Source organism: Variovorax sp. GW821-FHT09B01, assembly GCF_059418345.1.
This window is the reverse complement of record NZ_JBWKPQ010000002.1, coordinates 826,852-920,690: the sequence shown is the minus strand read 5'-3', so window position 1 is coordinate 920,690 and position 93,839 is coordinate 826,852. Positions and strand designations below refer to the sequence as shown.

Annotated in this window: 95 protein-coding genes (1 of these 95 running past the window's edge); 57 read left to right on the top strand and 38 right to left on the bottom strand. The window is 69.7% G+C overall.

What is annotated here, in order from left to right; translation table 11 throughout:
- Window positions 1-106: 106 nt before the first annotated feature.
- The 9 genes from AC07RV_RS11400 to AC07RV_RS11360 form a co-directional block, all read right to left on the bottom strand.
- On the bottom strand, window positions 107-928 hold the full coding sequence (locus tag AC07RV_RS11400) for a M55 family metallopeptidase (RefSeq protein WP_296787578.1): 822 nt from the start codon (window positions 926-928) through the stop codon (window positions 107-109).
- A gap of 25 nt (window positions 929-953) precedes the next feature.
- Complete coding sequence (locus tag AC07RV_RS11395; RefSeq protein WP_296787580.1) at window positions 954-2,003, bottom strand: DmpA family aminopeptidase; 1,050 nt, start codon at window positions 2,001-2,003, stop codon at window positions 954-956.
- A complete protein-coding gene (gene gsiD, locus AC07RV_RS11390; protein ID WP_296787582.1) occupies window positions 2,000-2,941 on the bottom strand; it encodes a glutathione ABC transporter permease GsiD in 942 nt (313 codons plus the stop codon). Before gsiD ends, AC07RV_RS11395 begins: the two co-directional genes overlap by 4 nt.
- Window positions 2,942-2,951: 10 nt before the next feature.
- Window positions 2,952-3,872: a glutathione ABC transporter permease GsiC gene (gsiC, locus tag AC07RV_RS11385; RefSeq protein WP_261205959.1), complete on the bottom strand. Its 921-nt coding sequence runs from the start codon at window positions 3,870-3,872 to the stop codon at window positions 2,952-2,954.
- Between the two features lie 81 nt (window positions 3,873-3,953).
- Window positions 3,954-5,507 carry a glutathione ABC transporter substrate-binding protein GsiB gene (gene gsiB / locus AC07RV_RS11380; RefSeq protein WP_093341462.1) on the bottom strand — a complete coding sequence of 518 codons (1,554 nt, stop codon included), beginning with the start codon at window positions 5,505-5,507 and terminating at the stop codon, window positions 3,954-3,956.
- 95 nt (window positions 5,508-5,602) lie between these two features.
- Window positions 5,603-7,495, bottom strand: a complete 1,893-nt coding sequence (locus AC07RV_RS11375; RefSeq protein ID WP_296787585.1) for a dipeptide ABC transporter ATP-binding protein — start codon at window positions 7,493-7,495, stop codon at window positions 5,603-5,605.
- A 26-nt stretch (window positions 7,496-7,521) separates the two neighbouring features.
- Window positions 7,522-8,520: an isoaspartyl peptidase/L-asparaginase family protein gene (locus AC07RV_RS11370; protein ID WP_296787587.1), complete on the bottom strand. Its 999-nt coding sequence runs from the start codon at window positions 8,518-8,520 to the stop codon at window positions 7,522-7,524.
- On the bottom strand, window positions 8,517-9,479 hold the full coding sequence (locus AC07RV_RS11365) for a MurR/RpiR family transcriptional regulator (RefSeq protein WP_057591098.1): 963 nt from the start codon (window positions 9,477-9,479) through the stop codon (window positions 8,517-8,519). The genes AC07RV_RS11370 and AC07RV_RS11365 overlap by 4 nt, the downstream gene beginning before the upstream one ends.
- Window positions 9,480-9,709: 230 nt before the next feature.
- Window positions 9,710-10,657, bottom strand: coding sequence for a LysR family transcriptional regulator (locus AC07RV_RS11360; RefSeq protein WP_209544815.1), 948 nt, complete (start codon window positions 10,655-10,657; stop codon window positions 9,710-9,712).
- Window positions 10,658-10,773: 116 nt separating this feature from the next.
- Between AC07RV_RS11360 and AC07RV_RS11355 the strand changes: the two genes are divergently transcribed.
- Together AC07RV_RS11355 and AC07RV_RS11350 are read left to right on the top strand one after the other, a co-directional pair.
- The gene (locus AC07RV_RS11355; protein WP_296787590.1) at window positions 10,774-11,862 is read left to right on the top strand and encodes a tartrate dehydrogenase; all 1,089 of its coding nucleotides are present in this window, start codon (window positions 10,774-10,776) and stop codon (window positions 11,860-11,862) included.
- A 74-nt stretch (window positions 11,863-11,936) separates the two neighbouring features.
- On the top strand, window positions 11,937-12,926 hold the full coding sequence (locus AC07RV_RS11350; protein ID WP_296787592.1) for a tripartite tricarboxylate transporter substrate binding protein: 990 nt from the start codon (window positions 11,937-11,939) through the stop codon (window positions 12,924-12,926).
- A 59-nt stretch (window positions 12,927-12,985) separates the two neighbouring features.
- Here the strand turns inward: AC07RV_RS11350 and AC07RV_RS11345 are convergent, their stop codons facing one another.
- The gene (locus AC07RV_RS11345; RefSeq protein ID WP_296787594.1) at window positions 12,986-13,333 is read right to left on the bottom strand and encodes an SMI1/KNR4 family protein; all 348 of its coding nucleotides are present in this window, start codon (window positions 13,331-13,333) and stop codon (window positions 12,986-12,988) included.
- A gap of 233 nt (window positions 13,334-13,566) precedes the next feature.
- Between AC07RV_RS11345 and AC07RV_RS11340 the strand changes: the two genes are divergently transcribed.
- A complete protein-coding gene (locus tag AC07RV_RS11340) occupies window positions 13,567-14,595 on the top strand; it encodes an OmpA family protein (protein WP_444689667.1) in 1,029 nt (342 codons plus the stop codon).
- 24 nt (window positions 14,596-14,619) lie between these two features.
- Here AC07RV_RS11340 and AC07RV_RS11335 read toward each other — a convergent pair whose 3' ends face one another.
- From AC07RV_RS11335 to AC07RV_RS11320, 4 genes are all read right to left on the bottom strand, one after another.
- Window positions 14,620-14,772 (bottom strand): glycine zipper domain-containing protein, encoded by a 153-nt coding sequence (locus tag AC07RV_RS11335; RefSeq protein ID WP_296787598.1) that lies wholly within the window; start codon window positions 14,770-14,772, stop codon window positions 14,620-14,622.
- A 69-nt stretch (window positions 14,773-14,841) separates the two neighbouring features.
- Window positions 14,842-15,633, bottom strand: coding sequence for an alpha/beta hydrolase (locus AC07RV_RS11330; protein WP_296787600.1), 792 nt, complete (start codon window positions 15,631-15,633; stop codon window positions 14,842-14,844).
- A gap of 31 nt (window positions 15,634-15,664) precedes the next feature.
- Window positions 15,665-16,894 (bottom strand): diaminopropionate ammonia-lyase, encoded by a 1,230-nt coding sequence (locus AC07RV_RS11325; RefSeq protein ID WP_296787602.1) that lies wholly within the window; start codon window positions 16,892-16,894, stop codon window positions 15,665-15,667.
- 31 nt (window positions 16,895-16,925) lie between these two features.
- On the bottom strand, window positions 16,926-18,107 hold the full coding sequence (locus tag AC07RV_RS11320) for a M20 aminoacylase family protein (RefSeq protein WP_296787604.1): 1,182 nt from the start codon (window positions 18,105-18,107) through the stop codon (window positions 16,926-16,928).
- 97 nt (window positions 18,108-18,204) lie between these two features.
- Between AC07RV_RS11320 and AC07RV_RS11315 the strand changes: the two genes are divergently transcribed.
- The 4 genes from AC07RV_RS11315 (at window position 18,205) to AC07RV_RS11300 (ending at window position 21,364) form a co-directional block, all read left to right on the top strand.
- The gene (locus tag AC07RV_RS11315) at window positions 18,205-18,696 is read left to right on the top strand and encodes an Lrp/AsnC family transcriptional regulator (RefSeq protein WP_093341484.1); all 492 of its coding nucleotides are present in this window, start codon (window positions 18,205-18,207) and stop codon (window positions 18,694-18,696) included.
- Window positions 18,693-19,220 (top strand): demethoxyubiquinone hydroxylase family protein, encoded by a 528-nt coding sequence (locus tag AC07RV_RS11310; protein ID WP_296787606.1) that lies wholly within the window; start codon window positions 18,693-18,695, stop codon window positions 19,218-19,220. Before AC07RV_RS11315 ends, AC07RV_RS11310 begins: the two co-directional genes overlap by 4 nt.
- A 139-nt stretch (window positions 19,221-19,359) precedes the next feature.
- A complete protein-coding gene (locus AC07RV_RS11305; RefSeq protein ID WP_296787608.1) occupies window positions 19,360-20,232 on the top strand; it encodes an alpha/beta hydrolase in 873 nt (290 codons plus the stop codon).
- A gap of 103 nt (window positions 20,233-20,335) precedes the next feature.
- On the top strand, window positions 20,336-21,364 hold the full coding sequence (locus tag AC07RV_RS11300; RefSeq protein WP_296787610.1) for an aldo/keto reductase: 1,029 nt from the start codon (window positions 20,336-20,338) through the stop codon (window positions 21,362-21,364).
- A 6-nt stretch (window positions 21,365-21,370) separates the two neighbouring features.
- Here the strand turns inward: AC07RV_RS11300 and AC07RV_RS11295 are convergent, their stop codons facing one another.
- The gene (locus AC07RV_RS11295) at window positions 21,371-22,270 is read right to left on the bottom strand and encodes a LysR substrate-binding domain-containing protein (RefSeq protein ID WP_057596715.1); all 900 of its coding nucleotides are present in this window, start codon (window positions 22,268-22,270) and stop codon (window positions 21,371-21,373) included.
- 206 nt (window positions 22,271-22,476) lie between these two features.
- Here AC07RV_RS11295 and AC07RV_RS11290 point away from each other — a divergent pair, with 206 nt between their 5' ends.
- The 5 genes from AC07RV_RS11290 to AC07RV_RS11270 are packed head-to-tail and all read left to right on the top strand — an operon-like array spanning window position 22,477 to window position 28,155.
- Window positions 22,477-23,628, top strand: coding sequence for a branched-chain amino acid ABC transporter substrate-binding protein (locus AC07RV_RS11290; protein WP_296787612.1), 1,152 nt, complete (start codon window positions 22,477-22,479; stop codon window positions 23,626-23,628).
- A gap of 10 nt (window positions 23,629-23,638) precedes the next feature.
- The gene (locus AC07RV_RS11285) at window positions 23,639-24,538 is read left to right on the top strand and encodes a delta(1)-pyrroline-2-carboxylate reductase family protein (protein WP_296787614.1); all 900 of its coding nucleotides are present in this window, start codon (window positions 23,639-23,641) and stop codon (window positions 24,536-24,538) included.
- 28 nt (window positions 24,539-24,566) lie between these two features.
- On the top strand, window positions 24,567-25,739 hold the full coding sequence (locus tag AC07RV_RS11280) for an NAD(P)/FAD-dependent oxidoreductase (RefSeq protein WP_296787616.1): 1,173 nt from the start codon (window positions 24,567-24,569) through the stop codon (window positions 25,737-25,739).
- Between the two features lie 46 nt (window positions 25,740-25,785).
- Window positions 25,786-26,811, top strand: coding sequence for a class I fructose-bisphosphate aldolase (locus tag AC07RV_RS11275; protein WP_296787618.1), 1,026 nt, complete (start codon window positions 25,786-25,788; stop codon window positions 26,809-26,811).
- A gap of 48 nt (window positions 26,812-26,859) precedes the next feature.
- The gene (locus tag AC07RV_RS11270; protein ID WP_296787619.1) at window positions 26,860-28,155 is read left to right on the top strand and encodes an acetyl-CoA hydrolase/transferase family protein; all 1,296 of its coding nucleotides are present in this window, start codon (window positions 26,860-26,862) and stop codon (window positions 28,153-28,155) included.
- Window positions 28,156-28,183: 28 nt separating this feature from the next.
- Here the strand turns inward: AC07RV_RS11270 and msrA are convergent, their stop codons facing one another.
- The 4 genes from msrA to AC07RV_RS11250 form a co-directional block, all read right to left on the bottom strand.
- Entirely contained in the window at window positions 28,184-28,885 is a 702-nt protein-coding gene (gene msrA / locus AC07RV_RS11265; protein WP_296787621.1) for a peptide-methionine (S)-S-oxide reductase MsrA, read from the bottom strand.
- 106 nt (window positions 28,886-28,991) lie between these two features.
- Window positions 28,992-29,243, bottom strand: coding sequence for a pentapeptide MXKDX repeat protein (locus AC07RV_RS11260; protein ID WP_093341501.1), 252 nt, complete (start codon window positions 29,241-29,243; stop codon window positions 28,992-28,994).
- Window positions 29,244-29,347: 104 nt separating this feature from the next.
- The gene (locus AC07RV_RS11255; RefSeq protein ID WP_296787623.1) at window positions 29,348-30,139 is read right to left on the bottom strand and encodes a molybdopterin-dependent oxidoreductase; all 792 of its coding nucleotides are present in this window, start codon (window positions 30,137-30,139) and stop codon (window positions 29,348-29,350) included.
- 298 nt (window positions 30,140-30,437) lie between these two features.
- Window positions 30,438-31,070, bottom strand: coding sequence for a cytochrome b/b6 domain-containing protein (locus AC07RV_RS11250; RefSeq protein ID WP_296787625.1), 633 nt, complete (start codon window positions 31,068-31,070; stop codon window positions 30,438-30,440).
- A 97-nt stretch (window positions 31,071-31,167) separates the two neighbouring features.
- Between AC07RV_RS11250 and AC07RV_RS11245 the strand changes: the two genes are divergently transcribed.
- The 4 genes from AC07RV_RS11245 (at window position 31,168) to AC07RV_RS11230 (ending at window position 35,770) form a co-directional block, all read left to right on the top strand.
- Window positions 31,168-31,899, top strand: a complete 732-nt coding sequence (locus AC07RV_RS11245; RefSeq protein WP_093341507.1) for a response regulator transcription factor — start codon at window positions 31,168-31,170, stop codon at window positions 31,897-31,899.
- A complete protein-coding gene (locus tag AC07RV_RS11240) occupies window positions 31,896-33,389 on the top strand; it encodes a sensor histidine kinase (protein ID WP_444689666.1) in 1,494 nt (497 codons plus the stop codon). The genes AC07RV_RS11245 and AC07RV_RS11240 overlap by 4 nt, the downstream gene beginning before the upstream one ends.
- 116 nt (window positions 33,390-33,505) lie before the next feature.
- On the top strand, window positions 33,506-34,429 hold the full coding sequence (locus AC07RV_RS11235) for a crotonase/enoyl-CoA hydratase family protein (RefSeq protein WP_296787627.1): 924 nt from the start codon (window positions 33,506-33,508) through the stop codon (window positions 34,427-34,429).
- A gap of 138 nt (window positions 34,430-34,567) precedes the next feature.
- Window positions 34,568-35,770, top strand: coding sequence for a glycerophosphodiester phosphodiesterase (locus AC07RV_RS11230; RefSeq protein ID WP_296787629.1), 1,203 nt, complete (start codon window positions 34,568-34,570; stop codon window positions 35,768-35,770).
- Window positions 35,771-35,815: 45 nt separating this feature from the next.
- Here AC07RV_RS11230 and AC07RV_RS11225 read toward each other — a convergent pair whose 3' ends face one another.
- On the bottom strand, window positions 35,816-37,312 hold the full coding sequence (locus AC07RV_RS11225) for an alpha/beta hydrolase family protein (RefSeq protein WP_296787631.1): 1,497 nt from the start codon (window positions 37,310-37,312) through the stop codon (window positions 35,816-35,818).
- 190 nt (window positions 37,313-37,502) lie between these two features.
- Window positions 37,503-38,405, bottom strand: coding sequence for a transglutaminase family protein (locus tag AC07RV_RS11220; protein WP_093341516.1), 903 nt, complete (start codon window positions 38,403-38,405; stop codon window positions 37,503-37,505).
- A 120-nt stretch (window positions 38,406-38,525) separates the two neighbouring features.
- On the opposite strand from AC07RV_RS11220, the gene AC07RV_RS11215 reads away from it, so the two are divergent.
- A complete protein-coding gene (locus tag AC07RV_RS11215) occupies window positions 38,526-38,855 on the top strand; it encodes an antibiotic biosynthesis monooxygenase family protein (protein ID WP_296787634.1) in 330 nt (109 codons plus the stop codon).
- A 6-nt stretch (window positions 38,856-38,861) separates the two neighbouring features.
- On the opposite strand, the gene mnmC is transcribed toward AC07RV_RS11215, so the two are convergent.
- Window positions 38,862-40,724: a bifunctional tRNA (5-methylaminomethyl-2-thiouridine)(34)-methyltransferase MnmC2/FAD-dependent 5-carboxymethylaminomethyl-2-thiouridine(34) oxidoreductase MnmC1 gene (mnmC, locus tag AC07RV_RS11210; RefSeq protein WP_296787636.1), complete on the bottom strand. Its 1,863-nt coding sequence runs from the start codon at window positions 40,722-40,724 to the stop codon at window positions 38,862-38,864.
- Window positions 40,725-40,743: 19 nt separating this feature from the next.
- Complete coding sequence (locus tag AC07RV_RS11205; protein ID WP_093341520.1) at window positions 40,744-41,016, bottom strand: oxidative damage protection protein; 273 nt, start codon at window positions 41,014-41,016, stop codon at window positions 40,744-40,746.
- Between the two features lie 144 nt (window positions 41,017-41,160).
- Here AC07RV_RS11205 and AC07RV_RS11200 point away from each other — a divergent pair, with 144 nt between their 5' ends.
- The 11 genes from AC07RV_RS11200 to AC07RV_RS11150 all read left to right on the top strand — a co-directional run bounded on the left by AC07RV_RS11200 (window position 41,161) and on the right by AC07RV_RS11150 (window position 51,144).
- A complete protein-coding gene (locus AC07RV_RS11200) occupies window positions 41,161-42,204 on the top strand; it encodes a sulfate ABC transporter substrate-binding protein (RefSeq protein ID WP_093342412.1) in 1,044 nt (347 codons plus the stop codon).
- A 106-nt stretch (window positions 42,205-42,310) separates the two neighbouring features.
- On the top strand, window positions 42,311-42,895 hold the full coding sequence (gene ssuE, locus AC07RV_RS11195; RefSeq protein ID WP_208513968.1) for an NADPH-dependent FMN reductase: 585 nt from the start codon (window positions 42,311-42,313) through the stop codon (window positions 42,893-42,895).
- A 129-nt stretch (window positions 42,896-43,024) separates the two neighbouring features.
- Window positions 43,025-44,062 carry a sulfonate ABC transporter substrate-binding protein gene (locus AC07RV_RS11190; RefSeq protein ID WP_296787639.1) on the top strand — a complete coding sequence of 346 codons (1,038 nt, stop codon included), beginning with the start codon at window positions 43,025-43,027 and terminating at the stop codon, window positions 44,060-44,062.
- Window positions 44,063-44,100: 38 nt separating this feature from the next.
- Complete coding sequence (locus tag AC07RV_RS11185) at window positions 44,101-45,057, top strand: sulfonate ABC transporter substrate-binding protein (RefSeq protein ID WP_296787641.1); 957 nt, start codon at window positions 44,101-44,103, stop codon at window positions 45,055-45,057.
- Complete coding sequence (gene ssuD, locus AC07RV_RS11180) at window positions 45,057-46,226, top strand: FMNH2-dependent alkanesulfonate monooxygenase (RefSeq protein ID WP_296787642.1); 1,170 nt, start codon at window positions 45,057-45,059, stop codon at window positions 46,224-46,226. Before AC07RV_RS11185 ends, ssuD begins: the two co-directional genes overlap by 1 nt.
- Before the next feature lie 10 nt (window positions 46,227-46,236).
- On the top strand, window positions 46,237-47,085 hold the full coding sequence (ssuC, locus tag AC07RV_RS11175) for an aliphatic sulfonate ABC transporter permease SsuC (protein WP_296787644.1): 849 nt from the start codon (window positions 46,237-46,239) through the stop codon (window positions 47,083-47,085).
- A gap of 10 nt (window positions 47,086-47,095) precedes the next feature.
- A complete protein-coding gene (locus AC07RV_RS11170) occupies window positions 47,096-48,082 on the top strand; it encodes an aliphatic sulfonate ABC transporter substrate-binding protein (protein WP_296787646.1) in 987 nt (328 codons plus the stop codon).
- 1 nt (window position 48,083) lies between these two features.
- The gene (locus AC07RV_RS11165; protein WP_296787648.1) at window positions 48,084-48,929 is read left to right on the top strand and encodes an ATP-binding cassette domain-containing protein; all 846 of its coding nucleotides are present in this window, start codon (window positions 48,084-48,086) and stop codon (window positions 48,927-48,929) included.
- A 31-nt stretch (window positions 48,930-48,960) separates the two neighbouring features.
- Entirely contained in the window at window positions 48,961-50,250 is a 1,290-nt protein-coding gene (locus AC07RV_RS11160; RefSeq protein ID WP_296787650.1) for an O-acetylhomoserine aminocarboxypropyltransferase/cysteine synthase family protein, read from the top strand.
- A gap of 21 nt (window positions 50,251-50,271) precedes the next feature.
- A complete protein-coding gene (locus tag AC07RV_RS11155) occupies window positions 50,272-50,868 on the top strand; it encodes a malonic semialdehyde reductase (RefSeq protein ID WP_057593384.1) in 597 nt (198 codons plus the stop codon).
- A 60-nt stretch (window positions 50,869-50,928) separates the two neighbouring features.
- Complete coding sequence (locus AC07RV_RS11150) at window positions 50,929-51,144, top strand: TOBE domain-containing protein (RefSeq protein ID WP_042579699.1); 216 nt, start codon at window positions 50,929-50,931, stop codon at window positions 51,142-51,144.
- 79 nt (window positions 51,145-51,223) lie between these two features.
- On the opposite strand, the gene AC07RV_RS11145 is transcribed toward AC07RV_RS11150, so the two are convergent.
- Both AC07RV_RS11145 and AC07RV_RS11140 read right to left on the bottom strand, forming a co-directional pair.
- Window positions 51,224-51,571, bottom strand: coding sequence for a hypothetical protein (locus AC07RV_RS11145; RefSeq protein WP_296787653.1), 348 nt, complete (start codon window positions 51,569-51,571; stop codon window positions 51,224-51,226).
- A gap of 26 nt (window positions 51,572-51,597) precedes the next feature.
- Window positions 51,598-52,185, bottom strand: a complete 588-nt coding sequence (locus AC07RV_RS11140) for a hypothetical protein (protein ID WP_296787655.1) — start codon at window positions 52,183-52,185, stop codon at window positions 51,598-51,600.
- Between the two features lie 221 nt (window positions 52,186-52,406).
- Here AC07RV_RS11140 and AC07RV_RS11135 point away from each other — a divergent pair, with 221 nt between their 5' ends.
- The 5 genes from AC07RV_RS11135 to AC07RV_RS11115 all read left to right on the top strand — a co-directional run bounded on the left by AC07RV_RS11135 (window position 52,407) and on the right by AC07RV_RS11115 (window position 57,117).
- The gene (locus AC07RV_RS11135) at window positions 52,407-52,886 is read left to right on the top strand and encodes a rhodanese-like domain-containing protein (protein WP_296787657.1); all 480 of its coding nucleotides are present in this window, start codon (window positions 52,407-52,409) and stop codon (window positions 52,884-52,886) included.
- Between the two features lie 32 nt (window positions 52,887-52,918).
- Window positions 52,919-53,830: a serine O-acetyltransferase EpsC gene (gene epsC, locus AC07RV_RS11130; protein WP_203205837.1), complete on the top strand. Its 912-nt coding sequence runs from the start codon at window positions 52,919-52,921 to the stop codon at window positions 53,828-53,830.
- 7 nt (window positions 53,831-53,837) lie between these two features.
- Window positions 53,838-54,107 carry a helix-turn-helix domain-containing protein gene (locus AC07RV_RS11125; protein ID WP_057593379.1) on the top strand — a complete coding sequence of 90 codons (270 nt, stop codon included), beginning with the start codon at window positions 53,838-53,840 and terminating at the stop codon, window positions 54,105-54,107.
- A 133-nt stretch (window positions 54,108-54,240) separates the two neighbouring features.
- Window positions 54,241-55,173: a family 2A encapsulin nanocompartment shell protein gene (locus AC07RV_RS11120; protein ID WP_296787660.1), complete on the top strand. Its 933-nt coding sequence runs from the start codon at window positions 54,241-54,243 to the stop codon at window positions 55,171-55,173.
- A 63-nt stretch (window positions 55,174-55,236) separates the two neighbouring features.
- Entirely contained in the window at window positions 55,237-57,117 is a 1,881-nt protein-coding gene (locus AC07RV_RS11115; protein ID WP_444813834.1) for a family 2A encapsulin nanocompartment cargo protein cysteine desulfurase, read from the top strand.
- On the opposite strand, the gene AC07RV_RS11110 is transcribed toward AC07RV_RS11115, so the two are convergent.
- Both AC07RV_RS11110 and AC07RV_RS11105 read right to left on the bottom strand, forming a co-directional pair.
- Window positions 57,114-58,109, bottom strand: coding sequence for an alpha/beta hydrolase family protein (locus AC07RV_RS11110; protein WP_296787664.1), 996 nt, complete (start codon window positions 58,107-58,109; stop codon window positions 57,114-57,116). The two genes, AC07RV_RS11115 and AC07RV_RS11110, sit on opposite strands and share 4 nt — an antisense overlap.
- A gap of 20 nt (window positions 58,110-58,129) precedes the next feature.
- A complete protein-coding gene (locus AC07RV_RS11105; RefSeq protein ID WP_296787666.1) occupies window positions 58,130-58,984 on the bottom strand; it encodes an AraC family transcriptional regulator in 855 nt (284 codons plus the stop codon).
- 107 nt (window positions 58,985-59,091) lie between these two features.
- Between AC07RV_RS11105 and AC07RV_RS11100 the strand changes: the two genes are divergently transcribed.
- Window positions 59,092-60,450 carry an NAD(P)/FAD-dependent oxidoreductase gene (locus AC07RV_RS11100; RefSeq protein WP_208513947.1) on the top strand — a complete coding sequence of 453 codons (1,359 nt, stop codon included), beginning with the start codon at window positions 59,092-59,094 and terminating at the stop codon, window positions 60,448-60,450.
- 20 nt (window positions 60,451-60,470) lie between these two features.
- On the opposite strand, the gene yjjJ is transcribed toward AC07RV_RS11100, so the two are convergent.
- From yjjJ to AC07RV_RS11080, 4 genes are all read right to left on the bottom strand, one after another.
- Entirely contained in the window at window positions 60,471-61,790 is a 1,320-nt protein-coding gene (yjjJ, locus tag AC07RV_RS11095; protein ID WP_296787669.1) for a type II toxin-antitoxin system HipA family toxin YjjJ, read from the bottom strand.
- 112 nt (window positions 61,791-61,902) lie between these two features.
- Window positions 61,903-62,844 (bottom strand): ketopantoate reductase family protein, encoded by a 942-nt coding sequence (locus AC07RV_RS11090; RefSeq protein ID WP_296787670.1) that lies wholly within the window; start codon window positions 62,842-62,844, stop codon window positions 61,903-61,905.
- 65 nt (window positions 62,845-62,909) lie between these two features.
- Entirely contained in the window at window positions 62,910-64,124 is a 1,215-nt protein-coding gene (solA, locus tag AC07RV_RS11085) for an N-methyl-L-tryptophan oxidase (protein ID WP_296787673.1), read from the bottom strand.
- A gap of 13 nt (window positions 64,125-64,137) precedes the next feature.
- Complete coding sequence (locus tag AC07RV_RS11080; protein ID WP_296787674.1) at window positions 64,138-65,130, bottom strand: aliphatic sulfonate ABC transporter substrate-binding protein; 993 nt, start codon at window positions 65,128-65,130, stop codon at window positions 64,138-64,140.
- Between the two features lie 197 nt (window positions 65,131-65,327).
- Between AC07RV_RS11080 and AC07RV_RS11075 the strand changes: the two genes are divergently transcribed.
- The 4 genes from AC07RV_RS11075 to AC07RV_RS11060 are packed head-to-tail and all read left to right on the top strand — an operon-like array spanning window position 65,328 to window position 68,219.
- Window positions 65,328-66,161 carry a transporter substrate-binding domain-containing protein gene (locus AC07RV_RS11075; protein ID WP_296787676.1) on the top strand — a complete coding sequence of 278 codons (834 nt, stop codon included), beginning with the start codon at window positions 65,328-65,330 and terminating at the stop codon, window positions 66,159-66,161.
- A gap of 13 nt (window positions 66,162-66,174) precedes the next feature.
- Window positions 66,175-66,876 carry an amino acid ABC transporter permease gene (locus tag AC07RV_RS11070; RefSeq protein WP_296787678.1) on the top strand — a complete coding sequence of 234 codons (702 nt, stop codon included), beginning with the start codon at window positions 66,175-66,177 and terminating at the stop codon, window positions 66,874-66,876.
- Window positions 66,873-67,604 carry an amino acid ABC transporter permease gene (locus tag AC07RV_RS11065; RefSeq protein ID WP_296787680.1) on the top strand — a complete coding sequence of 244 codons (732 nt, stop codon included), beginning with the start codon at window positions 66,873-66,875 and terminating at the stop codon, window positions 67,602-67,604. The genes AC07RV_RS11070 and AC07RV_RS11065 overlap by 4 nt, the downstream gene beginning before the upstream one ends.
- A gap of 57 nt (window positions 67,605-67,661) precedes the next feature.
- Window positions 67,662-68,219, top strand: a complete 558-nt coding sequence (locus tag AC07RV_RS11060; RefSeq protein WP_057593371.1) for an NADPH-dependent FMN reductase — start codon at window positions 67,662-67,664, stop codon at window positions 68,217-68,219.
- Window positions 68,220-68,238: 19 nt separating this feature from the next.
- Here AC07RV_RS11060 and AC07RV_RS11055 read toward each other — a convergent pair whose 3' ends face one another.
- From AC07RV_RS11055 to AC07RV_RS11045, 3 genes are read right to left on the bottom strand one after another with little or no spacing between them, the layout of a single operon-like run.
- On the bottom strand, window positions 68,239-69,225 hold the full coding sequence (locus tag AC07RV_RS11055) for a hypothetical protein (protein WP_296787682.1): 987 nt from the start codon (window positions 69,223-69,225) through the stop codon (window positions 68,239-68,241).
- A 22-nt stretch (window positions 69,226-69,247) separates the two neighbouring features.
- Window positions 69,248-69,985 carry a hypothetical protein gene (locus AC07RV_RS11050; RefSeq protein WP_296787684.1) on the bottom strand — a complete coding sequence of 246 codons (738 nt, stop codon included), beginning with the start codon at window positions 69,983-69,985 and terminating at the stop codon, window positions 69,248-69,250.
- Window positions 69,982-71,391 (bottom strand): hypothetical protein, encoded by a 1,410-nt coding sequence (locus tag AC07RV_RS11045; protein ID WP_296787686.1) that lies wholly within the window; start codon window positions 71,389-71,391, stop codon window positions 69,982-69,984. The genes AC07RV_RS11050 and AC07RV_RS11045 overlap by 4 nt, the downstream gene beginning before the upstream one ends.
- A gap of 227 nt (window positions 71,392-71,618) precedes the next feature.
- On the opposite strand from AC07RV_RS11045, the gene AC07RV_RS11040 reads away from it, so the two are divergent.
- Window positions 71,619-73,217 (top strand): Fic family protein, encoded by a 1,599-nt coding sequence (locus AC07RV_RS11040; protein WP_296787687.1) that lies wholly within the window; start codon window positions 71,619-71,621, stop codon window positions 73,215-73,217.
- Between the two features lie 80 nt (window positions 73,218-73,297).
- On the opposite strand, the gene AC07RV_RS11035 is transcribed toward AC07RV_RS11040, so the two are convergent.
- A complete protein-coding gene (locus tag AC07RV_RS11035; RefSeq protein WP_296787689.1) occupies window positions 73,298-73,945 on the bottom strand; it encodes an FMN-dependent NADH-azoreductase in 648 nt (215 codons plus the stop codon).
- A 135-nt stretch (window positions 73,946-74,080) separates the two neighbouring features.
- Here AC07RV_RS11035 and AC07RV_RS11030 point away from each other — a divergent pair, with 135 nt between their 5' ends.
- From AC07RV_RS11030 to AC07RV_RS10980, 11 genes are all read left to right on the top strand, one after another.
- Window positions 74,081-74,995, top strand: a complete 915-nt coding sequence (locus AC07RV_RS11030; protein ID WP_296787690.1) for a LysR family transcriptional regulator — start codon at window positions 74,081-74,083, stop codon at window positions 74,993-74,995.
- Window positions 74,996-75,123: 128 nt separating this feature from the next.
- Window positions 75,124-75,765: a peroxiredoxin gene (locus AC07RV_RS11025; protein ID WP_296787691.1), complete on the top strand. Its 642-nt coding sequence runs from the start codon at window positions 75,124-75,126 to the stop codon at window positions 75,763-75,765.
- Window positions 75,766-75,799: 34 nt separating this feature from the next.
- On the top strand, window positions 75,800-76,375 hold the full coding sequence (locus AC07RV_RS11020) for an RBBP9/YdeN family alpha/beta hydrolase (protein WP_093341564.1): 576 nt from the start codon (window positions 75,800-75,802) through the stop codon (window positions 76,373-76,375).
- Window positions 76,372-77,388: a sulfate ABC transporter substrate-binding protein gene (locus tag AC07RV_RS11015; protein WP_093341565.1), complete on the top strand. Its 1,017-nt coding sequence runs from the start codon at window positions 76,372-76,374 to the stop codon at window positions 77,386-77,388. The genes AC07RV_RS11020 and AC07RV_RS11015 overlap by 4 nt, the downstream gene beginning before the upstream one ends.
- Entirely contained in the window at window positions 77,389-78,276 is an 888-nt protein-coding gene (cysT, locus tag AC07RV_RS11010) for a sulfate ABC transporter permease subunit CysT (protein WP_093341567.1), read from the top strand.
- Window position 78,277: 1 nt separating this feature from the next.
- On the top strand, window positions 78,278-79,171 hold the full coding sequence (gene cysW / locus AC07RV_RS11005; protein ID WP_093341569.1) for a sulfate ABC transporter permease subunit CysW: 894 nt from the start codon (window positions 78,278-78,280) through the stop codon (window positions 79,169-79,171).
- Between the two features lie 14 nt (window positions 79,172-79,185).
- Entirely contained in the window at window positions 79,186-80,286 is a 1,101-nt protein-coding gene (locus AC07RV_RS11000; protein ID WP_093341571.1) for a sulfate/molybdate ABC transporter ATP-binding protein, read from the top strand.
- On the top strand, window positions 80,283-80,786 hold the full coding sequence (locus AC07RV_RS10995) for a disulfide bond formation protein B (RefSeq protein ID WP_093341573.1): 504 nt from the start codon (window positions 80,283-80,285) through the stop codon (window positions 80,784-80,786). The genes AC07RV_RS11000 and AC07RV_RS10995 overlap by 4 nt, the downstream gene beginning before the upstream one ends.
- A gap of 233 nt (window positions 80,787-81,019) precedes the next feature.
- Window positions 81,020-82,186, top strand: coding sequence for a macrolide transporter subunit MacA (macA, locus tag AC07RV_RS10990; protein ID WP_296787695.1), 1,167 nt, complete (start codon window positions 81,020-81,022; stop codon window positions 82,184-82,186).
- Window positions 82,183-84,165 (top strand): macrolide ABC transporter ATP-binding protein/permease MacB, encoded by a 1,983-nt coding sequence (macB, locus tag AC07RV_RS10985; protein WP_296787697.1) that lies wholly within the window; start codon window positions 82,183-82,185, stop codon window positions 84,163-84,165. Before macA ends, macB begins: the two co-directional genes overlap by 4 nt.
- Window positions 84,158-85,543 carry an efflux transporter outer membrane subunit gene (locus AC07RV_RS10980; RefSeq protein ID WP_296787699.1) on the top strand — a complete coding sequence of 462 codons (1,386 nt, stop codon included), beginning with the start codon at window positions 84,158-84,160 and terminating at the stop codon, window positions 85,541-85,543. Before macB ends, AC07RV_RS10980 begins: the two co-directional genes overlap by 8 nt.
- A gap of 13 nt (window positions 85,544-85,556) precedes the next feature.
- On the opposite strand, the gene AC07RV_RS10975 is transcribed toward AC07RV_RS10980, so the two are convergent.
- The 3 genes from AC07RV_RS10975 to AC07RV_RS10965 are packed head-to-tail and all read right to left on the bottom strand — an operon-like array spanning window position 85,557 to window position 88,172.
- Window positions 85,557-86,333 carry a glycosyltransferase family 2 protein gene (locus AC07RV_RS10975; protein WP_208509009.1) on the bottom strand — a complete coding sequence of 259 codons (777 nt, stop codon included), beginning with the start codon at window positions 86,331-86,333 and terminating at the stop codon, window positions 85,557-85,559.
- Entirely contained in the window at window positions 86,300-87,103 is an 804-nt protein-coding gene (locus tag AC07RV_RS10970) for a lysophospholipid acyltransferase family protein (RefSeq protein ID WP_296787701.1), read from the bottom strand. Before AC07RV_RS10970 ends, AC07RV_RS10975 begins: the two co-directional genes overlap by 34 nt.
- 28 nt (window positions 87,104-87,131) lie before the next feature.
- The gene (locus AC07RV_RS10965) at window positions 87,132-88,172 is read right to left on the bottom strand and encodes a chorismate transformation FkbO/Hyg5 family protein (RefSeq protein ID WP_495338097.1); all 1,041 of its coding nucleotides are present in this window, start codon (window positions 88,170-88,172) and stop codon (window positions 87,132-87,134) included.
- 244 nt (window positions 88,173-88,416) lie between these two features.
- Between AC07RV_RS10965 and AC07RV_RS10960 the strand changes: the two genes are divergently transcribed.
- The 7 genes from AC07RV_RS10960 to AC07RV_RS10930 form a co-directional block, all read left to right on the top strand.
- Entirely contained in the window at window positions 88,417-89,142 is a 726-nt protein-coding gene (locus AC07RV_RS10960; protein WP_093341582.1) for a YebC/PmpR family DNA-binding transcriptional regulator, read from the top strand.
- Between the two features lie 57 nt (window positions 89,143-89,199).
- The gene (gene purD / locus AC07RV_RS10955; protein ID WP_093341583.1) at window positions 89,200-90,501 is read left to right on the top strand and encodes a phosphoribosylamine--glycine ligase; all 1,302 of its coding nucleotides are present in this window, start codon (window positions 89,200-89,202) and stop codon (window positions 90,499-90,501) included.
- Entirely contained in the window at window positions 90,501-91,427 is a 927-nt protein-coding gene (gene hemF / locus AC07RV_RS10950) for an oxygen-dependent coproporphyrinogen oxidase (RefSeq protein WP_296787706.1), read from the top strand. Before purD ends, hemF begins: the two co-directional genes overlap by 1 nt.
- A complete protein-coding gene (nadD, locus tag AC07RV_RS10945; RefSeq protein WP_296787708.1) occupies window positions 91,424-92,050 on the top strand; it encodes a nicotinate (nicotinamide) nucleotide adenylyltransferase in 627 nt (208 codons plus the stop codon). Before hemF ends, nadD begins: the two co-directional genes overlap by 4 nt.
- A complete protein-coding gene (rsfS, locus tag AC07RV_RS10940) occupies window positions 92,050-92,757 on the top strand; it encodes a ribosome silencing factor (protein WP_296787710.1) in 708 nt (235 codons plus the stop codon). The genes nadD and rsfS overlap by 1 nt, the downstream gene beginning before the upstream one ends.
- Window positions 92,754-93,221: a 23S rRNA (pseudouridine(1915)-N(3))-methyltransferase RlmH gene (gene rlmH / locus AC07RV_RS10935; RefSeq protein ID WP_057593347.1), complete on the top strand. Its 468-nt coding sequence runs from the start codon at window positions 92,754-92,756 to the stop codon at window positions 93,219-93,221. The genes rsfS and rlmH overlap by 4 nt, the downstream gene beginning before the upstream one ends.
- Window positions 93,222-93,309: 88 nt before the next feature.
- Window positions 93,310-93,839: the 5' portion of a Maf family protein gene (locus AC07RV_RS10930; RefSeq protein WP_296787712.1), read on the top strand. The gene runs 82 nt beyond the window's last position; the window shows 530 of its 612 coding nt (coding positions 1-530); it begins with the start codon at window positions 93,310-93,312; the stop codon falls past the right edge of the window.

Genomic DNA, 93,839 nt, shown 5'->3' with positions numbered 1-93,839 from the left:
GGGTCGCCTTTCTTTGCTTACTTTCTTTGGCGAGACAAAGAAAGTAAGTCGCCCGCCGGGGCGAGACCCGGCCTACGGCCTAGGCAGAGAAAAGAAAGCTCAGATCTCACCGCAACATCGAAGACATCGCAGAGCAGCAGTTCAACATCCGAACCGCACTCTCGACATCTGCAGCCACAAACCGAAGAGTCACCCCATCGACCCGCTCAAACGCCGGCCACTGGCAAAACAGATCCGCCAGCGCCGCAGTCTGCGCCCTCAAAGTCACAGTCTGCGGCCCTTCGAACACCAGCGGAAGAACCTTGACCCGTGAAGACAGCGCGACTTGAACCCCAGCCCGAATCGCTTCACGAGCCCTCTCGGGCGACAAAGAAACCCCACTGGTATTCCCCGTAGCCTTCTTCGTCTCCACGAACACAGCCTGAGGAAACAAGCCACGGTTCTCGGCAATGAACACATCGTCCCCACTGCCCATCACCACCGGCACCCCATATTCCCCCGCCAACGCCCCATAAAGCCCAGCCTCACCCAGCTCCTGCCCACCGAGCGATACACCCGCAAAAGCAAAGCTGTTGATCGTGTGCGCCAGAATCCCGCGCCCTTGCGCCCGCGAGTGGTAGCCGATCATGCAGACCGCTTCGACCCCATCTTCCTCCACCCCCGCCACCATGCTCAGATAGCGCGGCTTCCCTTGCACCACGCGAGCCCGAGGATCGAGCACATCGGGCGGCATGTTGCGAAACCCCCCGTGCGAGTCGTTCACCAGCACCTCGTCCGCCCCCGCATCGAAGGCCCCCGCGATCGCCGCATTGGCTTCCTGCGCCATCAGCAGCCGGGCACGTTCGTATTCGGGATTGCCTTGCCGCGTCTGCTCGGGGTGATAGACCCCCGCAACGCCTTCGATATCGGTGGAGATCAGCACTTTCATGAGGGCACCCGGCAAAAGAGAAAAATCAAAGAAAGAGAGAAGGGGACAGCAACTCGCCCAACGCGGCACGGTGATTGCCGTCGCGCCCGGTCACCGACTCGGCCCGCCACAGCGCATGCAGGATCGCCTGCTCGGTCCCGTCGGCCGCCGCCTGGAACAGCCCGTCGAGCTGCGTCTCGTGCAGCATCGCCACCGCCGGCATCGCGCGTTCGGCCCGGTCGGGCACGGTGTAGGCGGTCGAGAAGGCCAGCACGATGTCGCCGCTGCCATGCCCGAAGACCGAGCCGGTACGCGCCAGCCCGGCCCCCGCGCGCAGCGCGAGCCGGCGCAGCTGGCGCGCATCGAGCGGCGCGTCGGTCGCGACCACGACGATGATCGAGCCCTTCTCGGGCTCCTGCGCCACGGCCCGTTCGGCCACGAGCGCGGCAAGGCGGGCGCCCACCGCATGCCCCGCCAGCCGCAGCTCGGGCTGCCGCCCATAGTTCGCGAGCACCAGCGTGCCCACCGTGTGCGAAGCAGCGCCCACCGGAACGAGGCGCGAAGTACTGCCGATGCCGCCCTTGAGCTGAAAGCTCGACATGCCGCGTCCCGCGCCCACCGAACCCTGCGCGAAATCCGCGCCGGCATCGGCCAGCGCGCGCTGGTAGTCGGCCTCGCCCACGGCCAGCCGCTGGATGTCGTTGAGAAAACCGTCGTTGCACTCGAACACCAGCGGGTTCACGGTCGGCAGCGAGCGCCCGGTCTCGGGGTTGTGCGCGATGCAGTCGCGGATCTGCGCGCCGGCCACGGTGCCGACCGAGAAGGTGTTGGTCAGCGCGATGGGCGTCTCGAGCACGCCGAGTTCCTCGAGCTGCACGAGCCCGATGCTCTTGCCGAAGCCGTTGAGCACCACGGCGGCCGCCGGCACCTTGTCGCGGAACGGGTCGCCGGCATGCGGGCGGATCACGGTCACGCCGGTCTGCACCGGGCCGTCGGCGAGCGTACGGTGGCCCACGGTCACGCCCGCGACGTCGCTGATCGCGTCGCGCGGGCCGGGGCGCAGGCCGCCGATGCGGGGCAGGGCGTTCGCGTTCATTGCCGGTCGATCTTCGGATCGAGCGCGTCGCGCAGGGCGTCGCCCAGCAGGTTGAAGGCCAGCACGGTGAAGAAGATCGCGAGGCTGGGGAACAGCGCCACGTGCGGCGAGGTCACCATGTCGGCGCGCGCCTCGCTGAGCATCGCGCCCCATTCGGGCGTGGGCGGCTGCGCGCCCATGCCGAGGAAGGACAGGCTGGCCGCGGTGATGATCGAGGTGCCCACGCGCATGGAGAAATACACCACGATCGAGGAGATCGTGCCCGGCAGGATGTGGCGCACGACGATGGTCCAGTCCGAGGCACCGATGCTGCGCTCGGCCTCGATGTAGGTCTGCTGCTTGAGCACCAGCGTGTTGCCGCGCACCAGTCGCGCGAAGGCCGGCACGCTGAACACCGACACCGCCACCACCACGTTGGTCATGCTGCTGCCGAGGATCGCGACCACGCCCAGCGCCAGCAGGATGCCGGGGAAGGCGAACAGCACGTCCGAGATGCGCATCACGATGCGGTCCCACCAGCCCTCGTAGTAGCCCGCGAGCAGGCCGAAGGCGGTGCCGACGAAGCCGCCGACCAGCACCGACAGGAAGCCCGCCATCAGCGAGATGCGCGCGCCCGCGAGGATGCGGCTGAAGATGTCGCGGCCCAGCGGGTCGACGCCGAACCAGTGCGTGGCCGAGGGCCCGCTGTTGAGCATGTCGTAGTCGAAGTAGTTCTCGGGATCGAAGGGCACGATCCACGGCGCGAACACGGCGACGAACACCAGCAGCAGCACGAACAGGGCGGCGACGATGCCGACGGGCTGCTTCTTGAAGCGGCGCCAGCATTCGCCCCAGGGGGTGCGGACCTTGCCCGCGGTCTGGACCGCGGTCACTGGTGTGGCAGCGGGCATGGCGGCGGGAAGGGTGGATTCGGCAGGCACGCCGGTGGCTTGTGTCATGGCGGCGGCCTCACTTGTAGCGGATGGTCGGGTTGATGAAGCCGTACAGCACATCGACCACGAGATTGATCAGGATGAACTCGAGCGAGAACAGCAGCACCAGCGTCTGGATCACCGGGTAGTCGCGCATCTGCACCGCGTCGACCAGCAGGCGGCCGAGGCCGGGCCAGTTGAACACCGCCTCGACCAGGATCGAGCCGCCGAGCAGGAAACCGAACTGCAGGCCCATCATCGTGACCACCGGGATCAGCGCATTGCGCAGGCAGTGCTTGATGATCACGCTGCGCTCGCGCACGCCCTTGGCGCGCGCGGTGCGCACGAAGTCCTCTTGGATCACCTCGACGAACGAGGCGCGCGTGAAGCGCGCCATCACGGCCGCCACGGCCGCGCCCAGCGTGATCGAGGGCAGGATGTAGTGCTTCCAGGTGGCCGCGCCCACGGTGGGCAACCAGCCGAGCTGCACCGAGAAGATCTGCATCAGCAGCATGCCCAATGCAAATGCGGGAAAGGAGATGCCCGACACCGCCAGCGTCATGCCGATGCGGTCGGGCCACTGGTTGCGGTACACGGCCGACACGATGCCGATGCCCATGCCGAAGATCACGGCCCACACCATGCTGGTGACGGTCAGCATCACCGTCGGGAAGAAGCGCTCGGCGATCTCGGTCGACACCGGCCGCCGCGTGCGGATCGAGGTGCCGAAGTCGCCCTGCAGCATGTGGGTGAAGAAGTTCGCGAACTGCTGCGGCAGCGGCTTGTCGAGTCCGAGCTCCGCGCGGACCATGGCCACGGTTTGCTCGTCGGCCTCCTGGCCGGCGGCAAGGCGCGCCGGGTCGCCGGGCAGCATGTGGACGAACAGGAACACCAGCACCGCGACGATGAGCAGCGTGGGGATCAGGCCCAACAGTCGTTTGAGGAAGTAGTTCAGCATGGGGAGCAGGGGCCGCGAACGGCCGGCGGCGGAGTGCCGCAGGCCATCGCACGGTCAGTCAGGAAACGGAGAGACCCGCGATCAGTTCGCCACCGACATCGCGTCGATGTTGATGTTGGCGTCGGGCATCACGAACACGCCCGTCAGCCGCTTCGAGTGCGCCGACAGGTTCTGCTCCGTCACCAGCGGCAGACGCGGCAGGTCCTTGCGGATCTGTTCCTGCGCGGTCTTGTAGAGCGCGGCCTTCTCGGTTTCGTCGACCGACACCAGCGCCTTGGCCAGCGCGTTGTCGACCACCTCGCTCTTGTAGAACGACATGTTGTTGAGCTTCGGCGCCCACGACTCGGAGGCGAACAGCGGGCGCAGGCCCCAGTCGGCCTCGCCGGTCGACGAGGACCAGCCGGTGTAGTACAGGCGAACCTTGGCGGTCTTGGGATCGGGCCAGGCATCGACCTGCTCGGTGCGCTGGCCCACTTCGAGCGCCTGCACCTGCAGCTTGATGCCGACCTGCGCGAGCTGCTGCTGCACGAACTGGATGGTCTTCTGGCTGGTCGTGTTGTTGTAGGCGCTCCACAGCACCGACTCGAAGCCGTTCGGGTAGCCGGCCTCGGCCAGCAGTTCCTTGGCCTTCTTCACGTCGTAGGGCACGGGCGCCATCTTCTCGGCGTACTTCACGCCCTGGGGCATCACGCCCTGCGCGGGAATCGCATAGCCGCCGAAGGCCACCTTGGCCAGCGCTTCCTTGTTGATGGCGTAGCCGATGGCCTCGCGCACCTTCTGGTTGTCGTAGGGCTTCTGCAGCATGTTGAAGGCCAGGAAGCGCGTGATGATCGAGGGCGAGGCCACGACCTCGAGCTTGTCGCTCTTCTTCAGCAGCTCGGCCTGCTCGTAGGGGATCGGGAACGCGAAGTCGGCCTCGCCGGTCTGCATCATCGCGGCGCGCGTGTTGTTCTCGAGCACCGGCTTCCATTGCACGGTGTCGACCTTCGGGAAGCCCTTCTTCCAGTAGCCGTCGAATTTCTTGGCCTTGACCGCCTCGGTCTGCTTCCATTCGACGAACTCGAAGGGGCCGGTGCCCACGGGGTGGAAGGCGATGTCCTTGTTGCCCCACTTCTTGAGCGCGGTCGGCGAGATCATCGCGGCCGAGGCATGGGCCAGCGAGTTGATGAAGGGGCCGAAGGGCTCCTTCAGCGTGATGCGCACGGTGGTCGGGTTCAGCGCCTCGACCTTGCCCACGCGGTTGAACTGGTTGTAGCGCAGCAGCTTGTTGTCCTGGTTCAGCACGCGCTCGAGCGTGAACTTCACGGCCTCGGCGTTGAAGTCGGTGCCGTCGTGGAACTTGACGCCGCTGCGCAGCTTGATGGTGTAGACCAGGCCGTCCTTCGAGACCTCGTAGCCCTCGGCCAGCACGTTCTGCACCTTCAGGTCCTTGTCGAACTGGAACAGGCCTTCATAGAAGGTCTTGGTCACGGCCGTCGTGATGGTGGTGTTGGTGTTGTACGGGTCCAGCGTCTCGGGCTGGTAGCCGATGGCGAGCACCACGTCTTTGGCGGCCAGGGCCGAGCCCGAGGCGGCGAGCGCGGCCAGGCCCAGCAGCGCGGATGCCCATCGCAGGGAGGAAGAGGATGGCTTCATGGGAAGAACTCCAGTCGATTCGTGAGAGAGAGAGAGGAAGGAACAAAAAAGCAGGGGGCCCTGCGACGGAAAAACGAAGGAAAAACTCAAAGGCGTCAGAAAGCGCCGCCGATGGCATGCCGCGCCACGAAATGGCCCGGCGCCACCTGCACCAGCGGCGGCACCTCGGGCTCGTCGCCCACGGCGCGGATCGGGCTCGGGATCTCGCCCTCGAGCAGCGCGCGCTGCTTGTGGCGGCGCGAGGGATCGGCCACCGGCACTGCCGCCATCAGCTTGCGCGTGTAGGCATGCTGCGGCGCTTCGAACACCGCGCGGCGCGGGCCGATCTCCACGATCTGCCCGAGGTACATCACGGCTACGCGGTGGCTGATGCGCTCCACCACCGCCATGTCGTGCGAGATGAAGAGGAAGGCCACGCCGAGCTCGCGCTGCAGGTCGAGCATCAGGTTGACGATCTGGGCCTGGATCGAGACGTCGAGCGCCGACACCGATTCGTCGGCCACCACTACCTTGGGGTTCAGCGCCAGCGCGCGAGCGATCGCGATGCGCTGGCGCTGGCCACCCGAGAACTCGTGCGGATAGCGCTGCGCCGCCTCGGGCGGCAGGCCCACCTTCTGCAGCAGCCAGTCGACGCGCTGCTGCGCCTCGGCGCCCTTGGCGATGCCGTGGATCAGCAGCGGCTCCATGATCGAGAAGCCCACCGTCACGCGCGGATCGAGCGAGGCGAAGGGGTCCTGGAAGATGAACTGGATGTTGCGGCGCAGCGCCTGCAGCTCGCGCGTGGGCAGCTCGCGGATGTTCTGGCCGCCGAACTCGATCGCGCCGCTCTGGCTCTCGACCAGGCGCAGCAGCGAGCGGCCGGTGGTCGACTTGCCGCAGCCCGATTCGCCGACCAGCGCCAGCGTTTCGCCAGGGTAGAGGTCGAAGCTGATCTTCTCGACCGCGTGCACGCGCCGCTTCACGCGGCCGAAGACGCCGCTGCGCACGTCGAAGCGCGTGACCAGCTCGCGCACGCGCAGGATCGGGCCGGCCTCGGCGCGCACCGTGTCGTGCGGTTCGGTGTGGGTGCAGGGCACGGTCTGCGCGCCGGTCTCGGTGCGCAGCAGCTCGAACTTGGCCGGCAGCTCGGTGCCCTGCATGGCGCCGAGCTTGGGCACGGCCGACAGCAGCGCACGGGTGTAGGGGTGTTGCGGCGCACCGAACACGGTGTCCGACGGGCCTGCCTCGACCTTGTCGCCGCGGTACATCACGAGCACGCGATCGGCGATCTCGGCCACCACGCCCATGTCGTGGGTGATGAACAGCACGCCCATGCGCATCTCCTGCTGCAGCTCGCGGATGAGCTGGAGGATCTGGGCCTGGATCGTCACGTCGAGCGCGGTGGTCGGCTCGTCGGCGATCAGCAGCTGCGGCTTGCACGACAGCGCCATCGCGATCATCACGCGCTGGCGCATGCCGCCCGAGAGCTGGTGCGGGAAGCGGCCGAGCACGTTGCGCGCCTCGGGGATGCGCACCAGCTCGAGCATGCGCAGCGCCTCGGCGCGCGCGGCCGCGTTGCTCTTGCCCTGGTGGATGCGGATGGCCTCGGCGATCTGGTCGCCCGCGGTGAACACCGGGTTCAGCGAGGTCATCGGCTCCTGGAAGATCATCGCGATGTCGGCGCCGCGGATGCCGCGCATCGTGTGGTCGCGCGCCTGCGCGAGGTCGAGCACCTCGCCATTGTGGCGGCGAAACGCCATGCGGCCGTCGAGGATTCGGCCGCCGCCGTGTTCCACCAGGCGCATCAGCGCGAGCGAGGTCACGGACTTGCCCGAGCCCGATTCGCCCACCACCGCGAGCGTCTCGCCATGGTCGACGTGAAAGGACAGCTTCTTGACGGCATCGACCGTGCGCTCCGAGGTGGTGAAGCGCACGCTGAGGTCGTCGACCGCGAGCACGCGGCCTTCCGGAAGGTTGGGCAGAGGGGGGAGGGAGGTCGCAGCGGACATGGCGGTCGGGAAGGGAAGCGGTGGCGTCAGGCGAAGATCGCCGTCTTCGGGGTCTCGCGGCCGCGCGCATGGGCGCGGTACATGCCTTCGGTGTTGAAGGGCAGCGCGAGGTTGCCGTGGCGGTCGACGGCGATCAGGCCGCCGGTGCCGCCGATGGCCGAGAGCGACTTCATCACCACCGTGTAGGCGGCGGCTTCGAGCGTGGCGCCGGCGTAGGCCATGCGCGCGCAGAGGTCGTGCGCGGCGGCGATGCGGATGAACATCTCGCCGCTGCCGGTGCACGAGACCGCGGCGGTGGCGTCGTCGGCATAGGTGCCGGCGCCGATCAGCGGCGAATCGCCGACGCGGCCCACGCGCTTGTTGGTCATGCCGCCGGTGGAGGTGGCGGCGGCCAGGTGGCCGTGCATGTCGAGCGCGACCGCGCCGACGGTGCCGAACTTGCGGTCCTCGTCGAGCGGGGCATGCGCGAGCGAAGCCATGGCAGCGCCCTCGTGGTCGACCACCACGCGGCCGGTGTCGCGCACGCGGTGCAGCTGCTGGCGGCGCGCCTCGGTCGAGAAGTACGAGGGCTCGACCATCTCGAGCCCGCGTTCGCGCGCGAAGGCTTCGGCCCCGGCGCCCGCGAGCAGCACGTGCGCGCCGTCCTCGAGCACCGCGCGCGCCAGGCGCACCGGGCGGCGCACATGGCACACGCCCGCGACCGCGCCGGCGGCGAGCGTGGCGCCGTCCATCACGGCGGCATCGAGCTCGTGGGTTTCGTCATGGGTGAAGACCGCGCCGTGGCCGGCGTTGAACAGCGGGCAGTCCTCGAGCAGTTCGACCGCGAGGCAGGTGGCGTCGAGCGCCGAGGCGCCCTGCAGCAGCGCGGCCTGGGCCGTGGCCACGATGTGGCGCAGCGCCTCGTGATAGGCCGCGGCCTGTTCGGGCGTGGTGGTGCCCGCGCTGATGGTGCCGGCGCCGCCATGGATGGCGATCACGGGCACGCGCGGGGTGGAGGCGTTGTCGTTCTGGGTGGGGCTGTTCATCGGGAGGTCTTCTTCTTCGGGGTGCTGTCTGCGGGCGGCGTGGCCTGCGGGTTCGCGCCGTTCGCGCCATTCGTGCGTGGCCCGTTGCCCCCGTGCAGCCACGGCCGCACCGCCTGCAGGATGCGGCCCGCCGACTGCACCGCGCCCGGCGCGCGCAGCGCCACGGCGCTGGTCAGCGCCTCGATCAGCGCGAGCACGCTGGTCTCGCAGTTGGGGCGGTAGCTGGTCTCGGTCTGGCAATAGAGCGCCACGTCGGCCAGCGGCGCCAGCGGCGAGCTCGGCCGGTCGGTCAGCGCGAGCACCGCGCAGCCCTGGCCGCGCGCGATCTGCGCCAGCGCGATGGTGTCGGTGAGATAGCGCGGGAAGGTCACGCCGATGAACACGTCCTGCGGCCCCGCATGCATCAGCGTGCGCGCGGCATGGGTCACGCCGCTCACGCCCGAGAGCAGGCGCACGTCGCTGCAGCTGCTGTCCAGCCCGTGCTGCAGCAGGCCCGCGAGCCAGGCGCTGGCGCCGAAGCCGCCGATGTAGATCGAGCGCGCCTTGCCGATGCGCTCCACGGCGGCCTCGCAGGCCGCGTAGTCGAGCGACTGGCGCGTGGCGTCGATGTTGCGGCGGCTCTCCTCGAGCGCCGCGGCGAACACCTCCGACACCGTGGTCGGCCGCTCGAGGTTGCCGCGCAGCCGCTCGACCGGCGCCACCAGCGGCTCGAAGCCGCGCACCAGCTCGGCCCGGAAGGCCGGGTAGCCATCGAAGTCGAGCGCGCGCGCGAAGCGGTTGGCCGTGGCCACCGACACGCCGGCCGCCGTGGCCAGCTCGTCGATCGGCAGCGTGGCCACCTGCAGCGGATGCTCGAGCACGTAGTCGGCCACCTGCCGGTGCGAGCGGGACAGCCGCGGCAGGGCCTGCGCGATGCGCTGGGCCACGGTGGTGCCTGGAGGGTCGACGTTGGTGCTCATGGGGTTCGGAAAGGGCGCCGGAACGGTGCAAATTTGAAAACTGATTTACAAATATAAGTCAGTTAAGAAAATTTTCTGTCATTTTTGGCCGAGTTTGCAAGTTGCGGGCCAGTGCCGTGGGGAGATCGGGGCGGGTGAGGGAGGGCGCCGCGCGGGTGCTTTTCCCTCTGGGCGAGGGCGCGCGCGGGCACGGCCGCGAGCGCGGCCTCGGGGATTTCCCTAGGGTCGCGTCAGAACGCGGTCTTCGAGGCCGCGGAGGCCGCCGAGGCCTGTTGCTCGAGCGATTGCGCGAGGAAGTCGACGAAGGCCCGCACGCGTGCCGCGAGCTGATGGCGCTGCGGGTACACCGCGTAGATGTCGGCATCGGGCGTGTGGAACGGGCGCAGCACCTGCACCAGCCGCCCGCTGCGCAGGTAGCGCGCGATGTCCCATTCGGCGCGCATCAGGATGCCGTGGCCCTCGAGCGCCCAGTTGACCGCGATCTCGCCGTCGTTGGTGGTCAGCGTGCCGCGCGTCTTCACGGCCTGCGTGCTTGCGCTCGCGCCGCGCCCGCTCGACAGCCGCCACAGGCCGTAGGCCTCCTCGCCCTGGCGGATGCCGATGCAGTTGTGGCGCGTGAGGTCGTTCGGCACCTTGGGCGTGCCGTGCTTCGCGAGGTAGGCCGGCGCCGCGCACAGCAGCCGCCGGTTGGCCGCGATGCGCCGCGCGATCACGCGCGCCTCGGGCGGCGCGCCGAAGCGCACGCAGACGTCGAACGAATCCTCGGTCAGCGGCGGCGGGTTCACCGACAGCTGCAGCTGCACCTCGACCTCGGGATGCCGGCGCACGAACTTCGAGATCAGCGGCGCCACGTGGCTGCGCCCGAAGCCCAGCGTGGCGTTGACGCGCAAGAGGCCCTGCGGCACCGCCTTCGACACCCCGAGCTGCTCGCCCAGGCTTTCGATGTCGGCCAGGATGCGCCGCGCCTGCGCGAGGTAGAGCTCGCCCTCGGGCGTGAGGCCCATGCGGCGCGTGGTGCGGTTGACCAGGCTCACGCCGAGCCGCGCCTCCATCTGCGCGAGGTGCTTGCTCACCGCGGCCGTCGTGATGCCGAGTTCGCGCGCCGCCGCGCTGAGGCTGCCGGCGCGCGCGAGCGCCGAGAAGAAGCCGAGGTCGGCCGGTTGGATCTCGTGGGCCATCGCGGTTTTCGCTGTTGACTTGAAGTTAACGATGGATTGACTTTAGGGGCGATCCGATCGCACGTCGAGTTCCTACAGTCGAAGCCGTTCCAACACTCCAGCGACGCAGCTACACCATGAAGACCTACAGGATCGCAACCATTCCCGGCGACGGCATCGGCAAGGAGGTGGTGCCGGCCGGGCGCGAGGTGCTCGAGGCACTGGCCGCCGGCGGCGAGCGCTTCGGCTTCGAGTTCGAGGACTTCGGCTGGGGCGGCGACTACTTCCGCGCCCACGGCGAGATGATGCCGGCCGACGGCCTCGACGCGCTGCGCGGCAAGGACGCGATCCTGTTCGGCTCGGCCGGCGATCCGCACATTCCCGATCACGTCACCCTGTGGGGCCTGCGCCTGAAGATCTGCCAGGGCTTCGACCAGTACGCCAACGTGCGGCCCACGCGCATCCTGCCCGGCATCGACGGCCCGCTCAAGCGCTGCGGCCCCGGCGACCTCGACTGGGTCATCGTGCGCGAGAACTCCGAGGGCGAGTACGCCGGTGTCGGCGGCCGCGTGCACCAGGGCCATGCGATCGAGGCCGCCACCGACGTCTCGATGATGACCCGCGCCGGCGTCGAGCGCATCATGCGCTTCGCCTTCTCGCTGGCCCGCTCGCGGCCGCGCCGCCAGCTCACCGTGATCACCAAGAGCAATGCCCAGCGCCATGCGATGGTGATGTGGGACGAGATCGCCGTGCAGGTGGCCCGGGAGTTCCCCGACGTGCGCTGGGACAAGGAACTGGTCGACGCCGCCACCGCGCGCATGGTCAACCGGCCGGCCTCGCTCGACACCATCGTCGCCACCAACCTGCATGCCGACATCCTCAGCGACCTGGCCGCCGCGCTCGCGGGCAGCCTGGGCATCGCACCCACCGGCAACATCGATCCCCAGCGCCGCTTCCCCTCGATGTTCGAGCCCATCCACGGCTCGGCCTTCGACATCATGGGCCAGGGCCTGGCCAACCCCGTCGGCACTTTCTGGTCTGTCGTGATGATGCTCGAGCACCTCGGCGAGCCCGAGGCTGCAGCGCGCCTGATGCGCGCCATCGAACAGGTCACGGCCGACGCCTCGCTGCACACGCGCGACCTCGGCGGCAGTGCCACCACCGCCGACGTGACCCGCGCCGTCTGCGCGCTGCTGGCCCCGCTGCCCGAGCGCCAGGCCGCCTGAGTTTTCCGCCCCCGGGGCCGGAGAGGGCGTGCGCGCACGGCCGGCCATTGCCACGACAACAAAGGAGACAACCCGTGACCCAGCCCATCGTCCGCCGCCGCGCGGCGCTGACCGCGCTCGCCGCCGCCTTCACCCTCGGCCTGGCCGCCTCGACCGCGGCCGCGCAGGCCTGGCCGGCCAAGCCCATCAACCTCGTCGTTCCCTTTCCGCCCGGCGGCAGCTCCGATGTGCTGGCGCGTTCATTGAGCGACAAGCTCTCGCAGAGCCTGGGCCAGCCCGTGGTGGTCGAGAGCCGTCCCGGCGCCGGCGCCACGCTCGGCGCCGACTACGTGGCCAAGGCGCGGCCCGACGGCTACACCCTGCTGATGGGCGCGGTGCACCACACCATCGCCACCAGCGTCTATCGCAAGCTGCCCTACGACTTCGAGAAGAGCTTCGCGCCGATCACCACCGTCGCGCTGGTGCCCAACGTGATGGTGGTCAACGCCAAGTCGCCCGCGCGCAATGCGCAGGCACTGATCGCCCAGGCCAAGGCCGCGCCGGCCAAGCTTTCGTATGGGTCGAACGGCAACGGCACCGTGCAGCACCTGATCGGCACCCAGCTCTCGGCCCTGTCGGGCATCGAGCTGCTGCACGTGCCCTACAAGGGCAGCGCGCCGCTCACCACCGACCTGCTCGGCGGCCAGGTCGACATGTCCTTCGACACCCTGACCCCCGTGCTGCAGCACATCCGCGCCGGCAAACTGCGCGCGCTCGCCGTGACCACCGCCAAACGCTCGAGCAGCCTGCCCGACGTGCCGACCCTGGCCGAGTCGGGGCTGAAGGATTTCGACCAGGGCACCTGGTTCGGCATCCTCGCGCCGGCGGGCACGCCGAAGGAGATCGTGGAGCGGCTCAACGTCGAGATGGTGAAGATCATCCAGTCGCCGGAGTTCAGGAAGCGCATGGAGGAGATCGGGGCGGAGCCGGTGGGGGATACGCCGGCGCAGATGGCGGCGCAGATTCGCGGTGACACCGCGAAATATGCGAGGTTGGTGAAGGAGGCGAGGGTGGCGATCGACTGACGAGGTTGCGCGGGCGTTGTCGCATGGAAAGCCTGCGATTGCCGCGACCTTGTGGCGCGCTACAGCTCACAGCCCGAAGCTACCCATTCGTGAAGGGCCTCGGCCACCGCGACGAAGTCGGCGCGCGACATGCTGCCGTGACCCACCAGGTACACCGCGGTCGGCCACTGGTCCGGTGCCACGACGATCGCGCTGCCTCCACCGTCATCGCCGATCGTCAGCCAGCCGGGGCAGTACGTCCTGGTCTCGTAGGTCTCGTTGCGTTCGAGCAGGTCGGCGGGGGCGTAGAAGTGGGCGAGGTCGCCGACGGTGGCGCCGTTCAGGCTGGAGAGCAATGCGCGCAAGGGTGATGAGATGGCGCATCCGCTCCATTCTTCGACTGCGCGAAATGGGTCCTCGTGATTCATTGGCTGTGTGCTTGTTGGATGGGGCTGATTGTGGCAACAGCAGTCGCATGGCTTGCTACAGCGAGCGGTCCGAATCGTCTTGATCGTGCGCATGCTTGCGCGAGACCGTCCTTCTTCGATTCAGGACAACGAGCTTGCATCCACCGCCACAGACCTTCTTCATAGGCCAAACGGCCGTGCAGCCAAATCATCGGAACTCCTGACAATGGCGCCGTCCATTTCCGGAGTCATCGATGCGTCCGCGTTCTGTCCTTGCCTTCCTTCGGCTGTTGGCCGCGCCGGCATCCGCCGGGCTGTTGTTTATCTCGACCATCGCGTCCGCACAGGACCTGCCCGGCGCCAAGGACAACCCGCTGCTCAAACGCTTCGCGGGCTCGACCATCGTCGGCTACGACTTCAAGCGCTTCGACGAATACCTGGTGCCGACGGGGACCTACAAGGGCTACGACACCACCTCGAGGAAGCGCAGCTGGACCGGCTCCGAGCCGGTCGAGGGCGCGTTGACCCGCCTCTGGTACGAGTCGGCGGGCGACACGTCCACGGCGGAGCTGATCCGCAACTACCAGAGCGAGGTGCAGGCGGCCGGTGGCGTCACGCTCTACGACTCGGGGCGTGACGAGAACTTCAAGAGCCGCTCCTGCTTCCTCTGCCCGTACAGCTGGAACGAGATCAAGACGAGCCGCAGCACCTACACCTTCTCGGCCGCCGAGGTCGCGACGGCGCGCCTGGCGAGCTTCAGGATTCCGCGGCCGCAAGGCGATCTCTACGTGGTCGTCGAGGCCGTGCAATGGGCCAAGGACAGCAAGGACTACAAGGCGGTCAAGGGCGCGTACGCGGCGGTCGACATCATCGAGGTCGGGGCGATGAAGCAGAACATGGTGACGGTGAGCGCGGGCGACATGTCGAAGGCCATTGCCGCCACCGGGCGCGTGGCGCTCTACGGCATCCTGTTCGACACCGCCAAGGCCGACATCAAGCCCGATTCCAAGCCCGCGCTGGACGAGATCGCCAAGCTGCTCAAGGCCGAGCCTGCACTCAAGCTGCGCGTGGTCGGCCACACGGACAACCAGGGCACGCTGGACAGCAACATCGCGCTGTCGAAGCGACGCGCGGAGGCGGTCAACGCGGCCCTGGCCAGCCAGTATGCGATCGCGGCCAACCGGCTCGCCGCGTATGGCGTGGCCGATCTGGCGCCGGTCGCCAGCAACGCGGCCGAGGACGGCCGCGCGAAGAACCGGCGCGTGGAACTGGTGCCGCAATAGGCACGGCGCCGGCGGCAAGGTCGGCTAACCGGGGTCCTTGCGATCGAACGCCAGCGACAGCGCGATTCCCAGCGCGAGACCGATGCCGATCCCCAGGCCGATCTCGTCGAGCAAGGCACCGATGCCCACGCCGGCCGCGAGCCCGGCGCCCACGCCAAGTCCTTGATTGGTTTTCATCGGCCCAGTCTAGGGTCGGGTGCGGCGCAGAGGTTCTACAGCGTGTAAGAACTGTACGCAGGCCCGGCGCTATCGCGCCAGTATCCAGCCCGCGATCCGCGGTACGACCTCGCCGTCGAGCCCGTTGAACCCGTGGTAGGCCATCGCGTCGCAGGGATCGCCGCGGTTCTCGCCGCCCTGGAAGCTCAGCACTTCCTTGCGCGGCGCGTTCTCGAGCTTCGCCATCAGCGCGGGCACGCCGGCGAAGGCACAGTGCCTGCAGCCGTCCTGTTCGTGATGCACCACGAGCACGGGCACGCGGATCTTTGCCAGTGGCATGGCGGGAACGGGGCGGCCGCCGTCGTCGGTGAGGATGGTGGAGCTCAGCACCACGCCATCCGGGCCATCGGTGCCCGAGAGCTCGGTCACAACATAGGCCGCCGATTGCGTGCCGCGGCTGGTGCCCACGAGCCATACCGGCACCTTCGACTGCGCGCGCATCCAGGCGATGACGGCCTGGAGATCGGCCGCATGCTCGGGCTTCTGGCGAAAGCCGGCGAGGTAGGGCGGGCTCTGCCGGTCGGACGGTGCGTCGATGACGGCCACCAGCAGTCCCTGGTCGGCGAACAGCTGCCGCGTGCGGACGAGGAAGTTGCCGGCACCCCATTGGAGCGATCCGTTGGCAAAGATCCGAAGCCCGCCATGTCCGCCCGCGATCAGGATCACGGCCGCCTTCGGCGTGGGCGGCGTCAGCACGAGCATGCGCTGCGTCACGCCGGGGCGGGTGGGGATGTCCACCACCTGCTGCGTGACCTGGGCCTGCACGGGTGAGAAGCACGCGATCCACAGGGCCGCGATCCAAAGTCCCGCAAGCTGGCGCATCGACGATCTCCTGGAGGAAGGGCGGTCGATGCTACCGCCGAGTCGCCAGGCCCAGCCATTCGCGTTGCGCTGCCAGCACTTCATCCGCCGTACGGCCCATCAGTTCCGCATAGACCGAAGGCGCGGTCGCCCCCTCGGTGCTGATCAAGAGCACCGTCGACGAAGCATCGAGCCCGGCCTGCGCCTTCGCCGTCCCGGACCGCGCGAGCTGCAGCAACGCGGCCGCGCCCGCGGCGCCCGATTCCCCGCTCACCACCGGCACGTCGCGCGCCGAGCCCTCGGCCAGCCGTCGCATCGCATCCACCGCCTCTTCATCCTCCAGCGTGAGGAAGACATCGACCGAGGGCTCGAGAAAGCGCCAGGCCAGGGTCGAGGTCTCGCCGCAGGCGAGGCCGGCCATCACCGAGTCGACGCTGCCGGTGGCCACTGCCGGCCGGCCTTCGATGGCGCTGCGCGTGAGGCAGTCGGCCTGGCGCGGTTCGGCGACGATGAGCACGGGGCGGCGCTCGCCGAAGCGTTCCCAGAGGTAGCTCGCCACGCCGGCCGCGAGGCCGCCGACGCCGCCTTGCAGGATCACGTGGGTGAAGGGACAGGCACCGTTGGACTCGGTGGCGAGCTGCTCGAGCGCCTCGTCGACCATCGTGCCGTAGCCCTGCATCACGTCGCGCGGCACGTCCTCGTAGCCCGGGTAGGCGGTATCGGACACGACCTGCCAGCCATGCCGCTCGGCGAGCTGCGCGGCATGCGCGACCGAGGCGTCGTAGTTGCCCTCGATGCGCACGATCTCGGCGCCGAAGTCGGCAATGGCGCGTTCGCGCTCGGCACTCACGTGCCGGTGCAGCACGATCACGCAGCGCACGCCCACGCTGCGCGCCGCGGCGGCGAGTGCGCGGCCGTGGTTGCCGTCGGTGGCGCTGATGACGACGAGGCCCTTCAAGGCATTCGCGTGTTCGCCGCGCAGCACCGCGTCGGCGTTCCAGTCCGGATGGCGCCGCAGCACCAGCCGCACCAGCGCGGCCGGCGCGCCGAGCGCCTTGAAGCTGCCGAGCGGCGAGCGCAGCGACTCGTCCTTGAGGAACACTTCGGCGATGCCGCAGGCCTGCGCCAGGTCGCTCAGGCGGCGCAGCGGCGTGGGCTCGGGCGCGAGCAGCGACCAGCGCGAGAGCCACGCGCGCGTGGCGCGTGCTTCGTCGATGTTGAGGATGCGGTGCAGCGCCTCGGGGTAGGGCGCGCGCACGGCGCGGGCATTGCGGACCAGCATGTCTGGTGTCTTTCAGAAGAAGAGAAGGGATTCAGCGCGGCAGCCGCAGCCGCACCAGTTCCGCGAAGTAGCGCGCGCCGATCTCGAGCACCGCGTCGTTGAAGTCGTAGCCCGCGTTGTGCAGCGGCGTGCCGCCGGGCTGGCCGTCGGCACCGTTGCCGAGGAACACGAAGGCGCCCGGCACCACGCGCAGGAAGGCGCCGAAGTCCTCCGAGGCCATCATCGGCACGGTGTTGGCGTCCACGCGCCCGGCGCCGAGCACCGCGGTTGCGGCGGCCACGGCGTACGGCACGCATTCGGGCCAGTTCACCGTGGGCTCGAACTCGTGCGTGTACGAGAACGCGCATTCGGCGCCGTGCAGCCGGCAGATGCCCTCGCTGATCTCGCGCATGCGCCGCTCCAGCGTGGCCTGCACGGCGGGGTCGTAGCTGCGGGTGTCGCCCTTGATGACGACGTTCGAGGGGATCGCGTTGCGGATGCCGTCGGTGATGAACTCGGTGCACGAGACCACGGCCTGCGCGCCCGGGTCGAGGCTGCGCGAGACGATGGTCTGCAGCGCGAGCACGATCTCGGCGCCGATCACGATCGGGTCGATGCCCATGTGCGGCCGCGCCGCATGGGTGCCGCGGCCGCGCACGTGGATCGTGAAGTTGTCTTCGCTGGCCATGATGCCGCCCGCGCAGGTGGCGATGGTGCCGGCCGCGAGGCCCGGCATGTTGTGCAGGCCGTAGATCTCGTCGACCGGGAAGCGCTCGAACAGGCCGTCGGCCATCATCGCCTTGGCGCCGCGGCCGTGTTCCTCGGCGGGCTGGAAGATGAAGCGCACGGTGCCGTCGAAGTCCTTGCGCTCGCGCAGCAGCCGCGCCGCGCCGAGCACGATCGACATGTGGCCGTCGTGGCCGCAGGCGTGCATCTTGCCGGGCGTGGCCGAGGCATGGGCACGGCCCGGCGCCGATTCGGCGATGTCGAGCGCATCCATCTCGGCGCGGATGCCGATCGCGCCGCGGCCTTCGCCCACGCGCAGGTTCGCCACCAGCCCGGTGCCGCCGATGCCCTCGTGCACCTCGAGGCCCAGCGCGCGCAGCGTGCGCGCGACGAAGGCCGAGGTGCGGTGCTCGGCGAAGCCGGTCTCGGGAATGGTGTGCAGGTAGCGGCGCCAGCCCGAGAGTTCGGCATCGAGCGGCGCGTCGGAGGCGAGGGTGGCGGTGGTCATGGGCAACAATGCTATGTCGCCGACCCATGAATTTGCGCGCATTGAAGGGGCTGTCGGCGCAATTTCATTCCACCCGCCACGCCTGCCGGTCCCGCCCATGCCCACGCCCCTCGATGCCTACGACCTCAAGCTGCTGGCGCTGGTGCAGCAGGACGCGCGCCTGCCGCAGGGCGAGCTGGGCCAGCAGGTGCATCTCTCGGCCGCGGCGGTCAACCGGCGCCTGAAGCGCATGGCCGACGAGGGCGTGATCGAGCGCCATGCGGCGATCGTCAATCCCGACGCGGTGGGCTGCGAGCTCACGGTGATCGTCGAGGTCGAGGTGGAGAGCGAGCGCGTCGACCTGCTCGATGCGATGAAGCGCAGCTTCCAGGCCTGCCCGCAGGTGCAGCAGTGCTACTACGTGGCGGGCGAGTGCGACTTCGTGCTGATCTTCGCGGTGCGCAGCATGGCCGACTACACGCGGCTCACGCGCGAACTGTTCTTCGAGAACAACAACGTGAAGCGCTTCAAGACGCTGGTGGCCATGAGCCGGGTGAAGGTGGGACTGACGGTGCCGGTGGACGAGGCGCTGAAGGAGATCGCCCCTTGAGCTCGCGCGACACCGCGCTCGGCGGCCGCATCCTCAAGGTCGACCATGCGGGCGAGCAGGGCGCGGTGAACATCTACCGCGCGCAGATCCTGGCCGCGCGCATCACCGCGCCGGCGCTGATGCCGCAGTTGCGCGAATTCAAGTCGCACGAGGAACGGCACCGCGCCGTGTTCGCCACCGAGTTGCAACGGCGCGGCGTGCGCCGCTGCCGCAGCTACTGGCTGTGCGGCATCGGCGGCTGGGTGCTGGGCCTGGTCACCGGGCTGCTCGGCCGCCATGCGATCGCTGCCACCACCGTGGCGGTGGAGCGCGTGGTGCTGCGCCATCTCGAGGCGCAACTGCGCGAGCTGGCGGGCCAGGACGAGGCGGCGGTGGCGGCCATCGCGCAGATCGTCGACGAGGAGCGGCAGCACCACGACCAGTCGGCCTCGCACCTCGAGCCCGGCCGCTTCTGGTCGCGGCTGCTGAGCCCGGTCGTCGCGGCCTCGACCGAATCGGTGATCTGGCTCGGCATGCGGCTGTAGACGCCATCGTGCCGTCGCGAGGCGTGTGGACATGGCGCCACAGCCTGGCCGATCCGACCGGCGAGGTTGACGCTGCCCGGCCCCCGGCGCAGCATCCCGCCCGGCACGACGTGTGCCGGGGTAGAAGAAGAGGAACCACATGAGACAAGAAAAATGGCGCCGCGCACTCGCGGCCGTGTGCGGTTGCGTGCTCGTCGCGGCGATGGCGGCCTGCGGTGGGGGCGGCGGTGGCGGTGGAGGCGGCGGCCTCCCGATCCTGCCTCCGGCTCCGGCACCCGAGCAGCCCGCGCCGCCGCCGCCATCCTCCACCGGCCGCGTGGTCAGCGAGACCGTCAGCGCCAAGGCCTATGGCGTGGACTACCGCATCGACATCTACATCCCGGCCGGCTACGACGCCGGCACCGATGCCTACGCCACCATCTATGCGCTCGACGGCGATGCCACCAACGGCCTGCCCGACACGCGCTTCACGAACCTCAAGAACATCCTGCAACGGCGTGGCACCAAGGCCATCCTGGTGGGCATCGGCGGCAGCGCGCGGCGGCAGGAGGACTACAACTTTCCCGGCGCCACCGGCTACCACGGCTTCCTCGTGAAGGAGCTGGTTCCCTACCTCGAATCGAAGTACCGCATGGACCCGAAGCGCCGCATGCTCTCGGGCTTGTCGACCAGCGGCAACCTGGCCGCGACCGCGATGTTCCTCGAGGCGCCCGACCAACTGGTGTTCTCATACTTCCTGTCCACCGAGGCCGCCTTCTGGCAGCAGAAGGACCTCAACTACGACCTCGAGCAGAAGATGTTCACCGCGCTGGCCGGCAAGTCGCTGCCCGCGACCATGGTGCTGGCGCGCTGCGACGCCAACTGCAACGGGCCGCTGGTGAAGGAGATGTACGACCGGCTCGCGGCCCGCAACTACAAGGACTTCAAGCTGACGCAGACGGTGTTCAACTCCACCCACGTCGGTTCGGACGTGCTGGCCTTCGAGGACGCGATCTCGAAGCTGCTGCCCTAGAAGCCCGACTGCCGGCCGGGGTTCAGTCCCGCGGCCAACAATGGCGGCCATCCGCGGGCCGCCGGCCCGCACCACCTGGCCCGCGGGCCGAAGGAGCAGCATCTTGGAATACCGTCATCTGGGCCGATCGGGCCTCAAGGTCCCCGTCCTGAGCTTCGGCACCGGCACCTTCGGGGGCAAGGGCGAATTCTTCCAGGCCTGGGGCAGCACCGACGTGGCCGAGGCCCGCAAGCTGATCGACATCTGCATCGACGCGGGCGTCAACATGTTCGACAGCGCCGACATCTATTCGGGCGGCGCGGCCGAGTCGGTGCTCGGCGAAGCCATCAAGGGCCGGCCGCGCGACAAGCTGCTGATCTCGACCAAGGCCACCTTCCGCAGCGGCGAGGGCGTCAACGAGGTCGGCTCCTCGCGCTACCACCTGGTCGCCGCGGTCGACGCCGCGCTCCAGCGCCTGGGCACCGACTACATCGACCTGTTCCAGCTGCACGGCTTCGATGCCGCCACGCCGGTGGAAGAGACGCTCTCGACGCTCGACGACCTGGTGCGCGCCGGCAAGCTGCGCTACGTGGGCGCCTCCAACTTCTCGGGCTGGCACCTGATGAAGTCGCTGGGCGTGGCCGATCGTTACGGCTATCCGCGCTACGTGGCGCACCAGGCCTACTACTCGCTGGTGGGCCGCGACTACGAATGGGAGCTGATGCCGCTGGCGCAGGACCAGGGCGTGGGCGCGGTGGTGTGGAGCCCGCTGGGCTGGGGCCGCCTCACCGGCAAGATCCGCCGCGGCCAGCCGCTGCCGGCCAACAGTCGCCTGCACGTCACGGCAGACATGGGCCCGCCGGTGCCCGACGAGCTGCTCTACCGCGTCGTCGATGCGCTCGAGAAGATCGCCGGCGAGACCGGCAAGACGGTGCCGCAGGTGGCGCTGAACTGGCTGCTGCAGCGCCCGACGGTGTCGAGCGTGGTGATCGGCGCGCGCGACGAGCAGCAGCTGCGCCAGAACCTCGGCGCGGTGGGCTGGAACCTCACGAAGGAGCAGGTGGCCGAGCTCGACGTGGCCAGCACGACGACGCTGGCCTATCCGTACTGGCACCAGCGCGGCTTCGCGGAGCGCAACCCGGCGCCGGTCTGATCGGGCTCAGCCCTTCTCGGGCGTCAGGCTCAGCACCCAGCGCTTGAAATGCTCGAGCGCCCCCGAGGCCGGCCGGCCCTCGGGATAGGCGAAGTAGTAGCCCTGGCTCACGTCGAGGCTGCGGTCGATCGGGATCACGAGCTCGCCGGTGCGCAGCTCGTGCTGGATCAACAGGCGCGGCGCCAGGCCCACGCCCATGCCGGCCGCGGTGGCGGCCGTCACCATGGTGAAGAGCTCGTAGCGCGGCCCGCGCGAGGCATGCACCGTGTAGTCCCAGCCCTGCTGCGCATACCAGTCGCGCCAGGCATGGGCGCGCGTGCTCAGGTGCACGTGGCGGCAGCGCGCGAACGCGGCCTCGTCCCAGGGGCCGTTGGCATCGCGGAAGGCCGGGCTGCACACCGGCACCATCTCGCCCTCGGAGAAGATGCGCCCGCCGCGCGTGTCGGGCCAGAACTGGTCGCCGAAGTAGATCGCGGCGTCGTAGGCGTTCTCCTGGAACGAGAAGGGCTGCGAGCGCGCCGACAGGTTGACCGTGATGTTGGGATGCAGCCGGCTGAAATCGGGCAGGCGCGGAATCAGCCACTGGGTCGCGAAGGTGGGCACCACCGCCACCTCGAGCACGAAGCCCATGTCGTGGCCGGCGGCGATCTCCAGCGTGTCGCGCCGGATCTGGTCGAGGTGGCGGCGGATGCGCGCCGCGTACTCGCGGCCCACGTCGGTCAGGGTGAGCCGGCGCCGCACGCGCGAGAACAGCGCCACGCCGAGCCGCTGCTCGAGCATCGCCACCTGGCGGCCGACCGCGCTCTGCGTGAGCGCCAGTTCGCTCGCGGCGCGCGTGAAGCTGCCCAGCCGCGCCGAGGCCTCGAAGGCCTGCAGCGCGCCGAGGTTGGGTATGTCTTTTCTCATCTCGCCTGCTTGTCCTGGTGGGCCGATTCTGGCGCGGCCCGCTTTCCGTCAACCAAAGCATTCATCGCATCACCGATCCGGAGGGCTTCCTTCCGGGATCGCACAACGTCGTGCGCATTGAGCGTTTGTTGCGCCCGCCAGCGCGACTCTATTCTGCGTTCGGGCCTCCAGCGCGGCCCGCACGCACAAACACAAGGAGACTTTCGATGACCGCTTCGCGCGTATCGCTGCGGCGCCATGCCGCCGTCTCGGCCTGCCTGCTGGTCGGCGTCCTGGCGCTGCCGGCCTGGGCCCAGTCCGAGCAGACGGTGCTGATCGGCCATGCCGGCCCGCTCACGGGCGGCGCCGCCCACTGGGGCAAGGACAACGACAACGGCGCGCGGCTCGCAGTGGAGGACCTCAACAGGCAGAACCTGCTGATCGGCGGCAGGAAGATCAAGTTCGTGCTGCAGTCCGAGGACGACCAGGCCGATCCCAAGCAGGCCATGGTGGTCGCCAACAAGCTGGCCGACATGGGCGTGAAGGGCATCCTCGGCCACTTCAATTCGGGCGCCGCCATCCCCGCCTCGGCCGTCTACAGCCGCGCCGGCCTGCCCGACGTGTCGACCGCCACCAACCCGAGCTTCACGAAGCAGGGCTACGACAACGTGTTCCGCATCCTCGCGAGCGACGACGACGTGGGCATGGCGATCGCGAACTACACGGTGAAGGAGCTCAAGGCCACGAAGATCGCCGTGATCGACGACCGCACCGCCTACGGGCAGGGCGCAGCCGAGGTGTTCGCGCGCGGCGTCAAGGCGCTGGGCGGCACCATCGTCGCGCAGGAGTACGGCAGCGACAAGGCGACCGACTTCATGGCGATCCTCACCAGCATCAAGGCCAGGCAGCCCGAGGTCGTGTTCTACGGCGGCATGGACGCGCAGGGCGGGCTGATCGCGCGGCAGATGAAGCAGCTCGGCATCACGGCCAAGCTGCTGGGCACCGACGGCCTGTGCACCAACGAGGTCGCCAGGATCAGCGGCGGCGCGGTCGACGGGCTGCTCTACTGCACGCGCGGCGGCAAGGAGGTCGAGAAGACCACCAGGGGCGCCGAGTTCGAGCAGCGCTACAAGGCGCGCTTCGGCGTCGACGTGCTGACCTACGCGCCCTACCTCTACGACGCGATGATGGCGCTGGCCGCCGGCATGCGCGAGGCCAACTCGGTCGAGCCCGCGGCCTACCTGCCGGCGATGCGCAAGGTGAAGTTCGACGGCGTGACCGGCGCCATCGCCTTCGATGCCAAGGGCAACCTGCAGAAGCCCGACTTCACCGTCTTCACCTACAAGGACGGCAAGCGCGTGCGCGTCGCCGGTTCCTGAGGCGGCCCCGGTGCGCACGCTCGATGCGGCCGAGACGGCCGCGGCCTTGCCCTGGGGACCGCTGGTCGAGGCGATGCTGCGGATGTTCGAGCGCGAACGCCGCGGCGAGGCACGGGCCGCGCCGCGCACCGCGGTGCCGCTTGCGGCCGGCGGCACGATGCTGCTGATGCCCGCGGCCGACGCCGACTTCGCCGCGCTCAAGACCGTGACCGTGCATGCGGGCAACGCGGCGCGCGGCCTGCCGGTGGTGCAGGGCGAGGTGGTGCTGTTCGATGCGGCCACCGGCACGCGGCTGCTCGCACTCGACGGCAATGTGCTGACCGCGCGGCGCACGGCGGCCCTGTCGCTGGCCGGCGCGATGCGGGCCGGGCGCAAGGGTGCGGAACGGGTGCTGCTGATCGGCGCGGGCGTGCAGGCGCGCGCGCATGCCGAGGCGCTGGCCGAACTGTGGGACGTGCGCCGGCTCGCGATCCATGCGCGCACTGCCGCCCATGCCGAGGACCTCGCGCGGCACATGCGTTCGCTCGGCGTCGAGGCGCAGGCGATCGCCGATCCGGACGCAGTCGCGCGCGAGGCCGACCTCGTCGTCGCCGCGACCAATGCGCTCGACCCCGTGGTGCCGCCCGATCTGCGCCCCGATGCCTGCGTGATCGCGATCGGCGCCTACCGCGCCGACATGGCCGAGGTGCCCGCCGCGCTGGTGCGCCGCGGCAGCGTGTTTGTGGATACGCTGGAGGGCGCGCGCCGCGAGGCCGGCGACCTGATCCGCGCCGAGGTCGATTGGCGCGCCGTGCAGGACTTCGCGCACGCGGTGCCCGCGGCGGCCGGCGCGCCGGTGCTGGTCAAGACCGTGGGCCATGCGCTGTGGGATCTGGCGGCGGCGCGGCTGGCGCATGACGAAGAAAAGTGAAGATGACGAGCGAAGCGAAAGGCATTCCATGCGGCGTGTGGTGATCATCGGCGGCGGAGCCATCGGCTCGGCCACCGCCTATTTCCTGACCCGCGATCCGGCGCAGGAGCCCTTCGAGGTCACGGTGGTCGAGCGCGACTTCTCGTACAGCCAGGCCTCCTCGGCGCTGTCGGCCAGCTCGATCCGCCAGCAGTTCTCGACCGCCATCAACATCGAGATGTCGCGCTACGGCATCGACTTCTTCCGCAGCCTGGGCCAGACGCTGCGCGTGGGCGACGACGAACCCGACATCGGTCTGGTCGAGCCCGGCTACCTCTACCTGGCCTCCGCGGCGGGTGAGGGCGTGCTGCGCGAGAACCATGCGCTGCAGAAAGCGCATGCGGTCGACGTGGCGCTGCTCACCCCCGAGGAGTTGAAGACCCGCTTTCCGTGGCTCGACACGGAGGGCGTGGCGCTGGGTTCGCTGGGGCTCTCGGGCGAGGGCTGGTACGACGGCTACAGCCTGCTGCAGGCCTTCCGCAGGAAGGCCGTGTCGCAGGGCGTGCGCTACGTGCAGGCGCGGGCGACCGGGCTGCAATGCGAAGGGCGCCTCGTGCGCGGCGTCGTGCTCGCCGATGGCCAGACCCTGCCGGCCGACGTGGTCGTCAATGCCGCGGGCGCCTGGGCCGCGACGGTGGCGCGCTGGGCCGGCATCGACCTGCCGGTGCGCGGCCGTCGGCGCAGCGTGTTCAGCTTCTCGTGTCCCGACGCCTTGCCCGGCTGCCCGCTGGTGATCGACACCTCGGGCATCTGGCTGCGCCCCGAGGGCCGCCAGTTCATCTGCGGCTTCGCGCCGCCCGAGGACCAGGACCCCGACGACGCCGCGCTCGAGGTCGAGTACGAGGCCTTCGACAGCTTCATCTGGCCCGCGCTGGCCGAACGCGTGCCGGCCTTCGAAGCCATCCGCATGACCGGCGCCTGGGCCGGCTACTACGAGATGAACCTGTTCGACCACAACGCCATCCTCGGCCTGCACCCCGACTGCGACAACCTCTACTTCGCCAACGGCTTCTCGGGCCATGGTCTGCAGCAATGCCCGGCGGCGGGGCGCGGCGTGGCCGAGCTGATCCGCTTCGGCGGTTACCGCAGCCTCGACCTGTCGGCCGTGGGCTTCGAACGCATCCTGCGCAACGCGCCGCTCTTGGAGCGCAACGTCATCTAGGGGCAAGCCTCGCGGGCGTAGGATGGCCCCCGAAAGGTGTCCCGACATGACCGCCAAGACATTGACCGACACGGCCGCCGCGCTGCTGGCCGCCGACAAGGGCCTGCTCGCGATGGACGAGAGCAACGCCACCTGCAACAAGCGCTTCGCCGCGCTCGGCATTCCGCAGACCGAGGCGGCGCGGCGCGACTGGCGCGAGCTGATCGTCACGGCGCCGGGGTTGTCCGACAGCATCGGCGGCGCGATCCTGTTCGACGAGACGCTGCGCCAGACCACCAACGCCGGCATGCCCTTCGCGCAGGCCCTGGCCGCCGCGGGCATCGTGCCGGGCATCAAGGTCGACACCGGCGCCAAGCCGCTTGCGGGCCATTCGGGCGAGACCGTGACCGAGGGCCTCGACGGCCTGCGCGAACGGCTGGCCGAGTACGCAGGCCTGGGCGCGCGCTTCGCCAAGTGGCGCGGCGTGATCGCGATCGGCGCGGGCCTGCCCAGCCGTGCCTGCATCCGCGTCAACGCCCATGCACTCGCGCGCTATGCGGCGCTGTGCCAGGAAGCCGGGCTGGTGCCGATCGTCGAGCCCGAGGTGCTGATGGACGGCGACCATTCGCTCGCGCGCTGCGCCGAGGTCACGGAAGAAGTGCTGCACCGCACCTTCGCCGAGCTGCGCGCGCAGGGCGTGCTGCTCGAGGGCATGCTGCTCAAGCCGAACATGGTGCTGCCAGCACAGAACGCCGCCGTGCAGGACGACGTGGCCGCGGTGGCCGATGCCACGGTGCATTGCCTGCTGCGCAGCGTGCCCGCCGCGGTGCCGGGCGTGGCCTTCCTCTCGGGCGGGCAGTCGGCACAGCTCGCCTCGGCGCGGCTCAATGCGATGAATGCCCGCTTCGGCGCGCGGCTTCCGTGGGCGCTGAGCTTCTCGTTCTCGCGCGCGGTGCAGCAGCCCGCGCTCGAGCTTTGGAAGGGCGACCCGGCCCGTGTGGCCGAGGCGCAGAAGGCCTTGGTGTTCCGTGCGCGCTGCAACCGGGCCGCGCGGCGCGGCACCTACGATGCGCGCAACGACGCGCCGCTGTAGGCCGCCCCCTCATTTCCCATCCCTTCAGAAAAAGAGACGAGACGCTTCATGGACTTCCAGGACCAGTACCGCCGCAAGCGCGCGAGCGCCGCCGATGCCGTGCGCCAGGTGCGCAACGGCGACATGATCATCGTGCCCACCGGCGTGGGCGAGCCGCCCGCGCTGCTCGAGGCACTGTCGGAACAGCGGCGCGATTTCCGCAACGTCAAGGTCGCGCAGATCCTCGCGATGCGCAAGTACGCCTACATCGATCCCGAGACGGTGGCGCACGTGCGCCATGTCGCGCTGTTCTTCGGCGGCGCCACGCGCGCGGGCGGGCAGGAGGGCTGGATCGATTTCCTGCCCAACTACTTCTCGGAGATCCCGGCGCAGATCGAGCGCGGCCAGATTCCGGCCGACGTGGTCTTCAGCATGGCCTCGCCGATGGACGCGCACGGCTACTTCGCGCTGAGCCTGGGTGCGGACTACACGATGGCCGCCGTGGCCAAGGCGCGCGCGGTGGTGCTCGAGGTCAACCCGAACGTGCCCTTCGCGCATGGCGCCTGCCATGTGCACGTGTCGCAGGTGGCGGCACTGGTCGAGAGCGAGGCGCCGGTGCTCGAGGTGGGCCTGCCCAAGATCGGCCCGGTGCAGCAGGCCATCGGCAAGTACGTGGCCGAGCGCATCGACGACGGCTCGACCTTGCAGATTGGCTATGGCGGCATTCCCGACGCGGTGGTGATGCAGCTCACGGCCAAGCGCGACCTCGGCATCCACACCGAGATGATCGGCGACGGCATCCTCACGCTGGTGGAGAGCGGCGCCGTGACCAACCGGCGCAAGAGCCACCTGCCGGGCAAGTCGATCGCGACCTTCGCGCTGGGCTCGAGCAAGCTCTACCGCTTCATGGACCGCAACCCGGCGCTCGAGATGCATCCGGTGAACTTCACCAACGACCCGGCGCTCGCGGGCCTCAACGACAACCTGGTCGCGATCAACGCCACCATGCAGATCGACCTGCTGGGCCAGTGCGGTTCCGAGAGCCTGGGTCACGCGCCGTACTCGGGCACGGGCGGCCAGTCGGACTTCGTGCGCGCGGCCAACCGCTCGCGCGGCGGCAAGGCTTTCATCGTGCTGCCCTCGACCGCCAAGGGCGACACCATCTCGCGCATCGTGCCTTCGCTGTCGCCCGGCACGCACGTGAGCACGAGCAAGAACGACATCGACTACGTGGTGACCGAGCATGGCGTGGCGCAACTGCGCGGCAAGTCGGCCAAGCAGCGCGCGCGCGAGCTGATCGCGATCGCGCATCCGGCGTTTCGCGCGGAGCTGGAAGAGCAGGCGGGGCGGCTGAGGCTGCTCTAACGCTGTTACGGCGCGTGGCCGACTGCCGTCAGCTCGCCTTCGCCGCGCTCACCAGCGCCGGCGCCGAGCGATAGCTCTCGGGAAAGAGCTTCTTCAGATCGTCGATCTTCGGCCAGTCGTTAACGACGATGTAGCCGTGGTCCGGGTGCTTGGTGAGGAAGTCCTGGTGGTAGTCCTCGGCGGCGTAGAAGGGCTTGCCCGTCTCGATGGTTGTGGCGAGCGGCTTGCCGAAGGTCCTGGCCTGGTTCAACTGGGCGATGTAGGCCTTCGCGATGCGCGCCTGCTCGGCGTTCTCGGCGAACACGGTGGAGCGGTACTGAGTGCCGGTGTCGGGGCCCTGGCGGTTGAGCTCGGTCGGGTCGTGCGCGACCGAGAAATAGATCTGCAACAGCTTGCCGTAGCTGATCTGCTTGGGGTCGTAGGTGATGCGCACCGATTCGGCATGGCCGGTGCGGCCCGAGCCGACCTCGTCGTACTTGGCGGTCTTCGCATCGCCACCCGCATAGCCCGAGACGGCGTTGCTCACGCCCTGCACGCGCTGGAACACGCCCTGCACGCCCCAGAAGCAGCCGCCCGCGAAGACGGCGGTTTCGGTCTTAGCGGCGGGTGGTGCCACGAGGTCGGCGGTGGGAGCGGGCACGCGGCGCGCCGGTTCGGCCGAGGAGGGCACGGCATGCCAGACCAGGGCCGCGGCGGCGAGGGTGGCGGCGGTGAATGCGAGGGATTTCATGGGTGGTCCTTGAGGGGAGGTTGCCGCGCGGGCGCGGCCGCCGGAGGCGACATTGCCGCCGATTCCGGCGGCCGTCAATGCCGCGTCCGGTTCGGGCGTCCTTTTCCTACTTCTTCATCTCGTCCTTGCCCATGGCATCCTTCTTCATGCCATCCTTGGACATGGAGTCTTTGGCCATCGAGTCCTTCTTCATGCCGTCTTTCGACATGGAGTCCTTCGCCATCGAATCCTTCTTCATGGCGTCCTTGGACATCGAGTCCTTGGCCATGCCATCCTTGGCCATCTCGTCGGCGGCAAAGGCGGAGGCGCCGGCAAAGGCCAGGCAGGTGGCGAGCAGGGTTGCGCTGAGCTTGTTCATTGGGAAGTCTTTCGGGTTGAGTTTCACTTTTCAAGAGAGGCGCGGTTCGTCGAGGAACACGGCCTCGCGCTTTCATCGGCAGTCGAATCGTCGCGGGCGACGACTCAGCTCCCTCCGAACCAGTTGTAGCCCTGGTCTTCCCAGTAGCCACCTGAATAGGTATTGCTGACGAACATCGCCTGGATATGCTTGGGGTTCTTGTAGCCAAGCTTGGTGGGCATCCGCAGCTTCATCGGAAAGCCATACTTCGGCGGCAGCACCTCGCCGTCGTAGGTCAGCGCCAGCAGGGTCTGCGGATGCAGCGCAGTCGCCATGTCGATGCTGGTGTAGTAGTCGTCGGCGCACTTGAAGCCGACGTAGCGCGCGGTGGTGTCGGCGCCGACATGGCGCAGAAAATCGGCGAAGCGCACGCCGCCCCAGCGGCCGATGGCGCTCCAGCCTTCCACGCAGATATGGCGTGTGATCTGCTCGTGCTGCGGCATGGCGCGCAACTCGGGCAGGGTCCAGCGGCGCTTGTCGGCGACCAGGCCGGTCACCTCGAGCCGGTAGCTTTCCCCGTCGACCTCGCGGACCTCGTCCTCGCCGTAGTAGGCATTGAACGGAAACGGCCGCGTGATCATCGAGGCGGGATAGGTCTCGGCGAGTTGCGTGGGGCTGAAGATCAGGCCCTGCACCTTGTCGTTGATGCGCGAGATCTTCGAGAGCGCGGCTTCGACGTGGCTGTCGTCGCTGATGCTGCAGCCTGTGAGCAGCGACAGGCCACCCAGGGTCAATGAGCGTTGCAGGAAGGCGCGGCGTGCGGGGTGCTCCACCTTCTTCGCGATCAATGCTCGGGCTTCCTGGACCACTGCTTCGCTGTCGACGCCGGTCATCTTGGGGGCTTTGAAGATTCTCATGTCTGGCTTTGGTTGTTGGGGGTCGGGGCGCGTGCACAGGACAGCGGGTACTTCCCTCCGCGAATGTCCCCCGCCTTCGGCTCCTCCTTTATTTCGCTGCGGGAAGCACCCACTGCCCTGTGCACGTGGGCGCAGCAGTTGTGCAACCGGTTCGACCGGCGCGTCCCAGGCGCACGTCGATGGGGTACTCCCCGCAGCGAAATAAAGGAGGAGGCCGCAGGCCGGGGGACATTCGCGGAGGGGAGTACCCCGTCGGCGTGAGCCCACCCCGAACGCAGCACATCAAGAGCCAGGGCGTTCATTTCGGACCCCGAGAAGAACGGCCCCAAACCATGGCGAGCAAGGTGCGCGGAACCAGCGCCACCATCACCAGATGCACCACGACAAAGGCAACCAAAGAGGCCATCCCGAAGAAGTGAATGCGCCGTGCGAACTCGTAGCCACCCAACAGATCACGCAACACAGCGAACTGCACCGACTTCCAGAGCACCAGCCCCGACAGCACGATCACCACGATGTCGAGCATCACGAACAGATAGGCCAGCCGCTGCACGTTGTTGTAGCGGCGCGGATCGGCATGCGAGAGCCGCCCCTTGAGCGCCGACAGCGCGTCGTGCCACACACCGGCGGGCGTGACCGGAAAGAACTTGGTGGCCAGCCGTCCGCTTGCGATGTTGAGCGCCAGGTAGACGAAGCCGTTGAACACCAGCAGCCACATCGCCGCGAAGTGCCATTGCAGCGCGCCGCCGAGCCAGCCGCCGAGCGTGATCTCGGTCGGGATGCGGAACGGCAGGAAGGGGGCCGCGTCGTAGATGCGCCAGCCGCTCGTCACCAGCACCAGCACCGCGAGCGCGTTGAGCCAATGCGTGATGCGCATCCACAGCGGATGGATGGGACGGCTGTCCGGGGTGGCGAGGGCGGTGCTGTTCATGGAGCGGATTCTTGGGCCCACCCCCTGGCCGATTCATCACGCAAAGTTCAAAGAATCGTGATAACTCGGGAATCCGTATCGCGGGACAATCGGCGCCATGGACACCCCCAAGCGCGTGCTGCTGGTCGAAGACGACGCCCATATCGCCGAATTGCTGCGCATGCACCTGCGCGACGAAGGCTATGCGGTGGTGCATGCGGCCGATGGGCACGCGGGCCTGCGTGAACTGGAGCGCGGCCAGTGGGACGCGCTGGTGCTCGACCTCATGCTGCCCGGCATCGACGGGCTCGAGATCTGCCGCCGCGCACGCGCCATGGCACGTTACACCCCGATCATCATCATCAGCGCGCGCTCGAGCGAGGTGCACCGCATCCTCGGCCTCGAGCTCGGCGCCGACGACTATCTGGCCAAGCCCTTCTCGGTGCTCGAGCTGGTGGCGCGCGTGAAGGCGCTGATCCGCCGCACCGATGCGCTGGCGCGCAATGCGCGGCTGGAGTCGGGCAGCCTCGCGCTCGGCAACCTCGAGATCGAGCCGCTCGCACGCGAGGTGCGCGTGGACGGCAAGCCCATCGAGCTCACGCCGCGCGAGTTCGACCTGCTGTACTTCTTCGCGCGCCACCCGGGCAAGGTGTTCTCGCGGCTCGACCTGCTCAACCAGGTCTGGGGCTACCAGCATGACGGCTACGAGCACACCGTCAACACCCACATCAACCGGCTGCGCACCAAGGTCGAGGCCGACCCGGCCGCGCCGCGGCGAATCCTCACCGTCTGGGGCCGCGGCTACAAGCTCTCGGCCACGGCCGATGGCAAGGACGAGGGCGCCGCATGATGGGCTGGGCCACGCTCTCGCGCCGGCTGTCGCTGGTGTTCGCGCTGCTGCTGCTGGTGTGCTGCGGCGCCTCGGCCTGGCTGCAGGTGCGCGCGAACGGGCGTCACGAGCAGGAGGTGATCCAGCGCCTGTCGGGCGGCCTGGCCGCGCACATCGCCGAGAACGCCGAGTTGATGCGCCCGGGCGGGCTCGACCCGGCCGCGGTCAAGCGGCTGTTCGACCAGCTGATGGCCGTCAACCCCAGCGTCGAGGTCTACCTGCTCGCGCTCGACGGCCGCATCGAGGCCCAGGCCGCGCCCGAGGGACACCTCAAGCGCGATCGCGTCGACCTCGCGCCCGTGCGGCGCCTGCTGGCCGGCGCGCCGATGCCGATCCTCGGCGACGATCCGCGCAACCTGCAGACCGCCAAGGTCTTCAGCGCCGCGCCGCTGCGCATGGACGGCCGCGACGCCGGCTATGTCTACGTCGTGCTGCAGGGCGAGGACCACGATGCGCTCGCCGCGCACGTGGCGGCCGACAACGCGCTGCGCACCACGCTGTGGTCGATGGGGCTGGTGGCGCTGCTCGGGCTGGTCGCGGGCACGGCCGCGTTCTGGCTCATCACGCGGCCGCTGCGCGAGCTCACGGCCGCGGTGCGGCGCTTCGAGACCGAGGGCATCGATGCGATCGAGGGCCAGGCGCCGACGCTGGAGCGCATCGCGCGCGGCGGCGGCGAGATCGCCTTGCTGGCACAGGCCTTCGCGCAGATGACGCGGCGCATCGCCGAGCAGTGGCGCGAGCTCACCTTGCAGGACCAGCAGCGGCGCGAGCTGTTCGCCAACGTCTCGCACGACCTGCGCACGCCGCTGACCTCGCTGCACGGCTACCTCGAGACCCTGCGGCTGAAGGCCGGCACGCTCGACGAGGAGGAGCGCCGCCGCTACCTCGACATCGCGCTCGACCAGAGCCGCAAGGTGGGGCGGCTCGCGCAGGAGCTGTTCGAGCTGGCGCGGCTCGAGTACGGCGTGGTCAAGCCCGAGAAGGAGAGCTTCGCGCTGGCCGACCTGGTGCAGGACGTGTTCCAGAAGTTCGAGCTCGCGGCCGAGTCGCGGCAGCAGAAGCTGCGTCCCGACATCGCGCCGGGCCTGCCGGTGGTGTCGGCCGACCTCGGGATGATCGAGCGCGTGCTGACCAACCTGCTCGACAACGCGATCCGCCACACGCCGGCCGGCGGCGAGATCGTGGTGCAGCTGCGGGCGGCCACCGGCGACGAGGGCACGGGCGTGACGGTGCAGGTCAGCGACACCGGGCCCGGCATTCCGCGCGAGCTGCAGCCCGGCCTGTTCAAACGCCCGGCGTTCACCGGCAGCGTGCGCAGCGATGGCTCGGCCGGCGGCGGGCTGGGGTTGGTGTTCGTGCAGCGCATCCTGCAGCTGCATGGCAGCGACATCCGCTTGGTGCCGCAGGCGGGGCGCGGCGCAGTGTTCCGCTTCCGGCTCTCGGGCGCCTGAGCACGGGGCGCATCGGTGCAAGCGCCGGTTGCGCGCGCGGCGGCCGATGCTACAAGCGGATGCGGGATGCAGGCACGTCGACCTGTGCCCGACGATCCACCCAGGAGACACCGCCCATGCCCGACTTCCGCACCGTCGTCATCGACCAGGACCCGCAGCATCCGCGCATCGCGCGCCTCGTGCTCAACCGCCCCGAGAAGCTCAACGCCATCGCCGAGACCACGCCCACCGACATCCGCCATGCGGTGGAGTGGGCGCAGGCCGAGGACGCGGTGCACGTGATCGTGGTCGAGGGCGCGGGCCGCGCCTTCTGCGCCGGCTACGACCTCGGCGACTATGCCGAGGGCCACGGCCGCGAGGGGCAGGGCGAGCATCCGTGCCGGCAGGAGAAGACGCCCTGGGACCCGATGCTCGACTACGCCGCGATGAAGCGCAACACCGACGACTTCATGGCGCTGTGGCGCTGCACCAAGCCGACCATCGCCAAGGTGCATGGCTACGCGGTGGCCGGCGGCAGCGACATCGCGCTGTGCTGCGACCTGCTGACCATGGCCGACGATGCGCGCATCGGCTACATGCCCACGCGCGTGTGGGGCTGCCCGACCACGGCCATGTGGACCTACCGGCTCGGCGCGCTGCGCGCCAAGCAGCTGATGTTCACCGGCGACACCATCGACGGCGCGCACGCGGCCGACTGGGGCCTCGCCAACTTCGCGGTGCCGGCCGATGAGCTCGACGCCGCCACGCTGAAGCTGGCGCTGCGCATCGCGGGTGTGCCGCGCTCGCACCTGATGATGCACAAGCTGGTGGTCAACCAGGTCTGGCACTCGATGGGACTCGAGCAGAGCCAGATGTTCGCCACCGTGTTCGACGGCATCACGCGCCACAACCCCGAGGGCATGTGGTTCCGCCGCCAGGCCGAGGCCGAGGGCTTCAAGAGCGCGGTGCAGTGGCGCGACAGCGGGCGCGACATCCCCGAAGGCGACGAGGCGAGGGCGCTGATCGCCGCGCTCGAGGCGAAGCTGGCCGCGCGCTCCTGAGCGAGGCGCGGGGGCCGTGCATGTCACGGCGCAGACACATGGCCTCGCAATGATCCGACGCCCGCCAAGAACCCATAACAACGCGCGGCGGGTGGCGACGAATCCGTACCAGCCACACAGCGAGAGAGAGGGTCTCCCATGCAGTCATTTTCCCTGGCCAGGATCGCCCTGGCGGTCAGCGCCTGCGCGCTCATGAGCGCTTGCGGCGGAGGCGGCGGCAACGCCGTCTTCCCGATCCTGCCGCCCGCACCGGCCCCCGCGCCGCCGGCACCGCCGCCGCCCGCGCCGGCCCCCGTGCCCGCCGCGCTCGTGATCGGGCACCGCGGCGAACCGGCCCAGCGGCCCGAACACACGCTGGCCTCGTACCAGCAGGCCATCGACGACGGCGCCGACTTCATCGAACCCGACCTCGTGCCGACCAGGGACGGCGAGCTGGTGGCGCGCCACGAGAACGCGATCGCCATCGTCGACGCCGGCGGGAACGTGCTCGAAGCCACCACCAACGTGATGGACGTGCCGAAGTTCGCGAGCCGCAAGACCACCAAGACCATCGACGGCCGCCAGGTCATCGGCTGGTTCACCGAGGACTTCACGCTGGCCGAGCTCAAGGAGCTGCGCGCGCGCGAGCGCATTCCGGCGCAGCGCCCGGCCAACGTGTCGTTCAACGACCAGTTCCATGTGCCCACGCTCGACGAGGTGATCGAGCTCGCGAAGGCGCAGTCGCAGGCCAAGGGCCGCACCATCGGCATCTATCCCGAGACCAAGCACCCGACCTACTTCCGCTCGATCGGCCTGCCGCTCGAGAACAAGCTGCTCGACACGCTGCAGAAGCACGGCCTGAACAAGGCCGAGGCGCCGGTGTTCGTGCAGTCCTTCGAGACCGGCAACCTGAAGGACGTGCGCCTGCGCAGCACGGTGAAGATCGTGCAGCTGATCGGCGGCTCGGGCGCGCCCTACGACCTCGTGGCGCTCGGCGACAAGCGCACCTATGCCGACCTCGTGAAGCCCGAGGGCCTGGCCGAGATCGCGACCTATGCGCAGGGCATCGGTCCCGACAAGTCGCGCGTGATCCCGGTGGTGGCCGGCAAGCTGGGCACGCCCACCACGCTGGTGAAGGATGCGCACGACAAAAAGCTGTTCGTCCACATCTACACGGTCCGGCCCGAGAACGCCTTCCTGCCCGACAGCCTCAAGAAGGAGCCCAAGGCCGACGGCACCGTGCACGGCGACACGGCGGCGGAGATCACCGCTTTCCTCGATGCCGGGATCGACGGGCTGTTCGTCGACAGCGCCGCGACCGCGGTGCCGGTGGTGAAGGCCTACAGCGCGCAGAAGCGCTGAAGGCGGGCGGGAACCGCCGCGCGGGCGGTTCCCGTTCGATGCACGTCAGCAGGGACGCGCGGCGGCGGCGCCGGGCCGCGTCAGCTGGCTGGTGCCGCTTTCGTCCACCGTGCCCAGCGGCCGTGTGAAGGTGCAGCCGTACTTCGGATCGGCCACCGTCGCCGCGGTCACCACGTTGTCGCCCGCGGGCTTCACGCCGTCGCGCTCCCACTTGATCATCGCGTCGAAGGCCTCGACCTGCTCGGCCAGCGTGAAGTCACAGTGCGAGATGCCGCGCACCGCGCGCTGCACCAGCCAGCTGGCGTTGCCCTTGGCCGCGACGCGCTTGTTGTAGATCTGCTCCATGCTGAAGGGCACGTAGAGATCGCCGAGCGTGTGCAGGCTCACCACCGGGATCTTGAACTCGCCGTTGGCCTTCGGGATCCAGCGCAGGCCGTCGCGGCGCAGCCGGTTGGCATCGGCCGCGGCGGTGAGCTTGATGACCGAGGCATTGAGCGCGGTCGAGCCCGCGGTGTCGCCCTCGATGGTGTAGGTGAAGCGGTTGGTGTCGAGCGTGTTCTTGTTGAGGATGCCGTTGACCGTGCCGTCGCTGCCGAACACGCCCCATACCGCGGCGAAGGAGCCGCCCGCGGTGAAGCCGAGGTCGAACATGGGACGCTTGCCGCCCGTGAGGTTCTCGACCACCGAGGCGAACTTCAGGCCGGTGGCCGTGGGCGCGCCCGGGAAGCTGGTGTAGAGCGTGCCGGTCACCTGCGCGGAGATGTCCGACCAGTTCACCGTCGGGTACTTCGGCAGTCCCGCCAGCGCCTGCGCCGTGACCTGCGCGCCCGCGAAGTAGTCGAACAGCTCGGTGTCGCCGACCACGCCGCACATCGGCACCGCGCCGTTGTAGCGCACCTTGTGGTTGGCCGTGGCATAGGCCTCGTCCTCGATCGCCGCGGCCGTGATGTGGCCGCCCATCGAGTGGCCCGTGATGTAGATCTTCGAGGGCGCGGCGAGCTCGCGGCCGTTGGCCTTGGCGATCTTGTTGAACTCCAGCGCCAGCGCGTTGGTGTCTTCCACGCCCACGCGCACGTCGTAGAAGTTCTTGCTGTAGCTCGAGGCGGCCCAGGCATAGCCGTTCTGGATCAGGTAGCGGCGGATCGAGGGATTGCTGACCGCGAGCACGTTGCCTTCGCCGGCATAGCCGTGCGCATACATCACGAGCTTGCCGTTCCAGTTGGCCGGCACCTCCACGCGGTAGGCCGCGCCGCCGAGCACGCCGGCCCAGCGGCTGGTGGTCGCGTTGTCGACCGTGTCGCCGGCCGCGGCGGCCAGCGCCGTGAAGGTGGTGGCCGCGGCATCGGCCGGCGCGAAGGAATTGCGGTCGTCCTGCGCGCGGCGCTCCTCGGGCGCGGGGGGCGGCGGGGGCGGTGCCGGCGGCGCGGGGGCGGGCGCGGGCGGCACGATCGGGAAAATGGCCCCACCGCCGCCTCCGCCGCCGCAGGAAGCGGCGGCGATGCTGGCGGCGATGACGATGAGCTTGAGGCGCGCGGAATGCATGGTTCGTTGTCTCCGTTTTCTGGGGGCGAGGAATGCCGGCCGCCTTCGTCCGGAGGTGCCCATGAGGCTGGCACGACCGTGCTTTTCTTGCGGACCGGCGGCGCAGCGTAGAGGCGCCGCCCCTGCAAACGGTGGGGGCTTTCCCGTAGCCGCTATCGCCTGCGCGACAGCGGCGCCGCGCGCGGCGCGCTCAGTTGCGCCGGCGCGTGACCGTCACCGTGGCCTCGAGGCCTTCGTAGGCCTCGGCCGGGCCGTACCAGCTGCCCGAGATCGGCGCGCCCTGGGCCGGGTCGCGCGTCACGCCGACGCGGATCAACTGGCCGCTGCCCATGAGGTTGTTGGTCGGGTCGAACGCGACCCAGCCCGCGCCCGGCAGGTAGGCCTGCAGCCAGGCGTGGGTGGTGCCGGCGCCGGTCATGGCCTCGCCCTTGGCCTGCACCGTGCTGTCGAGCGCGGCGTCGTAGATGTAGCCCGAGACGAAGCGCGTGGCGATGCCCAGGCGGCGCACCGCCTCCATCATCAGCAGCGCGTAGTCGCGGCAGCTGCCGCTGCCCAGCGCCAGCGTCTCGAGCGGCGTCTGCGTGCCTTCCTCGTCGCGCGCCAGGTACTCGAGGCTCTGGCCGATGTGGGCGTTCATGCGCGTGAGCACCTCGCGCGTGCTGTTGGGCTTGTCGGTGTGCAGGAACTGGTGGGCCCAGCGGATCAGCGTGCCGTCGGGGTCGTCGTGGTGCGGGCGCAGGTAGTGCTCGAGGTCGAGCCGGTCCTGCACCGAATAGGCGAAGGGCAGGAACTCCGCGGCCGGGTCGATCGCGAGCTGGTCCTGCGTGGCCGCGGGCACGGTCTCGATGGTGAAGGCGCAGACGATGCGCAGCTCGGTCGCTTCGCCCATCGGCTGCACCAGCGCCACCGAGTTGGAGTGCGGGTCCTGGATCAGCCGCGTGTGGGCCGACGGGCTCACCTGCAGGTCGGTGGCCAGCACGCGCAGGTCGTGGCTGTCGCGTGGCCGGAACATCACGCGGTGCAGCCCGAAGCTGACCGGCTCGTTGTAGCGGTAGATCGTGGTGTGGCGGATGTCGTACTGGGTGCTGGGCATGGGGCATTCTCCTGCGTTCGTGTGTCGCCGGACATGTCCGCGGTGATGGGACAGGCAGGACTGCCGCATAATCCGCGCCCCTTCGGCCCGCGTGGCCGCACCGTTCGCCCATGGAGGACCATGTACGCATCGACTTTCATCTTCGCCACCCGCCAGTTCGACGACGCCTTCCACCGGCTCGACCAGGCGATCGCCGAGGCCGCCCGCGCGCTGCCCGGCTACCTGGGCGAGGAGAGCTGGGAGAACAGCGCCAACGGGCTGGTGTCGAACGTCTACTACTGGCGCTCGCTCGAGGCGCTGCAGGCGCTGATGACGCACCCTTCCCATCTGAAGGCCAAGGCGGCGCAGGCGAACTGGCTCGATGGCTACCGGGTGGTGATCTCGGAGGTGGTGCGCAGCTACGGCGACGGCCGCATCGACCACCTGCTGCCCGCGCTCGACGCCGCGTAGCGGCCCTCAGGGCCGCGCGGTGCGCCGCGTATCGAGCGCCTTGGCCAGCGCCGCCGGCAGCGGCAAGGGCTCGCCATGCCACTGCGCGGCCAGCAGTTCGGCGCACAGCGCGGCGAAGCTGAGCCCGCGCGAGCCTAGCGCCGTGCAGGCCCACAGGCCCTTGTCTTCGGGCGCATCGCCGAGCGGCCCGACCAGCGGCCGGCGGTCGCCCGAGGCGCAGCGCACGCCAACCCAGGCCTGGGCCTCGCCGCGTGCGAAGGCCTGGTCGATCGATTCGGCGCTGGGCGGATGCAGCCGAGTGGCGCGTTCGCGCACGGCCTCGGCGTCGCTGTCGCGCGGCGCGAGGTCATGGCTGTCGCGGTCGAAGGTGGCGCCGGCCAGCCACAGCGGCGCGCCGCCATCGGGTTCGGGCACGCCGGCGATCAGGTGGCCGTCGCCGTTCACCGGCGCGGCGGGCAGCGCGGCCGCGTCGCTCCGGCCCCAGGCGACTTGGCCGCGCACCGGCTGCAGCGGCAGGCGCGGCGCCAGCAGGCCCGAGCCGTGGCCCATTGCGACCACCACACGGTCGGCCTCGGCCAGCACGCGGCCGTCTTCGGCCAGCAGGCGCCAGCCGCCGGTGGCCGCATCGCGCTCCAGCCGCTCGACGCGGCAGCCGCCGCGGAACGCGATGCCGGGCTCGCGCAGCCAGGCCTCGACCAGCGCACGCGGCCGCACCCAGGCGGCACGCGCATGCCACAGCGCGGGCGCTTCGGGCGGCAGGCCCGCGGCCGCGAGCTGCGCGGCGCTCGCGGGCCAGGATTCGTTGGGCCCGTCGGCCTGCCAGCCCGTGGGCATGCGCACATCGCCATCGGGCCGGCGCTCCAGCGTGCCGGTGCCGCGCCAGTCGCGGCCTTCTTCGAGGCGCTGCGCCAGTTCGTTCCAGGTGGCGCGGATGCCGGCGCGCGTGAGCCGCGAAAGCAGGGCGTCGTCGGGCGACACATGGGGCGCGAGCAGCCCCACGGGCAGGCCCGAAGCGCCTTCGGCCGGCCGCGCGGCGGCGTCGAGCACCTCGACCTGCCAGCCGCGCCGCGCGAGGCTGGCTGCCACGGCCGCGCCCGCGAGGCCGGCGCCGATCACGGCGCAGCGGCCCGGCGCTTCGACGGTCTCGGGCAGCGGCTCGCGCCGGCGCACGGTCCAGGCCGGCGCGAAGCGCGCGCCCAGGCAGTCGCGCTTGGGCGGCAGGCCGGGCCGGCGTTCGAGCTGGAAGCCGTTCTGCGCCAGCGCGTCGCGCACGGCGCGCGCATAGGTCCAGGTGCCGAGCAGGGTGCCCTGGCGCGCGAAGCGCGAGAGCGCCTTCAGCGTCTCGGGCGACCACATCTCGGGATTGCACTGCGGGCTGAAGCCGTCGAGGTACAGGCTCTCGGCCTCGAAGCGCTGGGCGCGCAGCATGGGCTGCACCTCGCCCACGCAGAGCGTGAGCAGCACCCGGCCGTCGTCGAAGGCCAGCCGATGGAAGCCCGGCAGCAGGCCGTGCCAGCGCGCGGCCAGCTCGCGTGCGAGCGGCGCGAGTTCCTCATAGGCGCCGGCGGCGCGCAGCAGGCTTTCGGCCGCGACCGGCCAGGCCTCGATCGAGACGAAGTGAAGCAGCCGCGGGCGTGCCGGATCGGCGCGCCATGCGGCCCAGGTCGCGAGGAAGTTGAGCCCCAGCCCGAAGCCGGTTTCGAGAATGCGCCACTGCGGCTGGCCGGCCCAGGCGGCCGGCAGGCCGCAGCCGCCGAGGAAGACGTGGCGCGACTGCGCGAGCGCGCCGGCCTCCGTGTGATAGATGTCGCCGAAGCGCTCGCTGTGCGGTGTGCCGTCCGTGCGCCAGGCGACCGGTTCGGCCGTCACTGCAAGTAGGTGCGCGGCCTCAGGCCGACGGCGGGACGTAGCCCTGGGCGACGTCGGCGCCCTCGCCGAAGAAGTGCTTCTCCATCTGGCGTGCCAGGTACTGGCGGGCGCGCTGGTCGGCGAGGTTCAGGCGGTTCTCGTTCACCAGCATGGTCTGCTGCTTGAGCCAGGCGGCCCAGGCTTCCTTGCTGACGCTCTCCCAGATGCGCTTGCCGAGTTCGCCGGGGTAGGGCGGGAAGTCGAGCCCTTCGGCTTCCTTGCCGAGCTTGATGCACTGAATCATGCGTGCCATGTCGATTGCCTTTGGGTGGGGGAGCGCGAAAAAGCTGCTCTTAGTTGATTTAGCTATTTAGAACTGAAAACTTGGTCGTTCCAGTTCCTATATGTCGTATTGAGAATACGCAGCTTCATTGATATGCCATTCGAGAACGACACCATGAGCCTCCGCCGCGACTTTATCAAGCTTTCCCTCGGTGCCGGCGTGGCCGGCGCCATGGCCCTGTCGGCGCTGCCGGCGTTCGCCCAGGGCAGCGCCGCCGGTCCGGTGACGCTGCTGAACGTCTCCTACGACCCCACGCGCGAGCTGTACGTGGACTACAACCAGGCCTTCGCCAAGTACTGGAAGGGCAAGACCGGCCAGGACGTGACGATCAAGCAGTCGCACGGCGGCTCGGGCAAGCAGGCCCGCTCGATCATCGACGGCATCGACGCCGACGTGGCCACGCTGGCCCTCGGCGGCGACGTCGACGCGCTGGTGACCCATGGCGGCCTGCTCAAGGCCGACTGGCAGAAGCGCCTGCCGCACAACTCGGCGCCCTACACCTCGACCATCGTGTTCCTGGTGAAGAAGGGCAACCCCAAGGGCCTGAAGGACTGGGACGACCTGGTCAAGCCCGGCGTGCAGGTGATCACCCCCAACCCCAAGACCTCGGGCGGCGCCCGCTGGAACTACCTCGCGGCCTGGGAATTCGCCAAGCGCAAGTACGGCGGCGATGCCAAGGCCAAGGAATACGTGGGCAACCTGTTCAAGAACGTGCCCGTGCTCGACACCGGCGCGCGCGGCTCGACCATCACCTTCGTCCAGCGCGGCGTGGGCGACGTGCTGCTGGCCTGGGAGAACGAAGCCTTCCTGGCGCTGAAGGAATTCGGCCCCGAGAAGTTCGAGATCGTGGTGCCGTCGATCTCCATCCTGGCCGAGCCCACCGTGGCGGTGGTCGACAAGGTGGTCGACAAGAAGGGCACGCGCGCCGTGGCCGAGGAATACCTGAAGTACCTGTATTCCGACGAAGGCCAGGACATCGCGGGCCGCAACTTCTACCGTCCGACCTCGGACAAGGCGAAGGCCAAGTACGAGAAGCAGTTCCCCAAGCTGACGCTGGTGACCATCGACCAGGCCTTCGGCGGCTGGGGCAAGGCCGACAAAGACCACTTCGCCGACGGCGCCTCGTTCGACCAGATCTACACCGCCAAGCAGAAGTAAGCGCGGCATTCGCCCCGCGGCGACCGACCCCGATGGCGCCCGCTGCGGCGGATGCCAGGGACCGGTTCGCTTCGACCCTTCCGATACCGCCACCCGAAAGCCTTCCGTGTCCGTTCTCCTGATTGCCGGCAGCCCCTCGGCGCCCTCGCGCTCCACCGCCTTGCTCGACGCGGTGGCCGAGCGCCTGGCGCGGCGCCATGCGCAGATCGAACGGCTCGCGATCCGCGACCTGCCGGCGCAGGCGCTGCTGCTGGCGGACTGGAACCATCCGGCCATCGTGCAGGCCATCGCCCAGGTGACGCGGGCCCGCGCCATCGTGGTGGCCACGCCGGTCTACAAGGCCGCCTACAGCGGCGTGCTCAAGGTCTTCCTCGACCTGCTGGCGCAGAACGCGCTCAAGGGCAAGACGGTGCTGCCGCTGGCCACCGGCGGCAGCCCGCACCACATGCTCGCGCTCGACTACGCGCTGCGGCCCGTGCTGCAGTCGCTGTCGGCGCGCCACATCCTGCCGGGCGTCTACGCGAGCGATTCGCAGATCGCGCTGACGCCCGAGAACGCCTACCAGGTGCACAACGACCTGGCGGAGCGGCTCAACGAGGCCGTCGAGGTGCTGGCAACCGAGGGGCTGAAGCTGCCGGCGACACACGGCTTCGAGCCGGTGCCGTTCTCGCGCGTGCGATGTAGCGTCTGAAGCCGGCCGGCGCACGGCCCGGCCGCCCACACCGCTTCATCCCATTCCCGACCCTTCCGAACGCGGCGCTGTGCACCGCGCGGGGATGGCTTCGCCTCCAGTTTCGATTCAGTCCAAGGACCATCCCGCATGAACCCCGTTGCCACCGAAGACTCCGTGCTCGACGTGCCGCCGCGCTCGCTCTGGCGCGCATTGCGCGACCTCGCCGTCAGCATCGTCGTGGTCGCCGCGATCGCACTGATCGTGAGCTTCCTGTCCGCCACCTCCGCGCATGCGCAGGGCAAGGCCGGCGCCGCCAAGGAGCTGCGCATCGGCTACCAGAAGTCGGCCAGCCTGTTCGTGCTGCAGAAGGCACAGGGCTCGCTCGAGAAGCGCCTCGCGCCGCTGGGCGTGGGCGTGAAGTGGGTCGAGTTCCCGGCCGGCCCGCAACTGCTCGAGGGCCTGAACGTCGGCGCCGTCGACGTCGGCTACGTGGGCGAGGCGCCGCCGATCTTCGCGCAGGCCGCGGGCGCCAAGTTCGTCTACTTCGGCTACGACCCGGCCGCGCCGCGCGCCGAGGCGATCCTGGTCACCAGGGATTCGCCGATCCAGTCGGTGGCCGACCTCAAGGGCAGGAAGGTCGCGCTCAACAAGGGCAGCAACGTGCACTACCTGCTCGTGAAGCAGCTCGAGAAGAACGGCCTGAAGTTCAGCGACATCCAGCCTGTGTACCTGGCACCGGCCGATGGCCGCGCCGCCTTCGAGAGCAAGAACGTCGACGCCTGGGTGATCTGGGATCCGTTCCAGGCCGCGGCCGAGAAGGCCACCGGCGCGCGCGTGCTCGCCGACGGCACGCCGGGCGTGGTCAGCAACTACCAGTACTACCTCGGCGAGCGCGGCTTCGTGAAGAACAACCCGAAGGTGATCGAGGCCCTGTTCGAGGACTCGGTGGCCCAGGGCATCTGGCTCAAGAAGAACCTGCGCCAGGCGGCCGAGCTGATCGCGCCGCTGCAGGGCCTGCCGGTCGACGTGGTCGAGCTCGCGCTGCGCCGCTACGAGTTCAACGTGAAGCCGATCACGCCCGAGGTCGCCGCCGACCAGCAGCGCATCGCCGACACCTTCTACGCGCTCAAGCTGATTCCGAAGCCGATCAAGGTCAGCGAGGCCGTCGTCGCGGCCCAGCCCTGAGCACCGGTCCCCTTCATCTTTCGCAAGCCACACCAGCCATGACCACCATCTCCCTCCCGCGCCGCCGCCTGCTGCAGGGCGCCGCCGCCGCCATCGCGCTGCCGTCCGCCTTCGGTGCGCTGGCGCAGGCGCCGGCGCGCCAGTTCCGCATCGGCAACCAGAAGGGCCTGCTCAACATCCTCAAGGGCCGCGGCACGCTCGAGAAGCGCCTCGCGCCGCTGGGCGTGAGCCTCAAGTGGACCGAGTTCACGGCCGGCCCGGTGCAGCTCGAGGCGCTGAACGTCGGCTCGATCGACTTCGGCGACGTGGGCGAGGCGCCGCCGATCTTCGCGCAGGCCGCCGGCGCGCCGCTGGCCTACGTGGGTGCCACGGTGCCGCGTCCGCAGTCGGAAGCGGTGCTGGTGCCCAAGGGCTCGGCCATCAAGAGCGTGGCCGAACTCAAGGGCAAGAAGATCGCGCTCAACAAGGGCTCGAACGTCCACTACTTCATCGTCAAGCTGTTCGAGAAGCACGGCCTGTCGTATGCCGACCTGAACCTGGTCTACCTGCCGCCGGCCGATGCGCGCGCGGCCTTCGAGAAGGGCTCGATCGACGCCTGGGTCATCTGGGACCCGTTCCTGGCTGCGGCCGAGAAGACGCTCGAGGCACGCGTGCTGGCCGACGCCACCGGCGTGGTGGGCAACCGCGCCTACTACTTCTCGTCGCTCGATTACGCCGCGAAGAACGCCGACGTGGTGGCGATCGCGATCGAGGAACTCAACAAGGTCGACGCCTGGGGCTCGGCCAACCGCGGCGAACTCGCGACCGAACTGGCCGCGCTGTGGGGCCTGCCCAAGCCGGTGGCCGACCTCACGGTGGCGCGCACCGCCTACGGCACCACGCCGATCACCAAGGCCATCCTCGGCGAGCAGCAGAAGATCGCCGACACCTTCTTCGAGCTCAAACTGATCCCGAAGAAGATCAACGTGCTCGAAGCCGCCACGGGGATCGCGTGATGCAGATCTTCTGGTTCCTGCCCACGCACGGCGACAGCCGCTACCTCGGCACCAGCGAAGGCGCGCGCCCGGTCGACCTCGACTACCTGCAGCAGATCGCGGGCGCGGCCGATCACCTCGGCTACGAAGGCGTGCTGATCCCGACCGGCCGCTCGTGCGAGGACCCGTGGGTGATCGCCTCGAGCCTGATCGGCGCGACGAAGAAGCTCAAGTTCCTGGTCGCGGTGCGGCCCGGCCTGCACCAGCCCAGCCTGGCCGCGCGCATGGCCGCGACCTTCGACCGGCTCTCGAACGGACGCCTGCTGGTGAACCTCGTGACCGGCGGCGACCAGGCCGAGCTCGAGGGCGACGGCGTCTACCTCGACCATGCCGCGCGCTACGAGCAGTCGGCCGAGTTCATCCGCATCTGGCGCGAGATCCTGGCGCGCAGCCACGACGGCCAGGCCTTCGACTACGAGGGCAAGCACCTGAGCGTGAAGGGCGCCAAGCTGCTCTATCCGCCGGTGCAGAAACCGCATCCGCCGGTGTGGTTCGGCGGCTCGTCGGCCGCGGCCCACGAGCTCGCGGCCGAGCAGGTCGATGCCTACCTCACGTGGGGCGAACCGCCGGCCGAGGTGGCGAAGAAGCTCGGCGACGTGCGTGCGCGCGCCGAGCGCCAGGGCCGCCAGGTGCAGTTCGGCATCCGCCTGCACGTGATCGTGCGCGAGACCGAGGAGGCCGCCTGGCAGGCCGCCGAGGACCTGATCAGCCGCGTCGACGACGAGACCGTGATCCGCGCCCAGGCCGCCTTCGCGCGCATGGACTCCGAAGGCCAGCGCCGCATGGCCGCGCTGCATGCGGGCGGCGCCAGGCGCACGCGCGCCGAACTCGAGATCGCGCCCAACCTCTGGGCCGGCGTGGGGCTGGTGCGCGGCGGTGCCGGCACGGCGCTGGTCGGCGACGCCAAGACCGTGGCCGCGCGCATCGAGGAATACGCCGCGCTCGGGCTCGACCGCTTCATTCTCTCGGGCTACCCGCACCTCGAGGAGGCCTACCGCTTCGCCGAGCTGGTGTTCCCGCTGCTCTCGCGCAAGGCCAAGGCCCGGCTGGCCGGCGGCTCGCTGAGCGGGCCTTTCGGCGAGGTCGTCGCCAACCTCGACGCGCCTTCGCGCCTCGTCTCGCAAAGCTGAAGGACATGCCATGACGGAACAGGTTCAGGAACTGCCGGCGGTCGCGCCGGCCGAGGGCGCGGGCTCCGCGCTGCGGGGCTTCGGCCTCAATGTCGCCAGGCGGCTGGTGCCGTGGCTGGTGCCCGTGGGGCTGATCGTGGTGTGGCAGATCGCGTCGTCGCTGGGCTGGCTCAGCACCCGCGTGCTGCCGGCGCCGGTCGACGTGGTGAAGGCCGCATGGAACCTCACGGTGTCGGGCGAGCTGTGGACGCACGTGAAGGTCAGCGCGGGCCGCGCGCTCGCGGGGCTGGCCATCGGCGGCGGCGCCGGGCTGGCGCTGGGCCTGCTCACGGGCTCGGTGAAGTTCTTCGAGACGCTGCTCGACTCCACCATCCAGATGGTGCGCAACATCCCCGCGCTGGCGCTGATCCCGCTGGTCATCCTGTGGTTCGGCATCGACGAGTCGGCCAAGCTGTTCCTGATCTCGGTGTCGGTGTTCTTCCCGATCTACCTCAACACCTTCCACGGCATCCGCAACGTCGATCCGCAGCTGATCGAGATGGGCCGCACCTACGGCCTCACGCGCTGGCAGCTCTATCGCGAGGTGATCCTGCCGGGCGCGCTGTCCTCGATCCTGGTCGGCCTGCGCTTCTCGCTGGGCCTGATGTGGGTGATCCTGATCGTGGCCGAGACCATCTCGGCGCAGGCCGGCATCGGCTACCTGACGATGAACGCACGCGAGTTCCTGCAGACCGACATCGTGCTGGTGGGCATCCTGCTGTACGCGCTGCTCGGCAAGCTGGCCGACCTGTTCGCGCGCGGCCTCGAGCAGTGGTGGTTGCGCTGGCATCCGGGCTACCAGAAGAAGACGGCGAAGTGAGGGCAGGGGAATGACGCACACGACCATCTCCCGCCGCCAGGCGATCGCGACGCTCGGCGCAGCCGGCGTGCTCGGCCTGACGGGCGCGCCCGCCGCCTTCGCGCAGGGCACGGCCGCGCGGCCTGCCACCGTGCGCCTGGGCTACCAGAAGTCCTCGACGCTGATCGCGGTACTCAAGGCGCAGGGCGTGCTCGAGAAGCAGCTCGCGCCGCTCAACGCCACCCTGAGCTGGCACGAGTTCACCAGCGGCCTGCCGCTGCTCGAGGCGCTGAACCTCGACAACCTCGACATCAGCGCCGACGTGGCCGACACCGTGCCGGTGTTCGCGCAGGCGGCCGGTGCCGAGCTGACCTTCATCGCGCAGGAAGCGCCGTCGCCCGCGGCGCAGGCGATCCTGGTGCGCGAGGACTCGCCGCTCAGGACCGTGGCCGATCTCAAGGGCAAGAAGGTCGGCTTCGCCAAGGCGGCCGGCGCGCACTACCTGCTGATCGCCGCGCTCGACAAGGCCGGCCTCTCGTTCAAGGACATAGAGCCCGCCTACCTGACGCCGGCCGACGGCCGCGCCGCGTTCGAGAAGGGCGCGATCGACGCCTGGGTGGTGTGGGACCCGTTCCTCGCCGCCGCGCAACGCCAGTCGAAGGTGCGCGTGCTGGCCGACGGCGCGGGCATCGCGTCCTACCAGCGCTACTACCTCGCGAGCACCAAGTTCGCGAAGGCGCGGCCCGACGTGCTGCGCGTGGTCTATGCCGAGCTCGAGAAGACCGGCAGGTGGGTCAAGCAGAACCCCAGGGAGGCGGCCGCGCTGCTGTCGCCCGTGTGGGGCCTCGACGCCGCCACCATCGAGCAGGCCAACGGCCGCCGCAGCTATGCGGTGCGGCCGGTGGTGCCCGAGGTGCTCGGCGAGCAGCAGCGCATCGCCGACGCCTTCCTGGCCGAGAAGCTGCTGCCCAAGAAGATCAATGCGCTCGACGTGGCGCTGTTCAAGCCTGGAGCCTGAGATGAGTGCCGTCCTCGACCGACCGCAGAACGACGCGCCGCTGGCGATTCCCGGCGGCGTGCGCCTGGAAGTGCGCGGCCTGCACAAGCGCTACGGCGAACGCGAGGTGCTGCGCAACACGCAGCTCGCGATCGAGCCGGGCCAGTTCATCGCCATCGTGGGCCGCAGCGGCTGCGGCAAGAGCACGCTGCTGCGCCTGATCGCCGGCCTCGAGGAGGCCTCGTCCGGCGCGCTCTACACCGACGGCAAGCCGGTCAGCGGCCTGCACGACGACACCCGGATCATGTTCCAGGAGGCGCGCCTGCTGCCCTGGCGCCGCGTGCTCGACAACGTGACGCTGGGCCTGTCGAAGGACGCCAGGGCGCGCGGCAAGGAGGTGCTGGCGCATGTCGGCCTGGCCGATCGCGAGAACGAATGGCCGGCACGCCTGTCGGGCGGCCAGCGCCAGCGCGTGGCCCTGGCGCGCGCGCTGGTGCACCACCCGCGGCTGCTGCTGCTCGACGAGCCGCTGGGTGCGCTCGACGCGCTCACGCGCATCGAGATGCACCGGCTGATCGAGAACCTGTGGCAGCGCCACCGCTTCACCGCGCTGCTGGTCACGCACGACGTGCAGGAAGCGGTGGCGCTGGCCGACCGCGTGATCCTGATCGAAGACGGGCGCATCGCGCTCGACGAGAACATCGCCCTGGCGCGTCCGCGCTCGCAGGGCGACCCGGCCTTCGCGGCCATCGAAAAACGCATCCTCGACAGGGTGCTGCAAAAGCCCGGGGCAACCGAAGAGGCTGAAGGCGGCACCGAAGCAAGCTGGCTCGGCAAGCCCGCGCACGAACTGCGCTGGGCGATCTGAGCGTTCCTTCCTCCCATCTGAAAGGCTTCGCATGTCGCAACACTGGAAATTCGAGACCCTGTCGGTGCACGCCGGCTATTCGCCCGACCCGACCACGCGCGCCGTGGCGCCGCCGATCTACCAGACGGTGGCCTACGCCTTCGACAGCGCGCAGCACGGCGCCGACCTGTTCGACCTCAAGGTGCCGGGCAACATCTACACTCGCATCAACAACCCGACGCAGGACGTGCTCGAGCAGCGCATCGCCGCGCTCGAGGGCGGCATCGCCGCGCTGGCGCTGGCCTCGGGCCAAGCGGCCGTGACCTACGCGATCCAGACCATCGCGGAAGCCGGCGACAACATCATCAGCAGCACGGCGCTCTACGGCGGCACCTACAACCTGTTCGCCCACACGCTGCCGCAGTTCGGCATCACGACGCGCTTCGCCGACCACCGCGATCCGAAGAGCTTCGAGAAGCTGTTCGACGAGAAGACCAAGGCGGTGTTCGTCGAGTCGCTCGGCAACCCGGCCGGCAACGTGACCGACATCGCGGCCATCGCCGAGATCGCGCATCACCATGGCGTGCCGCTGATCGTCGACAACACCGTGCCCTCGCCGTACCTGAGCCGGCCGATCGAGCATGGCGCCGACATCGTGGTGCATTCGCTGACCAAGTACCTCGGCGGCCACGGCACCAGCATCGGCGGCGCGATCGTCGATTCGGGCAAGTTCCCGTGGGCGCAGCACAAGCAGCGCTTCAAGCGCCTGAACGAACCCGACGTGAGCTACCACGGCGTGGTCTACACCGACGCGCTCGGCCCGGCCGCCTACATCGGCCGCGCACGCGTGGTGCCGCTGCGCAACACGGGTGCGGCGATCTCGCCGTTCAACGCCTTCCTGATCCTGCAGGGCATCGAGACGCTGTCGCTGCGCGTGGAGCGCATCAGCGACAACGCGCTGGCCGTGGCACGGCACCTGAAGGCGAACAAGTCGGTGAAGTGGGTCAACTACGCGGCGCTCGAGGACCATCCCGACCATGCGCTGGCGCAGAAGTACCTGGGCGGCAAGGCCAGCGGCGTGCTGACCTTCGGCATCGAGGGCGGCCGCGAGGCGGGCGCGAAGTTCCTCGACGCGCTCAAGCTGTTCACGCGCCTCGTCAACATCGGCGACGTGCGCTCGCTTGCCACCCATCCGGCCTCGACCACGCACCGCCAGCTCTCGCCCGAGGAACTCGCGCGCGCCGGCGTGAGCGAGGAGACCGTGCGCCTGTCGGTCGGCATCGAGCACATCGACGACCTGCGCGCCGACCTCGACCAAGCGCTGGCCGCGGCCTCGGCCTGAAGCAGGGGAGAAAGCAAAACCATGACAACACTGCAATCCATTCCCGACGCCGCGCTCGACCAGCTGTTCCGCAAGGCGCGCACCGTGCATGCCTTCAAGCCGGTGCCCGTGAGCGACGAGACCATCCGCCAGCTCTACGAACTGCTGAAGTGGGGCCCGACGGCCTACAACGCCCAGCCCGCGCGCTACGTGTTCGTGCGCAGCGAGGAGGCCAAGGCCAGGCTCAAGCCCGCCCTGTCGTCGGGCAACACCGCGCAGACGCTGGCCGCGGGCGTGACCGTGATCGTGGCGCACGACACGCGCTTCTACGACCACCTGCCGGTGCTGTTCCCGGCCTACGACGCCAAGCCCTTCTTCGAGAAGAGCGCCGAGGCGGCGCAGGCCACGGCGTTCCGCAACAGCAGCCTGCAGGGCGCCTACCTGATCCTCGCGGCGCGCGCGCTCGGCCTTGATGCCGGGCCGCAGTCGGGCTTCAACGCCGAGCTGGTCGACAAGGCCTTCTTCCCCGACGGCCGCTGGCGCGCCAACTTCCTCGTCAACCTCGGCGTGGCCGACCATGCCGGCACCTTCGAGCGCGGGCCCCGGCTCGCGTTCGACGACGTGGCCGAGATCGCCTGAGCGCCACGTTCTTCCTTCACCGATCCATCCATCCACACCATCCAACCAAAGGGAACCATCATGTCCATCCAAGCCATCAACGTGCGCAACCAGTTCAAGGGCAAGGTCCGCGAGATCATCCGCGGCGACGTCGTCTCCGAAGTCGATGTCGAGACCGCCTGGGGCATCGTGACCTCGGTCATCACCACGCGCTCGATCGACGAGCTGCAGCTCAAGGTCGGCTCCGACGTCGTCGCGCTGGTGAAGTCCACCGAAGTGTCGATCGCCAAGCTCTGAGTCCCCTGGAGTGCGCGTGGCGCATTCCCCCTCGGCCCGGCGCCAGCGATGGCGTCGGGCTTTTTTTCGTCGGCGCGACTCAGTACTTGATCGTGATGCCGGCCTTCACGCCGTTGTTCTGCTTGCCATCGGATTCGACGCCGGCCGAGAACGAGGTGTTGCCGCCCGTGCTGCCGCCCACCGAGTAGATCGGGCGCGAGCCCGAGGTGTCCATGCCGCCGTAGGCCGCGGCGCCGCTGGGGCGTTGCACGCCGATGGTCGCGCCGAGGGTGTCGGCCGATTTCTCGGTGGGCGCGATCTTGGGTGCGACGTAGAGGATGGTGCCGTCGTCGGTCTTCACCGGGAGCTTGGGTTCGTCGGCCCAGGCGAGGGCGGCGGCGGTGCAGCCGGCGGCCAGGGCGAGGGTGGTCGAGAGGAATCTGCGCATGCGTCGGGGGAGGAGGTCGTCGGGGTTCAGGAGGTGGTCCTGCTGGCACGCCAGGGCAGGCCCGTCAGGATATCGAAGGCGTGCTCGGTCTCGCCGATCCGGATCACGAAGACGTAATCGTTTGTCAGTCCCTGCTGGCGCGCGCCGAGCACCTTGTAACCGGCGCGTCCCGAGGGCACCTCGTAGGTGGGCCCGAATTCGGCGCCCAGCGCGAGCAGCTCGCGCGTGGTCCAGGTCTTCAGCAGCCGGCCGCCGAGATAGAAGCCGAACGCGGCCCGTGGGCCCGCGGACGACGGCTCCAGCTCGCGGTCGAGCCGCATCAGCGCGACTTGGCCCGCGATCGGGCTCCACGCCAGCAGCAGGCGGCCCGGGTTGAACCAGGGATAGCGGTCGATGGCTTCGTCGCCGGTCTTGCGCACGCGGTAGACCGTGGTCGTCCCGGCGTCGCCCGTGTCGGAGTCGGGTATGCATCGGGCGTAGAAGACACCATCGGGGCCGGCCACGACGTAGGCGATGTTCGCCATCGCGCGCGCGGCGAACACGCCGCCGGGCAGCCCGACGATGCCCGAGAGCAGGGCCAGCGGGGCCAGGGGCCAGAGGGATCTGCGTTGCATGAATGCACTCCCGAAGCGGTGGGCGGGGACTGTAGCGCCGGGCCCGCGGCGCGGCTTCAGCTTCCCTTCAGCACCTGGAATGACGCTTAGAACGCCCGGTTGTTAAGAATCGACTTTTCAGTCGTTTGAGGATCGCGGACGGGCTCCTACAGTGATGGTCATCGCCACCAACGGCGCATGCATCCATCCCGACAGCAACGCACACCAGGAGCCCGCACACCATGTCCGTGGAAGTTGAAGACCTCGTTCTGCCCGAAGCGCTCGAACAGGCGCGCGCCCATGCCGCCGAAGCCGGCTGGCCCCATGCCGGCGGGGTAACGCCGCCCGTGGCCTGGCAGCTGGTGCAGGAAGGCAAGGCGGTGCTGGTCGACGTGCGTTCGGGCGAAGAGCGCAAGTTCGTCGGCCACGTGCCCGCGAGCCTGCACGTGGCCTGGGCCACCGGCACCGCGCTCACGCGCAATCCGCGCTTCGTGCGCGAGCTCGAGGCCAAGCTCGCCAAGGACGGCGGCAAGGATGCCGTGGTGCTGCTGCTGTGCCGCAGCGGCAAGCGCTCGGCGCTCGCGGCCGAGGCCGCCGCCAAGGCCGGCTTCTCGCAGGTCTACAACGTGCTCGAGGGCTTCGAGGGCGAGATCGATGCGCAGCAGCACCGCGGCGGCGCCGACGGCTGGCGCTTCCACGGCCTGCCCTGGGTGCAGGACTGATCTCTCTCCACGCACAGAAGGAAGAACGGCCCATGGCCCATTTCGAAGTCGCGGAGATCGTCGCCGCGCTGCATGCGGTGCGCAACGAATGGCGCGACCTGCAGCGCCGCTCGCGCGAACCCGGCGCGCGCGAGTTTCCCTCGCGCGACGCACTGGCCCAGATCGTGGAATCGCTCAAGGGCGCGTTGTTTCCGATGCGGCTCGGCCCGCACGACCTGCGCCACGAGAGCGAGGATTTCTATGTCGGCCACACGCTCGACGCCGCCTTGCAGGCGCTGCTGACGCAGGCGCGGCTGGAACTGCATTTCAACGCGCGCCATGTGCCGCGCAGCGCCAGCGAGATCGACGAGGCCGCCACCGCGGCGGTGCGCAGTTTCGCGAATCGCCTGCCCGAGCTGCGCCGGCTGCTCGACAGCGACGTGCTCGCCGCCTACCAGGGCGACCCGGCCGCGCGCAGCGTCGACGAGGTGCTGCTGTGCTATCCGGGCGTGCTCGCGATGATCCACCACCGGCTCGCGCACGAGCTCTACCGCCTCGACCTGCCGCTGCTGGCGCGCATCGTGGCCGAGCTCGCGCACGGGCAGACCGGCATCGACATCCATCCGGGCGCGCGCATCGATGCCGGCTTCTTCATCGACCACGGCACCGGTGTCGTGATCGGCGAGACCGCGGTCATCGGCAAGCGCGTGCGGCTCTACCAGGCCGTGACGCTGGGCGCCAAGCGCTTTCCGACCGACACCGAAGGCAACCTGCAGAAGGGCCTGCCGCGCCATCCGGTGGTGGAGGACGACGTCGTGATCTACGCCGGCGCCACCATCCTCGGGCGCGTCACGCTCGGCAAGGGGGCCGTCATCGGCGGCAATGTCTGGATCACCGACGACGTGCCGCCGGGCGCGAGCGTCACGCAGGCCAGCCTGCAGAAGAACAACGCACCGAGGGGGTGAACACACCATGAATGCATTCGTCGAAGATTTCGGAGTGGCCGTGCGGCAGTTGCGCGAGGCCCATGGCTGGTCGCAGGAGCAGCTCGCGGAGCGCTCGGACCTCAACCGCTCCTACGTGGGCGAGGTGGAGCGCGGCCGCGTGATCCCCTCGATCGTCACCGCGCACAAGCTCGCCACCGCGCTCGAGATCAACATCGTGCATCTGCTGTCGCGCTGCGAGCAGCTTGGCCAGTCGCGCCTGGCACGCCGGATCAACTTGGCGGCTATAGCCTGTTGAGGGGAAACCCTTGGCGCCGGGACACTCCCGCCGTCAGTCGCGTTCGTCCCTTTTCTTCATTCCCACGGCCTTTCGGAGTCGCCGGCACCGCTCGCGGTGACCCGGTGGGCCTGATCACATCGGAGCTTTCTTCATGACCGCAACCGTCGGTGGAACCACCGCGCTCGGCGACAACGCCGCAAGGCAGTTGGCCAATGCCACCAAGACCGTTCCCCAGCTCGAGACCATCAGCCCGCGCTGGCTGACGCACCTGCTCCAGTGGGTGCCGGTGGAGGCGGGCATCTACCGCGTCAACAAGGTCAAGAACCCCGAGTCGATCAAGGTCACCTGCACCTCGCGCGAGGAAGAGAACCAGCTGCCGCGCACCTTCGTCGACTACGAGGAGAACCCGCGCGAGCACTACCTCAATGCCGTGAGCACCGTGCTCGACGTGCACACCCGCATCTCCGACCTCTACAGCAGCCCGCACGACCAGATCAAGGAACAGCTGCGCCTCACGATCGAGACGATCAAGGAGAACCAGGAGAGCGAGCTCATCAACAACCCCGACTACGGCCTGCTGGCCCAGGTCAGCGAAGAGCAGCGCATCTTCCCGCTGGCCGGCGCGCCCACGCCCGACGACCTCGACGAGCTGCTGACCAAGGTCTGGAAGGAGCCAGCCTTCTTCCTCACGCACCCGCTGGCGATTGCCGCCTTCGGCCGCGAAGCCACGCGCCGCGGCACGCCGCCGCCGACCGTGAGCCTGTTCGGTTCGCAGTTCATCACCTGGCGCGGCATTCCGCTGATCCCGTCGAACAAGGTGCCGGTGGCCGACGGCAAGAGCAAGATCCTGCTGCTGCGCGTGGGCGACAAGCGCCAGGGCGTGGTCGGCCTGTTCCAGCCGGGCCTCGCGGGCGAACAGAGCCCGGGCCTGTCGGTGCGCTTCATGGGCATCAACAACCATGCGATCGCTTCCTACCTGATCTCGCTGTACTGCTCGCTCGCGGTGCTGACCACCGATGCGCTGGCGGTGCTCGACGACGTCGAGATCGGCAAGTACCACGACTATCCCGACACCTACAAGTAAGCCGCGGTGAACACTCCCACGACTCCGGGCGAGGCGCCGTTCGATCCGGCGATCCTTGCGCGCATGGCGAGCGCGATGTTCGCCGCGCTGCCGGGCACGCCGCCGGCTTCGTTGCCGGGCGTTGCCAACGGCCTGGTGCCGGGCGCGCAGTTCCCCGGCAACATCGCGCCGCCGGGTTCGCCGCTCGTGAGCCCGGCCGGCTTCGGGCCCAGCGTGCCGGGCACGCCGATCCCGCAGGGGCAGGTGCCGGGCACCAACCTGCTGCCGGCCTCGCCCACGCAACTGCCTTCGCTCGCGAATCGCGCGCCCGCGCTGCTGCCGCATGCGGTGGCCGGCAACGGCGTGCCCGACACGGTGCTGTCGGTGGCGCCGGCCTTCGAGCCGCGCTCGGGCGGCCACGTGCTCGGCGTGCCGCCGGTGCAGCCCTCGCAGGCCGCATCGAGCGCCGCCTCGCCGTACTACTTCCTCGGCGGCAGCCACGGCCAGCCGGCCGGTGCCGGCGGCTTCGCGGTGCACGATCCCTTCGCCGACCTCGCGGCGCTGGCCGTGTCGCGCGAGCCCGCCGTGGCGCCGTCCGCGCCCTCGGCACCGGCCAACGGCCGCGATGCGCAGTTCTACTTCGTCGACGCGGTGCGGCTGCCCAGCGGCTTCGTCACGCCGGCCAAGGCCGATCCGCGCGGGCCCGAGGCGGTGCCGCTGGCCGGCAGCGGCCAGCATCCGCCGTTCGACGTCAACGCCGTGCGGCGCGACTTCCCGATCCTGCAGGAGCGCGTGAACGGCAGACAGCTCGTGTGGTTCGACAACGCGGCCACCACGCACAAGCCGCAGTCGGTGATCGACCGCATCGCCTACTTCTACGCGCACGAGAACTCGAACATCCACCGCGCGGCGCACGAGCTGGCCGCGCGCGCCACCGACGCCTACGAAGGCGCGCGGGAGCGCGTGCGCAGGTTCATCAACGCGCCCGAGGTGGAGGAAGTGATCTTCGTGCGCGGCACCACCGAGGCCATCAACCTGGTGGCCAAGAGCTGGGGCGGCCAGCACGTGGGCGAGGGCGACGAGATCATCGTCTCGAACCTCGAGCACCACGCCAACATCGTGCCGTGGCAGCAGCTCGCCGCCGCCAAGGGCGCGAAGCTGCGCGTGATCCCGGTCGACGACTCGGGCCAGGTGCTGCTCGACGAGTACCGCAAGCTGCTCAACGACCGCACGAAGATCGTCGCCGTCACCCAGGTGTCGAACGCGCTCGGCACCGTGGTGCCGGTGAAGCAGATCGTGGAACTCGCGCACCGCGCGGGCGCCCGGGCGCTGGTCGACGGCGCGCAGTCGGTCTCGCACATGCGCGTGGACGTGCAGGACATCGGCGCCGACTTCTTCGTGTTCTCGGGCCACAAGGTGTTCGGGCCGACCGGCATCGGCGTGGTGTGGGGCAAGCGCGAGGTGCTCGAGGACATGCCGCCGTGGCAGGGCGGCGGCAACATGATCGCCGACGTGACCTTCGAGAAGACCGTGTTCCAGCCGATCCCGAACAAGTTCGAGGCCGGCACCGGCAACATCGCCGATGCGGTGGGCCTGGGCGCGGCGATCGATTACGTCAACAAGGTCGGCATCGAGAACATCGCGCGCTACGAGCACGACCTGCTGGTCTACGGCATGGCGCAGCTCGGCGCGATTCCCGGCGTGCGGCTGATCGGCACCGCGGCCGACAAAGCCAGCGTGATGTCCTTCGTGCTCGACGGCTACAGCACCGAGGAGGTGGGCCAGGCGCTCAACGAGGAAGGCATCGCGGTGCGCACCGGCCACCATTGTGCGCAGCCGATCCTGCGCCGCTTCGGTGTCGAGACCACGGTGCGGCCCTCGCTGGCCTTCTACAACACCTTCGACGAGATCGACCGGCTCGTGGCGGTGGTGAGAAGGCTCGCGGGCCAGCGGCGCGCGGGTTAGTTCGACGACCCGAGGTGCTGCCTGAAGAAGGCCAGCACCTCGGCGTTGAAGGCCGCGTGGAAAGCCGTGCGGTCGAAGCCCGGGCCGTCGCGGCAGATCTCCGAACTCGCCGCGAGCTGCGCGGCGGAGCAGGGCGCGAGAAAGCCGAAATGGCCGGCCTTGTCGGCCACGCGCCAGTCCGGGGCCGTCGGCAGGTTGCGCCGCACGGCCGCCACGTTGTCGGGCGTGACGCCATCGCCCCCGTATGCCGAGGCCCAGAGCTGCACCGGCACCTTCACCTGCTTCAGGCTCTCGGCATCGAACAGCATGCTGAGCGGATCGGCGATCACCGCGGCCTGGATGCGTTCGTCGTGCGCCAGCGGTGCCGCGAGCAGCGCGCGAAAGCGCTGCCGCATGGCCGTGCAGGCCGGGCCCTGCGGCGCCGCGCTGCAGGGCGAGCCGGGCAGCGGCGGCAGCTTCTCGAAATCGGGCCGCGCGCCGATCAGCACCAGGCCCGTGTAGCCGCCGCGCGAGAAGCCGTAGAAGCCGACCTTGCCGGGCGCGAGTTGCGCATGCGCGGGCCAGCGCGCGAGCATGTGGTCGACCAGGCGGCGGATGTCGGTGGTGCGCGTCGCGAGCGCCACGATGCTGTCCTCGGGGCCGCCGCGGATGCGGAAGTTGTCGTCCGAGTGGTTGATCGCGGCGACCACGAAGCCCGCGTTCGCGAGCGCCTCGGCCGTGTCGTGGTGGCCGAGGAAGGAGCCGCCGTAGCCGTGCGACAGCACCACCAGCGGCAGCCGCTCGCCCGCGATCGGGCAGTCGCGCACCCCGGGCAGCGTGGCGCGCTCGAGCTGGACCTGGCCATCGGGCGCGGCGCAGGGCGTCCATACCGCGCCGCGCAGCGCCGGGCCGTCGGCATCGGCCGGTATCTCGAGGGTGCTGAAGCCCGCGGCCTGGGCGCAGGCCGCCCCCAGGCCGAGCGCGAGGGGAAGAAGGAAGCGAAGCAGGTTCATGGCGGCAGTGAAGACCGGGATCAGCCGGCGGGACGGATCGGAATCAGCAGGTCGGTGCGCAACGCCGCCGGCGCGACCTGGCGCGGCGAGTTCAGGTAGTGCTCGAGCGTGGGCCGGTCGTCGGGCTCGTAGCCGCTGCCGGGCAGCCAGCGTGCGTAGAGCGCGTAGACGGCGGCGTTGATGCGCGTGTAGGGCCCGGCAAGGGTGTGCACGGCGTAGAGGCCGCCCGGCATGTCGAAGGCCTCGATCTCGGTGTCGCCGGCCGGCCAGGGATCGGGCGAGGCCGCCGCCACGTAGTAGCGGAAATCCGGCCGCGCCTCGGGATTGCCGCAGGAGATGCCGAACCAGCCCGAGACGCGGCGCGGGCCCAGCCGGGCGCGCAGCCGCCGGTGCGTGTGCGGGATGGTGGAGGCCGGCCCGTGGTGGCGCAGCGCATGCACCGGCTGCGCCGGGCGCTCGACGATCCGCACGGCGGGTGGCGCCTCGTCGCTCCGGTCCCGCGCCACGGGCATCGCGTCGAGCACCACCGCGTGCATCTGCTGCTGGAATTCGCGCGGCGATTGCCCGGTGAACTGGCCGAAGGCGCGCGTGAAGGCCTGCGGGCTCTCGTAGCCCACGGCCAGCGCCACGTCCGTGATGCTCTGGCCGCCGCGCACGAGCAGCCGCGTGGCCAGCGCGAGCCGCACGCGCCGCACCGTGGCGGCCACGGTCTCGCCCGCGACGCTCTGGTAGATGCGGTGGAAGTGGAAGGGCGAGAAATGCGCGAGCGCCGCGAGGTCCTCGAGCCGGTGGTCGGCCATCGGGTCGGCCACGATGGCCGCGACGGCGCGCGCCACGCGTTCGCGGTAGTCGTGTTCGGCGCGGGGGGCGGTCATGCCCCGCAGTGTGCCGCCGGGCGGCGGCGGCCGCTTAGCCGACTTTGCGGAGTCCGCGACGCACAGGCTATGCTTTGCGGTCGTCGACAACGTAGCCTGTCCCTCGCATGTCCCAGCCTCCCGTTTCCACTCCCGCATCCTCGGTCACCGACGAATCCTGCGACGTGCTCGTCGTGGGCGGCGGCCCCGCCGGCTCCACCGTGGCCGCGCTGCTCGCCCAGCAGGGCCGCAAGGTGGTGCTGCTCGAGAAGGCGCAGCACCCGCGCTTCCACATCGGCGAATCGCTGCTGCCGGCCAATGTCGAGCTGTTCGACAAGCTCGGCGTGCGCGACCAGGTCGAGAAGATCGGCATGCCGAAGTTCGGCATCGAGTTCGTCTCGCCCGAGCACGAGCACCGCAGCTACGTCGACTTCGCCGAGGGCTGGGACAAGTCGCTCGACTCGGCCTGGCAGGTGCGCCGCTCGGAGCTCGACGAGCTGCTGTTCCGCAACGCCGCGGCGCGCGGCGCCGAGGCGATCGAGGGCTGCCGGGTGCGCGACGTGAGCTTCGACGCCGACGGCGCCACGGTGCGCACGCAGATGGACGACGGCGAGCGCCGCAGCTGGCGCGCGCGCTTCGTGGTCGATGCGACCGGCCGCGACACCCTGCTGGCCAACCAGTTCCGCTGCAAGGAGAAGAACCCCGAGCACAACAGCACCGCGCTGTTCGGCCATTTCCGCAATGCCAAGCGGCTCGAGGGCCGCAAGGAAGGCAACATCAGCATCTGCTGGTTCCCGCACGGCTGGTTCTGGTTCATCCCGCTGGCCGACGGCACCACCAGCGTGGGCGCGGTCTGCTGGCCCTACTACCTGAAGTCGCGCGAGAAGCCGCTCAAGGACTTCTTCTACGACACCATCGCGCTGTGCCCGGTGCTGGTCGAGCGCCTGAAGGACGCCGAGCTGGTCGACGACGCCGTGCACGCCACCGGCAACTTCTCGTACGCCAGCACCCATGCCACCGGCGACCGCTACCTGCTGCTGGGCGACGCCTTCGCCTTCATCGACCCGATGTTCTCCTCGGGCGTCTACCTCGCGATGCACAGCGCCTTCGACGGCGCCGAGGCCGTGGCCAAGGCACTCGACCGCCCGATGGAGTACGCGGGCGCGCGTGCCGACTTCGAGGCCATGATGCGCAAGGGCCCGCGCGAGTACTCGTGGTTCATCTACCGCGTGACCAACCCGACGATCCGCGAGATGTTCATGTACCCGGGCAATCCCTTCCGCGTGAAGGAGGGCCTGATGTCGCTGCTGGCCGGCGACATCTACCGCGGCACGCCGTTCTGGCGCGCGCTGGGCATGTTCAAGGTGCTGTACTACTTCATCTCGGCGATGCATCCGCGCCGCACCTGGGCCGGGTGGAAGCGGCACCGCGTCAACATCCAGGACATGGGGATGTTGAAGGGGGAGACGATTCTCAAGTCGGATTGAGCCTCGCGCCGCCTGCGGCTTCAGCCGGGGTCGGCGAACCGTGCGTTTTCGCGCGCGGTGGCGCGGAAGTCTGCCGTGATGCGCGTGTCGGCGGCGGCGGCCCGCCAGAACAGCGTGGCGAGTTCGCGAGCGCGCGGCCATTCTTCGAGGGTGTCGACCGTGGGCGCGAGGTTTTCGGCCGCGAGTTCGCGCGGCGGTAGTTCGCCGTTGACCGGGGCATAGAGCGTCGGCAGCACGTCGTAGGCGGGCGCCAGCCGCCAGCGGCCATCTTCGATCAGCAGCGAGATGTTGCCGTAGTGCCGGTCGGTGTTCCCGATCAGCCGGCCGAAGGCTTCGAGGAAGCGCAGGCGCCCAGCGTCGTCCGCCGACAGCAGTTCGCGCGAGGCCATGCGGTTGGCGGTGGCGGCCCAGTTGTCGATCTTGCCGACGTGCTGCGCGTCGTAGGCCATCAGCGACACCATGCCGATGCGGCCGTGCGCGGTGCGGTCGAAGCGCTCGACCTCGAGGAAGACGCGGCCCGCTTCGAGAAGGATCTGTGTGGTGGCGGCTGCGACACCGGCGTCCTGCAGCGTGCGCAGCGCGAGGTGCTCGCACACCAGCAGATCGCGTGCGCGACGCTCGGCGGCCGAGCTGCCGGAGGGAGAGAACTTGACGATCACCTGCCGGCCTTCGCGCACCGTGCAGAACTTGGGCTGCTCGCCGCCGGCCGACGAGCCCGGCAGACTGCCCTGCATCGCGCGGTCGGCCATCGCGGGATAGTCGGCCGTCGTCACCGATGGCGTCGGGCGCGCGGTGATCGCCTGGAAGCGCTCGAAGGAACCGACGCCGACCACGAGGCTTCCCGGCAGGTCCTCGCCATTGAGCGCCAGGGCCTGGAGGATCTGGTCGTCGGTCCAGTGTTCGGGATTGGCGGGCAGGCCGAGTTCGGGGTGCCCCTGGGCGAAGGCGCGGCCGATGAAGCCCTGCGGCCGCATGTCGGAGATGAACCAGGGCAGGCCGTCGTACAGGGCGCTGAGGCCTTCCCGTTCGTCCATCCAGCACCGGCCGCCATGCAGCGGCACGAGGCGGCCGAAGGGCGCGGCCTTGCCTTGCGCATCGATCCTGACGACCGGAACCTCGGTGCCCACGCGCTCGACGGATCGCGGCGCCACATAGGTTTGCGAGCGCGCGGCGCCGACCTTGAGAAGCTCGGCGCTGCGCACCAATGGCGCCAGCGCGCGCGAGGCCGTGGGCTGGCTGACGCCGAGCCGGGCCTGGACCTCGGCGCTCGTCGCCGCGCCCTGCGCCTGGATGAAGGCGAGGGCGGTTTCAGCCGGGGTGGCGGCGGAAGAGGCAGGCATTGAATACCAATGTGAATAGATAAATTATTCTATTCTTCGTTGGGAAAATGCGGAAACTGAATGGATTTGTGAATAGATACTCGGAGCAACCGGGCCGGCGGCGCCCGCCGGCTCAGTTCGCCGCAGCCTGCGCGCGGGCGCGCTGCACCTCGTAGGCCTTCAGGTGCACATAGGCGATGCGCAGCACAGAGGGCACGGCGGGCGCGGGCTGCGGCGCGCGGCTCAGCAGGTCGCCGAGGATGTGGTCGGCCTCGACGGCGCCGCCGCGCGCGAGGTCCTTGTACATCGAAGCGGTGATCGGCGAGCCGGCCGCGGTCATGAAGGCATGGCCGCGCTCGATGGCGCCGGGGCGCACCGCGAAGCCGTTGTGGGCGGCGATGGCGGCGCATTCGTCGAACAGGGCCAGCGCCACGTCCTGGCCGCCCGCGGCGACCACGTCGCCGATGGCGCCGCGCATCAGGCTGGTGAGGCCGGCGATCGAGGCGATGAAGACCCACTTCTCCCACATGTCCTGCAGCACGTTGTCGCTGGCCTTGGCCTCGAAGCCGGCGCCCTCGAACTGCTGCTGGATCGCCTGGATGCGCGGCGGGATGCCGCCCGTGCGGTCGCCGTAGGTGAGGCCGTGCGAATCGTTGAGGTGCAGCACCCGGCCCTCGTCGTCGAGCGTGGCCGAGATCAGGCACAGGCCGCCAAGCACGCGCGCCTCGCCGAAGCGCTCGACCAGGGCGTCGATGTGCTGCATACCGTTGAGCAGCGGCAGGATCATCGTCTCGGGGCCGACGGCGGGCGCGAACGAGTCCATGGTCGAGGCCAGGTCGTAGGCCTTGCTGCCGACCACGACCACGTCGTAGGGGCCGCCGATGTTCTCGGCCGACACGTGGGGCGGCGAGGGAATGTGCAGGTTGCCCTGCGGGCTCTGGATCACGAGGCCGGTGGCCGCGATCTGCGCCGCGCGCCGCGCGCGCAGCAGGAAAGTGACGTCGCGTCCCGCCGCCAGCAGGCGGCCACCGAAATAACCACCGAGTGCGCCGGCACCCACCACCAGAAATCTCATCGCGCTTGCTCCTGAATCAGACAAAGAACCGGCGGCGATGATGCCGAAGATCGCGCAAGGCTGCTCTACGCCACCGGCTTCTCCAGCAGCCGCTGGCGGGCAAAGGGCGAGAGGTCGAGCGTGCTCGCGCGCCCCAGCACATGATCGGCGATGGCATCGCCGAGCCCGGCCGAGTGCTTGAAGCCATGGCCCGAGCAGGCCGAGACCACCAGCACGCCGGGCAGGTCGTCGAGCGCGTCGATGACGAAGCGGCGGTCGGGCGTCACGGTGTACATGCAGGCGCGCGCCTTGAGGGCGCGGCCCTCGATCTGCGGGAAGCGCCCGGCCACGCGCTCGCGGAACATCGCGGCGCTTTCCTCGGGCCGCACGCTGCGGTCGATGGCGTCGGGCGTGGTGGCTTCCACGTATTGCTCGGTCGCGACCTTGAGCGCGGGCTGCGCGGGGTCGGAGGACGGAAAGCCGTACATGTAGTCCTCGGGGCCGTCGCCGAACATCCAGATGAAGACCGGGAAGCGGCCGGGCGCGAAGTCGGCGGCGGCCGCGCCGGTGTCGAACCAGTGCATGACCTGGCGGTGCACCGAGAAGTCGCGCTGCCAGTCGGCGCGCGCCTGCCGGCCGAGGAATTCGGGCAGCCAGGCGCCGGCCGCGACCACGACGCGCCCGGCCTCGAAGCTCGCTGTTTCGGTGCGCACGCGCACGGTGTCGCCGTTGCCCACGGGCTCGACGGCCAGCACCTTCTCTCCGGTGCGCACCTGCGCGCCCGAGGCGCGCGCCACCGCGAGCTGGACCTCGATCGCCGCCTCGGGCCGCACGAAGCCGGCCTCGTGCTCGTGGTAGCCGATCTCGTCGCCCTGCAGCTGGAACTGCGGGAAGCGCGCGCGGATGCCGGCCGCGTGGAGCACCTCGTGCGCGATGCCGAAGCGCTCGGCGCAGGCGATGGTGCGGCGCACGAAGTCGGGCTTGCCGTGGTGCTCGGCCACGCGGCCCTGCGGCGCCAGCACCAGGCCGCCGGTGGTGGTCATCAGCGAACGGCCGGTGCGCGTTTCCAGTTCGCGCCAGATGGCGTGCGAGCGCTGCACGAAGGGCACGCATTCGTCGCCTTCGCCGATCGCGAGCCGCGTGATGCGCGAATCGCCGTGCGAGGAGCCGAGCTCGTGCGGCGGCGCGAACTGGTCGATGCCGAGCACGCGCGCGCCGCGTTGCGAGAGCTGGTGGAGCGTGGCGGCGCCGAGGGCGCCGAGGCCGATGACGATGACGTCGTGGTGGGAGCTGGAAGTCAAGAGGGCAGCGGTGTCAGACGAGGTTCAGGTCCAGGAAGGCGTCCTTCACCTCGATCGGTTTGGGAATGAGCTTGAGCTGCGCGAACACGTCGGCCAGGCCCTGCTGTTCGCGGGCGATGGCCAGCGTGAGCGCGACCACGCCATATTGACGCCGTTCGGTCGCGAGCGCCAGCACCTTGGGCTCGACCTTGAGCTGCGGCGCCAGCGTCGCCACCACCTCGGCGGGATGGGCCTGGGCCCAGTCGTTGGTCTTGCGCAGCTCGGCGAACACGGTGCGCAGCAGCTCGGCATTGGCGCGCGCGAACTCGGGCTGCGCGAAGTGGTAGGTGCGGTTGCCGCTGAGGCCGGTGCCGTCGAACAGCAGGCGCGATTCGGTGGCCTGCTGCGCGCCGGCCAGGAACGGGTCCCACAGGCCGATCGCGGCCACGCTGCCCGACTGGTAGGCCGCCACGGTGTCGGAGGCGGTGACGATGTAGACCGGCTCGATGTCCTCGTAGCGCAGGCCCGCGGCCTCGAGTGCGCGGATCAGCACGTACTGCGTGTTGTAGCCGCGGCCCGTGACCACCTTCCTGCCCTTGAGGTCGCGCACGCTGCGGATCGGCGAGTCGCGCGGCACCAGGAAGCCGACGCCGCCGGGGTAGGGGCTCTCGGCCGCGAGATAGACCAGGCCCTTGCCGCTGGCCTGCTGGAACACGCCGATGCCGTCGGAGGCATGGCCGAAGTCGATGGCGCCGGCGGCCAGCGCCTCCGACAGCTGCGCACCGCCGAGGAACTCGGCCCATTCCACCTTCACGCCCGCGGGCGCGAGCGCCTGCTCGAGCCGGCCCGTGCCCTTGAGGATGTTGAGCGTGTTGAACTTCTGATAGCCGATGCGCAGGGTCTTGGCACGGGTCTGCGCGAACAGCGGCGTGGCGGCCGCGGCCATGGCGGCGAAGGCGGCGCTGGCGCCGGCGCGAAGCACGAGGCGCCGCGAGAGGGCGGAGGAGGACGGACGGGGAGTGTTCATGGCGATGCCGCGCGCGGCGCGGTGGGAGAAGTGAGCGGGAAGGCCGGCGACTCTAGGGGCCGCGCGCGCATCGCGCGACGAAGCTTTTCGCATGAGCTCATGCGCAACTCCGCGGGGCATATGCAAGCGGAAATTGCTTCGTTGGAAGCGACGCGCGCGCTGCCTAGAGTCGCGGCTTTTCATTCCGAAGAGCAGGCATGACCCGCAGCACATTCATTCTCTCGAGCCTGGCGCTGGCCATCGGCTCCTTCACCCTGTCCGGCGCCGCCTGGGCCGACCGGCTCGACGACGTCAGGAAGGCCGGCGTCCTGCGCGTGGCCGCCTTCGACGGCAACCCGCCGTTCGGCCACATCGACCCGGCCAGCAAGAAGCAGGTGGGCCACGACATCGACCTCGCGACCGAGTTCGCCAAGAGCCTGGGCGTGAAGATCGAGCTGGTGCCGACCAACCCGGCCAACCGCATCCCGCTGCTGACCTCGGGCAAGGCCGACGTGGTGTTCGCGAGCTTCACCATCACCGACGAGCGCGCCAAGGCGGTGGACTTCACCACGCCGTACTTCCTGGTCGGCCAGCAGTTCCTCGCGAAGAAGGGGCTGCTGAAGGACGTGGCGCAGATCAACGAGATCCGCATCGGCACCGAGAAGGGCACGACGATGGAATCGAACCTGCGCAAGAACTATCCCGAGGCCAAGGTCGTGCTCTACGACGATTCGCCGTTTGCGCTGGCCGCGCTGCGCAACGGCAACGTGCAGGCCATCACCAACGACGGCGTGAAGCTCACGGCGCAGTGGAACGCGCTGCCCGACAAGGAGAAGTACGAGATCCCGGCGATCACGGTCTCGAAGGAGTACCTCGGCGCGGCCGTGCCCAAGGGCGAGACCCGGCTGCTCGAGGCGCTCAACACCTGGCTGGCCGAGAGCGAGAGGAACGGCCGCGCGCTGGCGATCTACGACACCTGGTTCGGCCCGAACAGCAAGGCGCCGCTGCCGCGGCTGCTGAAGATCGGCGACCAGCGCGTGGCGGCGCGCTGAAGGCGCCACGGCCTTGATCGATCTCCTGCGCGAGCAGCTGCTCGCGCCGCACTACCTGGGCTGGCTGCTCGACGGCTGGCTGACGACGATGTGGAGTTCGCTGCTGGTGGTGGCCGGGGCCACGGTGCTGGGCGTGGCGGTCGCGGCTGGGCGTTCCTCGGACCGGCCCGCGCTGCGGCGCGCCACCGCGGCCTATGTCTCGCTGTTCCGCAACACGCCGCTGCTGGTGCAGCTCTTCTTCTGGTACTTCGGCGCGCCCTCTGTGCTGCCCGAGGCCGCGCGCGAATGGCTCTACGCGGGCCACGTGCTGTCGTTCGAGCTGCTGTCGGCGTTCGTCGGGCTCACGCTCTACGCGGCCGCCTACGTGGGCGAGGACATCCGCTCGGGCATCTGCGGCGTGCCCGTGGGCCAGACGCTGGCCGCGTCGGCGCTGGGCTTCACGCGCGCCCAGGTGCTGGCGCAGGTGGTGCTGCCGCAGGCGCTGCGCATCGCGCTGCCGCCGCTCTTGGGCCAATACATGAACATCGTCAAGAACACCTCGCTCGCGATGGCGGTCGGGCTGGTCGAGCTGTCCTATGCCTCGCGGCAGGTGGAGGCCGAGACCTTCAAGACCTTCCAGGCCTTCGGCATCGCGACCTTGCTCTACATCGCGACAATCGGCGCGATCGAGCTGCTGGCGGCCTGGGCCGCGCGGCGGCAGGCGAGGGCGGCATGACGGTGTTCGAGACGCTGTGGGACAGCCTGCCGTACCTGCTGTGGGGCGCCTTTCCGCAGGGGCCATTGGGTGGCGCCGCGCTCACGCTGCTGCTGAGCGCCGGCTCGGCCGTGGCCTCGGCGCTGCTGGGGCTGGCCGGGGGCATCGGGCTCGCGACGGCGCGTGGCGGCCTCAAGGCGCTGCTGGTGCTGGTGCTGGGCTTCCTGCGCGCCATTCCGGTGCTGATGCTGATCTTCTGGACCTACTTCCTGCTGCCCTTCGCCTTCGGCGTCAGCGTGCCGGGCGTGCTGTCGGTGATGTGCGCGCTGTCGCTGGTGGGCGGCGCCTACCTCGCGCATGCGGTGCACGCGGGCACCCGCGGCGTGGGGGCCGGGCAATGGGCGGCGGGGCTGTCGCTCGGGCTCACGCGCTGGGGCACGCTGCGTGTCATCGTGCTGCCGCAGGCGCTGCGCATGATGCTGCCCTCGTTCGTCAACCAGTGGGTCACGCTGGTGAAGGACAGCTCGCTGGCCTACATCGTCGGCGTGGGCGAGCTGTCGTTCGTGGCCGCGCAGGTGAATGCGCGCACCATGGTCTATCCGGCCGAGATCTTCATGCTGGTGGGCGCGATCTACTGGCTGCTGTGCAGCGGGCTCGACCGGCTGGCGAACGCATGGCTGCGGCGGGCGCGCGCCGATGGCGCCGAGGCCAAGAACTTTTCCGGAAAAGGTCTTGAACGCTTCGCATAATCGCGGGCGTCAATCGACAACCATCACTACGACTCTCTCATTCAAGGAGCTTCACCCATGGCCCAGACCCGGATCGCCGTCATCGTCGGCAGCCTGCGCAAGGACTCGTTCAACCAGAAACTGGCGCTCGCGCTGGCCAAGCTGGCGCCCGAGGACTTCACCTTCGAGCACGTGCGCATCGACGACCTGCCGCTGTACAACCAGGACGACGACGGCAACCAGGCGGCGTCGGTCAAGCGCCTGAAGACCGAGATCGCCGCGGCCGACGGCCTGCTGTTCGTCACGCCCGAATACAACCGCTCGGTGCCGGGCGTGCTGAAGAACGCGATCGACCATGCCTCGCGCCCCTACGGCCAGAGCGCCTGGGCCGGCAAGCCAGCCGGCGTGGTCGGCATCTCGGTCGGCGCCATCGGCACCGCGCTGGCGCAGCAGCACCTGCGCAACGTGCTGGCCTACCTCGACGTGCCCACGCTCGGCGCGCCCGAGGTGTTCCTGCAGACCAAGGACGACCTGTTCGACGACAAGGGCCACATCGGCAACGAAGGCTCGAAGAAGTTCCTGCAGGGCTGGATGGACAAGTACGTGGGCTGGATCAAGAGCCACAAGGCGGCCTGAGCACGGTCCGCACGCGGATTCAATAGAGGATCACCAGCACGGTCTCGCCGCCGAAGGCCTCGTCGCGGGCCACGGCGGCCGTGACCGGCCGGGTGGCGACCTTGCCCGCCTTGCCGTCCTTGTCGATCCTCGGCGGCAAGGGCGCGTTCAACTGCACGTAGCGCACCTGCGCCGGCGCGGCGGCGAACTCGGCCACCGCGCGCAGCGAGGCCGCGCCGGGCGGCGGCGCCACGGCCTGCATCTGCTGGTTCACGCGCTGCGAGAGTTCCTGCAGCGCCTTGAGATCGCCGCGCGCCGCCGCGGCCTGCAGTTCCTGCCGCATCGAATCCATCGACTTCATCGCCGCATCCTGCTGCTTGCGGCCGGGCACCTGCGAGCCGTCGAAGGTCTTCTGGCCCTTGGCCACCAGCTGCAGCACCTGCTCGGGCGACAGCCGCGTGGTGAAGACCGCGCGGCCCTCGCGCGCGTCGCTCGCGAACGGGCGCCAGCGCAGCGTGGCCGCGTCCTTCGCGCCGACGGCGCTGGCCAGGCCCAGCCGCGTGGCATCGGGCTGCTCGTCGGGCACCAGCGCGCCGAAGCCGTTGCGCTGGCCGGCGCGCATCCACGGTCCCAGGCCCTTGCGGAAGCGGTCGTCCTGCACCTCGAGCATCTGGCGCGCGATCGCGCGCACGCCGGGCGCGGTGTGGTCAAGCGCGGCCAGCACCGCCTCGCGGTCCTCGGGCGAGCCGATCTTGCCCAGCCTGCGCAGGCCCATCTCGGCCAGCATGGGGAAGCGGGCGCGCGCGGCGCTGCGCAGCACCTCGCGGTCGATCTCGCCGCGCGACTGCAGCATCTGCAGTTCGCCGTAGAGCGAGAGTTCGAGTTCGGTGCGCAGGCCGGGGCAGGCGGCGTTCCAGCGGCCGTCGACGCACTGGGCCTCGAAGCGCGGCAGCACCTGCTCGGGCGGGATCTCGGTGCGCGGGCCGCCGATCAGCAGCGCGGCGCTCAGCAACAGGGCTTCGTTCATGGCGATGACTCCGGATGGGGGCTCACTGCGTGGCGCGGCGCATCGCGCTGCCCTTGGCCTTGACGTTCTTCGTCAGGGTGACGATCTCCTCGGGCGTCGGCACCACCATGCTGTTGTCGGGCTTGCGCACGTTGGTCGAGCCGGCCCACTGGCACTTGCGCGCCAGCGCCGCGATGGCGTCGCGCAGCACCCGCACGCCGGCGTCGTAGGCCTTGGCGTCGCTCTGCACGAACCATTCGACCGACTCGACCGACTTGTCGCCGGCCTTGTAGGCGGCCGCGCAGGCCTTGATGTGCGTGTTCTCGTGCTCGATGGTGAATTCGGCCAGCGGCTTGCACAGCTTCTGCCGGATCTGCTGCTCGGTCACCGGCCGCGTGGTCGGCGACTGGCCCGGGCGCGGAACGTACTCCACCAACTGGCAGCTGCCGCCGCTGATCACCGTGCCGAAGGAGGGCGCCGCGGCCCCGGCCGTGCCGGCGTCGCTGGCCGGCGGCGCGAGCACGCCGTACAGGTTGCCTTGCATGGCCGCGGTGAGCGCGCTGGTGGCCTGTGTCTGCATCGCATCGATGCTCAGGGGGTAGTAGGCCTGGGAGATCCAGGTCTGGAATTTGGCGCGCAGGAACTCCTGTTCGAGCATTTCGCGGTACAGCCGTGGCAGGTCCTGGCAGCGGTCGCAGTCGGGCGCGGCCTGGGCGGCGGCGCAGCCGAGCGCGAGCGCCAGCGCGGCCAGCGCGCGCGAGGGGCGTGGAAGCAGCTTCACGGTGGGGGGCTCCTGGAGGGAAGGGAGGGGGACGGCGCTTCGTCGTCGGCCGCCAGCGAGATCGCGAGCGCCAGTGCCTGGGTGCGTGGTGCGTCGGCATCGAGCGCAAGGGCCATGTCGATGCTTCGACGCGCATCGGCATCGCGGCCCGCGGCGGATTCGGCCAGCGCGCGGTTGTGCCAGGCGCGGGCCGACAGCGGCGCGCGTTCGGTGGCTTCGCGCCAGAGCGCGGCCGGGTCGGCCCAGGTGGCGGCGCGCCAGGCGCAGGTGGCCGCGAGTGCCGCCAGCAGGACGAGTCCCGGAACTGCGCGGCCGGGCCGGCGCAGCCAGGTCGCGAGCAGGGCGCCCAGTGCCAGTGCGGGGCCGATCCACGCGGGGTACAGCGGCTTTTCCACGACCCAGTCGAGCCGCGCGATCAGCGTGTGGGTCGGCGCGAGCATGGCCAGCGGCCACAGCAGTCCGAGCGTTGCGAGCGGCCAGCGCCGGCGCAGCGCGAGCGCGGCGAGCAGCAGGCCCGCGAGCGCGAGAGCGCCCGGCAGCACCGCGTTTGCACTGGGCGCCGGGTGCTCGACCGACAGCGCCCATGGCCGCAGCCACAGTGCGAGCGACAGCGGCAGCGCGGCGGCATGCCGGGCCAGGGCCTCGAGCGGGTCGGCCAGCGCGAGCGAATAGCCAGCCAGTTCGCGCAGCCGGGAGCCGAAGGCCCAGAGCAGCGCGGCACCGGCGAGCGCGGCGAACGCGGGCCAGGCCACGCGCCGCGCGATGCGACCAGCCGTGGAACCGGGCCGGATCGCTTCCCAGAGCGTCAGCAGCAGCGGGTAGACCAGCGCCACTTCCTTGGCCGACACCGCGAGCGCGAAGGCGACGAGCGACAGCGCCTCGAAGACGGCGCGGCGCGCGCGGACCAGGCCCTCGCGCCATGCATGGTCATGGGCCAGCAGGGCCAGCAACAGCCCCAGCGTCATCAGTCCGGTGGAGCGCCCGCTCGCGAAGCTCACCACCGCCGCGTGCGCGGGCTGCAGCGCGAACAGCGCGGCGGCCAGGAAGGCGGCCAGCGGATCGGCCAGCCGGCCGAGGGCGAGCCGCCACACGGCCAGCACCGTGGCCGCGTGCAGCGCGAGGTTGGTGGCCAGGAAGCCGGTGCCGTCGAAGCCCCACAGCGCATGGTCGGCGACGTAGCTCAGCCGCAGCAGCGGCCGGAAGCCGTTGGCGAGCCGCTCGCGCAGGGCCTCGCCGCCGGCCGTGGCCGGGTCGAGCACGATGTTGGGCAGGTCGTCGTACTGGAAGCCGCCGGCCAGCCCGGCGGCCCAGGCGGCGAGGCACAGCGCCAGCAGCGCGACCGCCGCCATGGGCTCGGTCGCGGGAAGAAGAGGGATGCGGGAAGCCGGAAGGCGGGCTGCGGGCATGCGGCGATTCTGTCGAGCGGGCCGCGCGCCAGCCATTGGCCGAAGCGTCTATGTCAGCCGGGGTGCTGGCAGTCGTTGAATGCGGGGCGGCTCGTGCCGATTCGCAACCCGTCGTGAGGTCGGCGGCACACAAGTTTTTTGCATTTTTATGCAAAAAAATCCTGTACTCCTGTTCTTATGCGGCTATTTGTGTTTCTATGCGGCAATGAGACTGTTGGGAACCCTCGATGAGCCCCATTGAACACGTCGGCGGCAGCTGGCTCGTGGAGCATCTGGGCATCGGCCTCGTCCAGCCGCTCGCGGTCGAAAGCCGTATCGGAGGCCGGCGTTCCACGAACCATTCGGGAGGCATGCGGCAGGAGGTGTTCCAGCCCAACATGCGACCTGAGCCGACGCTGGCCGGACACCTCACGTTCCATCTCAAGCACGAGGTCGTGCACCTGGAGTTGCTCGCGCGCCTCTTTGCTGTCGTCGACCCTGCCGATCTTGCCGCCTGGGTCACCGATGAGCCCAGTGGCCAGTATGCGCGACGGATCGGCTTTCTCTATGAGTGGATGACCGGCCGCCAGTTGCCGGTGACGCCCGCCGTGCAGGGCGGCTACCACGACGCGCTGGACGGCAAGCAGATGCTGGTCGCCACGACGACGGTCAACAACCAGCGCTGGCGCATCAGGGACAACATGCCGGGTTCGCCCGATTTCTGTCCGACCGTGCGCCTGACCGAGGCGAGCCGGCCGGCGGCCGCGTTCGACGTGGGGGCCGCGCTGAGAAGGCAGGAAGCGGTTTTCGGTGCCGAGCTGCTTCGCCGCAGCGCGGTGTGGATGACGCTCAAGGAGAGCCGCTCGAGCTTCCTCATCGAGGGCGAGCAGGACCAGACGCTGAAGATTCAACGCTTCGCGGCAGTCATGGAGACGCGCACGGGCCAGGGGCCCACGCCCCTGTTGCCCAATGAACTGGCCTCGCTGCAGGCGGCCATCCTTGGTGAGGACACCACGCTCGCGGCCTTCGGCCTGCGCAGGTCACCGGTCTTCGTGGGGCAGAACGTGCGCTATGAAAACATCGTGCACTACGTCGCGCCGCCATGGGAATCGGTCCCCAGGTTCGTTCAGGGGCTGGCGCACGCCCTGTCGCGCACCGAAGGCCAGATCGGCTTCGCGGCGGCGCGTGCCGCGATCGCCGCTTTCGGTTTCGTCTACATCCACCCGCTGGCCGATGGCAACGGCCGGTTGCATCGCTTCCTCATCAACGACACCTTGCGCCGCGACGGCGTCGTCCCCGCGCCGTTCATCCTGCCCGTTTCCGCGCTCATCACGGAAAGCACCAAGGAGCGGGCCGACTACGACCGCGCGCTCGAGGCCTTCTCGCGCCCGTTCATGCAGCACTACGGCGAGGCCGTGTCGTTCGGCAACGAAGAGCGCGACGAAGCCGACGGGATCCGGTCGAACTTCAATTTCTCGGCCTATGACGACGCGATGCCGGCCTGGCGCTTCCTGGATCTCACCAGCCACGTGACCTACCTCGGCCACGTCCTGCGATTCACCATCGAGCAGGAGATGCATCAGCAGGCCAGGTTTTTCCGCTCCAACGACCTGGCGCGCAGACTGGTCAAGGACGTGATCGAAGGGCCGGACACCGATATCGACGCGATCATCCGCAGCGCGCGCGAGAACGGCGGCGCACTGTCGGGCAAGCTGGCCAAGCGCTTCCCCATCCTCGAGAAGCCGGGGCGATGGGATCGCGTGATGGCGGCGATCAACACCGCCTTCGCCGATGGGCTGGATGACGAAGTCGACGATGGTGACCCGATCGACGAACCTCGGGCGTAGCCGACAAGTCCGCCGCCCATGAAAAAGCCGGCACGTCGGCCGGCTTGTCGTCGGGGTGCGCCGCGAACGGCGCGCCGCCATCAGGCCGCGAGGGCCGCGACGCTCTGGTTGGCGGCTTCGGCGGTCGCCGTGCCGATGTCGCCGCGGGCCGAAGCCAGCGCGGCGTTCTTGACCGCGTCGCCCATGCCGAGGCCTTCGGCGCGCACGAAGCGCACGTCGGTGATGCCGAAGAAGCCGAAGATCACCTTCAGGTAGCTCTCCTGGTGCTCGGTGGCCTGGCCGCCTTCGGTGGTCGAGTAGATGCCGCCGCGGCTCGAGGCCACGATCACGGTCTTGCCGCCAGCGAGGCCGACCGGGCCCTTGTCGGTGTACTTGAAGGTGCGGCCGGCCTGCGCGAGGCGGTCGATCCAGGCCTTGAGCTGGCTCGGAATGGTGAAGTTGTAGAGCGGGGCGCCCACGACCACCACGTCGGCGGCGAGGAACTGGCTCACCAGCTTCTCGGACAGCGCGTTCTCGCGCTGCTGGGCTTCGGTCGGCTGGGCCTGCACGCCGGTCTTGATGCCGAGCGCGTCGGCGCTGAAGTGGGAGGGGGTGTCGACCGCGAGGTCGAGGTACTCGACCGTGGTGTCGGGATGGGCGGCGCGCCAGGCGGCCACGGTTTCGGCGGTGAGCAGGCGCGAGGCCGAGTTGCCGCTGAGGATGCTGGAGTCGACGTGAAGCAGCTTCATGATGTTGATCGCTTTCTTTCTTTCGATGTCGGCGCTCAAAGGTGGCCGGCGTGGTCAGAATTCTATTTTTGGTGCGAGTGGGTGATAAGTAGTTAAAAATAAGCCACATCGTTTCAAAAACAGGACAGTAGAGCCATGCAGGACCTCAACGACATGGTGTTCTTCGCCGAAGTGGCCGAGCGCGGCGGCTTCGCGGCCGCGAGCCGGGCGCTGGGCATTCCGAAGTCGCGGCTGTCGCGGCGCGTGGCCGAGCTCGAGGAGCAGCTCGGCGTGCAGCTGATGCAGCGCAGCACGCGGCGGCTGTCGCTCACGCCGGCCGGCGAGATCTACCTGCGCCACGCGGCCTCGGTGCGCGACGCGGCGCGCGCCGCCTCCGAGGCCGTGGCGCAGGTGCAGACCGAGCCCAGCGGGCTGGTGCGGCTCAGCTGCCCGGTCACGATCTCGCACAGCGGGCTGGCGCAGGTGCTGCCGAGCTTCCTCGAGCGCTATCCGGCGGTGCGCATCGACATGCGGGTGATCAACCGCCCGGTCGACCTGATCGAGGAGGGCATCGACATCGCGCTGCGCGTGCGGCCGCAGATCGAGGACAGCGCGACCCTGGTGGCGCGCACCTTCGGCACCAGCCGCGGCGTGCTGGTGGCCACGCCCGAGCTGGTGCGGCGGCTGGGGCCGATCGAGGGGCCGGAGGATCTCGCGAAGCTGCCGACCGCGGCGATGTCGGTCAACGGGGAGGGGCGCAGCGAATGGCGGCTCGAGGGCCCCAAGGGCCGGATCCACGTGCATGCCCATACGCCGCGCTACGTGGCCGACGACCTCGCCACCCTGCAGTACGCGGTGCTCGGCGGCGTGGGCGCGACCCTTTTGCCCGACTACATGTGCCGCGCCGACCTCAACGAAGGGCGGCTGACCCGGGTGCTGTGCGACTGGGGGCCGACGCCGGTGGTCGCGCACATGGTGTTCCCGGCGCGGCGCGCGCTGGTGCCGGCGGTGCGGCGGCTGATCGACTTCCTCGTCGAGCACCTGGAACACGGGGCGCACCGCATGTTCTGACGGCGATTTCGAGGCCCCGGATCGCCTCGTTATGCAAAAAACGTCATAACCAAACAATCAGATATTCGTTTGGCATCCTTGGCGGGGTTCGGACAATCCAGGTCTTCCATTCCATCCAAGGAACGACCATGGCAACCCTCCGTCTCGGCGACAGCGCCCCCGATTTCACCCAGGATTCCAGCGAAGGCCCGATCAAATTCCATGAGTGGGCCGGCGATTCGTGGGTCGTGTTCTTCTCGCACCCGGCCGACTTCACGCCCGTGTGCACCACCGAACTCGGCAAGACGGCGGCCCTGTCGGGCGAGTTCCAGAAGCGCGGCGTGAAGCCGATCGCGCTGAGCGTGGACCCGGCCGACAAGCACAAGGAATGGATCGGCGACATCAACGACACGCAGAACACCACGGTCAACTTCCCGATCGTGGCCGACGCCGACCGCAAGGTGTCGGACCTCTACGACCTGATCCACCCGAACGCCTCGGCCACGGCCACGGTGCGCAGCGTGTTCATCATCGATCCGAAGAAGGCGATCCGCACCATCATCACCTACCCGGCCTCGACCGGCCGCAACTTCGACGAGATCCTGCGCGTCATCGACTCGCTGCAGCTCACCGACAGCCACAAGGTGGCGACGCCCGTGAACTGGAAGGATGGCGACGACGTGGTCATCATCCCGAGCCTGCAGGACCCGGCCGAGATCGCCCAGCGCTTCCCCAAGGGCTACAAGGCGGTGCGTCCCTACCTGCGCCTGACGCCGCAGCCGAACAAGTAAGCCGGCGGCATCGGCCCAGGCCCACCACCTTCGCATGCAGACCCGCATCGTCATCGTTCCCGGCTGGCGCGACTCCGGCCCCGGCCACTGGCAGAGCCTGTGGCAGGAGCGCATTCCGGGCGCCGCGCGCGTGCAGCAGGACGACTGGGCCTCGCCGCGGCGCGAAGCCTGGGTGTCGACGCTGGCGCGGCTGGTGCTCGAATCGCCGCAGCCGGTGGTGATCGCGGCGCACAGCCTGGGCTGCATCGCCACGGCGCACCTGCCGGCGGAGGCCGCGGCCCGGATCCAGGGCGCGCTGCTGGTGGCGCCGGCCGATCCGGAGCGCCGCGCCGTGCTGTCGGACTTCGCGCCCGTGCCCTACGCGGCGCTGCCGTACCGCAGCATCGTGGTGGCCAGCAGCAACGACCCGTACTGCCCGATCCGCCTGGCCGGCGCATACTCGCGCGCCTGGGGCAGCGAGTTCGTTCGCATGCAGAATGCGGGCCACATCAACGTCGACTCGGGACACGGGGAATGGCCGCTCGGCCTGGCCCTGCTCCAGTCGCTGACCGACGAGCCCGCCCCCTGGGCGGCGGGCCGTGATTTTTCAGAAACCTTGGCAACCACATGACTTCCAGAATCAAGACCTTCGCCGCCGTGCTCGCGCTGGCGTCCTCCGCACTCGTCGGCAGCAGCGCCCTGGCCCAGGGCACCGGCCTGCTGAACGCCTCGTACGACGTGGCGCGCGAGTTCTACAAGGACTACAACGCGGCCTTCACGGCGCACTACAAGAAGGCCACCGGCAAGGACGTCAAGATCGACCAGTCGCACGGCGGCTCCAGCGCCCAGGCGCGCGCGGTGGCCGACGGCCTCGATGCCGACGTGGTGACCATGAACACCTCGACCGACATCGACTTCCTGGCCAACGCCGGTGTGGTCGCCAAGGACTGGACCAAGAAATTCCCCGAGAACGCATCGCCGACCACCTCGACCATGCTGTTCCTGGTGCGCAACGGCAATCCCAAGGGCATCAAGGACTGGGACGACCTGGTCAAGCCCGGCGTGCAGGTCGTGATCGTCAACCCCAAGACCGGCGGCAACGGCCGCTACGCCTACCTGGCGGCCTGGGGCTACGTCAAGAAGAAGGGCGGCACCGACGCCCAGGCGGCCGAGTTCGTCGGCAAGCTGTTCAAGAACACGCCGGTGCTGGCGCGCGGCGGCCGCGATGCCACCACCGCCTTCCTGCAACGCAACATCGGCGACGCGCTGATCACCTTCGAATCCGAAGTGGTCTCGATCGACCGCGAATTCGGCACCGGCAAGGTCGACTCGGTCTACCCGTCGATCAGCATCGTGGCCGAGAACCCGGTGGCCGTTGTCGAGCGCACCGTCGCCAAGAAGGGCACCGGCGAACTCGCCAAGGCCTACCTCGACTGGCTCTATTCCGAAGAAGCGCAGGAAATCGCCGCCAAGCACGCGCTGCGCCCGCGTTCGCAGACCGTGCTCAAGAAGTACGCCGCGACCTTCAAGCCGCTGCAGCTGTTCACGGTGCAGGAGCTGTTCGGCAGCCTCGGCGAAGCGCAGAAGGTGCACTTCAACGACGGCGGTCAGTTCGACAAGCTCTACACGCCCGGCGCCCGGTAAATGAGCGGGGCAACCTCCTCGGCGCTGTCCTCACCGGCAGCGCCGTTTTCGCGTGCGGTCGGCGGCGGTGGCGCCAAGCGCGTGCTGCCCGGCTTCTCGATGACGCTGGGCTTCGCGGTCTTCTACCTCTGCCTGATCGTGCTGATCCCGCTGTCGGCGCTGGTCTTCAAGACCTTCACGCTGAACTGGGACCAGTTCTGGGTCGCCGTGACCGCGCCGCGCGTGCTGGCCTCGTACCGGCTGACCTTCGGCGCCTCGCTGCTCGCGGCGCTGGTGAACCTGGTGTTCGGGCTGCTCGTGGCCTGGGTGCTGGTGCGCTACAAGTTCCCGGGCAAGCGCATCGTCGATGCGCTGGTCGACCTGCCGTTCGCGCTGCCCACGGCCGTGGCCGGCATCTCGCTGACCGCGCTGCTGGCCGGCAACGGCTGGGTCGGGCAGTACCTCGAGCCGCACGGCATCAAGCTCGCGTTCACGCCCGCGGGCGTGGTGATCGCGCTGATCTTCATCGGGCTGCCCTTCGTGGTGCGCACGGTGCAGCCGGTGCTCGAAGACGCCGAGAAGGAACTCGAGGAGGCCGCCACCTCGCTGGGCGCGACGCGGCTGCAGACCTTCACCAAGGTGATCTTCCCCTCGATCGCGCCGGCGCTGCTCACGGGCTTCGCCATGGCCTTCGCGCGCGCGATCGGCGAGTACGGCTCGGTGATCTTCATAGCCGGCAACATGCCGATGATCTCGGAGATCACGCCGCTGATCATCATCGGCAAGCTCGAGCAGTACGACTACGCGGGCGCCACCGCGGTCGCGCTGGTGATGCTGGTGATCTCGTTCCTGCTGCTCTTGGTCATCAACGGCCTGCAGGCATGGCAGCGTCGCCGCGCAGGGGGTTGAGATGAGCGCACCATCCAAAGTCATCCGCCGCACCCAGGCCGGCACCACCGAAGCCGCCTGGGTCCGCTGGCTGCTGATCGGCCTCGCGCTGGTCTTCATGTTCCTGTTCCTCGTGCTGCCGCTGGCGGCCGTGGCCACCGAGGCGCTGCGCAAGGGCCTCAACGCCTACCTCGAGGCGCTGAAGGAACCCGATGCCTGGAGCGCGATCCGCCTGACGCTGATCACGGCCGCCATCGCGGTGCCGCTGAACCTGGTGTTCGGCGTGGCCGCGGCCTGGGCCATCGCCAAGTTCGAGTTCCGCGGCAAGGCCTTCCTCACCACGCTGATAGACCTGCCGTTCGCGGTGTCGCCGGTGGTGGCGGGCCTGATCTACGTGCTGGTGTTCGGTGCCCAGGGCTGGTTCGGCCCGTGGCTGGCCGCGCACGACATCAAGATCATCTTCGCCGTGCCCGGTATCGTGCTGGCCACCGTGTTCGTGACCTTCCCGTTCATCGCGCGCGAGCTGATCCCGCTGATGCAGGCGCAGGGCACCGACGAGGAACAGGCCGCGATCGTGCTCGGCGCGAACGGCTGGCAGACCTTCTGGCGCGTGACGCTGCCCAACATCAAGTGGGGCCTGCTGTACGGGGTGATCCTGTGCAATGCGCGCGCCATGGGCGAGTTCGGCGCGGTGTCGGTGGTCTCGGGCCACATCCGCGGCCAGACCAACACCATGCCGCTGCACGTGGAAGTGCTCTACAACGAATACCAGTCGGTGGCCGCCTTCGCGGTGGCCTCGCTGCTGGCGATCCTGGCGCTGGTGACGCTGGTGATCAAGTCGGTGATCGAATGGCGCCACGAGCGCGAGATGAAGGCGATCGCCGAGCTGCCGCCGGAACGGCCGACGGCGGCCTAGGAAGAAAGAATTTCATGAGCATCGAAATCCGCAACATCAGCAAGCAGTTCGGCACCTTCCGGGCCTTGAACGACGTCAACCTGAACGTCGAATCGGGCGAGCTCGTCGCGCTGCTCGGCCCCTCGGGCTGCGGCAAGACCACGCTGCTGCGCATCATCGCCGGGCTGGAAACGGCCGACGCCGGCAGCATCCTGTTCTCGGGCGAGGACACCACCGACGTGCACGTGCGCGAGCGCCAGGTCGGCTTCGTGTTCCAGCACTACGCGCTGTTCCGCCACATGACCGTGTTCGAGAACGTGGCCTTCGGCCTGCGCGTGAAGCCGCGCAAGGAGCGCCCGAGCGAAGCCCAGATCAAGGCCAAGGTGACCGAGTTGCTCAAGCTCGTGCAGCTCGACTGGCTGGCCGACCGCTATCCGCCGCAGCTCTCGGGCGGCCAGCGCCAGCGCATCGCGCTGGCCCGCGCGCTCGCGGTCGAGCCCAAGGTGCTGCTGCTCGACGAGCCCTTCGGCGCGCTCGACGCCAAGGTGCGCAAGGAACTGCGCCGCTGGCTGCGCCGGCTGCACGACGAGCTGCACGTCACCTCGATCTTCGTCACCCACGACCAGGAAGAGGCGCTCGAGGTGGCCGACCGCGTGGTGGTCATCAACAAGGGCCACATCGAGCAGGTCGGCTCGCCGCAGGAGGTCTGGGACCAGCCCGCGAGCCCCTTCGTCTACGGCTTCCTCGGCGACGTGAACCTGTTCCACGGCCGCGCCGACAACGGCTCGGTGCAACTGGGCGACGTGCGCCTCGATTCGCCCGAGCACAGCGGCGCGCGCGACGCCAAGGCGCTGGCCTACGTCCGTCCGCATGACCTGGAGGTGACAGCCCACGTGCCGGGCGCGACGAGCGGCATCGTCGCGACGCTGGCGCGCGCGATCGTCGTCGGTCCGATCGCGCGGCTGGAACTTGAACCCGTCGACACGAATCCAGACAATCCGGGCTCCGGAACCATCATCGAGGCGCAACTCCCTGCGCAACAGTTCCGTGACCTGGGCTTGAAGGAGGGCGACACCGTCGTCGCCACGCCACGCAAGGCCAGGGTGTTCGTAGAAGAGGATTGGGTGTCTCCTTGATCGATTGGTACTTCGGCGCGCCGCGCCGCGCTTACGGCCTGATCTGCCTGGCCTGTGTGCTCATGCTGGCCTTCGGGCTCTACCTGCAGCACGTGGTGGGGCTCGAGCCCTGTCCGATGTGCATCGTCCAGCGCTATGCGCTGGTGCTGGTGGCGGTGTTCACGGGGCTGGCCGGGGCTTTCCGCGGCCGCGCGCTGCAGGTCGGCGGCGGCCTGCTGGCCCTGCTGTCGGCCCTCGGCGGCGCCTACACGGCGGCCTCGCAGAGCTGGCTGCAGTGGTATCCGCCCGAGGTGGTGTCGTGCGGCCGCGACCTCTACGGCATGATCGAGACCTTCCCGCTCAAGCGGGCGCTGCCGATGATCTTCCGCGGCGGCGGCGACTGCTCCAAGATCGACTGGACGCTGTTCGGCCTCACGCTGGCGAACTGGTCCTTCATCGCCTTCGCGGTGCTGACGGTCCTGCTGCTGGTGCTGCTGTTCCGCCGGCGCCCGGCGCGCTGAGCGCGGCGTTCGCCGCATCGGCCTTCCAAGGCGGACCGCGGGTCCGCCTTTCGTCTTTGTGGCGCCCGTCACGCTAAGGTGGGCGGCGAGGGCGGAGTAACCCCGCCGCGGAACTCCGTCTTTAGGAACGCTTCAGACAGCGGGACTAGGATGCCCCCATCCCCCTTGCATGGCGACCCGGCCGCAGAGCCCGGCGAATGCATCCCCCGCCCGTTCCACTTCCTTCCCGCTGCATGCCCCAGACTCCCCCCCGGCGTTCGCGCAAGCTCCTCTACGGCATCCTGGCCCTCGTCGTGCTCGGCATCGCGGCCGCGATCGTGCTCACGCCGGCCAAGAAAGCCGAATACCTGACGGCGACGGTGCAGCGCGCCGACCTCGAGAACGCGGTGCTGGCCACCGGCGTGCTGCAGGCGCTGCGGCAGGTGGAGGTGGGCGCGCAGGTCACGGGCCAGCTCAAGTCGCTCAAGGTGGCGCTGGGCCAGACCGTGAAGAAGGGCGACTGGCTGGCCGAGATCGATCCCGCGATCTCGCAGAACACGCTGGCGCAGGAACAGGCCCGGCTCGACAACCTGCAGGCCCAGAAGGTGGCGAAGGAAGTGCGCGTCAAGCAGGCCGAGCTGGCCTGGGCGCGCCAGCGCGAGATGTTGGCGCAGGACGCCTCGGCGCGGCAGGACATGGAGAGCGCCGACGCCGAGCTGCGCGCGCTGCGCGCCGACGCGGTGTCGCTCGACGCGCAGATCCGCCAGCAGCGCCTGGCCGTGTCCTCGGCTCAGACCAACCTCTCGTACACCCGGATCATCGCGCCCATCGACGGCGACGTGATCTCGATCAAGACGCTCGAGGGCCAGACCGTGGTCGCGTCGTTCCAGGTGCCCACGCTGATGACCCTGGCCGACCTGTCGACGATGACGATCAAGGCCCAGGTGTCCGAAGCCGACGTGGTGCGCGTGCGCGCCGGGCTGCCGGTCTACTTCACCATCCTCGGCGACCCCGACAAGCGCTACCACGGCACCCTGCGCGCGGTGCAGCCCTCGCCCGAGAAGATCAACAACGCGGTGTTCTTCAACGCGCTGTTCGACGTGCCGAACCCCGACCGCACCCTGCGCGTGGACATGACGGCCCAGGTCGCGATCATGCTCGGCGAGGCCAAGCAGGCGCTGACCGTGCCGCTGACCGCGCTCGGCAACCGCGACAAGGAGGGTCGCTACGAGGTGCGCGTGCTCAAGGCCGACCATACGCCCGAGACGCGCAAGGTGCGCACCGGCATCACCAACAACTTCCAGGCCCAGGTGCTCGAGGGGCTGAAGGAGGGCGACCAGGTCATCACCGGCGACGCCTCGGCCGTGGAGCCGCGCGAGGGCGAGGCCAACGGCGGCGAACGCCGCGGCAAGGGCCCATGACGCAGCCACGGCAAGCCCTGCTGTCGCTGCGCGGCATCGGGCGCAGCTTCCCCTCGGGCGAGACGCGGGTGCAGGTGCTCGAGGACGTGAACCTCGACATCGGCCACGGCGAGATGCTCGCGATCGTCGGCGCCTCGGGTTCGGGCAAGTCGACGCTGATGAACATCCTGGGCTGCCTCGACCGGCCCAGCAGCGGCAGCTACACGGTCTCGGGCCACGACGTGGGCACGCTCGACAGCGACGCGCTGGCCGAGCTGCGGCGCGAGCACTTCGGCTTCATCTTCCAGCGCTACCACCTGATGCAGCACCTGACGGCCACCGGCAACGTCGAGGTGCCGGCGGTGTACGCGGGCACCGACGGCACGGCGCGCGAGGCGAGGGCGCGGCAACTGCTCGCGCGGCTGGGGCTCGACGACCGCGGCGACCACCGGCCGAGCCAGCTCTCGGGCGGCCAGCAGCAGCGCGTGAGCATCGCGCGTGCGCTGATGAACGGCGGCCAGGTGATCCTGGCCGACGAGCCCACGGGCGCGCTCGACAGCCGCAGCGGCCAGGAGGTGATCGCGATCCTGCGCGAGCTGCATGCGCAGGGCCACACCATCATCATCGTGACCCACGACATGCAGGTGGCGAGCTGCACCGAACGCATCATCGAGATCGCCGACGGCCGCATCGTCGGCGACCGGTCCAACGTGCCGGCCGTGCCGGCGCCCGCGGCCGCCAACGCCGGCGAGGCACCGCAGCCCGTGACCCGGCCCGCCACGGGCGGCCGGCTGAGCACCGGCTGGTCGCGTTTCGCCGAGGCCTTCCGCATGGCCTGGCGCTCGATGATGTCGCACCGCATGCGCACTGCGCTCACCATGCTGGGCATCGTGATCGGCATCACCTCGGTGGTCTCGATCGTGGCGATCGGGGAGGGCGCCAAGCGCTTCGTGCTGTCCGACATCCGCGCCATCGGCACCAACACGCTCGACATCTACCCGGGCCGCGACTTCGGCGACGACAAGGCGCAGAGCATCCGCACGCTGGTGCCGGCCGACCTGCAGGCGATCGCCGCGCAGCCCTTCGTGCACAGCGTGACGCCGGCCACCATGCGCAGCCTGCGGCTGCGCTACCGCAGCATCGACATCAACGGCAACGTGAACGGCGTCAGCGACAACTACTTCGCGGTGCGCGACGTGCAGATGGCCAGCGGCATCGCCTTCAACGCCAACGACGTGCGGCACCAGTCGCAGGTGGTGGTGATCGACCAGAACACGCGCCGCAAGCTGTTCCCCGAGGGCGTGGATCCGCTCGGCAAGATCATCCTGGTCGGCAGCCTGCCGTGCACCGTGATCGGCGTGGCGCAGGAGAAGAAGAGCATGTTCGGCGAGAACAAGCAGCTCAACATCTGGCTGCCCTACAGCACCGCGGCGAGCCGGCTGTTCGGCCAGCAGCACTTCGACGGCATCACGGTGCGCATCCGCGACGAGCAGCCGACCAAGGCGGCCGAGGACGGCATCGTGAAGCTGCTGACCCTGCGCCACGGCGGCAAGGACTTCTTCACCTTCAACATGGACAGCATCGTGAAGACGGCCGAGCGCACCAGCCAGTCGCTGACCCTGCTGCTGTCGCTGATCGCGGTGATCTCGCTGGTGGTGGGCGGCATCGGCGTGATGAACATCATGCTGGTGTCGGTGACCGAGCGCACGCGCGAGATCGGCATCCGCATGGCGGTGGGGGCGCGCCAGAGCGACGTGTTGCAGCAGTTCCTGACCGAGGCTGTGCTGGTGTGCCTGGTCGGCGGGCTGATCGGCGTGCTGCTGTCCTATGGCATCAGCTTCCTGTTCTCCCTGTTCGTGAAGCAATGGCAGATGATCTTCTCGCTCGGTGCCGTGCTGTCGGCCTTCTTCTGCGCCTCGCTGATCGGCGTGCTGTTCGGCTACCTGCCGGCACGCAACGCGGCGCGGCTCGACCCCATCGAGGCACTGGCCCGTGAGTAAGGCGCGCCTGCTCCCCCTGGCCCTGGCGGCCGCGCTGGTCGCGGCCGGCTGCACCGCGTTCCAGCCCGAGCGCCGGCCCGAGAAGCCGCTCGAGCTGCCCTCGGCCTGGCAGCAGCCGCAGCCGGGCACAGCCAGCGCGGCGGCGGTGTTCCCGGCGAAGTGGTGGTCGTCCTTCGGCGATCCGCGGCTCGATGCGCTGGTCGACCAGGCGCTGCAGGTCAACAACGACCTCGCGGCCGCCGGCATCCGGGTGCAGCGCGCGCAGCTGCAGGCCGGCCTGGCCGACACCAACCTCACGCCCGGCGTGGTCGGGCAGGCCGCCACCAGCCGCGGCTACGACCTCAAGCGCGGCGGTGTCGCGGGCTCGAGTTCCAGCTCGCTCGTGACGCTGAGCTACGAGCTCGACCTCTGGGGCCGTATCGCGGCGGTGCGCAGCGCGGCCGACTGGGAACTGAAGGCGACCCAGTCCGACCGGCAGGCCGCGGCGCTGGCGCTGGTCGCCACCACCGCCAATCTCTACTGGCAGACCGGTTACCTGAACCAGCGCATCGCGCTGAGCGAGGCCGGCATGGAGGACGCGCGGCGCATCGTGGCGCTGGTGCGCGCGCGCTACGAGGCCGGCGCGGTCTCGGGCCTCGACGTGGCGCAGGCCGGCCAGAACCTCGCGAGCCAGGAGGCGGCGCACACGCAGCTGCTGCAGCAGCGCGTGGAAACGCGCAATGCGCTCGCGATCCTGTTCGACCGTCCGCCCGAGGTGGCGGCCGAGGAGCCCGCGAGCCTGCCCGACGCGGCGCTGCCCGCCATCGACGCGGGCCTGCCCGCCAGCCTGCTGGGCCGGCGCCCCGACCTGCGCGCGGCCGAGCAGCGGCTGCGCGGCGCGCTCGCCAATGTCGACGCGACGCGCACCGGCTTCTATCCGGCGCTGAGCCTCACGGGCTCGCTCGGCACCTCGAGCACGGCGCTGGGCGAACTGCTGCGCAACCCGGTCGCGACGCTGGGTGCGGGGCTGGCGCTGCCGTTCCTGCAATGGAACACGGCGCGGCTGACGGTGGCGGTGTCGCAGAGCCAGTACGAGGAAGCGGTGGTGGGCTTCCGGCAAGCGCTGTACACGGCGCTGTCGGAAGTGGAGAACGCGTTGTCGTCGCGCACCCAGTTGCGCGACGAGAGCGCGAAGCTGGTGGTGGCGCTGGAGCTGGCGCAGCGTGCCGAGCGGCTGTCGGAGGTGCGCTACCGCGCGGGGGCGACCGCGCTGCAGCCGGTGCTCGACGCGAAGGACCGGCGGCGCGCGGCCGAGGTGTCGCTGGCGCAGAACCGGGTCAACCAGCTCAACGCGACGATGACGCTCTACAAGGCGCTCGGCGGCGGAGCCGTCGAATAGCGGGCGCGGTGGATCAGGCCTGGAACGGCGGCGCGCCGCGCAGCTTGCGCCAGAGCAGGCCCGGCAGCCGCAGCACGAACTCCACCATCAGCCGCGTGTGCATCCAGGTCAGCAGCACGTTGTCGCGCCCGTAGCGGAAATGCGAGACCCCGCCTTCCTCGGCCGTCAGGTACTTGACCGGCGCGTCGATGTTGACCGGCTTCACGCCGCGCCAGGCCAGCCGCACCACGGCCTCGGTGTCGAAGTCGAAGCGGCGCATCCAGGGCTGGCGCTGCATCACCGCGATCAGGTCCTGTACCGGGTAGACGCGAAAGCCGTAGAGCGAATCGCCGACGCCGGCGAACAGCGTCTCGAGCTGGGTCCAGCCGTTGGAGACGCGGCGCCCGCGCACGCGCAGCAGCGGCGCGCTGGCGTCGAACACCGGGCGGCCCAGCACCATGGTCTCGGGCCGCGCCAGCGAGGCCTGCATGAAGGCCGGGATCAGCGGCGCCGGATGCTGGCCGTCGGAATCCATGGTGAGCGCATGCGTGAAACCGGCGTCGCGCGCCGCGCGCAGCCCGTGCAGCACCGCCGCGCCCTTGCCCTGGTTCTCGGGCAGCAGCCACACGCGCAGGCCGGGGCGGTCGGCGGCCATCCGCTGCAGCCGCTCGCCGGTGCCGTCGTCGCTGCCGTCGACCACCACCCACACCGGGCTCCATTGCGCGAGCGCCGCCTCGACGGTGGAGAACAGGCGCTCGCCCGTGTTGTAGCTCGGGATCAGGACAAGGTGGGTGCGCGAGGCGTCTGGCATTCGGGAGAGTCGGCGTCGGCGGCGCGCCGTTCCAGGTGGTGGCGGAAATATTGTTCGAGTTCGGATTGCAGCACGTCGCTGTCCTGCGTCGGCGCGAAGCGCTGGCCCAGGCGCAGCTTGAAGACGATCGGCAGCGGCGGCACGCGCCAGATCGGCCAGCCCTTGCCGAGGTAGGGCGAGTCGGTGTCGATGAACACGGTCTGGATCGGCGCCTGCGCGAGCTTGGCGATCAGCGTGACACCGGGGCGGAACGGATTGAGCGGCGGCGTGACGGTGCGCGTGCCCTCGGGAAAGATCACCAGCTGGCCGCCTTCGCGCAGGTCGGCCACCGCCAGCCGCACCATGGTGCGCGCCGATTCGTTGCTGATGTAGCGCGCCAGCCGCGCGCCCGCGCCCAGGAAGATGTTGTGCAGCAGCTCGGCCTTCATGATGCAGGCGCTGCGCGGCAGCCGCGCCACCAGCAGCAGCGCGTCGAGCATGGTCGGGTGGTTGGCCACGAAGATCACGCCGGGCTCGTCGCGCAGCGCGTCGAGGCAGCTCGCGTCGATGCGCATCATGCCGGTGACCGAGGCCAGGCCCCAGAAGGTGCGGTAGGCGAAGGCGATGGTGGCGCGGCCCAGCGCGCGCGCCGGCTTCACCGGCATCACCGGATGAATCAGCATCGCGAAGGCGTTCCAGACCAGCGAAATCACGCCGAGGAACAGCAGCAGCGCATAGAGCATCAGCGCCAGGGGAACGGCCGTGAGAATGCGCAGCACGCGGAGGATCATCGGGAAAGGTGGGGCTGCCGTTCGAGCGTCAGTCCCGCCGCCGCCCGGGGGCGGTGGCATGGGCTTCGATCTCGACCAGCAGGTCGCCGCGGCAGATGTCGGCCTCGAGATATACCGCGCCGCGCACCGTCGGCGCGTCGGACCCGAGCGCGTCTTCGAGCACGCCGCGCACGGCTTCCAGATCGGCCGGGTGGCGCACGTAGACCACGCCGTCGAGCGCCGCGACCGAGAAGCGCGCCGATCCCTGCGCGTTGGCGGCACTCACCACGGCCTCGAGGTTGCGCAACGTCTCGCGGGTCTGCTCGCGCACGTCGCCGCGGTGCACGGTCTCGTGGCCGACGATGCTCGCGGTGCCCGAGATGAACAGCGCGCAGCGTTCGTCGCCGATGTCGGCCAGCGCCGCGCGCGAGAAGGTCGGGGCGCGCGGCCCGTAGGTCGAGGGATAGCGGTAGGCCGAGACCTGGCGCGGGTTCTCGATCGGCAGCGGGGCGCGGCGCCCGGCCAGGAAGCGCACCGACAGCGCGCCGCGGTGGATGCCGAGCGCGCAGGCGGCCGGCGCGCCTTCGAAGGCGGCGCGGCCGGCTTCGAGGAAGGCATCCTGGCGGCCCAGGTTGAACTGGCGGTAGCGCTCGAGCCCGCCGCCGTCGCCGTTGATCTGCGGCAGGTAGTTCCAGATCCGCAGCGGATGGGCGATGCCGCTCTGGTCGAGCGTGGCGAACAGGTCGCGGTAGGCGCGGTGCGCCAGCTCGGCCAGACCCTGTTTCTCGACGCTTTCGTCGAGGTCGATCGCGCCGAGCAGCCAGTGGTCGTCGGCGCGCCAGCGCACGAGGCCGGTGCGGCCGGTCTGGACCGCCGGGCCGGCAGCATGCCAGACGTCGGCGACGGCGCCGCGCGCCGAGAGCACGCTGGCGTCGACCGGCGGCATCCAGTCGATGCGGTCGGGCGTGCCGTAGCCGATGGCGGCGAAGGGCGCCGGTCCGTCGGCGGCCAGCGCCAGGCTGTCCGCGAAAGACAGGCGCTCCACGCGCAGGGAGGAGGAAGAGGAGGGTGTTTCGCCCTGGAAGCGCACGATCAGGAAGCCTTTGCGAGGGGATCGGGGCCTGCCTGCGCGGTGTCCGCCCGGCTCGCACGGCGTGCGTGGCGGGTGGGCGGCAGCGTCGGATATCCCGACCCGGCGAAAGGCAATGGCGTCATCGAGGGATTATCACCAAAAGGTTTGACCGGCCCGCCCGCCCGCGGCGCCGGTCCGTTGTGCGCGCCGGACAGTAAACTCGCAGCCTGCTTCGAAAACACAGGACAGCGAGAGAAAAGCCATGGCCGGACACAGCAAATGGGCAAATATTCAGCACCGGAAGGGCCGGCAGGACGAAAAACGAGGAAAGCTCTGGACCCGCGCCATCCGTGAAATCATGGTGGCGGCCCGGGCCGGCGGCGGCGACCTGAGCGCCAACCCCCGCCTGCGGCTGGCAGTCGAAAAGGCCAAGGCGGTCAATCTGCCGGCCGACACCGTCAAGCGCAACATCGACAAGGCCACGGGCAACCTCGAAGGCGTCAATTACGAAGAAATTCGTTACGAAGGGTACGGCATCGGCGGCGCGGCGATCATCGTCGACACCATGACCGACAACCGCGTGCGCACCGTGGCCGAAGTGCGCCACGCCTTCGCCAAGCACGGCGGCAACATGGGCACCGAGGGCTCGGTGGCCTTCCAGTTCAAGCATTGCGGACAGTTCGTCTTCGCCCCGGGCACGGATGAAGACAAGGTGATGGAAGTGGCGCTCGAGGCCGGCGCGGAAGACGTCGTGACCGACGACGACGGCGCCATCGAGGTGATCACCGCGCCCGGCGACTTCGAGGCGGTGAAGAACGCGCTCGAGGCGGCGGGCCTGAAGCCCGAGGTGGCCGAGGTCACGATGCGGGCCGAGAACACCATCGACGTCGTCGGCGAGGACGCCGCGAAGATGCAGCGGCTGCTCGACGTGCTCGAGGACCTGGACGACGTGCAGGAGGTCTATCACAACGCCTCGCTGTCCGAATGAGGGCCGGCACCCGGCAGCAGCAATGATGGAAAGAACACAGCGTATGAAGGCCCGAGAATGAAGGTACTGGTGATTGGGGGAGGGGGCCGCGAACATGCCCTGGCATGGCGGCTGGCGCAGGCCACCCGGGTCAGCCGCATCTATGTGGCGCCCGGCAATGGCGGAACGGTCACCGACCCGCGCTACGACAGCATCGACATCACCGAGCCCGCCGCGCTGCGCGAGTGGGCGCTCAAGGAAAAGATCGCACTGACGGTGGTCGGCCCCGAGGCCCCGCTGGCTGCGGGCGTGGTCGACGAATTCCGCGCGCACGGCCTGCGCATCTTCGGCCCGACCAAGGCCGCCGCCCAGCTCGAGAGCTCGAAGGCCTTCTCCAAGGCCTTCATGAAGCGCCACAAGATCCCGACGGCCGAGTACGAGGCCTTCACCGACGCCGCCGCCGCCCATGCGTACATCGACGCCAAGGGCGCGCCGATCGTGGTCAAGGCCGACGGCCTGGCCGCCGGCAAGGGCGTGGTGGTGGCCATGACCGCGCAGGAAGCGCACGACGCGGTCGACTTCATGCTGGTCGACAACAAGTTCGGCGTGTCGCATAACGAAGGCGGCGCGCGCGTCGTGATCGAGGAGTTCCTGCAGGGCGAGGAAGCCAGCTTCATCGTGCTGTGCGACGGCAAGAACGTGACCGCGCTGGCCACCAGCCAGGACCACAAGCGCCTGCTCGACAACGACGAAGGCCCCAACACCGGCGGCATGGGCGCCTACTCGCCCGCGCCCGTGGTCACGGCCGAGGTGCATGCGCGCGCCATGCGCGAGATCATCCTGCCGACCATCCGCGGCATGGAAAAGGACGGCATTCCCTACACCGGCTTCCTCTATGCCGGCCTGATGATCGACGCCCAGGGCCATCCCAAGACGCTCGAGTTCAACTGCCGCATGGGCGACCCCGAGACCCAGCCGATCATGATGCGGCTGAAGTCCGACCTGTTCGAGGTGTTCTGGCACGCCACCGACGGCACGCTCGACCAGGTCGAGCTGCAGTGGGACCGCCGCGTCGCGCTCGGCGTGGTGATGGCCGCGCACGGCTACCCGCTCTCGCCGCGCAAGGGCGACCGCATCGACGGCATTCCCGCCGAGGCGCCCGATGCCGTGGTGTTCCACGCCGGCACCACCGTCAAGGACGGCGAGCTCCAGACCAGCGGCGGCCGCGTGCTCTGCGTGACCGTGCTGGCCGACAGCGTGAAGCTCGCGCAGCAGCGCGCCTACGAGGTGGCGGCGCGGGTGCGCTTCGACGGCGCCCAGTACCGCCGCGACATCGGCTTCCGCGCCGTGCAGGCGCGCAGCCACGGCACCAACGGTTGATGCAGCGGCAACCCTCCGATCCCCAGGCGGTCGGCGACTATCTGCGCGGGCTGCAGCAGTCCATCGTCGCCGCGATCGAGGCGGCCGATGGCGGCACCGCGGTGCGCGATGCCTGGCACAAGGCGCCCGACGAGCCGCTGCAGGGCAGCGGGCTCACCTGCATCCTCGAAGGCGGCGAGCTGTTCGAGCGTGCGGGCTGCGGCTTCTCGCAGGTGCGCGGCCCGAAGCTGCCGCCCTCGGCCACGCAGAACCGGCCCGAGCTGGCCGGCGCGCCCTTCGAGGCGATGGGCGTGTCGCTGGTGTTCCATCCGCGCAACCCCTACGTGCCGATCGTCCACATGAACGTGCGCATGCTGGCCGCGCTGCCGGCCGGCGGCGAGCCGGTCTGCTGGTTCGGCGGCGGCATGGACCTCACGCCCTGCTACGGCTTCGCGGAAGACGCGGTGCATTTCCACACCGTCTGCCGCGATGCGCTCGCGCCCTTCGGCGAGGACAAGTACCCGCGCTTCAAGACCTGGTGCGACGAGTATTTCTTCCTCAAGCACCGCAACGAGCAGCGCGGCATCGGCGGCATCTTCTTCGACGACTTCGCCGAGGGTGGCGTCGACAACGGCTTCGCGCTGATCCGCTCGGTCGGCGATGCCTTCCTGCCGGCCTACCTGCCGCTGGTGGAACGCCGCCGCGGCATGGCCTGGGGCGAGCGCGAACGCGCGTTCCAGCTCTACCGGCGCGGCCGCTACGTCGAGTTCAACCTCGTGTGGGACCGCGGCACGCACTTCGGGCTGCAGTCGGGCGGGCGCACCGAATCGATCCTGCTGTCGATGCCGCCGCAGGCGAGCTGGGCCTACCGCCGCGAGCCCGAGCCGGGGTCGCCCGAGGCGGCGCTCTACAGCGACTTCATCGTGCGCCGCGCGTGGCTGCCGTGAACGTTTCGAAGAACGCGCCGCGCATCGGCGTGTTCGGCGGCGCCTTCGATCCGCCGCACGATGCCCACGTGGCGCTGGCGCGGGCCGCGCTCGAGCAGCTGGGCCTCACGGCGCTCTATGTCTTTCCGACCGGGCATGCCTGGCACAAGGTGCGCGAACTCACGCCCGCGAAAGACCGCCTAGCGATGGCGCAACTGGCGTTCGGCGACATCCCGGGCGTGGTGGTCGATTCGCGCGAGATGCTGCGCGACGGCCCCACCTACACCATCGACACCCTGCACGAACTGCAGCAGGCGCAGCCCGACGCCGAGCTGGTGCTGGTCATGGGCGCCGACCAGGCGCGGGCCCTGCCGAGCTGGCACGGCTGGCAGGATATACTCGCGGTCGCTACTATTTCTGTAGCGTATCGCGCATTATCGACGGCCGACACCGCCCGTTTTGATCCGAATACGCTGCCCGGCCTCCCGGCCGGCGCGCGTTTCGAGGCGCTCGAACTGCCTGCCATGGACATCAGCGCCACCGACATCCGGCGGCGTGCGTCGCTGGGCGAGGAGATTTCCTCACTGGTTCCGTCCACGGTTGCACGCTATATTGACCAACACTTCCTCTATCGCTCTGCCTGATGACCACTGAAGCCGCCGCCAAGAAAGACACCCAGAAACTCCAGCGAGCCATCATCGATGGGCTCGAAGACGTCAAGGCGCAGGACATCCAGGTATTCGACACCGAGCATCTCTCGCCACTGTTCGAGCGCGTGATCGTGGCCTCGGGCACGTCGAACCGCCAGACCAAGGCGCTGGCCGCGAGCGTGCGCGACGCGGTGCGCGATGCCGGCTTCGGCAAGCCGCGCGTGGAAGGCGAGGAAAACGGCGAGTGGATCATCGTGGACTGCGGACAGGCCGTCGCGCACATCATGCAGCCGGCGATCCGCCAGTACTACCACCTCGAGGAAATCTGGGGCGACAAGCCCGTGCGCCTGAAGCTCGGCGCCAGCAAGCCGGTCCGCGCCTCCGAGGACAAGGAAGCCAAGCCCGCGGCCGCCAAGGCGCCGACCTCGCTGCGCCGCGCGAGCGCCGCCAAGACCGCGATCCGCGCCGCCGAGCGCGAGGCCAAGGAAGCCAAGGCCGCGCCGAGGAAGGCTGCAGGCAAGACCACTGCCAAGACCGGCGCCAAGACCGCAGCGAAGAAGGCACCGGCCAAGAAGGCGCCGGTGGTGGTGGTCGGCAAGCCGGTGGCCAAGAAGGCCGCCGCCAAGACGGGCGCGAAGCCGGCGGCCAAGCCCGCGGTGAAGAAGGCGCCCGCGCGCAAGACCGCTTCGCGCAGCGCATGAAGCTGCTGGTGGTCGCAGTCGGGCAGCGCATGCCCGACTGGGCACAGACTGCCTGGGACGACTACGCCAAGCGCTTCCCGCCCGAACTCAAGCTCGAACTGCGCGCGGTCAAGACCGAGCCGCGCGGTTCCAAATCGCTCGAGACCCTCTACGCCGCCGAACGCGAACGCATCGAGGCCGCCATCGCGCGCGGCATGCGCATCGTGGTGCTCGACGAGCGCGGCACCGCGCTGACCACCAAGGCCCTGGCCGCGCGGCTGCAGAGCTGGCAGGGCGAGGGCGACGACGTCGCGCTGGTGATCGGCGGCCCCGACGGGCTCGACCCGGCCTTCAAGGCCGCGGCCCACGAGCGCATCCGCCTGTCCGATCTGACCCTGCCGCATGCGATGGCGCGCGTGCTGCTGGTGGAGCAGCTCTACCGCGCATGGTCGGTCAACGCGGGCCATCCCTACCACCGCGAATGAGCGGCCCGTCGAGCCGTCGCGCGACGAGGACTTCGCCGCGTTACTCCATCGACCCCGTCTTTTCTTCCGCTTCACAGAGACGACCGCCGTGCCGACCACCCCGACCTTCCTCTACCTCGCCTCGCAGAGCCCGCGCCGCGCCCAGTTGCTCGGCCATCTCGGCGTGCGCCATGAACTGCTACTGGCCGCCGACGACGAAGACGCCGAGGCGCTCGAGACCGTGCTGCCCGGCGAATCGCCCACTGCCTACGTGCAGCGCGTGACCGCGCTCAAGCTCGATGCCGCCGTGGCGCGCCTGCGTCGCCGCGGCCTGGCCGATGCGCCCGTGCTGTGCGCCGACACCACCGTGGCGCTGGGCCGCACCATCCTCGGCAAGCCCGAGGACGCGCGCGATGCCGAGCGCATGCTGGCGCTGCTGTCGGGCACCACGCACCGCGTGCTGACCGCCGTGGCGCTGCAGCAGGGCCGGCGCCGGCAGGCCGCGCTCAGCGTGTCGCGCGTGCGCTTCGCGCCCATGACCCGCGCGCAGATCCGCCGCTACGTCGAAGGCGGCGAGCCGCTGGGCAAGGCCGGCGCCTATGGCATCCAGGGCGCGGCGGCCGCCTTCGTCGAGCACAT

Bases quoted from the DNA above. Each gene is read 5' to 3' on its own strand.
- AC07RV_RS11270 (WP_296787619.1), top strand. From the start codon at position 26,860: ATGGACTTCCAGGACCAGTACCGCCGCAAGCGCGCGAGCGCCGCCGAT.
- yjjJ (WP_296787669.1), bottom strand. From the start codon at position 61,790: ATGCCTGCCTCTTCCGCCGCCACCCCGGCTGAAACCGCCCTCGCCTTC.
- purD (WP_093341583.1), top strand. From the start codon at position 89,200: ATGAAGGTACTGGTGATTGGGGGAGGGGGCCGCGAACATGCCCTGGCA.
- AC07RV_RS11025 (WP_296787691.1), top strand. From the start codon at position 75,124: ATGGCAACCCTCCGTCTCGGCGACAGCGCCCCCGATTTCACCCAGGAT.
- AC07RV_RS11205 (WP_093341520.1), bottom strand. From the start codon at position 41,016: ATGGCACGCATGATTCAGTGCATCAAGCTCGGCAAGGAAGCCGAAGGG.
- AC07RV_RS11000 (WP_093341571.1), top strand. From the start codon at position 79,186: ATGAGCATCGAAATCCGCAACATCAGCAAGCAGTTCGGCACCTTCCGG.
- AC07RV_RS11200 (WP_093342412.1), top strand. From the start codon at position 41,161: ATGAGCCTCCGCCGCGACTTTATCAAGCTTTCCCTCGGTGCCGGCGTG.
- AC07RV_RS11295 (WP_057596715.1), bottom strand. From the start codon at position 22,270: ATGAGAAAAGACATACCCAACCTCGGCGCGCTGCAGGCCTTCGAGGCC.
- gsiC (WP_261205959.1), bottom strand. From the start codon at position 3,872: ATGCTGAACTACTTCCTCAAACGACTGTTGGGCCTGATCCCCACGCTG.
- macA (WP_296787695.1), top strand. From the start codon at position 81,020: ATGCCCCAGACTCCCCCCCGGCGTTCGCGCAAGCTCCTCTACGGCATC.
- AC07RV_RS11055 (WP_296787682.1), bottom strand. From the start codon at position 69,225: ATGAACGAAGCCCTGTTGCTGAGCGCCGCGCTGCTGATCGGCGGCCCG.
- AC07RV_RS11100 (WP_208513947.1), top strand. From the start codon at position 59,092: ATGTCCCAGCCTCCCGTTTCCACTCCCGCATCCTCGGTCACCGACGAA.
- AC07RV_RS11255 (WP_296787623.1), bottom strand. From the start codon at position 30,139: ATGAGAATCTTCAAAGCCCCCAAGATGACCGGCGTCGACAGCGAAGCA.
- AC07RV_RS11035 (WP_296787689.1), bottom strand. From the start codon at position 73,945: ATGAAGCTGCTTCACGTCGACTCCAGCATCCTCAGCGGCAACTCGGCC.
- AC07RV_RS11170 (WP_296787646.1), top strand. From the start codon at position 47,096: ATGACGCACACGACCATCTCCCGCCGCCAGGCGATCGCGACGCTCGGC.
- AC07RV_RS11155 (WP_057593384.1), top strand. From the start codon at position 50,272: ATGACAACACTGCAATCCATTCCCGACGCCGCGCTCGACCAGCTGTTC.
- AC07RV_RS11165 (WP_296787648.1), top strand. From the start codon at position 48,084: ATGAGTGCCGTCCTCGACCGACCGCAGAACGACGCGCCGCTGGCGATT.
- AC07RV_RS11040 (WP_296787687.1), top strand. From the start codon at position 71,619: ATGAGCCCCATTGAACACGTCGGCGGCAGCTGGCTCGTGGAGCATCTG.
- AC07RV_RS11370 (WP_296787587.1), bottom strand. From the start codon at position 8,520: ATGAACAGCCCCACCCAGAACGACAACGCCTCCACCCCGCGCGTGCCC.
- AC07RV_RS11345 (WP_296787594.1), bottom strand. From the start codon at position 13,333: ATGAATCACGAGGACCCATTTCGCGCAGTCGAAGAATGGAGCGGATGC.
- gsiB (WP_093341462.1), bottom strand. From the start codon at position 5,507: ATGAAGCCATCCTCTTCCTCCCTGCGATGGGCATCCGCGCTGCTGGGC.
- AC07RV_RS11150 (WP_042579699.1), top strand. From the start codon at position 50,929: ATGTCCATCCAAGCCATCAACGTGCGCAACCAGTTCAAGGGCAAGGTC.
- macB (WP_296787697.1), top strand. From the start codon at position 82,183: ATGACGCAGCCACGGCAAGCCCTGCTGTCGCTGCGCGGCATCGGGCGC.
- AC07RV_RS11335 (WP_296787598.1), bottom strand. From the start codon at position 14,772: ATGAAAACCAATCAAGGACTTGGCGTGGGCGCCGGGCTCGCGGCCGGC.
- AC07RV_RS11120 (WP_296787660.1), top strand. From the start codon at position 54,241: ATGACCGCAACCGTCGGTGGAACCACCGCGCTCGGCGACAACGCCGCA.
- AC07RV_RS11105 (WP_296787666.1), bottom strand. From the start codon at position 58,984: ATGACCGCCCCCCGCGCCGAACACGACTACCGCGAACGCGTGGCGCGC.
- cysT (WP_093341567.1), top strand. From the start codon at position 77,389: ATGAGCGGGGCAACCTCCTCGGCGCTGTCCTCACCGGCAGCGCCGTTT.
- AC07RV_RS11355 (WP_296787590.1), top strand. From the start codon at position 10,774: ATGAAGACCTACAGGATCGCAACCATTCCCGGCGACGGCATCGGCAAG.
- AC07RV_RS11080 (WP_296787674.1), bottom strand. From the start codon at position 65,130: ATGAACACTCCCCGTCCGTCCTCCTCCGCCCTCTCGCGGCGCCTCGTG.
- AC07RV_RS11235 (WP_296787627.1), top strand. From the start codon at position 33,506: ATGCCCGACTTCCGCACCGTCGTCATCGACCAGGACCCGCAGCATCCG.
- AC07RV_RS11015 (WP_093341565.1), top strand. From the start codon at position 76,372: ATGACTTCCAGAATCAAGACCTTCGCCGCCGTGCTCGCGCTGGCGTCC.
- ssuD (WP_296787642.1), top strand. From the start codon at position 45,057: ATGCAGATCTTCTGGTTCCTGCCCACGCACGGCGACAGCCGCTACCTC.
- AC07RV_RS11060 (WP_057593371.1), top strand. From the start codon at position 67,662: ATGGCCCAGACCCGGATCGCCGTCATCGTCGGCAGCCTGCGCAAGGAC.
- AC07RV_RS11260 (WP_093341501.1), bottom strand. From the start codon at position 29,243: ATGAACAAGCTCAGCGCAACCCTGCTCGCCACCTGCCTGGCCTTTGCC.
- AC07RV_RS11360 (WP_209544815.1), bottom strand. From the start codon at position 10,657: ATGGCCCACGAGATCCAACCGGCCGACCTCGGCTTCTTCTCGGCGCTC.
- AC07RV_RS11145 (WP_296787653.1), bottom strand. From the start codon at position 51,571: ATGCGCAGATTCCTCTCGACCACCCTCGCCCTGGCCGCCGGCTGCACC.
- rlmH (WP_057593347.1), top strand. From the start codon at position 92,754: ATGAAGCTGCTGGTGGTCGCAGTCGGGCAGCGCATGCCCGACTGGGCA.
- AC07RV_RS11045 (WP_296787686.1), bottom strand. From the start codon at position 71,391: ATGCCCGCAGCCCGCCTTCCGGCTTCCCGCATCCCTCTTCTTCCCGCG.
- gsiD (WP_296787582.1), bottom strand. From the start codon at position 2,941: ATGACACAAGCCACCGGCGTGCCTGCCGAATCCACCCTTCCCGCCGCC.
- AC07RV_RS11225 (WP_296787631.1), bottom strand. From the start codon at position 37,312: ATGCATTCCGCGCGCCTCAAGCTCATCGTCATCGCCGCCAGCATCGCC.
- AC07RV_RS11250 (WP_296787625.1), bottom strand. From the start codon at position 31,070: ATGAACAGCACCGCCCTCGCCACCCCGGACAGCCGTCCCATCCATCCG.
- AC07RV_RS11185 (WP_296787641.1), top strand. From the start codon at position 44,101: ATGACCACCATCTCCCTCCCGCGCCGCCGCCTGCTGCAGGGCGCCGCC.
- AC07RV_RS11190 (WP_296787639.1), top strand. From the start codon at position 43,025: ATGAACCCCGTTGCCACCGAAGACTCCGTGCTCGACGTGCCGCCGCGC.
- rsfS (WP_296787710.1), top strand. From the start codon at position 92,050: ATGACCACTGAAGCCGCCGCCAAGAAAGACACCCAGAAACTCCAGCGA.
- AC07RV_RS11115 (WP_444813834.1), top strand. From the start codon at position 55,237: ATGGCGAGCGCGATGTTCGCCGCGCTGCCGGGCACGCCGCCGGCTTCG.
- epsC (WP_203205837.1), top strand. From the start codon at position 52,919: ATGGCCCATTTCGAAGTCGCGGAGATCGTCGCCGCGCTGCATGCGGTG.
- cysW (WP_093341569.1), top strand. From the start codon at position 78,278: ATGAGCGCACCATCCAAAGTCATCCGCCGCACCCAGGCCGGCACCACC.
- AC07RV_RS11090 (WP_296787670.1), bottom strand. From the start codon at position 62,844: ATGAGATTTCTGGTGGTGGGTGCCGGCGCACTCGGTGGTTATTTCGGT.
- AC07RV_RS10960 (WP_093341582.1), top strand. From the start codon at position 88,417: ATGGCCGGACACAGCAAATGGGCAAATATTCAGCACCGGAAGGGCCGG.
- AC07RV_RS11315 (WP_093341484.1), top strand. From the start codon at position 18,205: ATGCCCACGCCCCTCGATGCCTACGACCTCAAGCTGCTGGCGCTGGTG.
- AC07RV_RS11275 (WP_296787618.1), top strand. From the start codon at position 25,786: ATGACCGCCAAGACATTGACCGACACGGCCGCCGCGCTGCTGGCCGCC.
- AC07RV_RS10970 (WP_296787701.1), bottom strand. From the start codon at position 87,103: ATGATCCTCCGCGTGCTGCGCATTCTCACGGCCGTTCCCCTGGCGCTG.
- AC07RV_RS11320 (WP_296787604.1), bottom strand. From the start codon at position 18,107: ATGACCACCGCCACCCTCGCCTCCGACGCGCCGCTCGATGCCGAACTC.
- AC07RV_RS11140 (WP_296787655.1), bottom strand. From the start codon at position 52,185: ATGCAACGCAGATCCCTCTGGCCCCTGGCCCCGCTGGCCCTGCTCTCG.
- AC07RV_RS11340 (WP_444689667.1), top strand. From the start codon at position 13,567: ATGCGTCCGCGTTCTGTCCTTGCCTTCCTTCGGCTGTTGGCCGCGCCG.
- AC07RV_RS10975 (WP_208509009.1), bottom strand. From the start codon at position 86,333: ATGCCAGACGCCTCGCGCACCCACCTTGTCCTGATCCCGAGCTACAAC.
- AC07RV_RS11215 (WP_296787634.1), top strand. From the start codon at position 38,526: ATGTACGCATCGACTTTCATCTTCGCCACCCGCCAGTTCGACGACGCC.
- AC07RV_RS11230 (WP_296787629.1), top strand. From the start codon at position 34,568: ATGCAGTCATTTTCCCTGGCCAGGATCGCCCTGGCGGTCAGCGCCTGC.
- hemF (WP_296787706.1), top strand. From the start codon at position 90,501: ATGCAGCGGCAACCCTCCGATCCCCAGGCGGTCGGCGACTATCTGCGC.
- AC07RV_RS11240 (WP_444689666.1), top strand. From the start codon at position 31,896: ATGATGGGCTGGGCCACGCTCTCGCGCCGGCTGTCGCTGGTGTTCGCG.
- AC07RV_RS11395 (WP_296787580.1), bottom strand. From the start codon at position 2,003: ATGAACGCGAACGCCCTGCCCCGCATCGGCGGCCTGCGCCCCGGCCCG.
- AC07RV_RS11125 (WP_057593379.1), top strand. From the start codon at position 53,838: ATGAATGCATTCGTCGAAGATTTCGGAGTGGCCGTGCGGCAGTTGCGC.
- AC07RV_RS11375 (WP_296787585.1), bottom strand. From the start codon at position 7,495: ATGTCCGCTGCGACCTCCCTCCCCCCTCTGCCCAACCTTCCGGAAGGC.
- AC07RV_RS11135 (WP_296787657.1), top strand. From the start codon at position 52,407: ATGTCCGTGGAAGTTGAAGACCTCGTTCTGCCCGAAGCGCTCGAACAG.
- AC07RV_RS11400 (WP_296787578.1), bottom strand. From the start codon at position 928: ATGAAAGTGCTGATCTCCACCGATATCGAAGGCGTTGCGGGGGTCTAT.
- AC07RV_RS11030 (WP_296787690.1), top strand. From the start codon at position 74,081: ATGCAGGACCTCAACGACATGGTGTTCTTCGCCGAAGTGGCCGAGCGC.
- AC07RV_RS11330 (WP_296787600.1), bottom strand. From the start codon at position 15,633: ATGCGCCAGCTTGCGGGACTTTGGATCGCGGCCCTGTGGATCGCGTGC.
- AC07RV_RS11305 (WP_296787608.1), top strand. From the start codon at position 19,360: ATGAGACAAGAAAAATGGCGCCGCGCACTCGCGGCCGTGTGCGGTTGC.
- ssuC (WP_296787644.1), top strand. From the start codon at position 46,237: ATGACGGAACAGGTTCAGGAACTGCCGGCGGTCGCGCCGGCCGAGGGC.
- msrA (WP_296787621.1), bottom strand. From the start codon at position 28,885: ATGAAATCCCTCGCATTCACCGCCGCCACCCTCGCCGCCGCGGCCCTG.
- AC07RV_RS11160 (WP_296787650.1), top strand. From the start codon at position 48,961: ATGTCGCAACACTGGAAATTCGAGACCCTGTCGGTGCACGCCGGCTAT.
- AC07RV_RS11220 (WP_093341516.1), bottom strand. From the start codon at position 38,405: ATGCCCAGCACCCAGTACGACATCCGCCACACCACGATCTACCGCTAC.
- AC07RV_RS11325 (WP_296787602.1), bottom strand. From the start codon at position 16,894: ATGCTGGTCCGCAATGCCCGCGCCGTGCGCGCGCCCTACCCCGAGGCG.
- AC07RV_RS11075 (WP_296787676.1), top strand. From the start codon at position 65,328: ATGACCCGCAGCACATTCATTCTCTCGAGCCTGGCGCTGGCCATCGGC.
- AC07RV_RS11365 (WP_057591098.1), bottom strand. From the start codon at position 9,479: ATGAGCACCAACGTCGACCCTCCAGGCACCACCGTGGCCCAGCGCATC.
- AC07RV_RS11020 (WP_093341564.1), top strand. From the start codon at position 75,800: ATGCAGACCCGCATCGTCATCGTTCCCGGCTGGCGCGACTCCGGCCCC.
- AC07RV_RS11290 (WP_296787612.1), top strand. From the start codon at position 22,477: ATGACCGCTTCGCGCGTATCGCTGCGGCGCCATGCCGCCGTCTCGGCC.
- AC07RV_RS11065 (WP_296787680.1), top strand. From the start codon at position 66,873: ATGACGGTGTTCGAGACGCTGTGGGACAGCCTGCCGTACCTGCTGTGG.
- AC07RV_RS11280 (WP_296787616.1), top strand. From the start codon at position 24,567: ATGCGGCGTGTGGTGATCATCGGCGGCGGAGCCATCGGCTCGGCCACC.
- AC07RV_RS11110 (WP_296787664.1), bottom strand. From the start codon at position 58,109: ATGAACCTGCTTCGCTTCCTTCTTCCCCTCGCGCTCGGCCTGGGGGCG.
- AC07RV_RS11245 (WP_093341507.1), top strand. From the start codon at position 31,168: ATGGACACCCCCAAGCGCGTGCTGCTGGTCGAAGACGACGCCCATATC.